Annotated in this window: 90 protein-coding genes and 25 pseudogenes (2 of these 115 running past the window's edge); 59 read left to right on the forward strand and 56 right to left on the reverse strand. The window is 68.2% G+C overall.

The genetic code is table 11. The features are described from left to right. Together OG972_RS46100 and map are read right to left on the reverse strand one after the other, a co-directional pair. On the reverse strand, positions 1–198 hold the 5' end (the start) of the coding sequence (locus OG972_RS46100; protein ID WP_266992720.1) for a PP2C family protein-serine/threonine phosphatase. Its footprint begins 888 nt before the window's first position; 198 of the gene's 1,086 nt are visible here — the first part of the coding sequence; it begins with the start codon at positions 196–198; the stop codon falls past the left edge of the window. Between the two features lie 511 nt (positions 199–709). Next, complete coding sequence (gene map / locus OG972_RS46105; RefSeq protein WP_266992722.1) at positions 710–1,477, reverse strand: type I methionyl aminopeptidase; 768 nt, start codon at positions 1,475–1,477, stop codon at positions 710–712. 58 nt (positions 1,478–1,535) lie between these two features. Here map and OG972_RS46110 point away from each other — a divergent pair, with 58 nt between their 5' ends. Beyond that, the gene (locus tag OG972_RS46110) at positions 1,536–1,811 is read left to right on the forward strand and encodes a helix-turn-helix domain-containing protein (protein WP_266992724.1); all 276 of its coding nucleotides are present in this window, start codon (positions 1,536–1,538) and stop codon (positions 1,809–1,811) included. 218 nt (positions 1,812–2,029) lie between these two features. Here OG972_RS46110 and OG972_RS46115 read toward each other — a convergent pair. Beyond that, a pseudogene (locus OG972_RS46115) lies at positions 2,030–2,584 on the reverse strand (RNA-guided endonuclease InsQ/TnpB family protein); the annotation flags it as partial. On the opposite strand from OG972_RS46115, the gene OG972_RS46120 reads away from it, so the two are divergent. The 3 genes from OG972_RS46120 (at position 2,583) to OG972_RS46130 (ending at position 5,779) form a co-directional block, all read left to right on the forward strand. Next, positions 2,583–3,722, forward strand: a complete 1,140-nt coding sequence (locus OG972_RS46120) for a cation:dicarboxylase symporter family transporter (protein WP_266992726.1) — start codon at positions 2,583–2,585, stop codon at positions 3,720–3,722. The pseudogene OG972_RS46115 and the gene OG972_RS46120 overlap by 2 nt on opposite strands. 351 nt (positions 3,723–4,073) lie before the next feature. Then, on the forward strand, positions 4,074–5,057 hold the full coding sequence (locus tag OG972_RS46125; RefSeq protein ID WP_266992728.1) for a ParA family protein: 984 nt from the start codon (positions 4,074–4,076) through the stop codon (positions 5,055–5,057). Further along, positions 5,054–5,779 (forward strand): hypothetical protein, encoded by a 726-nt coding sequence (locus tag OG972_RS46130; protein WP_266992730.1) that lies wholly within the window; start codon positions 5,054–5,056, stop codon positions 5,777–5,779. The genes OG972_RS46125 and OG972_RS46130 overlap by 4 nt, the downstream gene beginning before the upstream one ends. Positions 5,780–5,857: 78 nt before the next feature. On the opposite strand, the gene OG972_RS46135 is transcribed toward OG972_RS46130, so the two are convergent. Both OG972_RS46135 and OG972_RS46140 read right to left on the reverse strand, forming a co-directional pair. Beyond that, positions 5,858–6,796, reverse strand: a complete 939-nt coding sequence (locus OG972_RS46135; RefSeq protein ID WP_266992732.1) for a hypothetical protein — start codon at positions 6,794–6,796, stop codon at positions 5,858–5,860. Beyond that, entirely contained in the window at positions 6,796–7,728 is a 933-nt protein-coding gene (locus OG972_RS46140; protein ID WP_266992734.1) for a ParA family protein, read from the reverse strand. Before OG972_RS46140 ends, OG972_RS46135 begins: the two co-directional genes overlap by 1 nt. Positions 7,729–8,385: 657 nt before the next feature. On the opposite strand from OG972_RS46140, the pseudogene OG972_RS46145 reads away from it, so the two are divergent. After that, positions 8,386–9,321 (forward strand): annotated as a pseudogene (locus OG972_RS46145) (zinc-binding dehydrogenase); the annotation flags it as partial. Between the two features lie 797 nt (positions 9,322–10,118). Here OG972_RS46145 and OG972_RS46150 read toward each other — a convergent pair. Beyond that, a pseudogene (locus OG972_RS46150) lies at positions 10,119–10,271 on the reverse strand (DUF6104 family protein); the annotation flags it as partial. A 703-nt stretch (positions 10,272–10,974) separates the two neighbouring features. Here OG972_RS46150 and OG972_RS46155 point away from each other — a divergent pair. The 4 genes and pseudogenes from OG972_RS46155 to OG972_RS49470 form a co-directional block, all read left to right on the forward strand. Then, a complete protein-coding gene (locus OG972_RS46155; RefSeq protein ID WP_266992736.1) occupies positions 10,975–11,100 on the forward strand; it encodes a hypothetical protein in 126 nt (41 codons plus the stop codon). 1,381 nt (positions 11,101–12,481) lie between these two features. Beyond that, on the forward strand, positions 12,482–13,723 hold the full coding sequence (locus OG972_RS46160; protein WP_266992738.1) for a ParA family protein: 1,242 nt from the start codon (positions 12,482–12,484) through the stop codon (positions 13,721–13,723). After that, positions 13,720–14,778 (forward strand): ParB/RepB/Spo0J family partition protein, encoded by a 1,059-nt coding sequence (locus OG972_RS46165; RefSeq protein WP_266992740.1) that lies wholly within the window; start codon positions 13,720–13,722, stop codon positions 14,776–14,778. Before OG972_RS46160 ends, OG972_RS46165 begins: the two co-directional genes overlap by 4 nt. A gap of 362 nt (positions 14,779–15,140) precedes the next feature. Further along, positions 15,141–16,289, forward strand: a pseudogene (locus OG972_RS49470) (DUF2637 domain-containing protein); the annotation flags it as partial. 984 nt (positions 16,290–17,273) lie between these two features. Here OG972_RS49470 and OG972_RS46175 read toward each other — a convergent pair. After that, the gene (locus tag OG972_RS46175) at positions 17,274–17,738 is read right to left on the reverse strand and encodes a hypothetical protein (protein WP_266992744.1); all 465 of its coding nucleotides are present in this window, start codon (positions 17,736–17,738) and stop codon (positions 17,274–17,276) included. A gap of 18 nt (positions 17,739–17,756) precedes the next feature. Further along, positions 17,757–17,936 (reverse strand): hypothetical protein, encoded by a 180-nt coding sequence (locus tag OG972_RS46180; RefSeq protein ID WP_266992746.1) that lies wholly within the window; start codon positions 17,934–17,936, stop codon positions 17,757–17,759. Positions 17,937–18,244: 308 nt separating this feature from the next. On the opposite strand from OG972_RS46180, the gene OG972_RS46185 reads away from it, so the two are divergent. The 8 genes from OG972_RS46185 to OG972_RS46220 all read left to right on the forward strand — a co-directional run bounded on the left by OG972_RS46185 (position 18,245) and on the right by OG972_RS46220 (position 25,394). Then, a complete protein-coding gene (locus OG972_RS46185; RefSeq protein WP_266992748.1) occupies positions 18,245–18,463 on the forward strand; it encodes a hypothetical protein in 219 nt (72 codons plus the stop codon). Positions 18,464–18,968: 505 nt separating this feature from the next. Continuing rightward, positions 18,969–20,009 (forward strand): ATP-binding protein, encoded by a 1,041-nt coding sequence (locus OG972_RS46190; RefSeq protein WP_266992750.1) that lies wholly within the window; start codon positions 18,969–18,971, stop codon positions 20,007–20,009. A 705-nt stretch (positions 20,010–20,714) separates the two neighbouring features. After that, positions 20,715–20,951: an ATP-binding protein gene (locus OG972_RS46195; protein WP_266993036.1), complete on the forward strand. Its 237-nt coding sequence runs from the start codon at positions 20,715–20,717 to the stop codon at positions 20,949–20,951. A gap of 159 nt (positions 20,952–21,110) precedes the next feature. Next, positions 21,111–21,245 carry a hypothetical protein gene (locus OG972_RS46200; RefSeq protein ID WP_266992752.1) on the forward strand — a complete coding sequence of 45 codons (135 nt, stop codon included), beginning with the start codon at positions 21,111–21,113 and terminating at the stop codon, positions 21,243–21,245. A gap of 27 nt (positions 21,246–21,272) precedes the next feature. After that, a complete protein-coding gene (locus OG972_RS46205; RefSeq protein ID WP_266992754.1) occupies positions 21,273–21,938 on the forward strand; it encodes a hypothetical protein in 666 nt (221 codons plus the stop codon). A gap of 494 nt (positions 21,939–22,432) precedes the next feature. Continuing rightward, a complete protein-coding gene (locus OG972_RS46210; RefSeq protein WP_266993038.1) occupies positions 22,433–23,473 on the forward strand; it encodes a bifunctional DNA primase/polymerase in 1,041 nt (346 codons plus the stop codon). Beyond that, the gene (locus OG972_RS46215) at positions 23,470–24,996 is read left to right on the forward strand and encodes a phage/plasmid primase, P4 family (protein WP_266992756.1); all 1,527 of its coding nucleotides are present in this window, start codon (positions 23,470–23,472) and stop codon (positions 24,994–24,996) included. Before OG972_RS46210 ends, OG972_RS46215 begins: the two co-directional genes overlap by 4 nt. After that, the gene (locus OG972_RS46220; protein ID WP_266992758.1) at positions 24,993–25,394 is read left to right on the forward strand and encodes a DUF6009 family protein; all 402 of its coding nucleotides are present in this window, start codon (positions 24,993–24,995) and stop codon (positions 25,392–25,394) included. Before OG972_RS46215 ends, OG972_RS46220 begins: the two co-directional genes overlap by 4 nt. A gap of 94 nt (positions 25,395–25,488) precedes the next feature. On the opposite strand, the pseudogene OG972_RS46225 reads toward OG972_RS46220, so the two are convergent. Continuing rightward, a pseudogene (locus OG972_RS46225) lies at positions 25,489–25,899 on the reverse strand (GNAT family N-acetyltransferase); the annotation flags it as partial. 410 nt (positions 25,900–26,309) lie between these two features. Here OG972_RS46225 and OG972_RS46230 point away from each other — a divergent pair. Both OG972_RS46230 and OG972_RS46235 read left to right on the forward strand, forming a co-directional pair. Next, positions 26,310–26,759, forward strand: a complete 450-nt coding sequence (locus tag OG972_RS46230; protein ID WP_266992760.1) for a hypothetical protein — start codon at positions 26,310–26,312, stop codon at positions 26,757–26,759. A 21-nt stretch (positions 26,760–26,780) separates the two neighbouring features. After that, the gene (locus OG972_RS46235) at positions 26,781–27,104 is read left to right on the forward strand and encodes a Tn3 family transposase (RefSeq protein WP_266992762.1); all 324 of its coding nucleotides are present in this window, start codon (positions 26,781–26,783) and stop codon (positions 27,102–27,104) included. 165 nt (positions 27,105–27,269) lie between these two features. Here OG972_RS46235 and OG972_RS46240 read toward each other — a convergent pair whose 3' ends face one another. The 6 genes from OG972_RS46240 to OG972_RS46265 all read right to left on the reverse strand — a co-directional run bounded on the left by OG972_RS46240 (position 27,270) and on the right by OG972_RS46265 (position 31,880). Beyond that, positions 27,270–27,791, reverse strand: a complete 522-nt coding sequence (locus OG972_RS46240) for a transposase (protein WP_266993040.1) — start codon at positions 27,789–27,791, stop codon at positions 27,270–27,272. Beyond that, positions 27,692–28,966, reverse strand: coding sequence for a transposase (locus OG972_RS46245; protein ID WP_266992764.1), 1,275 nt, complete (start codon positions 28,964–28,966; stop codon positions 27,692–27,694). Before OG972_RS46245 ends, OG972_RS46240 begins: the two co-directional genes overlap by 100 nt. 96 nt (positions 28,967–29,062) lie before the next feature. Then, positions 29,063–29,332: a hypothetical protein gene (locus OG972_RS46250; RefSeq protein ID WP_266992766.1), complete on the reverse strand. Its 270-nt coding sequence runs from the start codon at positions 29,330–29,332 to the stop codon at positions 29,063–29,065. Positions 29,333–29,347: 15 nt separating this feature from the next. Next, positions 29,348–30,595 carry an MFS transporter gene (locus OG972_RS46255; RefSeq protein ID WP_266992768.1) on the reverse strand — a complete coding sequence of 416 codons (1,248 nt, stop codon included), beginning with the start codon at positions 30,593–30,595 and terminating at the stop codon, positions 29,348–29,350. Next, on the reverse strand, positions 30,592–31,533 hold the full coding sequence (locus OG972_RS46260; protein ID WP_266992770.1) for an ATP-grasp domain-containing protein: 942 nt from the start codon (positions 31,531–31,533) through the stop codon (positions 30,592–30,594). Before OG972_RS46260 ends, OG972_RS46255 begins: the two co-directional genes overlap by 4 nt. Next, complete coding sequence (locus tag OG972_RS46265) at positions 31,491–31,880, reverse strand: hypothetical protein (RefSeq protein WP_266992772.1); 390 nt, start codon at positions 31,878–31,880, stop codon at positions 31,491–31,493. Before OG972_RS46265 ends, OG972_RS46260 begins: the two co-directional genes overlap by 43 nt. A 190-nt stretch (positions 31,881–32,070) precedes the next feature. Between OG972_RS46265 and OG972_RS46270 the strand changes: the two genes are divergently transcribed. Both OG972_RS46270 and OG972_RS46275 read left to right on the forward strand, forming a co-directional pair. After that, complete coding sequence (locus tag OG972_RS46270) at positions 32,071–33,009, forward strand: YafY family protein (protein WP_266992774.1); 939 nt, start codon at positions 32,071–32,073, stop codon at positions 33,007–33,009. A 298-nt stretch (positions 33,010–33,307) separates the two neighbouring features. Next, positions 33,308–33,454: a hypothetical protein gene (locus tag OG972_RS46275; protein ID WP_266992776.1), complete on the forward strand. Its 147-nt coding sequence runs from the start codon at positions 33,308–33,310 to the stop codon at positions 33,452–33,454. Between the two features lie 188 nt (positions 33,455–33,642). On the opposite strand, the gene OG972_RS46280 is transcribed toward OG972_RS46275, so the two are convergent. Beyond that, positions 33,643–34,317, reverse strand: coding sequence for an SMI1/KNR4 family protein (locus tag OG972_RS46280; RefSeq protein ID WP_266992778.1), 675 nt, complete (start codon positions 34,315–34,317; stop codon positions 33,643–33,645). A gap of 1,464 nt (positions 34,318–35,781) precedes the next feature. On the opposite strand from OG972_RS46280, the pseudogene OG972_RS46285 reads away from it, so the two are divergent. The 3 genes and pseudogenes from OG972_RS46285 (at position 35,782) to OG972_RS46295 (ending at position 38,989) form a co-directional block, all read left to right on the forward strand. Continuing rightward, a pseudogene (locus OG972_RS46285) lies at positions 35,782–36,853 on the forward strand (bifunctional DNA primase/polymerase). Further along, positions 36,850–38,403 carry a phage/plasmid primase, P4 family gene (locus OG972_RS46290; RefSeq protein WP_266992780.1) on the forward strand — a complete coding sequence of 518 codons (1,554 nt, stop codon included), beginning with the start codon at positions 36,850–36,852 and terminating at the stop codon, positions 38,401–38,403. Before OG972_RS46285 ends, OG972_RS46290 begins: the two are co-directional and overlap by 4 nt. Positions 38,404–38,605: 202 nt before the next feature. Next, the gene (locus OG972_RS46295) at positions 38,606–38,989 is read left to right on the forward strand and encodes a DUF6009 family protein (protein ID WP_266992782.1); all 384 of its coding nucleotides are present in this window, start codon (positions 38,606–38,608) and stop codon (positions 38,987–38,989) included. A 179-nt stretch (positions 38,990–39,168) separates the two neighbouring features. On the opposite strand, the gene OG972_RS46300 is transcribed toward OG972_RS46295, so the two are convergent. Further along, positions 39,169–39,414, reverse strand: a complete 246-nt coding sequence (locus OG972_RS46300; protein ID WP_266992784.1) for an alpha/beta fold hydrolase — start codon at positions 39,412–39,414, stop codon at positions 39,169–39,171. 334 nt (positions 39,415–39,748) lie between these two features. On the opposite strand from OG972_RS46300, the pseudogene OG972_RS46305 reads away from it, so the two are divergent. After that, positions 39,749–39,997, forward strand: a pseudogene (locus tag OG972_RS46305) (nuclear transport factor 2 family protein); the annotation flags it as partial. 26 nt (positions 39,998–40,023) lie between these two features. Here the strand turns inward: OG972_RS46305 and OG972_RS46310 are convergent. From OG972_RS46310 to OG972_RS46350, 9 genes and pseudogenes are all read right to left on the reverse strand, one after another. Beyond that, on the reverse strand, positions 40,024–40,800 hold the full coding sequence (locus OG972_RS46310) for a cytochrome P450 (RefSeq protein ID WP_266992786.1): 777 nt from the start codon (positions 40,798–40,800) through the stop codon (positions 40,024–40,026). Between the two features lie 30 nt (positions 40,801–40,830). Further along, positions 40,831–42,492: a dolichyl-phosphate-mannose--protein mannosyltransferase gene (locus OG972_RS46315; protein WP_266993042.1), complete on the reverse strand. Its 1,662-nt coding sequence runs from the start codon at positions 42,490–42,492 to the stop codon at positions 40,831–40,833. A gap of 565 nt (positions 42,493–43,057) precedes the next feature. Continuing rightward, entirely contained in the window at positions 43,058–43,564 is a 507-nt protein-coding gene (locus tag OG972_RS46320) for a SigE family RNA polymerase sigma factor (protein ID WP_266992788.1), read from the reverse strand. 390 nt (positions 43,565–43,954) lie between these two features. Then, positions 43,955–45,412: an IS607 family element RNA-guided endonuclease TnpB gene (tnpB, locus tag OG972_RS46325; RefSeq protein ID WP_266992790.1), complete on the reverse strand. Its 1,458-nt coding sequence runs from the start codon at positions 45,410–45,412 to the stop codon at positions 43,955–43,957. Continuing rightward, the gene (locus tag OG972_RS46330) at positions 45,409–45,954 is read right to left on the reverse strand and encodes an IS607 family transposase (protein WP_266992792.1); all 546 of its coding nucleotides are present in this window, start codon (positions 45,952–45,954) and stop codon (positions 45,409–45,411) included. Before OG972_RS46330 ends, tnpB begins: the two co-directional genes overlap by 4 nt. A gap of 151 nt (positions 45,955–46,105) precedes the next feature. Next, positions 46,106–46,213 (reverse strand): annotated as a pseudogene (locus tag OG972_RS46335) (HNH endonuclease); the annotation flags it as partial. Positions 46,214–46,469: 256 nt separating this feature from the next. Further along, on the reverse strand, positions 46,470–48,791 hold the full coding sequence (locus OG972_RS46340) for a SpoIIE family protein phosphatase (RefSeq protein WP_266992794.1): 2,322 nt from the start codon (positions 48,789–48,791) through the stop codon (positions 46,470–46,472). Between the two features lie 581 nt (positions 48,792–49,372). Next, a complete protein-coding gene (locus tag OG972_RS46345; RefSeq protein ID WP_266992796.1) occupies positions 49,373–50,803 on the reverse strand; it encodes an NAD(P)/FAD-dependent oxidoreductase in 1,431 nt (476 codons plus the stop codon). A 289-nt stretch (positions 50,804–51,092) separates the two neighbouring features. After that, positions 51,093–51,566, reverse strand: a complete 474-nt coding sequence (locus OG972_RS46350) for a VOC family protein (RefSeq protein WP_266992798.1) — start codon at positions 51,564–51,566, stop codon at positions 51,093–51,095. 960 nt (positions 51,567–52,526) lie between these two features. Between OG972_RS46350 and OG972_RS46355 the strand changes: the two genes are divergently transcribed. Further along, entirely contained in the window at positions 52,527–52,997 is a 471-nt protein-coding gene (locus OG972_RS46355; RefSeq protein WP_266992800.1) for a MarR family winged helix-turn-helix transcriptional regulator, read from the forward strand. Between the two features lie 209 nt (positions 52,998–53,206). Here the strand turns inward: OG972_RS46355 and OG972_RS46360 are convergent. Further along, positions 53,207–54,678 (reverse strand): annotated as a pseudogene (locus tag OG972_RS46360) (IS3 family transposase). Between the two features lie 596 nt (positions 54,679–55,274). On the opposite strand from OG972_RS46360, the gene OG972_RS46365 reads away from it, so the two are divergent. Continuing rightward, positions 55,275–55,568 (forward strand): hypothetical protein, encoded by a 294-nt coding sequence (locus OG972_RS46365; protein WP_266992802.1) that lies wholly within the window; start codon positions 55,275–55,277, stop codon positions 55,566–55,568. A 388-nt stretch (positions 55,569–55,956) separates the two neighbouring features. Then, positions 55,957–56,377 (forward strand): annotated as a pseudogene (locus OG972_RS46370) (arsenic resistance protein); the annotation flags it as partial. Between the two features lie 535 nt (positions 56,378–56,912). Here OG972_RS46370 and OG972_RS46375 read toward each other — a convergent pair. Next, positions 56,913–58,988, reverse strand: a complete 2,076-nt coding sequence (locus OG972_RS46375; RefSeq protein ID WP_266992804.1) for a SpoIIE family protein phosphatase — start codon at positions 58,986–58,988, stop codon at positions 56,913–56,915. 212 nt (positions 58,989–59,200) lie between these two features. Continuing rightward, the gene (tnpA, locus tag OG972_RS46380; RefSeq protein WP_266992806.1) at positions 59,201–59,629 is read right to left on the reverse strand and encodes an IS200/IS605 family transposase; all 429 of its coding nucleotides are present in this window, start codon (positions 59,627–59,629) and stop codon (positions 59,201–59,203) included. Between the two features lie 49 nt (positions 59,630–59,678). Between tnpA (OG972_RS46380) and OG972_RS46385 the strand changes: the two genes are divergently transcribed. Beyond that, positions 59,679–60,878 (forward strand): transposase, encoded by a 1,200-nt coding sequence (locus tag OG972_RS46385; protein WP_266992808.1) that lies wholly within the window; start codon positions 59,679–59,681, stop codon positions 60,876–60,878. A gap of 221 nt (positions 60,879–61,099) precedes the next feature. Further along, a pseudogene (locus OG972_RS46390) lies at positions 61,100–61,279 on the forward strand (DUF4158 domain-containing protein); the annotation flags it as partial. Positions 61,280–61,450: 171 nt separating this feature from the next. On the opposite strand, the gene OG972_RS46395 reads toward OG972_RS46390, so the two are convergent. From OG972_RS46395 to OG972_RS46405, 3 genes are all read right to left on the reverse strand, one after another. Next, the gene (locus tag OG972_RS46395) at positions 61,451–62,890 is read right to left on the reverse strand and encodes an NAD(P)/FAD-dependent oxidoreductase (protein WP_266992812.1); all 1,440 of its coding nucleotides are present in this window, start codon (positions 62,888–62,890) and stop codon (positions 61,451–61,453) included. Between the two features lie 401 nt (positions 62,891–63,291). Beyond that, on the reverse strand, positions 63,292–63,762 hold the full coding sequence (locus OG972_RS46400) for a VOC family protein (RefSeq protein WP_266992814.1): 471 nt from the start codon (positions 63,760–63,762) through the stop codon (positions 63,292–63,294). Positions 63,763–63,793: 31 nt separating this feature from the next. Then, a complete protein-coding gene (locus OG972_RS46405) occupies positions 63,794–63,946 on the reverse strand; it encodes a hypothetical protein (RefSeq protein ID WP_266992816.1) in 153 nt (50 codons plus the stop codon). A gap of 645 nt (positions 63,947–64,591) precedes the next feature. On the opposite strand from OG972_RS46405, the pseudogene OG972_RS46410 reads away from it, so the two are divergent. Continuing rightward, positions 64,592–65,045: pseudogene (locus OG972_RS46410) on the forward strand (glyoxalase). 258 nt (positions 65,046–65,303) lie between these two features. Next, a pseudogene (locus OG972_RS46415) lies at positions 65,304–65,579 on the forward strand (Tn3 family transposase); the annotation flags it as partial. 191 nt (positions 65,580–65,770) lie between these two features. Here the strand turns inward: OG972_RS46415 and OG972_RS46420 are convergent. Continuing rightward, a complete protein-coding gene (locus OG972_RS46420; protein ID WP_266992820.1) occupies positions 65,771–66,361 on the reverse strand; it encodes a TetR/AcrR family transcriptional regulator in 591 nt (196 codons plus the stop codon). Positions 66,362–66,472: 111 nt separating this feature from the next. On the opposite strand from OG972_RS46420, the gene OG972_RS46425 reads away from it, so the two are divergent. After that, positions 66,473–67,483 carry an NADP-dependent oxidoreductase gene (locus OG972_RS46425; RefSeq protein ID WP_266993044.1) on the forward strand — a complete coding sequence of 337 codons (1,011 nt, stop codon included), beginning with the start codon at positions 66,473–66,475 and terminating at the stop codon, positions 67,481–67,483. 333 nt (positions 67,484–67,816) lie between these two features. Here the strand turns inward: OG972_RS46425 and OG972_RS46430 are convergent. From OG972_RS46430 to OG972_RS46465, 8 genes and pseudogenes are all read right to left on the reverse strand, one after another. Further along, a pseudogene (locus tag OG972_RS46430) lies at positions 67,817–68,532 on the reverse strand (IS6 family transposase). 140 nt (positions 68,533–68,672) lie between these two features. After that, on the reverse strand, positions 68,673–69,863 hold the full coding sequence (locus OG972_RS46435) for an aspartate kinase (RefSeq protein ID WP_266992822.1): 1,191 nt from the start codon (positions 69,861–69,863) through the stop codon (positions 68,673–68,675). A gap of 4 nt (positions 69,864–69,867) precedes the next feature. Next, positions 69,868–71,274, reverse strand: a complete 1,407-nt coding sequence (locus tag OG972_RS46440) for an aspartate aminotransferase family protein (RefSeq protein WP_266992824.1) — start codon at positions 71,272–71,274, stop codon at positions 69,868–69,870. Beyond that, the gene (locus OG972_RS46445) at positions 71,271–75,422 is read right to left on the reverse strand and encodes a Pls/PosA family non-ribosomal peptide synthetase (protein WP_266992826.1); all 4,152 of its coding nucleotides are present in this window, start codon (positions 75,420–75,422) and stop codon (positions 71,271–71,273) included. The genes OG972_RS46440 and OG972_RS46445 overlap by 4 nt, the downstream gene beginning before the upstream one ends. 238 nt (positions 75,423–75,660) lie before the next feature. After that, complete coding sequence (locus OG972_RS46450) at positions 75,661–76,965, reverse strand: HAMP domain-containing sensor histidine kinase (protein WP_266992828.1); 1,305 nt, start codon at positions 76,963–76,965, stop codon at positions 75,661–75,663. A gap of 1 nt (position 76,966) precedes the next feature. Next, complete coding sequence (locus OG972_RS46455; RefSeq protein ID WP_266992830.1) at positions 76,967–77,653, reverse strand: response regulator transcription factor; 687 nt, start codon at positions 77,651–77,653, stop codon at positions 76,967–76,969. 131 nt (positions 77,654–77,784) lie between these two features. Then, a pseudogene (locus OG972_RS46460) lies at positions 77,785–79,412 on the reverse strand (IS200/IS605 family accessory protein TnpB-related protein). Between the two features lie 149 nt (positions 79,413–79,561). Then, a complete protein-coding gene (locus tag OG972_RS46465) occupies positions 79,562–79,942 on the reverse strand; it encodes a transposase (protein ID WP_266992832.1) in 381 nt (126 codons plus the stop codon). Between the two features lie 136 nt (positions 79,943–80,078). On the opposite strand from OG972_RS46465, the gene OG972_RS46470 reads away from it, so the two are divergent. Continuing rightward, the gene (locus OG972_RS46470) at positions 80,079–80,846 is read left to right on the forward strand and encodes a hypothetical protein (protein WP_266992834.1); all 768 of its coding nucleotides are present in this window, start codon (positions 80,079–80,081) and stop codon (positions 80,844–80,846) included. A gap of 402 nt (positions 80,847–81,248) precedes the next feature. On the opposite strand, the gene OG972_RS46475 is transcribed toward OG972_RS46470, so the two are convergent. Next, positions 81,249–82,433: a helix-turn-helix domain-containing protein gene (locus OG972_RS46475; protein WP_266992836.1), complete on the reverse strand. Its 1,185-nt coding sequence runs from the start codon at positions 82,431–82,433 to the stop codon at positions 81,249–81,251. A 127-nt stretch (positions 82,434–82,560) separates the two neighbouring features. On the opposite strand from OG972_RS46475, the gene OG972_RS46480 reads away from it, so the two are divergent. Then, the gene (locus tag OG972_RS46480) at positions 82,561–83,103 is read left to right on the forward strand and encodes a flavoprotein (protein ID WP_266992838.1); all 543 of its coding nucleotides are present in this window, start codon (positions 82,561–82,563) and stop codon (positions 83,101–83,103) included. Between the two features lie 445 nt (positions 83,104–83,548). On the opposite strand, the gene tnpA (OG972_RS46485) is transcribed toward OG972_RS46480, so the two are convergent. Continuing rightward, a complete protein-coding gene (gene tnpA / locus OG972_RS46485; protein ID WP_266992840.1) occupies positions 83,549–83,974 on the reverse strand; it encodes an IS200/IS605 family transposase in 426 nt (141 codons plus the stop codon). Between the two features lie 49 nt (positions 83,975–84,023). Between tnpA (OG972_RS46485) and OG972_RS46490 the strand changes: the two genes are divergently transcribed. After that, positions 84,024–85,223, forward strand: coding sequence for a transposase (locus OG972_RS46490; RefSeq protein ID WP_266992842.1), 1,200 nt, complete (start codon positions 84,024–84,026; stop codon positions 85,221–85,223). Positions 85,224–85,681: 458 nt separating this feature from the next. Next, on the forward strand, positions 85,682–86,002 hold the full coding sequence (locus tag OG972_RS46495; protein ID WP_266992844.1) for a hypothetical protein: 321 nt from the start codon (positions 85,682–85,684) through the stop codon (positions 86,000–86,002). Here the strand turns inward: OG972_RS46495 and OG972_RS46500 are convergent. Beyond that, a pseudogene (locus tag OG972_RS46500) lies at positions 85,956–87,427 on the reverse strand (IS3 family transposase). The gene OG972_RS46495 and the pseudogene OG972_RS46500 overlap by 47 nt on opposite strands. 377 nt (positions 87,428–87,804) lie before the next feature. Between OG972_RS46500 and OG972_RS46505 the strand changes: the two are divergent. Next, a pseudogene (locus tag OG972_RS46505) lies at positions 87,805–88,089 on the forward strand (1-deoxy-D-xylulose-5-phosphate synthase N-terminal domain-containing protein); the annotation flags it as partial. A gap of 21 nt (positions 88,090–88,110) precedes the next feature. On the opposite strand, the gene OG972_RS46510 reads toward OG972_RS46505, so the two are convergent. Further along, the gene (locus OG972_RS46510) at positions 88,111–88,275 is read right to left on the reverse strand and encodes a hypothetical protein (RefSeq protein WP_266992846.1); all 165 of its coding nucleotides are present in this window, start codon (positions 88,273–88,275) and stop codon (positions 88,111–88,113) included. Positions 88,276–88,304: 29 nt separating this feature from the next. Beyond that, on the reverse strand, positions 88,305–89,219 hold the full coding sequence (locus OG972_RS46515) for an ion transporter (protein ID WP_266992848.1): 915 nt from the start codon (positions 89,217–89,219) through the stop codon (positions 88,305–88,307). 162 nt (positions 89,220–89,381) lie between these two features. Here OG972_RS46515 and OG972_RS46520 point away from each other — a divergent pair, with 162 nt between their 5' ends. From OG972_RS46520 to OG972_RS46530, 3 genes are all read left to right on the forward strand, one after another. Further along, the gene (locus OG972_RS46520) at positions 89,382–89,531 is read left to right on the forward strand and encodes a twin-arginine translocase TatA/TatE family subunit (protein WP_266992850.1); all 150 of its coding nucleotides are present in this window, start codon (positions 89,382–89,384) and stop codon (positions 89,529–89,531) included. Positions 89,532–89,908: 377 nt separating this feature from the next. Beyond that, positions 89,909–90,097, forward strand: coding sequence for a GGDEF domain-containing protein (locus tag OG972_RS46525; RefSeq protein ID WP_266993046.1), 189 nt, complete (start codon positions 89,909–89,911; stop codon positions 90,095–90,097). An 11-nt stretch (positions 90,098–90,108) separates the two neighbouring features. Next, entirely contained in the window at positions 90,109–90,426 is a 318-nt protein-coding gene (locus OG972_RS46530) for a bifunctional 2-polyprenyl-6-hydroxyphenol methylase/3-demethylubiquinol 3-O-methyltransferase UbiG (protein WP_266992852.1), read from the forward strand. 398 nt (positions 90,427–90,824) lie between these two features. Here the strand turns inward: OG972_RS46530 and OG972_RS46535 are convergent, their stop codons facing one another. Further along, a complete protein-coding gene (locus tag OG972_RS46535) occupies positions 90,825–91,616 on the reverse strand; it encodes a class I SAM-dependent methyltransferase (RefSeq protein WP_266992854.1) in 792 nt (263 codons plus the stop codon). 221 nt (positions 91,617–91,837) lie between these two features. Between OG972_RS46535 and OG972_RS46540 the strand changes: the two are divergent. The 4 genes and pseudogenes from OG972_RS46540 to OG972_RS46555 all read left to right on the forward strand — a co-directional run. Continuing rightward, positions 91,838–92,428: pseudogene (locus tag OG972_RS46540) on the forward strand (transposase family protein); the annotation flags it as partial. Between the two features lie 75 nt (positions 92,429–92,503). Continuing rightward, the gene (locus tag OG972_RS46545) at positions 92,504–92,809 is read left to right on the forward strand and encodes a transposase (protein WP_266992856.1); all 306 of its coding nucleotides are present in this window, start codon (positions 92,504–92,506) and stop codon (positions 92,807–92,809) included. A 23-nt stretch (positions 92,810–92,832) separates the two neighbouring features. Then, positions 92,833–93,723, forward strand: a complete 891-nt coding sequence (locus tag OG972_RS46550; protein ID WP_266993048.1) for an IS3 family transposase — start codon at positions 92,833–92,835, stop codon at positions 93,721–93,723. Positions 93,724–93,758: 35 nt separating this feature from the next. Continuing rightward, a complete protein-coding gene (locus OG972_RS46555) occupies positions 93,759–94,643 on the forward strand; it encodes an integrase core domain-containing protein (protein ID WP_266993050.1) in 885 nt (294 codons plus the stop codon). Between the two features lie 158 nt (positions 94,644–94,801). On the opposite strand, the pseudogene OG972_RS46560 reads toward OG972_RS46555, so the two are convergent. The 3 genes and pseudogenes from OG972_RS46560 to OG972_RS46570 form a co-directional block, all read right to left on the reverse strand. Next, positions 94,802–94,915: pseudogene (locus OG972_RS46560) on the reverse strand (IS6 family transposase); the annotation flags it as partial. Beyond that, positions 94,881–95,357 (reverse strand): hypothetical protein, encoded by a 477-nt coding sequence (locus tag OG972_RS46565; RefSeq protein WP_266993072.1) that lies wholly within the window; start codon positions 95,355–95,357, stop codon positions 94,881–94,883. The gene OG972_RS46565 and the pseudogene OG972_RS46560, both read right to left, overlap by 35 nt. Positions 95,358–95,540: 183 nt before the next feature. Next, positions 95,541–95,772: pseudogene (locus tag OG972_RS46570) on the reverse strand (hypothetical protein). 139 nt (positions 95,773–95,911) lie between these two features. Between OG972_RS46570 and OG972_RS46575 the strand changes: the two are divergent. Together OG972_RS46575 and OG972_RS46580 are read left to right on the forward strand one after the other, a co-directional pair. Beyond that, the gene (locus OG972_RS46575) at positions 95,912–96,049 is read left to right on the forward strand and encodes a hypothetical protein (RefSeq protein WP_266992858.1); all 138 of its coding nucleotides are present in this window, start codon (positions 95,912–95,914) and stop codon (positions 96,047–96,049) included. A 286-nt stretch (positions 96,050–96,335) separates the two neighbouring features. Continuing rightward, entirely contained in the window at positions 96,336–96,980 is a 645-nt protein-coding gene (locus OG972_RS46580; protein WP_266992860.1) for an SMI1/KNR4 family protein, read from the forward strand. Positions 96,981–97,100: 120 nt separating this feature from the next. On the opposite strand, the gene OG972_RS46585 is transcribed toward OG972_RS46580, so the two are convergent. Further along, a complete protein-coding gene (locus OG972_RS46585; RefSeq protein WP_266992862.1) occupies positions 97,101–97,283 on the reverse strand; it encodes a hypothetical protein in 183 nt (60 codons plus the stop codon). Positions 97,284–97,390: 107 nt separating this feature from the next. Here OG972_RS46585 and OG972_RS46590 point away from each other — a divergent pair, with 107 nt between their 5' ends. Continuing rightward, positions 97,391–98,062: an IS6 family transposase gene (locus tag OG972_RS46590; RefSeq protein WP_266993052.1), complete on the forward strand. Its 672-nt coding sequence runs from the start codon at positions 97,391–97,393 to the stop codon at positions 98,060–98,062. A gap of 108 nt (positions 98,063–98,170) precedes the next feature. On the opposite strand, the gene OG972_RS46595 is transcribed toward OG972_RS46590, so the two are convergent. Beyond that, positions 98,171–98,677, reverse strand: coding sequence for a hypothetical protein (locus tag OG972_RS46595; protein ID WP_266992864.1), 507 nt, complete (start codon positions 98,675–98,677; stop codon positions 98,171–98,173). A 326-nt stretch (positions 98,678–99,003) separates the two neighbouring features. Between OG972_RS46595 and OG972_RS46600 the strand changes: the two genes are divergently transcribed. Continuing rightward, positions 99,004–102,441, forward strand: coding sequence for a phosphocholine-specific phospholipase C (locus OG972_RS46600; protein WP_266992866.1), 3,438 nt, complete (start codon positions 99,004–99,006; stop codon positions 102,439–102,441). Between the two features lie 250 nt (positions 102,442–102,691). Further along, positions 102,692–102,859, forward strand: a complete 168-nt coding sequence (locus OG972_RS46605) for a hypothetical protein (RefSeq protein WP_266992868.1) — start codon at positions 102,692–102,694, stop codon at positions 102,857–102,859. A 73-nt stretch (positions 102,860–102,932) separates the two neighbouring features. On the opposite strand, the gene OG972_RS46610 is transcribed toward OG972_RS46605, so the two are convergent. Then, positions 102,933–103,178: a DUF6415 family natural product biosynthesis protein gene (locus OG972_RS46610; RefSeq protein ID WP_266992870.1), complete on the reverse strand. Its 246-nt coding sequence runs from the start codon at positions 103,176–103,178 to the stop codon at positions 102,933–102,935. A gap of 34 nt (positions 103,179–103,212) precedes the next feature. Between OG972_RS46610 and OG972_RS46615 the strand changes: the two are divergent. Then, positions 103,213–103,814 (forward strand): annotated as a pseudogene (locus OG972_RS46615) (IS6 family transposase); the annotation flags it as partial. On the opposite strand, the pseudogene OG972_RS46620 reads toward OG972_RS46615, so the two are convergent. Beyond that, a pseudogene (locus OG972_RS46620) lies at positions 103,806–105,913 on the reverse strand (ISAzo13 family transposase). The pseudogenes OG972_RS46615 and OG972_RS46620 overlap by 9 nt on opposite strands. A gap of 8 nt (positions 105,914–105,921) precedes the next feature. Between OG972_RS46620 and OG972_RS46625 the strand changes: the two are divergent. From OG972_RS46625 to OG972_RS46635, 3 genes and pseudogenes are all read left to right on the forward strand, one after another. Next, positions 105,922–106,131: pseudogene (locus OG972_RS46625) on the forward strand (IS6 family transposase); the annotation flags it as partial. A gap of 68 nt (positions 106,132–106,199) precedes the next feature. Then, positions 106,200–106,424, forward strand: coding sequence for a helicase associated domain-containing protein (locus OG972_RS46630; protein ID WP_323135991.1), 225 nt, complete (start codon positions 106,200–106,202; stop codon positions 106,422–106,424). Between the two features lie 510 nt (positions 106,425–106,934). Then, a complete protein-coding gene (locus OG972_RS46635; protein ID WP_266992874.1) occupies positions 106,935–108,371 on the forward strand; it encodes an MFS transporter in 1,437 nt (478 codons plus the stop codon). A gap of 593 nt (positions 108,372–108,964) precedes the next feature. On the opposite strand, the gene OG972_RS46640 is transcribed toward OG972_RS46635, so the two are convergent. After that, on the reverse strand, positions 108,965–109,180 hold the full coding sequence (locus OG972_RS46640; RefSeq protein WP_266992876.1) for a helix-turn-helix domain-containing protein: 216 nt from the start codon (positions 109,178–109,180) through the stop codon (positions 108,965–108,967). Between the two features lie 143 nt (positions 109,181–109,323). Between OG972_RS46640 and OG972_RS46645 the strand changes: the two are divergent. The 5 genes and pseudogenes from OG972_RS46645 to OG972_RS46665 form a co-directional block, all read left to right on the forward strand. After that, positions 109,324–109,434: pseudogene (locus tag OG972_RS46645) on the forward strand (single-stranded DNA-binding protein); the annotation flags it as partial. A 258-nt stretch (positions 109,435–109,692) separates the two neighbouring features. Further along, positions 109,693–110,907, forward strand: coding sequence for an IS110 family transposase (locus OG972_RS46650; protein WP_266992878.1), 1,215 nt, complete (start codon positions 109,693–109,695; stop codon positions 110,905–110,907). Between the two features lie 60 nt (positions 110,908–110,967). Continuing rightward, positions 110,968–111,330: pseudogene (gene ssb, locus OG972_RS46655) on the forward strand (single-stranded DNA-binding protein); the annotation flags it as partial. Between the two features lie 547 nt (positions 111,331–111,877). Then, entirely contained in the window at positions 111,878–112,969 is a 1,092-nt protein-coding gene (locus OG972_RS46660; protein ID WP_266992880.1) for an integrase core domain-containing protein, read from the forward strand. A gap of 447 nt (positions 112,970–113,416) precedes the next feature. Further along, positions 113,417–114,136 carry a hypothetical protein gene (locus tag OG972_RS46665; RefSeq protein ID WP_266992882.1) on the forward strand — a complete coding sequence of 240 codons (720 nt, stop codon included), beginning with the start codon at positions 113,417–113,419 and terminating at the stop codon, positions 114,134–114,136. Between the two features lie 310 nt (positions 114,137–114,446). On the opposite strand, the gene OG972_RS46670 is transcribed toward OG972_RS46665, so the two are convergent. Continuing rightward, on the reverse strand, positions 114,447–115,343 hold the 3' portion of the coding sequence (locus tag OG972_RS46670) for an alcohol dehydrogenase catalytic domain-containing protein (RefSeq protein ID WP_266992884.1). Its footprint extends 159 nt past the window's final position; 897 of the gene's 1,056 nt are visible here — the last part of the coding sequence; the start codon falls outside the window, past its right edge; it ends in the stop codon at positions 114,447–114,449.

Consider the following 115,343-nt stretch of genomic DNA (forward strand, 5'->3'; position numbering starts at 1 on the left):
AAGGACCGCTTCGAAGGCGATCGCGAACGCGGTGAGGGCAGCGACTGTAGCGGGGCCGTGGGCGAAGGCGGCAATCACAGGGAGGGCGATGAGCAGGAAGCTCACCGGCCACTGCACGGGCGTAATGGGTTCGAGCACCAGGATGCCCGCGATGTAGAAGGCGGGCAGCCAGCGCATCCATGCGGGCGCGGCCGGCACCTGCGGGCCCCCACCGCCAGGCCGCGCTGCCGAGCCGCTCGCCGCCCCGGGGCGGCCCGGCCGCCTCACTGCTCACTCCGTCGCGGAGTGAGCGGCGCGAACACGGACGCTGCCCGGTCGGAGGACGAAGCTACCGTGTGGCCTGCACACGGACGGCGCTCCTGGCGGCTCCACTCACACAGCCTGTACACGCGGGACTCCTGGCACATGAGGTGGTCAGGGTGTCCATCTTGCTGCGCCGCTGCGCTTCGGGCCGGCCATTGCTCCAGCCAATGGCATGTCAGAACCTTTGTGCGCGTGACTGTTCTGTGCCGGTGAATTTCGATGGGACGCCATCGGAGTTTGAGTGGCGTGGGTCACCGTCCGCGGCCGCGTCATCGCGCTGGACCGGTGTTGCCGCCCCCGCCTGGCCGGCGGGATGCGACCTCTGCGCGACGGGAGCGCAACGGATGGGGCATGCCGTCGGGCATCGAATGGTCCGGTCCCGGATCCGGCAGCATCTGGGAGAACGTCAGGGCAGGGTCAGGATGCGGGGGCCCTGGTCGGTGATGGCGACGGTGTGCTCGATGTGGGCGGCCCTGCTGCCGTCGGTGGTGCGCAGGGTCCAGCCATCGATATCGGTGCGGTAGGTGTTCTGCCCGCCGGCCATGAGCATGGGTTCGATGGCGAGGACCAGGCCGTGGCGGAGGGGGAAGCCACGGCCGGGGCGGCCGCGGTTGGGGACATGAGGATCTTCGTGCATGCGGCGGCCGATGCCGTGGCCGCCGAAGTCGGCGGGCATGCCGCAGCCCGCCTTGCGGGCGACGGTGTCGACGGCGTGGGAGATGTCGCCGATGCGACTGCCCACCTGGGCGGCGGCAATGCCGGCGTCGAGGGCTTGCTGGGTGGCTTCGATCAGATCGAGGTCGCCGGGGCTTGGCGTTCCGACGGTGAAGGTGATGGCCGCGTCGCCCGTCCAGCCGTCGAGCTGTGCGCCGCAGTCGATGCTCACCAGGTCGCCGTCGCGCAGCCGGTAGCCGGTGGGGATGCCGTGCGACACGGCGTCGTTGACGGACGTGCAGATCACGGCCGGGAAGGCGACCGGGGCGAAGGACGGCCGGTATCCGAGGAATGGGGAGGCGGCTCCGGCCTCGGCCAGAACTGACCGGGCCGCTTCGTCCAGTTCTTGCAGGGACACCCCCACGCCGGCTGCTTCTCGGACTGCGGCCAGGGCGCGGGCCACCACACGTCCGGCTTCCCGCATCGCGTCCAATGAGGCATCGGTCTTGATCTCCACCATGTGTGTGACTCCTGCAGCACGTCGACCCAATACTTATACCGGTATTAGTATCACGGTCATGGTGAGAACTCCTCTGACACCGTGGGAACGGGAACGCGGCGAGCGGTTCGGCGCGCTGCTGCGTCGAGCGCGCGGCAGCCGCAGCATGGCGGAGGTGGCGGCCGCGGCGGGGGTTTCCACGGAGACCCTGCGCAAGATCGAAACCGGCCGGGCCCCGACCCCCACCTTCTTCACCATCGCGGCCCTGGCCGCCGCGCTGCACATGTTTCTGGACGAGTTGGCGGCCGCGTGCGCGCATGACCCGGACTGGCAGGAACCGGCGCTCTCGGCTTGAGGAGTGGGCAGCGCCGCACCCTGTATCGCTCAACCAACCTTCGGTGGCACGAACTTGCGGTGATCAAACTCCGCTGCAGCAGGGCGCGGCGCCACCCGTAGGGCAGGGCGCGAACGTCGCCGGCAGCCGTGGCAAGGATGTCGAAGGCGCCGCCAGACTCCCCGGCTTCGGCGAGGGGGAAGGTGACTCCTCCACCCCGTGAACGGGGTGGCTTCTCGCTATGCCGGTTGGGCTTCGCGACGGACCAGCCCGGCCCGTAGGACGTTGAGAGCCCCGACTGTGTCCGCGTGCGCGGTGTGGCCGCAGGCGACGCAGTGGAACGTCTCCTGTGTGGGCCGGTTCTCCTTGGTGGTATGCCCACACTGGGGGCATCGCCGGGAGGTGTTGCGGGGGTCCACGGCCATCACTTCCCGCCCGGCACTCTCAGCCTTTGCGTTCAGGATCGCGAGGAACACCCCCCATCCGGCATCCGATATCGAGCGGTTCAGCCCGGCCTTCGCGGCGGCCCCGTTGGGCAGGAAGCTGCCCGGCTTGTCGGGGTCGGGCTTCGGTTCGGGGGCCTTGCTCATGGTGCGGATCTTGAGGTCTTCGTGCGCGATGAGGTCGTGTTCCCGCACGAGGCCGAGGGCGGTCTTGTGGGCGTGGTCCAGGCGCTGGCACCGCACCTTGCGGTGCAGACGTGCCACCGTCTCCACGGCCTTGCGGCGGCGCTTGCTTCCGCGCTTGCACCTGCTCAGTGCCTGCTGAGCTGCTTCGAGCTTCGCTGCGGCCTTGACCGGCTGGCTGTGGCCATCGGTAGGAGTAGCCCTCGAGCCGGTCGGCACCACATTCGTCGCGGCGATCAAGATGCTCATCACCCCGATCGTCTTCCTGACCATCGTGGCGGGCATCGGCAGCGTCGACAGCCTCGGCCGAGTCGGCCGGGTAGGGCTGAAATCCCTCGCGTATTTCCAGGCAGGCACCCTCGTCGCGCTCCTGGTCGGGCTGATCGCGGTCAATGTGTTCCAGCCCGGCGCCGGCGTCCACGCCCACCCAGGCGACCTCCACCTGCAGGGCGATGCCGCCCAGTACGTGAAGGACGGGCAGGGACAGAGCTGGTGGCACTTCATCACCGACCTGGTGCCCGAGAGCGCCGTCGGCGCCTTCGCCGAGGGCAACATCCTCCAAGTCATCTTCTTCTCCGTGCTCTTCGGTATCGCGCTCAAGGCCGTCGATCCGATCGGTGAGCCCATCGTGGACGGCGTGCCCCGGCTCGGCGCAGCGATCTTCAAGATCCTTCACTACGTCATGCTGGCCGCCCCCGTCGGCGCGTTCGGAGCGATGGCCTACACCACCGGCAAGTACGGGGTATCCACCCTCACCAGCCTGGGCCAGCTCATCGGCCTCTTCTACGGCACCTCGGCATTCTTCGTCATCGTGATTCTGGGCAGCGTCACGGCGCTCCTGAAGATCAACATCTTCCGGCACCGCGAATCCGCCGTGCTCCCAGGTGTCATCGCCGTGCCCGGTACCGGCCCCGTAGTGGGCGTCCCCGGTATGACGGACGGTGTAGACGAAGACGCCGCCCGGCCTCAGCACCCGGCGCACCTCGCCGACCAGGGCATGGATCTCCTCCTTGGCCAACACATGCATCAGGAAGCGGCTGCGCTGCCACTGCAGGGCCAGCACCCAGGCAAGAGCGTGGCAGGCATGGGCAGGAAGGGCACGCTCCCGACTCCGCACCAGTTCCCCTCACGGCAGTGGCGGCCTCCAGGCTCCGATCTCCTCTGCCTGTCCTGGGAGCAGCTGACCACGTCTGTGCGGTCGCCCCGTGCTTGGGGCGCCCCCCATCCCCCATCCCCCATCCCCCATCCCCCATCCCCCATCAAGTATTTCGGCTATACCGAGACAGTAGGTCCCGCTGAGAACTGAGCGTCGTAGTTCGCCAGGCTGGCCATCGACGACGCTCAGTCGCAGTGGGAGCGCCGCCGCGCCACGGTCGGGCGCCCACTCGCCGTGTGAGCCACGTTGGGCGACTCCTCAATTGAGGAGTCGATAAGCCTGCTATATGGCGTGCTAGTCGTATCGCTAAGGGTTGCACCATAAGTCGCGTTTGGTGTCGTTCGCATCATGTCGGCGGTTGCGATGTTGGACGGTGCGGCCAGCCGGGTGGATGGCCGCACCGCCGCGCTTCGCGACTCGCGTGTCCTATGCGCCGGACCTCGCACCCCCCATACCGTCGATGATCACATGATGTCCATTTTGTGACTGGAGGTGATCTCTGTGCCCACCGATGTCGTCTCGCTCCAGGCCATTGGTCTGACCGAGGTGAAACGCGCACTACGGCGCCGCCTTCAACTCGTGGCGGAAGGCGTGCATCAGACCAAGGTCTTCGTGGTTGTCAACGGCAAGGGCGGAGTCGGCAAAAGCTCCCTGTCCGCAGCCCTGGCCGCCGCCTGGGCTGCTATCGGGCTGCGAGTCCTGCTCATCGAAATGGACGAGCAGGGAAACAACGGCGAGGACCTCGGAACCACCGGAACCGTACTCGCAGATGACGGCGAAGCTCAGGCCGCCGCCATCCTCGATGGCAAACCGCTCACCCCGACCGGCGAGGCACGCCCGGGGCTGTTTGTCGTCCCCGGCGGAGCTGTCCTCGAGGACGTCATCGAAGAGTTGTACTGCCAGCGGCGTCTCGCCTCACGTTGCGAGAGCCCTGAGGACCAGTCCGCATGGATGGGTATGTACGCCGCGGCGATCGATGCTGTCCGCGACCTCTACGACGTGATCGTCCTCGATGTGGCACCCGGCTCGGAACCCCTGCAGCTCCAGGCCCTCGCCGCAGGGGACTTCGTGCTGGTCCCCTCCAAGTCCGACCCGTCCTCACGCAAGGGACTGCGTACCGTGGCCCGACGCTTCGGCCAAGCCCGCGCTCTCAACCCCATGCTCCGCTTGCTCGGTGTCGTCATCTTCGGCACCAATGCCAGCGCGACGAACATCCAGACCAAGATCAAGGGGCAGCTGGAGGAAGACCTCAATGGCGCGGCCCCTGTCTTTGACCAGACAATCCGCCACGTCGAGGCAGCGGCCGTCGCCTGCCGGCTGGCCGGACGGGTTGCCCACGAGATGCGGAGCAGTACCGCGATCGAACCCAGTGTCCGGCGGTCCATGAAGGCGCTGGCAGGGGACTACCAGTCCCTGGCCATCGAGATCATGCAGGCGAAGACCGCGCTTGACCGCGGCACCAGAACGGAGAGCGAAGCGGCATGAGCGATGTGACCAGCACGCCCACGAAACGGGGCGGCCTTCCCGATGATGACGGCTTGGAGGCCTTCGCCGCAGCGGCCGGCACCGCCTTCAGCCCGCAGCCCATCCGCCGGCGGGCCCCCGTCCCGGATCCGCCCGCCACCGAGGCCGCTCCCGCACCGTTGGCACCCACCCAAGCAGATCCCGAGCCCACTCTGCCCCCACGTGCCGAACCGGACAACGCGCGGCGCACGGAATCGGCGGTCGTCGTCGAAGTCAGGATGCCAACGGGGGAGAGGGGGCAGGAGGCAGGCCAGTGCACGATCATGGTCAGCTCCGACGTACGTAAGCGGTTCGCGCACTACCAGCTCACGCAGAAGCTGAAGACCGGCCACGAGCCCACGAACGCTGTGGTGGTGCGTCGCGCTGTTCTCCACGCCAAGAACCAGGACCTTTTTGCGGCCCTGCGCGAGGAACTGCGCCACCGTCGCCAGCCCGTCCAGGAGGAAGATCTCGACCCGGACGGGCTGTTCGGTGATGTGCCTGCCCGGCGCACGGCACGAGGGTCGGTCAAGGACAGCCGTCAGCAGAGCTTCCGACCATCCACCCGCGAACTCGCGGTCATCGACGCTCTCGCTGCGGCGTACGCGTTCCCGAACCGGTCTGACTTTCTCAACAGTGTTCTGGGCGCATTCTTGCCGGACCTGCCCGACGGTCCCCGCAAGCGAGGGCACAACCAGGCGTGAAGAAGCTATCGGCGCGCGGCCACAACGAAGGGGGGCGACCCCGCAAGCAGGCCGCCCCCCTTCTTCTGCTGCGTGCTGTCAGGGAGTTGTCTTCCGCACGGCGATCGCCCGCTCGATCTTGCCGAGCGCGGCCGCGATCTCCGTCACCATCAGCACTGCGGCCTCTGGGTGCTCGTCGATCGCGCGCCGCACCACCGGGCGGCTGATACCCCTCGCAGCGTCTTTGAGATGGGCGAGTGTCTGCATGAGCCGGCGAACGTCCTCCGACTCGGTCGGGTCGGGCTTCCTGTCGGCCTGCCCCTCGGTCGCGTCTGCCGGCTCGGCGGACCGGCCCGGCTCTCCGCTCGGGTCCACCGCTCCATTGCTGGACTCGGTCGCCCGGGCCAAGGGCGCGGGCTCAAGGATGTTACGGACCACGCGGGCAACGTCTGCGGGAGATTGACCTGAAGAACTGGCGGGCAGCTGGCTCACCACGTCCTTCAGGGCGCTGCTCGTTACGCGTGCTCCCGCTCGTGCCACGGTGTCGTAGACCGCTACTGCGGCAGCCTCACCGTGGCTCTTGGCCACGGGAGTCAGTTCCCGGACCTGGGATTCCCGCGGACGCCAGCCCAGGCCTGCGAGAGTTTCTCCTATCCGCCACTCGGACATCAGCCGCTGAGCGTGGGACTCGGAGATCTCCCAGTTGATCCAGACGTATTCGGCGAAGTTCGGGACCCCGGAGTTGCGGTGAAGGTTGCCGGTCTTCATCGTTTCCAGGGACTTACCGGCAATCCAGAAGGCCTTGTGGAGGTTGTCGACGCCTGCTTTGCATGCCTCGAAGGTCTGCTGCTCCTGGGGCGTGAGTTCGCCGTCGCCGGCGGGCGGGCGGGGGAGTGGGATCGACTCCAGGGTGGTGCCGACGGGCGCCTTGATGACGACACTGGCGTCCCGCACTACGGCGGGATAGCCACCTCCCATGAGTCCGGTGCCTACGGTCTGCGTCGTTCCCGGCTCGTCGTCGCTGAACAGGTCGCCCATCAGGCCGTTGCCTTCCTGCAGTGCTCATAGATTTCGGTGGTCAAGGCCCGCATGTCATCCGCCAGGCCGACGATGGCCTCCGGTACGACGTCCGCGACCTTCGCGCGGCCGGCAGCTACGTCGTAGCCGCGGGCGCTCATGGGGAGGAGTTCGGCGTACTCCGAGAACAGCAGACCTTTCTTGCGTGCGTTCCGGGCGGGCTTTTCCCGATAGCCGACCACGGTGGAGAGGATGGGAGTCGAGCTGCCGAGGACTCCCCGGATGTCTTCCTTCACCTCGGCGTGCATTGACGTGGCAGTCGGGTTCGAGGCGTAGAGGAAGGCGCCTCCTACCCGCAGGTCCGGGTTGATCTGACGGCGCACCATCTTGAAGTTCCGGCTGATGCGCTCCATGCCCAGGATGGAGGAATCATCCGAACGGGTGGGCACCACCAGGACGCGGGCCGCGGCGATGGCGAGCTGTTCCAGGGAGTCGTTCTCCGGGGCGCTGTCGATGACGATCTGGTCGTACCAGCCGGCGATCGGCGCCAGTGAGCGGGCCAGGGCGAGCGCGACGCCGGCGCCTTCGGTCATCATCCGGTGCATCAGCAGCTGGATCAGCTCGCCGACTGCTTCACCGCCTGGCACCACGTCAAGGTTGGGGCGCACTTCACGTACAGGCAGCAGCGGGATCCGCTCATAGACGGAGCGATACAGGCCTTGGCCGTTTATGACTGACGGGCCATCCGGGTGTATGCCCTTGCCGAACCTCTTGATGCCGAGATCGTCATCGTCTTGGCTCGTCACGCAGATCAGCAGGGTGCGCTGACCCTCTGCTGCCGAGGCTGCCGCCAAGTGTGCGGCGATGGTGCTCTTGCCGACACCACCTTTGCCAGTGCCGACGATGACGCTGTTCGTTGGCGGGTCGATCAGTTCCACGGGATCGTTGAGCACCGGAACCGGCCTCCTTGCGTACCCCTCTTGCCGCGTCCGGAGTGGCGCGGCAACCGGCATCCTGGCACACCGCCCTCGGTCCATGGACCGATACCGGAGGAACTCCCCAATTGGGGAGCTTGAGGCGCGGCCCATTTCTCCCCAGGGCATCGCCAGCCGAGCATGTCCGCAAGGTTGGGCGAGGGCCGTCCTGACACCGAGAGGCGCTGCCGTTCAGGGCCGCTGCTGCGATCAGCCGGGATGACGGAGAGATAGCCATGCCGGCGATTGTCGCCATCACCGGCGTGGAGTCGAGAGGTACCCCCGTGCTCGGGACACCGGGGGTCGGCCTTCAGCGAGACGAGCAACCAGGTCGTCACGTTTCATCGAGACCGGTGGACCGGTGATGAGAGGGAACGATGCATTGGGCTAAATCGGTAGTTGCGTGCGAAGCCACTGAAAAGCGACCCGCAGAATGGCACCTTACGCGCCCGATCTCGAAGTAGTCGGTATGACGCAGTGTCGGGGCTCCTGGTGGGCCGCCAGGGAGCCGTACAGCCGTTTTCCCTGCCACCAAAACGGCGCCGAAGACTCCAAACGGTCGATGTATCGGTGTCTGAGGGCGACGAGCAGTTCGGCGACCCGGCGGCGGTAGGCGCGCAGTGACTGACATGCCTAGTTCCCGCGCCGGTGGCCGCGACCTCCTGCGCCGTGGACTCCTCGATTCTCGCCGGGCACGGCTTCATAGAGCCGCCGTTCGCGCTCGGCCACGAGTGCGTGGCCGACGTCGGTGACGCGGTGACCGGCGTCGCTCCCGGCGACCTGGTCGTGGTGCCGTGGGCGATCAACTGCGGCACCTGCGCCAACTGCTGCGGCGGGCTCACCGCCCACTGCTCGTCGGTGCCGCACATGGCCATGTACGGGGCGCCGATCGGCGGCGACTGGGGCGGGCTCTTCTCCGACCTCGTCCGCGTACCGTACGCGGACGCCATGCTGGTCCCGCTGCCGCCCGGCCTCGACCCGGTCACCATGGCCTCGGCCAGCGACAACTGGTCCCTGTCCTGGCGCCTGGTCGCACCCCACCCGAAGGCCCGGCCGGGTGCGCGCGTCCTGGTCGTCGCCCGGGGCAGCATCGGCCTGTACGTGTGTGACATAGCCCGCGCCCTCGGTGCCTCCGACGTCCTGTACGTCGACCCCGACCCTGAACACCGCTCCCTCGCCGAGAGCTACGGCGCGCGCACCGCCGAGGCGATCGACCCGGTCGCGCACGGCTTCGACCTCGCCGTCGACGCCACCGGCCGCGTCGACCAGCTCGCCCTCGCCGTCAGGTCCCTCGCTCCCGAGGGCGTCTGCGAGTCTGCCGGCAACCACTTCCGGCCCGGCGAACTTCCGCTCCTCGACATGTACCTCACCGGCGTCACCCTGCGCATCGCCCGCAACAACGTACGCGCCCACATCTCCGACGCCCTCGACCTCGCCCTCTCGGGCACGGTCGCACCCGAACGCGTCGTCTCCCACGTCCTCGACCGGGAACAACTCCCCGACGCACTGCCCGAGAGGCACCTCAAGCCCGTCTTCGTCCTCGAAAACACCCCGCCCCAGGCAGCACGCTGACGACCGCACCGCGGCCCGCGACCACACACACCCGTCGTCGGTGGGGCTCGGACCAGCAGGGTGGACACCTCTGCAGTAACACTTGATACCGAGGTCGTCATCCTGCCTGGTGAGGCAGATCAGCAGCGTGCGCCGGTCCTCTGCTGCCAAAGCGCCGGCCAGATGTGCGGCGATCTCGCTCTTGCCGACGTCGCCCTTGCCCATGCCGATAGCGACGCTGTTCAATCCGCCGCCCATAAGGCGGCATCGAGGTCGGGCTCCCCAATTGGGGAGTTCACGGCACAGCCCAGTTTCCCCAAGGGGTTCTATCAACCCGTCGTCGGCGCAGGACGAGTGACGTACCGCCACTCAGCCATACACCGGCAGAGCCCAGTCCACTCGGCTGAGGGGCTCATACGGGTACGTACCGCCCTGTGACATCAGCTTGTCGTTCCCCCCGTGCATCTCACTACGCGGCCGGGCAGGCTCACGGAGCAGGGTGATATTACGGCGTAATACTTGGCGTCCTGTTCCGGATCAGTGTGGGCAAGCCTCTGGCCTGCGGTCCCTGGAGACTTCTGGGACATGGTTTCCAGAGTCCCTCCCCGGTAAGCCCGGGCATCTGCGCTGGGAGGACATACGCCGGTCAGCCTCCGCGGAGACGTGGCCGTGGCTCGTTCATCAGATCTCGGAACTGTCGCAGGAGAAGATGGTGTTCTGGAGCAGTTCGGGAGTTCTTCGATGCCGCGCTCGGTGAAGTACACGCACAGGAAACGCTCCTCCAGGAGGCGGATCGCCTCATAGTCAAGGCCTGGCGCCTCATCCAGGAGCGCCAGCCCGGTCGCCTCGATCTCGAACCCTGGGTTCAGCTCGCCGAACACCGGCAGGCGATGGGTGGAGAGCCACTCGAAGGTGACCTCTTCCTCGCCGCACCGGTGCTCCGGCTCCTCGATGCCGCGCTCGGTGAGCAAGGGGAACTCCGGAACACAATCAGAGGAGCAGTAGCCCTTTGCCGGACGCGCGTTGGAGAGGCGCTGAGCAGGGAAGCCACCGCTTCGCCTCGGCACGCCGAGGCGAAGTGCAGGGACACCCGGCCGGCCCGGGTGCGGATCTGCGACTCGGGGCGCTGTGCGGGTACGCCCTGGATGGGGCCGCTGCGGAGATGGGCGATGCCGTGCCGCCCCTGGGGAGCGGGTTCTTCGTCGCTCCGAACTGGGCCCTGACTTGAGAGCATCTGGCACTGCACTGCGTCGCCCCTCACCGCCGGGGACGCACCACCGACTCCTGCTCCCCACATGCCTGACGGGATGGCCTCGGTCTCCTGCACGACCTGTGCGAAGGGGCGAGCAAGTTGACCGATGTACTCGTTACGCCGGGCATGCGGCCACCGCCGACGAGCCGCCTCCCTCTCCCTGGTCGCCGTCATGGACTGCGACAACGGCCGCGCCCGGCCACCCGCCAGCCTCGACGCCCTGTGCGTCCTCCGTGCCCGTGCTGTGCCGTTCCGCCGAAATCCTGCCCGCCCTGCGGCAGAACATCGTGGCCGCCGGAGACGGCATCGCTCTTTGGCGCCGCTAACCGGCCCGGACCCGACGCGGTCTGCGCGGATCTCCACCGCGGTCTGCGCTGGGCCATGGAAGCGGCCGGCAGCGCCGACCGGCTGCCCGACGCCGCATGGCGGCTGCGTGCGGAACCGTCTGGGACGTCCTCGAGGCCTACTGGTCCAAGGGCATCGCCTTGCTCTGCGACGCCCCCACCCGACCGCTGCCCGCCGCCGACGAACTGCTGGAGGCGCCGTGAAGTAGCCGTCCCTTACAGCCTGCCGCCCGACGTTCTACGGTCGGGGGCCAGCCGACTCACCTGCCGCCGCCGCGGAACACCGAGGAGCCTGATGTGCCAGAAGTGATCCCAGGACCGACGACGCCCCCGGCGCAGATGCCGTCGGCGCATGGGTCGTCCGCCAGGGAACCGGTGAATCCCACGACCGCATCGGCGCACTGCCGAACACGCCGCCCTGGCGGGATTTCGACGACTGACCACTGGTCGAGCCCGGCCCGACGGCGCCCCCCGCCGAGCAGCTGGGGGTCGCGCCGGCACATGGTCGAGCCGCACCGGCCTGTGCCACCGAGGGGCTGGAGATCGTCCACATCGCCCTTTACCTGCGCTGCTCGCTGCTGGTCACCGGGAAATCAAGGCTCCGGAAAGAGCACTCCCGCAGGCCGTCGCCCACGAGCCGGGCCGGGTTCTGCGCCAACCGGCCGCGAGGGGACGGTGGTGACCCACGCGAGCCTGCGGTGGTGCCATGCGAACGCTCCCTGGTGTGGGACGGTCGCCCGCCGAGCGCCTCCGAACCTCCCGCACTCCACCATGAACGACCTGCCGCTCCGCCGGTTCCCAGGCCGCACGGGGAGCGGCAGGCTCACCAGGAAGTCCGCCCTGCCAGGAGAGTTCCCGATGCCTTACCAGGATCCCACCCCAGCCACCCACACGCCCAGCACCGCCGGTGACACCGACAGCAGGGTCGTGTCCTTTCGATGGCCTGGTAAGCCGGCCCTCTCGACGGGGGCCTGCTTCGCTTACGCCTTCTCCCTTGGCGGCGTCCTCGTCACCGGCCGAATCAGCGACCCGACCCGGGCCTGGCAACTCGTCGTCCTCGCCGTCACATCCATGGCATGCGGCGCGATCCTCACCATCACACAACGCACCCGCCGCCGCTCAGTTGGCAGCTGATACCTCGGTCGTCGACGGCCTGGCGGCCGCGAGGCCGCCGCCGTCCGGCCAGATCGCAAGCCTGCGCGCAGACCCTTCCGCCCGGCCTCCTATCCCGTTGTCGGGTAGGTGCTGGCCGCGCCAGAGGCGATGGCCGACAGCACGGCATCGTCCTCGGAGCACATCGAAGACCAACAGATGAACGTGGTCCTCCGTGTCGGATGGGGTGGAACAGCGCACGTTCCCCGCACCCATCCGGCGCCGGAACTGCGCGAAATCCGGCCGCCCTGCCGAGGCCAGGGCCCGTCAGGGCCCAGAGGAGACTGGGGCTGCCCAGACTTCGCCGGGGACAGGGCACACGTCATTACGCGGCGGTCACGCTCACGGAGCGGGTGGGTATTACGGCGTAATACTTGGCGAAGCTACCGTGTTGATGCCACGTCTGATCGTGAACGTTAGTAAGGTATCTAGCATGAGTTTGTCATCCCCAGGCAGCGACCGCGAGAAGGTCGTCTCCAAGATCCCTGTCGCACTGCAGCTGGACCTGAAGATCAGGGCCGCCCAGCACGGCATCGACATTCAGCACGCCGTCGAAGCCGGCATCGAGGCCTGGCTTGGGCTCGGGTCCAACCTCGCCCCCATCGACACGTCAGGCGCCAAGTCCTTCTCCACCTTCCTCCCTTCAGGCCAGTGGGACAGGTTCCGTGGCGACTGTGCCTCCCGCGGAGTCTCCATCATCCAAGGCCTCGCGCAGTCGGTGCAGATGTGGCTCGAGACCAATCCGGCTCCCACCGTGGTCCGCCCCGAGCACCCCAAGCGGGTCGTCGTCTGCAACCAGAAAGGCGGCGTCGGCAAGACTGCCATCACCGCGGGCACAGGTGAGGCCCTGGCTGAAGACTCCAACCAGCTCCACCCCGTGCGGATCTCCAAGCACTTCGCGGCCGCCCTGTCCGAGGACGACATTGACTCTCCCCTCGACTACGAGGACCTGCCGGGCCTCGGCCTGAGGGTGCTCCTGGTCGACTTCGACCCCCAGTGCCACCTCACCAAGCAGCTTGGCCAGGAGCCTCTGCCGCTCGAGGGCGACAGCCTCACCAAGCACATGGCAGGCGAGTCCAAGGGGCAACTGCGTGACCTCATCGTGCCGATAGAGGACTCCCGGTTCGGTGACCGCCTGCACCTCCTGCCCGCGTGCACCGACGCGTTCCTCCTGGACGTCAAGCTCTCCGGTGTCCGCGCCCGAGAGGCCGCTCTGGAAAGGGCACTGTCCGCTGTCGAGGACGAGTACGACGCGATCCTCATCGACTGCCCGCCCAGCCTCGGCCTGAGCATGGACGCCGCCGCGTACTACGGGCGCCGCCGCCCCGGAGAGGCACCTGGCAACTCCGGTGTACTGGTCGTGGTCCAGGCCGAGGACAGTTCCGCCGACGCATACGGGCTCCTCACCTCGCAGATCGAGGACCTGCGCAACGACATGCACCTCGAACTCGACTACCTCGGCATCGTCGTGAACCACTACGACGCCCGACGCGGATACATCGCCACCTCCTCCCTCGAGTCGTGGATGGACATAAAGGATCCCCGAGTAGTCGGAGTCATCGGAGACCTGAAGGAGCAGAAGGAGGCCGTGCGCGTGAAGCAGCCCTTGCTCGCGTACTCGCCCCGCTGTGACCAGTCCGTCGGAATGCGGGCCCTGGCCCGGGAGATCTCATGAGCAAGGCAGACAGGCTCGGCGCTGGTGCATCGTTCGGACAGACGCAGACCATCAGCGCACGCCGCGCCGCGATCAACGCCAACACCAGCGCCCCGACGGAAGGAGCACCGCCCCCCGTCAAACTGCCCGTTGACGTGATCAGCCTGAACCCGGACAACCCGCGGTCCGAGCTCGGTGACCTGACGGACCTCAGCGCCAGTCTTCGCGACCACGGCCAGAAGACCGCGATCAGCATCATGGGCCGGTTCGCCTACCTCGAAGGCAACCCCGGGCGCGAAGGCGACCTCGAGCAGGACACCAAGTATGTCGTTATCGACGGCAACTCCCGCCTCGCCGCATCACGGGAGGCCGGCCTCACCGAGATCAAGGTGATGCTCGACGACGACCTCGGCAGCAACCCCGACGAAATACTGGAATCGGCCCTCGTCGCCAACATCCACCGCCAGGATCTCGATCACCTCGACGAAGCCAAAGCCCTCGAACAGCTGCTGAAGGTCCACGGCACACAAGAGGCGCTCGCGGCCCGACTCCACCGCTCACAGGGATGGGTGTCCCAGAGGCTCGCGCTACTCACCCTGACACCGCAGCTGAAGCAGAGGCTCCAGTCCGGCGAGGAATCAGCAGCCCTGCTGCGACGAGTCGGGAAGAAGAGGGCCGAGGAGCAGGAGGAACACCTGCGGCTGCTCAAAGAGAAGGAAGCGCAGGAAGCTGCCGACAAGAAGACTCGGGCAGAGCAGCGTGCCGCAAGCAGTCGCAAGCAGCAGACCCAGACTCCGCCCGCTGAGATCCCCCCGACCGAGAAGCCGTCCGGGCCGACGGCGAACCCCGCGCCTTCCCCCGATCATTACGCCGTAATAAATGGGTCCGCGTCCGGCGAGACAGCCGGAAGGGATCTGCCGAAGCCGCGAGATGAAGCCGGCGCTGCGGGACGGCTGCCATCCCGTGATCCTGAGGCTCTGTCGGAGCTGATCATTGCTGAACTCGATGTACCGACGAGGCGGAAGCTCACCGAGCTGCTGGTGGACTACAACCTCGAAGAGACAAAGAGGATGTGAGCTGAGCAGGCCTCAGCAGCCGGGGCGAAGTAGGAATCTGCGTTGCGGCCCCGCAACCCAGCCTATTGGCAGGGGAGCGGGGCCGTGACCTTGTGCGATCGCGTGCATGGCATCTCGCCCAGCTTTCCCGGTGGGCTCTCGGGGAGTGCGCCAGGTCCGCCTGTCGGCCGCTGCCCAGTTCCGCTCACACCCCCTTGTCAGCGCACGCTGCGCGGTCCCTCTTGGTTGACGGTCTGCGCTCGCTACGGCCTGAACAGACCCAGCACGCTTGCCCATCGTGAAATTGTGAACCCGTACGGGACTTTGGAGTACTGATGCAAGAGGGGCGCCAGCACGTGACCGCGGGGACAAACACGACGCCAGTGAAGCTCACCCGGGCTCACCGCATCTTGATCTCGGTCGTGGTCGCGGGCGCGGTCATCATCGCAGCCATCGGCTTTGCCGGTTCGTACGCGGCTGTTCGCGAACTCGCCGTCGCCAAGGGCTTCGGCGACTTCGCCTACGTCTTCCCGATCGGCATCGACGCGGGCATCTGTGTGCTGCTGGCGCTGGACCTGCTGCTGACCTGGATGCGGATCCCGTTCCCGCTGCTGCGCCAGACGGCCTGGCTGCTGACCGCCGCGACGATCGCCTTCAACGGCGCCGCGGCCTGGCCGGATCCGCTGGGCGTCGGCATGCACGCGGTGATCCCGGTGCTGTTCGTGGTCGCCGTCGAGGCCGCCCGGCACGCGGTCGGCCGGATCGCCGACCTCACGGCCGACAAGCACATGGAGGGTGTCCGTCTCACCCGCTGGCTGCTCTCCCCGGTCCCGACCTTCAAGCTGTGGCGCCGGATGAAGCTGTGGGAGCTGCGTTCGTACGAGCAGGTCATCAAGCTCGAACAGGACCGGCTGATCTACCAGGCGCGGCTCCAGGCCCGCTTCGGCCGCAACTGGCGCCGCAAGGCGCCGGTCGAGTCCCTGATGCCGCTGCGGCTGGCGAAGTTCGGCGTCCCGCTGGCCGACACCGGCCCGGCCGGGCTCGCGGCCGCTGGAATCCGGCTCCCGTCCGAACTGGAGCGCGTGGACGTGCGGCCTGAACTGCCCGCCGTACCGCAGCAGGCGGTGCAGGAGACGGTCGTCGACGTGGCGGAGCATCACGAGTTGTACGAGCCTGCGGCTGCGGAAGCGACGGCGGGGCACCCCGAGGTGGAGTCGACTCCGGAGCTGCTGCCACAGTTCGAGGGGGCATACGACCCGCACCACGACCCGTTCCCCGGCCCGGAGCAGATGGTCGTAGCCGGCAGTCCGGCAACTGGGCCCGATGGTGCTCAGTCGCTCATACCGGATGAGCCTGTTCTGCCGGACGTGGCGTACGGCGAGGCTGTCCAGGGATATCTCGCACAGCACGGCGGAGTGTTCCCCAACGCCCGCCAGTTCGGACTCTTCCTCGCCCAGTACGGCGTCGTCGATCCCGTCACCGGTGGGGTACTGACGGAGGCGCAGCTCCGTCCGGTACTGCAGGACTTCAAGACCCACACTCCGCACCAGTCCGAACCGGCGGGGGAGCAGCCGGAAGACGAGGGCATTGGGCAGACGGTGGTTGCACACACGACTGGTGCCCGGAGCGACCTGGCCGATGTCTCGGCAGGTATGGGCTCGTTCCCCGGATCTGCCACACCTGAGCCAACCACCACCCCGCAGCCGCAGTCGTACGGGGCGGAGCCAGTACTGGCGTCAACCGCTTCGGCGGCCGGCGACGGCACCGTCGGTGGGGGAGTGCCGCGGCAGACCGCTCCCGGTGCCGGGGCAGCAGGCGCGGCCGTGGAGACGGAGCCGGGAGCATGGGAGGCATCCGTCACCGAGACGGGCGCAGCCACGGCACGGCTGCCCAAGCAGCAAACCCAGGAGCCCGACCTGGACCCCGTGCAGCAGCAGATCATCCTCGTTGCCGAGTGGCTGGCCGAGGCCGAGGAGGCCGGCAAGAAGCTTTCCGGCGCGGAGGTGGCCCGCCGCCTGGAGCTCTCTCCCAAGACCGGCCAGCGCCGTGTCAACGCGGCCGCCGAGTACCTGGCGGAGCAGCGCCGGCACCAGGGACGTCCGCATCTCCGGTCGGTCAGCCGCTGACCGAACCGCCCAGCGAGTGGCCGATGACCGAGGCCGGTCATCGGCCATCGTCATGTCCGTCCCCCGTCGGTCATGACCGATCCCCGACGGCGTGACCGGTGACCGATGGCTCTGTGACCGATCCCCGAGTCCGTGACCGGTGGCCGATCCGGGCCGCATCGGCCACCGGTCATGGCCGATCCAGCGCTCACCGGCCACCCCTGCGCCGTGACCGATCGACCGCCGGCCAGGCCGTTCCGCACCCGCTCACACCCAGGCTTACTCACCCACTCGCAGGCTTGCCCGGGGTTGCATCGACCGGTCACCGGGGCTTGCCCAGCCCACGACAGGCTTGCCCAATCGGTCACAGACGGCTTGCCCGGTACATGGGCAAGCCTGTCACCTGCTCTTTCAGGGAGTCGGGCAAGCCCTGATGAGGAGAGTGCACGGCACGAGATCCGAAAGGAGATGTGCCGTGCTCACCCTGTCGCACACCGCCCGTACCGTCGGCGGAATCTTTGACCGCCTGGACACCGAGTGGGCAGCCTGCGCGCAGACACCTTCGTCCAGGCCTCTGTGACCGATTGGCTGATGTCCGACCACCTGGCCGACGACGTCGCGGCCGTGACCGATTCCTGGGTGCGCAATCTCGACCCCGCACAGCTGCTCGCCGGCCGTCGGCCGGCCGACGGCGTCGTGACCGATGCGCTGACCGATGCCGTACCGCGCGCCCTTCTGCACCGCGCCGCCGGCCGTGACCGATCGGCCACGCTGACCGCCCGCATCATCGTCCAGGCGATGATCCCGGCCGCGGTCCGCATGACCCGCGGCCAGGTCCGCCCCTTCGGTGGCCGCATCTTCGACGACATCGGCCACATGACCGTCGCCGCCCCCCTACGTCGTCACCCGCTCCGGGCGCATCCACACCCAGCCCGGCCGGCCGCCAACCTCGCCCTGGACGCCCTGCGACGGGTGTGCCGCGAACTCGCCGCCAACCGTGAGGAGCTCCGCGAAGACCTGGCTCTTGCCGGCGGCCTGGCCGACACCGAGCCGGGCCCGGCCGAGACCGCCCACGCATCCACGATGCGCTCCGCCGCGACCGCCGCCGGCCTCACCCCCGCCGGGCTCGCCAATGAAGCGGAGGCGAGCCGCGTACGCCTCGATCTGCTCGAGCTGGTCCTGGACGCGATGGAGGCCGGCACCCCTCGCCTGCCGACGGCCGAGCCATCGCCTGGCACTACACCACCGCCCCCGTCCCGGACACCGAGGCCGCCTCCCACTGCGGCACGCTGCCCGACGCCCAGCGCCTGGCAGCGCCGGCGCTCGCGCGCCGTGAACCGCCTGAAAGGCTTGCCCTTTAGGCCGGCCCGCCCGCGGCGCACATGTTCCTCGTCACCGTCACCGTCACCGTCGCCGACGACGCGCTGGCCGGCAATGACGCCGCCCCGTCCGCGGTGTCGACTGCCCCGGCCCCCACCACCTTGGCCCGAGGCGCGCGCCGGCCCCGCACCCGCACAGCCGCCAACGCCCCCGTGGCGTCCGGTCTGCAGGCCCTGCTCGCCCGCCGCGCTGCATCGGCCCGAACCGACCGGGAGGAATGATGCCTCTGCCGATCCGGCACGTCGTCAACAACCTCGTCTCCACCACCCACGGCGCCACCTGGGCCGTCTGGCACGTGGCGGCCGCCAACTACTCCCACACGCCGGCCACCGCGAAGAAGCGCCGGCTCAAGTCGCTTGAGTCGCTGTTCAGGTCGCTCACCGGCGAGCCGATGCTCCTGTTCCTGCGCCCGCAGGGCGACCCGATCGCCGTCGTCCGCGCCATGGTCGCCGACGTCGACCTGGCGAAGTCGCCGCGCTACGAGCGCCTCGGCCACGCGGTCCTGGACCAGCTCGAGGAGATGGAGCTGACCGGCCGCACTGACTGGCTCGCGATCCCGCTGCCGGCCCTGTCCCGCAAGGACGCCACACTGTCCGCCCTCGGTGCCGCGAAGGCAGAAGTCGAGCTGCAGCTGGGACTGATGCCTGCCCCCATCACAGCCGTCGAGATCGAGCGGCGCACCGAGCACGCAACCGGATCCACGCGCAGTGGCTGTCCGGGGTCACCATGCGGCAGGCCATCGAGGCCGAGATTCTGTGGATCTACGGGCACAGTGCCCGCCGGGGGCTCGCCGAGCCATTCCTGCCCGACGGCACCGAGCAGGCCGTGCGCGGCCGCGGTCGCACGGTCGCGGCCCTGGGGAAGCTGCTGCTCGCCGAGGGCGGCGACGGCTTCAGCGAGCCCCGGACCGCACCGGGCAACCCCTTCGAGCGGCGCTGTCCGCAGGTGTCCAGCGAGTGGGGCAATTCCTACCAGGCGCTGCTCGCCCTCTCCGAGATGCCACAGGTCTTTGCCCTGCCGGGCGCGGCCTCCCTGCAACAGCTCGACGATCTGGCCTACCTGGTCGGCTGGACCGCCCGCCTGGTCATCACCCCCGGCGCCAAGGCCGAAGCGAAGACCCGCAAGCGGGCCCGCCACCTGAAGGCTCAGGCCGCCGAGTATGTGGGCGCCCCGGCCGGCCCTCCTGCCTCAGCCCTCTCCTCGGATTTCGGGTCGACGGACTACACCTTCTCCCGGCCGGTGGGGGAGCAGACCAACCTGTGGCACGCCATGCTGCCCGGCTGCCGTACCCCGCGGGTGATGACCGGGTACGCCCAGTACCTGCTCGCCCGCGATTTCGCGATGACCATGCCCTGGTGCGGTTCCCAGCTCCGCGACGAAAGAGGCGGTCTGTTCGGCCTGCAGCTGGCCTCCGGCGGCGCCCGCTCCGTCATGGCCGACCCCTCCCGAGACCCGAGGGAGAACGCGAGCGCGACCCTGGCGTTCATCGGTGAACTCGGGGCTGGCACATCCGTCGGTCTGAAGTCGGCCGTCTACCACGTCTCGCCCGCGGCCACCGGCAAGCCCAACTCACGCGGCCGGGCTGTCATCGTCAACCGCATCAAGGAGGAGGAATGGGCACGGTTCGCCAAGGCCTGTCCAGGCACCACCCAGGTCATCTGCATCGACCAGAGCTCCGTGCTCGCCCGCCGCGAGCGCGCAGTCGCCGAGGGCTGGCGGGACGAGATCGACGGACTCGACCTCACCCTCATCTTCGTGCGCAGCTAACGCGAGCAGGGCCGACGGTTCCAGCGGACTGGTCCCGTCTCCCTGGGACTTCCTGCCGTTCCCTATCAGGAGCCCCAGCGAACAAATGGGCCAGCACAAGAGCGGCCTGCGCTGCAATAGTCAATGCATGGATCGAGCACAGGAACCGGCCGACAGGATGTTCCTGACAGTAGAAGAGCAAGAGGCTGTACACGCCGCTGTGGTCTCTGCTGGTGTTGACCGCTGGGCCGGCGGACAGCCATGCACGTTCTACGCACTGCTCGCGCGTTGGGGCGCCGAAGTGGCGGGGGTGGAAGAGGGCTATTCATGGTGCGCGCCAGAGTTCGACAACGACATCTGGTGTCGGAGCGCGCTGGCGCGTGTCTGGCCCCTGTTGCCCCCACGCATCCAATCCATTTGGGAGCCCAGGCTCCATGAGCTCGATGATCGGTTCCGCGCCGCAACGATCCAGTGGCCCGGCCGAGGCGATGACGAGGGACATTGGTGGAAGTGGCGCATCCCTCGACTGCTTGAGGCTGAAGCCGGAGACCCCTGTGAGCGAGGCTGGCCCTCAGGCTGGGACATGATGCCTTTCCCCAAGCCAGCCTCCGTTCAAGTGATCGTCTGAAGAGCGAGTCGGGCGCATCGGCTCTCACTCATCGATTTGGTGCAGAGAAGGTCGATGAACTCAACGCCCGCGGCGGCGAGGACACATCCGCCCGCAGCCTGCCCGCAAGCTCAAGGCCGTCGCCCGCAAGGACCTCGCTCGAGTTCGAGAAGGTACTCGGCCGCCCCCTGATGTACCTGATCGCCGCGGTGGCGCGCGAGACGGTCATGAAGGAGAAGTCCGAGTTCGGTGTCGCGGTCTTCGACGAGTGTTGGTGGCTCACCTCCAGCGACGAGGGCCTGGAGCTGTTCCTCGAGCTCATGCGTGACGGCCGTAAGCACTACGCGGCCGCGTAGGCCGGCAGCCACGACCCGCACGACATCGGGCCGGCCGACAGCGAGAAGGGCGCCATCATCCGCGGCCTCATCCCGCACCAGCTCCTCCCGCGAGGCTGCTGCAGTACGGGCGCGTCATCGAAGGGGACTGCGCAGAGAAGTACGCCGATACCCGGCTCGATGACCTTCGACCGGCAGGTCTCCTCCCGTACCAGCAAACTCAAGAAGATCACCGGCCTGGCCGACTGCATCGACCCGCCCGGCGACGGCATCTCCGACTGGTACAACACTCAGATCAACATCTCCACGCGCTGAGCCGTCGACCACGTCGGTGACCCGCCCATGGAGCGCTTCGAAGCCACGTGCGTACCCGGCGACGCCTACGCGGCCAGGAAAGCCTCCCTCGACAAGCTCGGTGGCGCCATCTTCCTCCTCGTCGCCGCCATCGTCTCCGTCCTGATCTCCGCTCTCACCGGCAGCTTCCTGGTCGCCCAGTGCCGCATCGCCTGGGACGCCATCCGCGGCAAGCCCGCCCTCATCGCCAGCGCCGGCCGAGCCTTCCCTGTGGGACTGGGCCGCATCCGTCCTTCGCTCGCTGGGGCAGATACTTACCTTCGTCATCGCGCTGGCGGTCTTCATTATCATCGTTCAGGCCGTCCTCGACCCCGCGCAGGCGGACTGGGCAGAGAACTGACCTTGCGGTTCCTGATCGGGGACATCGTGGGCATCGGCACGGTCAAGAAGCGCAAGGAGCTGGCCGCCCGCTCCAAGCAGGGCGCGTCCAACTTCCGCGCGAAAATGTCCGCCGCCCGCGTCGGCGGCACGCACGGCTCCGTCTTCACCCAGCCCGCCGCCTCAGCAGTCCCCAAGAACCGCCACATTGCCAGCAAGACCGCCCGCGGCCTCATCCGCGGTGCGGTGGTCCGAGAAGAAGCGACCCAAGCGACTGGGGGCCGGAGATGTCCGGTGCCGAGGGCAGGCGCCCTGGGCGCTTCAGTCGCTGGCTGACTGGCTGGAATCTGGGCAGCGACTGAAGCCAGGCAGCTGTGCGCGGCTTCGGTAGCTGCTTCGGTAGCTGACATAACAGCAGCTCAGGCGGCATGTGTAACGGAATTAGCGACCGAAGCGACCCACCGGTCGGGTATATGAGCCCGATCCTGTGTGCGCGTGTGCGTCATATATAGAAGGCTTCAGTCGCTTCAGTCGCTGTTTGTTACTCTGAATGCCTCTGACCTGCGGTAATGACATGACGGGACGGCAGCGACTGAACCTCTCTGGGTCGCTGGTCCCGCTGGTCGGTCGCTGATGTACAGGCCACCGACCCGACACGAAAGCGTCTGGATTCCGGGGGGTGTATGCCTCCCGCCAGGCACTTCGCTAGTGTGTGTTCATTGTTGAGTCGCTTCGGTCGCTGATAGGGGAACCACATGCCTGTTGAGCTGCGATTTTCTCGCAGCGACTCACGGCAGTCAGTCCCTGAACGCTCAGTCGCTGACTCCTTGATGTTGGCGACAGCCCGGTGGTGTGCCAGTCAGGGGTGGCCGGTTCACCCGCTGGCACCCGGACGCAAGACTCCCGCGGCGAACTGCTCCTCCTGCCGACAGCCCGGCCACTCCCGCGGAGGCTGTGACTGTCGAGCAGCTGGTCGCTGGTGCCACGGATTTCACGCGGCCACCCTCGATGCGGCCAGGATCGACCAGTGGTGGAGCCACAACCCCGCCTTCGGTGTTGGTATCGCCTGTGGTCCCGCAGGACTGGTTGTGATCGATGTCGACGCTCACCAGCAGCCGCTCCCGGCTCGCGACCAGATCTTGCCCGGCTTCGAGATCCCGGACCACACCGATCTCCGCGGGCTGACCAACGGCTACCACACCCTGGCCGTCCTGGCCGCCCTGCGTGGCGTTGCCAGCCCCGTCGACGACGAGACCACGCTGCGCGTGCGGACACCGTCGGGAGGGCTCCACATCTGGTACCGCGCCACCGACGGGCGCCGGTGGCAGTGCTCAACCGGATCGGGCGGCGGCAGGGCACTGGCCTGGCAGGTAGACGTCCGAGCCCACGGCGGCTACATCATCGCGCCGGGAACTACCACCAACGCCGGCACTTACACAGCTCTTGGAACAACCCGCCAGCCCTCACCGCTGCCCACGTGGCTCGCCCAAGAGCTTGACCGCACAGGCCACCTGCCGGCACCCAGCGTCCCCGCGCCGAGACCGGTTCCGCCGCGCGCCCGTCAGGCCGTCATCGCGGCTGGCGGAGGCCGCGACCGCGCCAGCCGCACTCTCGCCACTGTCCTGGCCGAGGTAGCCGCCTGTTCCGCCGTAGCCGAAGGCGCAGGTTTCTCTGACAAGCTCAACCGGGCCGCATTCACCACGGGCGGGCTTGTGGCAGCAGGCCACCTGACCGAGCATGCCGCTGCACAAGTACTGCAGGAGGTTGCCGATTCGACCCGCCCTGGCCAGAGGCGCCGAACCGAGCAGATCATCCGCAGCGGCATGCATGCTGGTATGCAGCACCCCTTGAACCCGGGGAGCCGCTCGTGACGCGCTCCGCCGACAACCACGACTTCCTTTTCAACTTTGATGCACAGGCCGTCGCCGCCCAAATTCTGGCCCAGGCCGCAACACCGCTCCCCGCCCAGGCAGGAGAGGCCCGTTTCTCCAACCTGCAGACCAGTGCGGCGACAGCCGCTGGTCTGCTACCAGACACCCTGTCGGACCGTGGCAACGCCAAACTCTTCGTCAAGCTGTACGCCAACGACTACCGCCATGTCCCCGGCCTGGGCTGGTTCCGGTGGGATGCGACCCGCTGGCTGATGGACGAGGACGACGCCGTCGTCTGGGCTGCCGGTGATCTCGCAGAGAATCTGGCCACCACCGACCCGCGCGGCGTCTTCACTCCAGCCTCACTGCAGCAGCACCGACGCCGAGCACTGAGCACGTCGGGAATGAACGCGATGCTGACACAGGCCAAGTCCGCACCGGGCATGGTCCTCAACGCGTCGCTCCTGGACGCCGACCCATACGTCCTATGCACGCCCGCAGGTGTGGTCGACCTGCGCACCGGCCTGCTCAGAACGCCTGATCCCAACAAGGACTTCCACTCCCGCTCCACCTCGACCGGACCGACACAGAGCCCCACGCCGCGATGGGACCGCTTTCTTGCCGACACGTTCGGCAACGATGCGGAAGGCGCGGAAATGGTCGGCTTCCTGCACCTGCTCCTCGGCTACTCGATCACCGGCGACGTCGGCGGACAGGTCATGCCGTTCCTGTTCGGCTCCGGCAAGAACGGGAAGTCCGTCCTCCTCGATGTGCTGATGAAATTGCTCGGCGACTACGCCGACGCTGCGCCGCCAGGCTTCCTCATGGCCCGCCCATACGAGGGCCATCCCACCGACCTGGCAGAACTGCACGGGCGCCGTGTCATCGTGTGCTCCGAAGTCAAGCCCGGAGACAAGTTCGACGAGGCGCGCGTCAAGCTTCTGACCGGCGGAGACAGGATCAAAGCCCGGCGGATGCGGCAAGACTTCTTCTCCTTCGCCCCCACCCACAAGCTCTGGCTGCTGGGTAACCACCGCCCGGAAGTCGGTACCGGGGGCTTCGCATTCTGGCGCCGCATGAGGATGATCCCCTTCGAACGCGTCGTCTCCGACGACCGCAAAATCGACAACCTCGCCGACATCCTGGTCGCCGAGGAAGGACCCGGCATCCTCAACTGGCTCATCGACGGCGCCCGCCGCTACCTCGCCGGCGACAAAGACCTCACCGGCCCGCAACGCGTACGGATCGCCACCACCGCCTACGCGGAGACCGAGGATCACACCGGCCGGTTCTTCGAAGAATGTTGTGCCCTCAACCCCGAGCACCGGGCCGAACAGGCACGGCTCTACGCCGTCTACAAGGACTGGTGTCAAAATGAAGGGGCACCTGCCATATCGTCCCGGGCCTTCGCGACCCGAGCACGTGAACTGGTCGGACTCGCTTCGCCGAAGGAAATGAAAGTGTCCAACCAGCGCAAGTACTACCCGGGCATCGGGCTGCTCGCCGACGAGGAGACGACGTGAGTTCTCTCATCACAGAAGACGAGATCTGCCACGAGACCGATTTGGTCTGGCTGGAAGACACTGCCGATCTCGACTACGTACGCCAGAGCCTGGACAGGCTGCCCACCCGCAGAGCCAAGCCTGCATACCACCGCGACGGGCGCATGGTCGGCTACGCACTCCTCGGCCCCAAGGCAAAGGCGTCCCGCTCCTCGGGTACCTTCCGCCGACGGGTCTTCTGGCTCCTCCCGCATGACCGAGACAGCGACGCTGAGGGCGTCTACGCCACCGGCGCGCCAGCAGAGGCCATCGACCCCCGCACGCTGGCCCCGACAAGCAAGGGCCGCAAAACCGAACGCTCCGAAGGCGGTCCTCCTTCCTCCGCCATGCGTGAGCTCGGTATAACGCTGCCTCTGTGACGCAGAACGTCTGCGAGCGGATACGTCTTCCTCGGCACCGTCACCGCTACCGCACTCCTCATCTGGCTCCGCTCATAACCGAGGAGAAAGGGCACTAGGCGTCCCGGTATTGATCCCGGACCTCGGGGCGTTGCTGGAAGCCGGCTGACTTGTAGGTGGCGACGGCACCTACAATGGCGCTCGGGGCGCAGACGATCGCGCTCGACGAGCCCAGCTCCTGGAGTGCGGCCGCCGCGGCGACGGTGATCGCCTCGCCGTAGCCGTGACGGCGATGTTCCCGGTGCACGCCCATCGGTTCGAGCAACCCGGGCCTACCCGGACCGGCCGACCACACCGTCACCGCCGCCACCGCGTTGCCCTGCTCGTCGTACGCGACCAGACACCAGGCGTCGGCGTACGGCAATCCGGCCGCCATTGCGTGCCAGCGCTTGTCCGTGAACCTCGACCCGTCGAACGCTGCCCGGTGCACGGCGGCAAAGACGTGTGCCTGCTCCGGCCCGATCAGAAGGTCACCCGACAGGCTCTCAGAGTTACCGCGGAGGGGGCCTCGGTCGCTGACCTAATTCGAAATCTCGGTCGCTTCGGTCGCTTCAGTAGCTGTGGGTGGTCTCATTCTGCCCGGTGTGTACCTGTTGATGGCCGAGGTTGCTGAGTCTTTCTGAAAGTTCAGTCGCTTGGGTCGCTTCGGTCGCTGCCCGGCGGCCGCTCTCGCCGCGCCCATCCGATCGGTCGGTGGATTCTGTGATGGGCGGCCTCCGGGACGGCGGTTCACCACGTGCTGAATGAGCAGCGCGGTGCCGGGGACCGCGCCCAGCCCGCTACGGCACGGTACGCGGCTTCATCCGCCTCCTGGCCGAAGTCATCGACTTCGGCTCCGTCGGGGCCGGCGCCCCGACGGTCAAGACCGTCAAGCGGTTGCCGGACCTGACCAGCCGGAAGAAGGTCGGCGCCGAGGAAGTCACCTCCGACCTGGTGACCGGATCGTGGCGGCGGCTGGTGTTCGCCAACCCCAATCTGTCGCACGGCCTGGTCGACAAGGCCACGTACTCGTTCTGCGTCCTGGAACACCAGCACCGTTCCCTGCGCCGACGGGACATGTTCGCCAAGGACGGCGACCGCTGGGGCGACCCCCGCGCCAAGCTGCTGGCCGGGGAGAAGTGGATGGCCGCCGAGCCGACGGTGCTCACCGCGCTCGGCCTGGAGAGCGAACCGGCCGGACACCTCGCTGAACTCGCCTCAGCCCTGCACGCCGCGTACGTCCAGGTCGCCGCCGGGCTGCCGGGCAACCCCGCGCTGGAGGTAGCGGGCGGGAAGCTGAAGCTGGCCAAACTCGGCAAGGCCGGGGAACCCAGGCTCATGGCGTAGTTCCGTCAGCTGGTCAACGGCATGCTGCCCCGGGTCGACTTCCCCGAACTGCTGCTGGAGGTCGCCGAACTGACCAGCATGGCAGACGCGTTCACGCACATCTCCGGCGCCGACTCCGGCATGGAGGGCTTCACCACCAGCCTCTGCGCCGTGCTGCTGAGCGAGGCGTGCGACGTGGGCCTGACCTCGGTCATCAAGCCCGACGTCCCGGCGCTCACCCCGGGGCTGCCTGGTCCAGGTCGACCACATCAACTTCCTGGGCCGGTACGCCTTCACCCGGCCGCCGGCACCGGGCCTGCGGCAGCTGCGTGCCCCGCACATCGACGACGAGACGGACGACGGTGAGGACTGATAGCCGCAGGCCCGTACAGTCGAAAGCGGTGCGGCCCGGAGCCACCACCTATGACTCCGGGCCGGACCGCCTCGTGGGCGAGGCTCAGCCGGTGGGCAGGATGCGCAGGCGCGGGCCGTGCTGAGCTTGACTCTGTCGGTGATCTTGGATGGTCGAGGTTAGGTGCCGAGGGTGCGCCAGGACTTCGATCGGGGAATTCCCTGCTGGTCCAGGAAGGTCTGGAAGGCGGTCGGCGGTCTCGGTGAAGGGGTTTCCTGGGTCACTGACCGAGTGCTGAGTCGTTCGATGTTCACGGCGATGGCTGTGAGTACGTGTTGCAGGTGGGCTTTCGGCTGTCCTCGGTAGCGGCAGCGGCGCATGCCGTGTCCGTGGGCGAACTCGTTGATGGTGCCCTCCACGCCGGAGCGGACTGCGTAGCGGGCCTTCCATTCGGGTGTCTGCTGCTCGGTGCGGACGCGGACTTGCAGGTCGCGGAGTTCTCGCGGGGGAAAGCCCACGTTGCGGGCGTTCTCGCGGGAGCTGGTGCATCGGGGGCGGTCCGGACAGGGCTGGCACTGGCTCTTGGTGAACCGTGCCACGATCAGGGGCGCCGCGGTGGGCGAGGAGGTCGGGTAGGGGCCGTGCCAGCCCGCGCTGACCTGGCCCTGGGGGCAGGTGACTTGTCGGCGGTCGAAGTCGATGTGGAAGTCGTCCCGGTCGAAGTCCTCGTTCCTGCGGTGCTGGCGGGTGGGGTTGCCCGGTAGCGGCCCGGTGACGGTGACCTGGTGTTCGCGGTCGGCTCGTTCCAGGTGGACCAGGGAGGTGTAGCCGCCGTCGACCAGGTGCTCGGCGGGCAGCAGCCCGCGACGAGCCAGGCGGGTGTGGATGCCGGGCAGGGCCTGCCGTCGTTGGTGGCGGCCGACGTGGTGGCCACGTCCGTGATCACGTTGACGCTGTCAGAGGCACACGTCTCGGTGAGATGGGCGGCGAAGCCCTTCCAGCGGATGATGTGTCCATGCCGCACGTAGCGCGCCGTGATGTCGTAGGGAGAGACGATCGCCGAGGAGGAGGGCGGTAGCCCGTCGTCGTCGGTGGTGCGCCAGCTCAGACGGCCTGCCGTGTCGCGGTAGTAGTGCTGCACCACGATCTGCCGTAGGGCCTCGGCTTGTGGGCCGGGCCGGTAGGCGGACCCGTCCCGGTGGAGTCGCTCCAGCAGTCGGCAGGCGTCGTTGCCGGCGGCGAGGATCCTGGTCTTGGGCCGGGTGGGGTTCTTGCCCAGGCGGACCGGGCGGCCATAGCGGCGCCCCCAGTCCTCGTCGACCAGGCCGATCAGCAGATGCCCAGCCGTGCGGGCCACTTCTTCAAGCGCGGCACGGACCGCCTCGGTGACCAGTTCCAGCCGGGTCAGGTCGCGCACCGCGGCCAGGACGTGGGTGGAGTCGGTGCGCTGCGTGGTGCGCTCGCCCACGAGGCCGGCCTCCTTCAGACGGGCGAGCACCAGATCCAGGAGTCGGTCGGCGCGGTCGTCCTGCGCGACGCGCTCGCGGAAGTCGGCCAGCACGCTGTGGTGGAAGCCGGGATCGTCCAGCTCCATGGCCATGGCGTACTTGAAATCGATGCGGCAGCGGACCGCTTCCGCTGCCTGCCGGTCCGACAGACCAAGCAGGAACTGCAGCACACAGACGGTGGCCAGTTGGGCAGGCGAGAGCCCGGGACGCCCGTCGCGCGGATACCAGCCGGCGAAGTCCTCGTCGCGCCACAACCCGTCCAGCCGGTCTCTGACCCACATCGCCGTCGTGCCGGTCGGATTGCTTGCCCGTGCGATCTGGGCGGTCAGAGGCGGGACTTGCTCACCGGAGCGGGGATGGAGCGACAACGGACACCTCGGCAGCTGTATCGGCTTTCGAAACAGCACTGAGCATGCCCGCCGATCATGCTCGCGCACTGGGAAACACCAAGATCACCGACAGAGTCAAGCTGAGAACCTGCTGCTGAAGCCGACATGCCAACAGACGTGGGCTTCGTGGCGATCGTCTCTTGGATTGGTGAACACAGTCTTGGCCTTGCCGACGGGCCCGGACACGCACGCCCGATGCCCGTCCGGCCAAGAGTCGGGCAGGTCGTCGTCGTGGCCGCTGATGCCGAACTCGGTCGCCGCGGCGTTTTGCAGCCGGGCGTAGTCGGCCACGTAGGCGTCGCAGATCTCGTGTACGCCGACGGTCGGTGACGTCGCGCCGTCCATCGTCCCACCCCCAGGTCAGGAATCCGGTTCGAGAACTGTGGATGCCGCGCGGCGGCGCGGCAGACAGAGCTGGGCGGACAGCAGCCCGGCCACGCCGACCAGGGCCCACAGCGCCCATGGGCCGATCGCGTACGCGGCTCCACCGATGAGTGGTCCGGCGCCCGTACCGGTCGTGTACGCGACGCCGTGCAACCCCTGGTAACGCCCGACCATCCGCGGCGGAGCCAGACTTCCCAGGTAGGCCTGGGAGATGGAGCTGGTCATCATCTCGCCGAGCGTCCATACCAGCACCGTCGCCGACAGCAGGACCATGCCGGTCATGAACCCGGTCAGCGCGAGACCGACACCGGTGATCAGGTTGCCGATGGCCAGTACGTACTCCGGCCGGTACCGGGAGACCGCACCGGTGATGGGCAGCTCAAGAACCAACACCAGCAGACCGTTGAGCCCGATGAGGAGACCGAAGTCGCGCTCGCTCAGACCCACGTTGCTGACGTGCAGGGGCAGGCCGACGGTGGACTGGATGCAGACGAACTCGGCGAACACGGTCATCAGCAGGAATCGCACCAGGGTGCGGTCGGCGAGCACCTGCCGGTACCCCACCGCCCGGTCCGCCTGCGTGTCCGCGTCGTCCTGGTCCGACCGCGCCTTGGGTGCATCCCGTAGCAGCACCCCCACGACCACGCCGAACAGCAGGCACGCGACGGCATTGCCCAGGAAGAGACCCACATAGGAGGTGCTGGCCAGCACACCGCCGATGACGCCGCCCAGGGCAGCGCCCACGTTCATCGCGAACCGGAACACCCCGAAGGCGGCGAGCCGTTGCTGGTTGGTCGCCGCCACGGAATCGAGCAGCACCGCGGCCGCGGCCGGCCGGTAGATCTGCGAAGTCACGCCGATGAGACCGACCACCGCGACGATGATCGGCAACGGTCCGAGGGACGGCATGATCGCCGTCAGCCCGGAGGTGGTCACGGCGGACAGCACGATGGTCCATCGCCGGCCGATCCCGTCGGCGAGGTAGCCACCGACGGCGTTGCCGAGCACTTTGCCCACACCGGACACGCCCAGTACCAACCCCGCGGCACCGGCGGAACAGCCGCGCTCGGTCAGGTAGAGCACGATGAACACGGGCAGGAAGTTGCCGACCTGGTTGACCAGGATGCCGAGACTGATGATCCACACCCGGCCGGGCAGACCGCGCAGCGCGGCGCGGAATCGCGGCTCGTCGAAGCCCGACCGGGTCGGTGGCGCGGTGCTCACGCAACGGGCTCCGTGCGCACGTGTATTGCCGCGGCCAGCCGCCTGCCGTTGGCGATCGCTTCGGTGGCGGTGGCGCCGCGGGCGATGACGTGACCGACCTTGTCCTCGTTCCAGGTCAGCGGTGGCACCTCGGCCCCCGGCTCCACCTCCAACTGGAGGTCGACGAACGCCGGGTCTGCGCGCACGACATCGACGCCGGTCACCTCCACGACGCGACCGGGCTCCGGCGTGAGGAACCGGACGGCCGCTCCGCCCCGAGGCTCGGGCGACGTTGTGAGCGGCTCCACCATGCCGAACCCGGCGCCCAGCGCGTAGCGCTCCATGTCGACGCCGTAGGCGATCTCGGTCAGTTCGTTGATCCGGTCACCGCCGATGCGGTTGTGCGACTCGACGATCCGCGGGCCGCGCGAGGTCAGCTTGACCTCGGTGTGCCCTGGACCGTTGCGCAGCCCCACCGCGTCGAGGAAGTCCGTCACCAACCGCGTGACCTCGCGCAACGTCTCGGCCGAGCAGCCGCTGGGCTGTGAATGCCCGAGCTCGACGAAACCGGGGCCGCCGCACTCCTTGTCGGTCACCGCGACAGCCACATGACGGCCGTCGAAGGTCAGGGTCTCCACGCTGATCTCCGGGCCGTCCAGGAACTCCTCCATGAGGAACTCGTCGAAGGATTCGGCACAGGCCAGGTCCCCGGCGGCCCAATGCCCGTCGTCGAGGGATCGGAACCGTTCGGCGACGACGTCCACGTCGGCTTGGTCGCGGATGCAGAACACCCCCAGGCTGCCCGATTCGCGGATCGGCTTGACGATGATCGGGAGCCCGTGCGCCTCAGCGAACTCCCGAACGTCCTGTGTGGAACGGCCGACCGCGGAGACCACCGGGCTGATGCCCTTCGCGGTCAGGTGCTGGCGCATCCGCCACTTGTCCAGCAGCAGTTCCACGGTGGCGACGGACTCGCCGCCGAGACCCAGCGCCTCGTTGATCCGCGCCGCGGCAGCAGCCCGAGCTCGAACAGCGACACGGCCGCCTGGAACGGGTACGCCTCGTGCAACGCCTGGGCCAGTGGCAGGAGCCGGTCGACGTCCCCGTAGTCGAGCAGCAACGCCTGATCGACGTAGGGCCAGTGGCCGCGGTCATACGCGTCCGAGAACTGGGCGTGAACCACGTCCAGGCCGAGCTCCCGGGCCTTGCGCACATGCTTGAGCTTGCCGCCGATGACCAGGACGCGAGGCCGTCCAGCGGCGACCGCCGAGGACCGACGGCCGGTGGGTACGACATCGTCAAACAAGGTGGCTCCCTCTCTCACGCTTCCTCCCGGCGGCGAGCCGACCACGACGGGGACGTCGAACCGGCGGCCCGTCCGACAGCTTCACCAGGCCTTTGGCCACGGCTTCCGTGCGGTCGAATCGCGCATCACGCTAGGACAGGTTCCGGACAATCTGCTTCCGGTATAGGAAGCGACCCCCTAATCTGCTCGTGTGCCGACCGATCTCAGCCCCACCGCACGGGCTCTGCGCACCATGGAAATCCTCCAGACCCGTCCCGGCACGACGGCGGGCGAGCTCGCCGCGTCGCTGGGTGTCACGGAGCGGGCCGCGCGCCGGTACATCGGGATCCTCCGGGAGGCGGGCATCCCGGTCGAGTCGACCCGAGGCCCGTACGGCGGGTACCGGCTGGGACGCGGGACGAGGCTGCCGCCGGTGGTCTTCACGGAACCGGAGGCACTGGGGCTGGTCATGGCGGCGCTCGACGACGCCGACGAGCTCGTGGGAAATGCGCTGAGCAAGGTCATCCGAGCGCTGCCGGAGAAGGTCGGCCAGCAGGCGGCGACGCTGCGCGACCATGCGTCGGCTGCGCCCGACCCGTACTCGGTTCGGCCTGATCCGGCCACCACCAGCGCACTGGTCGCGGCGTCCGCGGTCCGACGGAGCGTGCGGGTGGCGTATCGCAGCGAGTCGGGGAAGGAGTCGGAGGGCGAGGTGGACCCCTGGGCGGTGGTCGTCCGCCACGGGCGCTGGTACCTCTTGTGCCGCTCGCATCGCGCGGACGCGATCCGCACGTACCGGGTCGACCGGATCGGCGCGGTCCATCAGACGACCCGCGCGTTCGACCCGCCTGACGACCTTGACCCGGTGGCGGCGCTGGAGGAGAACCTGGGCACGGGCTGGGAGTACCTCACCCGCGTGGTGTTCGACACCCCCCTGTCCGAGGTGGCGCGGTGGGTCACGCCCCCCATGGGACGACTGGAGGCGTCGGGCGACGGGTGTGTGCTGGTCGGTAGTACGAGCACTCCGGCGATGTACGCGCAGGAGTGGCTGGCGAGGATGCCGTTCGGGTTCCGCGTCGAGGGCGGGCCTGAGCTCCGGGCGGCGGTGGCGGCGGTGGCGGCGCGCTTCACGGCGGCGGTGGAGTCCTAGAGGCCGTCGTCCGCTCGGGGCTGCGCCGGCCGGACGCGGGAGTCGGGAATGGCGTCACGGCTCGGGGAGGATCAGTTCGGCACCTCCGTGCGGTGCGCCACACGGACCGGAAGCCGGACGCCGTTGACCGCAAGAGGGAAGAGGATCCGCATGTCCACCACCGTCTCTGGGGTTGTCGGCCCTGACGGCACGATCGTTTCAGGCGTGGGCTTCACCGCCGATAGGGTCGAGACGGGTTAGCGGAGCTCACAAAAGGGAGTCCGATCAGCTTCACTATCCGTTCGATGCGGTGCCGGCGGTGACAACAACCGTCGTCGACGAGGGTTCGTGGGCGCTGGACAACTCCGTCGTGTGGGCCATCGACCAGAACCACGTGCAGCTCATCGCCGGGAACACCAAGGATGAGCAGGCCGACCGAGGATTCTGCTTCATAGCCATCGGGTGAGCCTTCAGGCCCTGCTGTCGCGATAGCCCAGCATCAGGGCGGTTCCTGCTCGGTCATCGGCGGGCCGACGGCTCCTGCCGTCGGCCCGCGTCGTCTCGGCGCCGCCGTCGGCGACTGGCCCAGAGGGGGTTCCGGTTCGGTACGGAGGATCAGCTTTCTCGATACGGCCGGCCAGTGCATCCAGCCCCCTATCGGTCCAGGCCGCAGAGGGCTTCGGCGGCGGCGAGCCGGCCGAGGTACCAGCCGGCGAAGTCCGACGGAGAGCCGTCCGCGTTGCGCATCGGATGCAGATCCGTACCGTCGCAGCGGGGGTCGCGCCATATTCGGCCGCGCTCCGAACCGGTCACGACCAGCCAGACCGTCAGCCCGCAGCCCTCATCACACAGGCATAGCGCCCCGGCTGTGGAGCGCGGGTCGTACTGTATCTTGGCCAGACGCTCCTCCCACATCTCCAAGGCCACGTCGAGATCGGCGAGATCGTCGAAATCCTCCCTATCCGGCCGCTCAGCCAGGATCCTCACCGCTGCCACCGGATCCACCCCTCCCGGGAACGGCTCGGCGAGCAGGCCCGGCTCGATCTCCTCAGGGCTGTCGCCGACCAGGTGCCAGCCACCGGAACCGTCGCGCCGCACCGGGAAAGCGCCGTAAGCCGGGCCCGCCCCGCCAGCTCCGACATGCAGGAGGAACGAGCGATAGTCCTCGGGCAGCTCGACGCCGAACCACGCCTGGACATCGGCCACCTCTGCGGCCGTCAGCGGTGCATCGAGCGCAAAACCGTGTCCCATCGCCCCGAACACCTTGTCGCTGCCCGGCACTGCAGCCAGAGCCAGAACCCGCTCGCGTACCCCGGGCCAGTCGGTCATGGCGCTTCACCCTATCGGTACTCACCATCGCCAAGGCGACCCGTCGGATCGACCCGAAGTACCCGTTCCGGTCGGTGCAGTTCCCGCGTGCAAGGCCCCCGCTGGCGGTTGACCGGGCGAGAAACCCATCCCGAAGCGGATGGCCACCGTGGTCTGCGTGTTCGACGCCGTCCCGGCCCCGAGAAGGTCGCACGATGTGATCCATCCGCCCGGCACCCGCAGCGCCGGCCGCCTGCCCCGCCCGCCGAGCGCAAGTGGGGCGCCCTACTGATCCATCCGGCGGCCAAGGTCTCGCCGACGCGTTCGCGCAGGCCGAAGCCCACGATCCTGGTCACCACCGCAGTTGGGTTGTCCTGGCCGGCGGCACCCGCCACCAATTCGACCTGATCCAGGCCGAGGCCACCGCCGCAGTCGCACGACCAACGTGCTCCTCGGCTTCGTGCACGTCACCGGATACGTGTGAATCGCAGCCCCCGTCTTCCACAAACCCGGCACCGTCGAGGCCGACACCTTGTCGCCAAACATCTGACGGCTATTTTTTGCAGGCCAAGCCGACCCCGCCGCCTACGTGCGCCTGCCGGAACCTGGTCGGCGACCGCCTCGATATCACCGGCGCCCGATGGGGACTCACCGGAGCCGAAGCCGTCCGGAAACTCCGCACGGTGATCGGCAACGGCTACCTCGACGCCTACTGGCGCCACCTCGCGCGCCGCGAGCACCAGCGTCTCCAGCCCACCCCCAAACCAGGGGAAATACGACCTCACCGCCCGATCACGCGATTCACTCCGGAGGAACCGCATCCAACGGGGATTCAAAGGGCCCGACAGCCCTGCCCCGGAACTGGAGGGACTGCGCGGTTCTCGGTCCCTGACGTTCCGGCCCTGTTGTTTGCGCAGGTCAGGGCTACTCTGCAGGCCCTGACAGGGACCGTAGGGACTGAAGAACGCAATTATGTCGTAGATGCAGAGATGCTCTTCGTACGTACGCGCATGCACACACATATCAGGCTCGGCTCATAACAGCGAAGTTGAGTCCCTACAGTCCCTGCTTCGGCGGCCTTCATGTCGGAGTAGGGTCCTGACCAGCGCTGGTGTCAACTCCCTTGCCAGGGGCCGCGCCTGCGCTCAGACCCTGAGCCTTGGTCCCTGAGCCCTCCTTCGGGCCCAGGCGTCTTCTCCCTCGCGCTTGCCCCCGCCCTCACCCGACGACCCGCATCGCGTTCGTTGGTCCCTTCAGCCCTCAGGGGCGGACAGAGATCCCTCAGTCGAGGGACCCAAGGGACCAAGGAAGCCGATAGAACGGCACACGGGGAGCAGGACACACCTCATCTTTCGAATGTGGGCCTTACACTCTTTCGCATCAGAGTCCCTTCGGCCCCTGACCGGGCAATCGCGCCCATGCCAGGTGTGCGAAGCGATCGGGCAGGCAGAAGTGACGAGGACGATTTCGGTGCCGCTCGAAGGTGTGAAACACGACAGGCCCTCGAGGATCGGGCCTGCTTCACCGCGATCCGTCGCGCGGTGGTGTGTCGCGCAGGGCCGGCCTGTCCATCCCCTGGCGCCGGGGCGCAAGACCCCTGTCGGGAATTGCCCTGCCTGCAGGGCGGGCAAGCACAGGCCAGCAGCGTCCCCCTGCCTGCCCGCGGGCCGCACCTGCCACGGCTTCCACGCGGCGACGACCGATCAGGGTCTCATCGAGCAGTGGTGGACCGACACGCCCGCAGCAGGTGTGGGCGTCGCCTGCGGACCCGCAGGCCTCGTCGTGATCGACATCGACGCCCACCAGACACCTGTGCCCGATCGGGAACACCTACTGCCGGGTATCCGCATACCCGAGCAGGTCCGGCTGGACGGCCTGGCCTCCGGTTTCGACACGTTGGCCCTGCTGGCCGCCTACCGCGGCGAGAACGATCCGGCGCGGGACGAGAACACCTTGCGGGTGCTCACACCTTCCGGCGGTCTGCATGTCTGGTACCGGAACCCGGAGCCGGCCACCCACTACCGTTGCTCGACTGGTTCCGGTCGGCACATGGCGCTCGCCTGGCAGGTCGACGTACGTGCGGAGGGGCGGTTACATCATGGCCCCAGGCACCCGCACCCCCAAAGGTGTCTACCGTGTGGCGGGCCCGGCTCGGCACCCCGCTGTGCTGCCCGAATGGCTCCGGCGGGAACTCCGACGCACCGGACATGTGCTGGATGGCCAGACACCTGCCGCCTCCGCTGAGCCCCCAGCGCCTGTGCCCGGCCGCCGTCGCACCGCCAGTGCACCTCAGGTCATCGATCCTCTGATCGCGCGGGTCGCTGAGTGCGCCGCGGCTCCGGAGGGGACCGGGTTCTCCGAGAAGCTCAACAGAGCCGCGTACACGGCCGGAGGCCTGGTCGCCGCGGGGTATCTCGACCACGCCGCCATTCGTGACCGGCTTGTCCGTGTCGCCTGCTACGCCCGCCCTTGGCAACAGTCCCGGAATGAAAAGATCGTCGACGACGCTCTTGCCGTAGGGACCGTCCGCCCTCTCCACCTCAAAGGACGTACATGAGCAGCACCGTCGAAGGCTCACTGCATTTCGATCCGCAGGCCGCCGCTCAGCAGATGCTCGACCTTCAGGCGGCGGAACCGCTCCCCGAAACCCCGCGCCTTCCCGCCCAGGGGCCCGTCGGAACCCTCGTAACTCCTGCCGCGCTGGGCGTCGTTGCCCCCACCCCGCGGCTGCCTCCGTCTCTCTCCGACCGGGGAAACGCCCGTCTGTTCGTGCAGCTGCACCGTGACCGGTTCCGCCATGTGGAGGGACTGGGCTGGTTCGTCTGGGACGGGTACCGGTGGAAGCGCGGGGGAGGGGAGAAGTCCGCGCTGTGGGCCGCGGGGGAGATGGCTGAGGACATGGCTGCCGCCGACCCGCGAGGCGTCTTCAGCGACCGCGAGCTCGCGCAGCACAAGCGGCGTACGTTGTCCACGACTGGCCTCAAGGCCCTGCTGACCCAGGCGAAGGCCTCGCCGGACATCACGGTGGACCCCGACAGGCTCGATGGGGACCCCTACGCCCTGTGCACCCCCATCGGAGTGGTCGACCTGCACAATGGCCAGTTGCGCAAGCCCGACCCCACCCGTGACCTCCACTCTCGGGCCACCAGCGTCGCGCCGCAGGCCATGGAGACCCCGCGTTGGCACCGGTTCCTCGCCGACACCTTCGGTGACGACGACGAGGGCCGGGAGATGATCGACTTCCTGCATCTGCTGCTCGGGTACTCCATCACGGGCGACGTTGGAGCCCAGGTTCTGCCGTTCCTGCACGGTGAGGGAAAGAACGGCAAGTCCGTGCTGCTCGACATCATGATCCAGATCCTGGGTGACTATGCGGACGCGGCTCCGCCGGGCTTTCTCATGGACCGCGGGGCCTTCTCGGAACACTCCACAGAGCTGACCGAACTGCACGGCCGCCGCTTGGTCGTCTGCATCGAACTGAAGCCCAACGACAAATTCGACGAGGCCCGCGTCCGCCTGCTGACCGGCGGCGACAAGATCAAGGCCCGTCGCATGCGGCAGGACTACTTCTCGTTCACCCCCACCCACCATCTGTGGCTCCTGGGCAACCACCGCCCCGAGGTCTCCACGGGCGGCTTCGCATTCTGGCGGCGCATCCGCCTGCTGCCGTTCACCCGGACGGTCCCGGCGCAGCGCAGGATCGACAACCTCGCCTTCGAACTCGTCCGCGACGAGGGGCCGGGCATCCTGCAGTGGCTCATCGAAGGGGCGCAGCGCTATCTGCGCACGCGTGATCCCCTGGAGGGTCCCGACCGGGTCCGTATCGCCACGACGGCATACGCCACCACCGAGGACCACATCGGCCGCTTCCTGGCCGAATGCTGCACGCGGGACGCCGACTCGAGGAAGGATCTTCGGGTCGAGCAGGGACTGCTCTACGCGGAGTACAGCTCCTGGTGCAACGCGGGCGAAGGGATCCGGCCCGCCACGCCCCGGGCCTTCGCCAACCGGGTCCGTCACGAGGTGGGCGTGACCTCGCCGACCGACATGATCAAGTCGAACGGGCGCAAGTACTATCCGGGTATGGCGCTGTTGGAGCACGCATGACGGCCGTCGGACGTGAGGTGTGCGCAGCACGTGCCCTACACCGCTGTCGTCGTGCGCCTTACGATGGTGGACAGGCCTCCCTACGCGGTGGCCCCCGCAGAGCGGCTCGTCACCTGGCGGTGTGCGGGTCGGAGCGGAACGGCCAGATACTCGGCCACGTCCCCATGGTCGGGGGCATGCCGACGAAGGAGGGGCTGCAGCCATGAGTTCGCTGTTGACCGAGAGCGATCTCCTCCACGAGGCAGAGGTGGTGTGGCTGGAGAACCTCGAAAGGCTGGACTACGTCCGTCAGGCACTCGACAAGACCAGGCGGCGGAACACCAAGCCGCCGTACGCACGTGACGGACGCATGGTGGGGTACGCCCTGCTGGACGAGGGCGCCTCCCCGGACCCGGACAGCGGCCTGTACAAGCGTCGCGTGTTCTTCCTGCTGCCCCACGACCGGGACAGCCTTCCCGGCGGCCTCTACCGCGAGGGCGCGCCGGGCGAGGCAGTCGACCCGCGCACGATCGCCCCGAAGAAGCCGGGAGCGAAGACACCCAGGTCCCAGAGCGGTTCGGTGGCCATAGCGACGTCGACGCCCTGAGGCAGGACCTCGGTCTTCGGCCGGCCGGGGCGACACGCCGGCGCAGGCGCTGCACGCGACGCGCGGCGTGCGGGGGAGCCGACAACCCTCCATGAGGACAACTGGCCGTTCCTCTTGCGGAGTTCACGTGCGCAGGCCCTTCTTCGGCCGACGCACCTCACGGAATTCCCCCGGTCGTCCTACGCGGCACGCTCTTGCCGCGTTGCAGTCCCGAGGACGAAGTCGACGACCGCCTTTGCGAACAGCATGGACTCCTCGATGTGCCCGAAGTGTCCGCTGTTCTCCAGTACCAGCAGTCGCGAATCGGGAATCAGCTCGTTCAGCTCGAGACCCCAGCGCGGACCGCAGATCACATCGTGCCGCCCCACGACGACCAGAGCCGGTAGCTCCAAGTCCCTTGAGTGCGACGCGGTCGCCGATGACATCAGGCGTGAGGTCCTCGTCCAGGCCTGCTGGGCCGGAAGACCCGCCAGCTGCGCACCAGGACCGTCTGACCTTCTCGCACACCCCGTTTCGACCCGCGTACCCCGGAGGGACGCGGGTCGAAACATTTACGGACTCCCGGTGGCGGCACACACGTGCGTGCCCGCCCCGAGGTCCGCCTCCCTCCGCGTACTCCGGACGACCCCCTCCGGCCTCGGCGAGGACCTTCGCTTCGCCTGGTCGAGGACGTGTACGGTGCCCTCTCACATGTATGCCAGCCCCCCGGTGGGCGGCGACCGGATCCCCGTGCGGTCACTGAAATGTATTCTCGGATTCATGAGCACGACTGCGGATACAGCTGCCATAACCAACCTGATCGCCGAGTATGCCGAGCTGGTCGACACCGGAGACCTCGCCGGCGTGGGCGAACTGTTCGCCGACGCCGTGTTCGTCGGCAGCGGCGCACCGGTCCCTGGCCGGGACGGGGGAGTGGAGAAGATGCTCCGGGACAGCGTGATCCTCTACGAGGACGGCACTCCGCGCACCCACCACGTCACGACCAACATCGCCGTCGATGTCGACGAGGAGGCGGGAACCGCCGCCGCGCGGTCCTATGTCACGGTGTTCCAGTCCCTGCCCGACTTTCCGCTGCAGCCGGTGCCGCGGGGCGCTACAGCGACCGCTTCGAGCGCCGGGACGGACGCTGGCGATTCACGGAGCGCCGGGTCCGGATCCATCTGGTGGGCGATGTCAGCCGTCACCTGCGCGCTTAGGACCTGACTGACATACCCGTCGTCCGCCAGGAGGGCGGGCCTCGCTGCGTCCGGTGCGTGCGATCCCAAGGCGCCCCGCCGGGTCACGTCGAGAACGGCCGAGTCGTCACCGCCTGCCTGCGGGGTGTCGTGTCCGGCCGAGCCGAGAGCGACGACGATCATGCTTCCCCGGGGGATCGGCACCCCGCCCAGTTCGAGGTCCTCCGACGCGTTGCGGCTCGTCGAGCGTTCGACGGAAGTGTCGTAGCGCAGGAACTCCTCCACCGCGCCGGGCAGCAGCTCGGGCCGCTCGCGCAACAACCGCAGCTGGTCCGGGTGTTGCAGCAGGGCCAGTACGCCGTTGTCCAGCAGGTTCACCGTGCTGTCGTGGCCCGCGACGACCAACATCATGGCCGTGCCCACCAGTTCCTCCTCGGAGAGCCGGCCGTCCTCCTGGTCGCGCACGGCGACCAGGTCGGCCAGCAGCCCGTGCAGAGCGGCCAGCGCCGGGCGGTGCTCGGACGAGGCCACCTGGAGCGCCTGCCCCGACCAGCGGCGGAAGTCCAGGTGGTGCTTCCGCAGGATGCCGAGGAGTTCGGCTGTCACCGTGGAGGGCAGCGGGTCGAGGGTGCGCACAGGTCGCCCGCGCGTACCGTGCGGCCGGGCTCAGATCCAGGTGTCGAGCCACATCCTGGCGCGCCAGTCGGCATACGGGATCGTCTGCCCGGTATAGATCGGGAAGAGATAGATGAAGTTCCAGGCGATGAGCAGGACAAGCACGCCTGCGGCCACCACACCTCGTATGCGGCGCTTGTCAGCCGCTCCCGGCGGACCCAGCAGGGCTCCCAGCATCATCGTCACGGCCAGGCTCAGGTACGGCACGAAGACGACCGCGTAGAAGGAGAAGACCGTGCGGTCCTGGTACAGGAACCAGGGCAGATAACCGGCACCCACCGCACACAGGATGGCGCCGGAGCGCCAGTCGCGGCGCAGCGCCCATCGGTAGAGCAGGTACACGAGTGCGCAGCATGCCGACCACCACAGGAGCGGTGTTCCCAGGGCGAGGATCGCCTGTGAGCAGTCGGCCGTCGCGCGGCAGCCGTCTGTCCCGGGTTTTGGCGACTGGTAGTGGAACAGCACAGGGCGGCCGAGGACCAGCCAGCTCCATGGGTTCGACTCGTACGTGTGGGGGGTGTGCAGCCCCACATTGAACCGGTAGACGCCGTACTCGTAGTGCCACAGGCTGCGGAGCGGGGCCGGAATCCACGACCATGTGCCGCCGCGGCCGTCCGCCCAGTGGCGTCCGTAGCCGTTGTCGGACAGGAACCAGCCGGTCCATGTCGCCAGATACGTCAGGGCAGCGACCGGGACGAGGGACAGCACCGACCAGCCGAAGTCCTTGCGCAGCACCGCGCGGTAGGGGCGGCGCGCTCCCGCTACTCGGCGAGAGCCGACGTCCCACAGCAGGGTAAGGATCACGAAGAAGGCGAGGAAGTACAGGCCGTTCCATTTGGTTGAGGCCGCCAGTCCCAGGAAGAGGCCGGCTGCGAGCCGCCAGGGACGCACGCCCGTCCCGGCATGGTCACCGGTGTGTCCGTCCGGGCGTACCCGGCCGTCCTCGTCGACCGGTAAGGCCGCCGCGAGCCGGGCCCGCGCACTGTCCCGGTCGATGAGCAGGCATCCGAACGCCGCCAGTACGAAGAACATGACGACGAGGTCGAGCAGAGCGGTGCGGCTCATCACGTAGTGCAGACCGTCCACCGCCATCAGCACTCCGGCCAGGCAGCCCAGCAGTGTCGAACGGAACAGGCGGCGTCCTATTCGGCACAGCATCAGCACCGACAGTGTGCCGAGGACCGCCGTCATGAAGCGCCAGCCGAACGGGGTGAGGCCGAACATCCACTCGCCGAGGGCGATCACCCACTTGCCCGTCGGCGGGTGCGCGACGAACGACCCGGCGTCGGAGAGCGGGATCACCTGGGGATCGGCCAGGATCTGCGGGTCGGAGATCTTGCGGTCCGGCCAGGTGCTCTCGTAGCCGAGCCGCAGCAAGGACCAGGCGTCCTTGGCGTAGTACGTCTCGTCGAATACGACCGCCCACGGGCTGCCCAGATGCCAAAAGCGCGGCAGCCCGGCAAGGAGCGCCACCAGCAGCGGCCCGCCCCATCCCGACCAGCGCGCCAGCCGGCACGCCGCTACTGGGGACAGCCCGAGCGTGCGCCACAGCCGTGACCCGGGTTCGGGAAACGGCACGACCAGGCGGTCGCGCACGGACGTACGCGGGCGCTCGACGTACCCGAAGCAGCGCAGCCGCCGCTCCCAGGAGATCGGCTGACAATTCGCCGCCTTCCGTGGCTCGTCGACAAACGCGAGCGCGTTCTCATGGATCACGCGGTGAGCTTTCTACTCGTGGAGAGCAGGACAAGCGGGGATCAGCTGCCCGGCGGTCGGTGGTAGTCACGCTGGCCCAGCCAGCCCTCACTGATCGGGACCGCTTGAACCTGGCCAAGGCGCTACCTGGGTGGTTGAGGTCCGTGTCGGAATCGGTACCGGCTCGCGCGTTGAGGGGAGGTACGGCATCGGCACCCCCTGGGCAGTGGAGGCGGGGCGGGCCGTCGACGGCACCGGGACCGACTCGGCAGAGGTGACCGGGCGGGGCCGAGGACCAGTAGGCCCGACCTGAGCGAAAGAGCTCGGCAGGACCATCAGTCCGATTCCAAGTCCGGCAATGGTCAGCACGGATCCGGTGGCCATCCAGGCCGTCCGGGCCCGCTGTCGGGCGCGAACGCCGGCTTGCAGGCGGTACTGGTGCCGGTCCTCGTAGGGCGTGTCCTCCTGGCTGTCACGCATCATTCGTGCCAGCTCCTGCTCGAAGTGATCCATGGCTCCTTCTTCACTCGACCGGCTTGACTGCCTCAGCCAGAAGCTGCCGCAACCGTGCAACGCCGCGTGCCGTGAGTGAACGGACGGTACCCACCGGACATCCCAGCACTTCCGCGACGTGCTGCTCGGGCAGGTCCTGGTAGTAGCGCAGCACCACCGCAGCCCGCTGTCGCGCCGGCAGCAACGCCAGCATGGCCTCCAACCGGGTCCGTTCGTCCACGGCGGCGATCTCATCTCCCACCTCGGGCGGGTCGGGCAGCTGGTCCATGGGGTGCTCGCCCCACCAGCGACGCCGTGCCGAGCGAGCCGCGGCACGGACCAGGACCCTACGCACATATGCCTCGGGCGCCTGCTCGGCCACCTTCGGCCAGGCAAACCACAGCTTGACAAGCGCCTCCTGCAGCAGATCCTCCGCCCGGTGCCGGTCTCCGCCGGTCAGCAGCCGCGCCAGGTGAAGCAACGCCGACCACCGAGCCGCCACGAACCGGTCGAACTCATCGGCCCGCAACTGCCCCATCAGCGTCGACCCCTTACCTCCCTGCCGAACACGTCGGCTTCTACCGCAGCCTCGTGGGGCCGCAGGGCAGTACACGCGTCATCGACCACGTACGCCGCCGCAGGACCGCGGACACGCCCCTACACCTTTAACAAAGACGCTGGCCCCTACCCCGCTATGCACCCTCGCCATGTGGTGTGGATCACACACGCCATCCTGGCAGTGCTCACGACCCGACTTGCCTGCCCACCCTCCCCTTGTGCAGCCGTCGGAGCCCGACTGGCACCGGCTCAAACGCCGGTCTGCCCGGCTACGTCACTCAGCGGCGGACATTAGCTCATCGTGCCGTTGCTTTGATCATCAAGCGATCTCAGCAATCCCGATGTTTCCACCGGAATGGTCCGTAACGGGTCATCGGAGCGCGAGTTGCGCGCCGGTGTCCTGTTGACGGTCTCCCGTTTCCTTCCCGGCCCGGGGGCCGGGGATCGCGCCACCTGCCCGCCCCGTCCCGGCCTTGCGGCGCGGGCGGGTGACGCGGGTCTTCCGGTCGGCTCCACGGGGCTTCGACTTCGCCGTGGCGAGGTCCAGGTCTCCGGCCGCTCCGGTACCTGTGGTGCGGGCCGCGAGGGCGACCAGGTTGTGTCCGGCGTTGGCGTCCCGGTCCAGGACGAGGCCGCAGTTGTCGCACTCGAAGACGCGCATGCTGAGGGGCAGTTTGATTTTCACCGCACCGCAGCGGGAGCAGGTCTTCGAGGAGGGGTACCAGCGGTCGGCGACAACGAGTCGCGTGCCGCGCCGGCGGGTCTTGTAGGTGAGCTGGCGTCGGATCTCGCCGAACGCGGCGTCCGCGACACGGCGGGACAGGCGCCGGTTGCGGCCCATGCCGGCGACGCCCAGGTCTTCGATGACGATCGTGCCGTACTCGCAGGCGAGGCGGGTCGTCATCTGGTGGAGGGTGTCCTCGCGGAGGTTCGCGACCCGGTGATGGATCTTGTTCCGCGCCTGGTTGGCCTTCTCCCAGCGGCGGGAGGCCTGCTGCCCGGTGCGCCGGTCGGGGCCGCGGCGGCGGGAGACAACCCGGCTGGCGCGGCGCAGCTGTTTCTGCGCGCGGTCGAGGTGGCGTGGGTTGGGTTCTGCGCCAAGGACACCGTCGCTGTCGGCGAGGACCGCGAGGGTCTTGATGCCGAGGTCGATACCGACCGCCGCGTCCGGGCGGGCAACCTTGACCAGCTCGTGCTTCTCCTGGACCTGGAGCGACACGAACCAGCGGCCCCGGTCGAGACGTGCGGTCGCGGACAGGATCCGCATGTTCCCGGCGTCGGCGAGGGCCCGCAGGTCAGCTCGGTTCTCGTGCAGGCGGACGGTGCCGATCCTGGGCAGGGTGATATGCCTGCCGTCAGGCTCGATACGGATCGTTCCGGTGGTGAACCGGCAGGTCAGGCGCGCTTTCCGCTTCGACTTGAAGCGCGGGATGCCCATCTTGCGCCCCTTGCGCTTGCCGCTCTTCGACTTCGCGTAGTTGTCGAACGCGGCCGACGCACCTGCCAGGCCGGTGTTGTATGCCTCCTTGGAGTTTTCCTCCCACCAGCCGGCGAAACGTGGGTTGGTGCGCTTGTCCTCGTTGAACGCCTTCCGCAGCGAGGGCAGCGTCCACGACCGCCACTCGGTCAGCTCGTCCTCGGGGATGCCGTATGACTGCTCGGACTTGCGCTGCCACCACACGGCAGTGACGTACGCGACGGCCCAGTTGTACGCGGCCCGCGCGGCGCCTGCGTGCGAGTGCAGGTGGCGGTTGGCCGTGGCATTCGGGTCCAGCGCCAGCTTGTGTGCCTTCACGACGAAGCCCGGTTGCGGCTTGAACTTTTTCACCCGTCCGCCTCTTCGCCGGTGGCGACGGCGATGGCCCGGGCGGCGCGATTCTTCGCGGAGCGGCGGCTGTACAGGCGTGCGCACATCGAGGTCAGGGCCTCGGTGATGTCCCGTGCGAGGTCGTCGGCGGTCTTTGCCGGGTCAAGGACGACCAGGCGTCGCCCCGAGGCCGAGAGGGCTCCTTCGAGGTGCTCGACCACGATCGTGCCGACATCCGGGTCGGCGAGCAGTCGGTGCAGCTTGCGGCGGCGCCCGTTCAAGCCGGAGCCGACCTCCGTCACCACGTCAGCGACCGTGAGACCCTGAGCCGTTGCGCCCTGCATGGTCCGGGCGACCTGACGCTCCAGGTCCGCTTTCCGGTCACCGGACGAGACACGGCAGTACCCCACGACCCGTCCCGCAGCCTGCGGGGCCGGCTCGGTCACGAGCCACGTACCCGACGGCGTCTGGACGACCGGGACCGGCATACGGCCCTCTTTCGCCCAGGTCCACGCGGTCTGGTAATGCACGCCGTTACGCGACGCCCACTCGGAAAGCTTCACAACACCAGGCTATTCACTGAGGATGACGGATATTCACTGAAAAAGGTGGGAACTGTTGTTCACCCTGAGTGCCTCAGCAACTGCCGACAAGCCAGAGGTCCAGCGTGCTGAGGACGCGATGCTCCGCCGTTAATCCGAGTGTGCAGATAACGCGGGTGTGGCAGCCGTCGGACGGGTCGGCACCGGCGTTCCAGTGGCGGAACGCGCTGCGGGTGTAACCGTCGCGGGACTCGGGGCCCAGCGGCAGTGCGGAGACCGCCACCCCGACCTCGGCCGCGTCAAGGACGCGGTGACGCTCCTTCAGCAGCGCATGCCAGTTGAGCCGTTATGGACCGGCACGCTCGCCGACGAGCCCCCGTTCTGAAAAGCCCGCAAGATCACCAGCGCGCCGAAGAACTGGTGATTCACGAAGAGCGCTCACGGACCGTCCCCCCGTTGGGCTCCGTCGTTCCAAGATCGGTTGAGATACGGCTTCTCAATGCAACTCGTCGCGCGGCAGGCCCCGCCTGCCGTGTTCACCGTGGACGTCCGGCACCGTTTCGGCGCTCCGTTGACACCCCTGTTGGTTGCTCTACCCAGACGGTCTTTCCCTGGCTTTGGTAGCGGGTGCCCCACTGGTCCGCGAGGCTTGCGATGATGAACAGTCCTCGGCCTGTCTCGTCGATGGTGCGGGCATGTTTCACCTGCGGAGCGCTGGTCGCGTTGTCGCTGACCTCGCAGGTCAGCATCCGCTCGAAGATCAGGCGTAGTTGCAGGGGCGGAGCGCCGTAGCGAACCGCGTTGCCGACGAGCTCACTGACGATGAGCTCGGTGGTGTACGCCGTCTCCTCGTCCACCCCCCAGACGTCCAGCTGGTGGCGGGCCGCTGCGCGGGCGATCGGTGCGGCCTCAGGGTCCGCGGGCAGCGAGAGGGTCAGTACCCGATCTTTGGGCAGCGCCTTCGTGCGGGCGAGCAGCATGAGTGTCTCGCCGGTCCGGTTGCCGTCTGCGAGTGCGTGCGCGATGTCGTCGCGCAGGTCCGGCAGGGGCCTTGTGCCGGCGCCGTCCAGGAGCGGGCGCAGTGGACCGGACGGCGCCAGGACCTCGTCCGCGAGCGCGGCCGTGCCCATCATCAGAGTGCTTCCTTCGGGGAGGCTGACGGTGGTCGCGGGGAATGGGGCGTTGCCGGGTTCGGCGAGTGGGGGACCTGGGGGGACGGGCAGACCGGCCGAGGTGTCGTCGGGAAGGACCGCGACCGGCTCCGGGAGGCCAGCGCGGGCGATGGTGCAGGTGAGTTCGACCGGGTCGTAGATCGCGATGACGCAGCCGGCGGTGAGCGGCTCACGGCTCAGGGGATCCATGGGAGGAAGCTCTGCGCGCGCGGCCACGAGACGGGCTGCGGTGTCGCTGAGGCGGGCCAGCAGCTCGTCGGGCTGCAGGTCCAGGGCGGCGAGTGTGTGGATGGCCGTCCGTAGGAGGCCCATCGTGATGGCTGCGGCGATGCCTTGCCCTGCCACGTCGCCGACGATCAGCGCGGTCCGTGCGCCGGGCAGCGCGATCGCGTCGTACCACGCGCCGCCGCCCTGCGGAGCGGGAAGGTGCAGTTGGGAAACGTCGATGGTGGTATGTGTGGCCGGTTGTTGGGGGAGAAACCTGCGCTGGACGGTTTGCGCGATAATCCACTCGCGCATGAACTGACGGGCGTTGTCGATGCAGAGCGCAGCATGGGCACACACTGCGGACGCCACCGCGACGTCCTCCTCTTCAAAGGGGTCTTGGTGGCGGTAGAAGCTGACCACGCCCAGAGCGTGGCCGCGCAACGCCAGCGGTGCCACGATCAGGGAGTGCGAACCGGATCGCTTGATGACTTCGGCTCGGGCCGGGTCGGCGGCAAGCCATGAGCTGTCCTCCTCGATCGATACGAGGCGCGGCCGAAGGTCGGACAGGACGTCCGAGAAGGGGGTGCCGGTCGGCAGGGGGTGTACGGCTTCGACCGGGTGATCCGCGATTCGGCCTTCGAAGGCTGTTCGGCGCAGTGGAACGTCCCGGTGGACGGGCACCGGCGGGGGCTCGTTTCCGCGGATGACGTCTTCGATCACTTCGACGTCGGCGATGCCGGCGAAGGCGGGCACCACCGCCTCCACCAACTCCTGGCAGACGATGCCCACGTTCAGCCGGTGCCCCACTCGTGTGCGGACTGTGTCCAGGAGGGCCAGTCGGTTCTGTGCGTTCTCCCGCTCGGTGACGTCGACCGCGGATGCCACCAGTCCGGCCACATCGCCGTTGGAGTCCTCCAGGCGGAAGTAGGAGACGGAGTGGATACGGCGCGTGGGTCGGCCCGGTGCCTTGATGCGCCGGACGAGCCGGTTCACCACCGGTTCTCCGCTCTCCAGGACCCTTTGTGCCACGGCGGCTTCTTCCTCAGGATCTTCGAGTTCACACGCCTCGGTGAAATGCTTGCCCAGAAGGTGCCCCACCGGCGCGTCATGCAGCCCGCCGGTAGCGGTGCTCATGCGGACCACGCGCAGCTGATTGTCGAGGACGTGCAGTACGACCGGGGAATGGGTGAACATGGCCCTCAAGATCACCACGTCCTGCCCCGACATGGCGTCCCCCGCCGAGAGCACCTGCCACATCACGGAAGTACCTCGCAGCACCGGCTTGACCAGCACCGCGGCCGTCTCCGAGAACCTTTCCCGCTGCCGTTCGCCGTCAGCGGCGGCCTCACTCATGAGCGTGGTCACGGACCGGCCGACGGCCTCCTCGGCGGACCACCCGAACAGCTCCTCAGCCGGACGTCCCCACTCGACCACCCGGCCACTGTCATCGATGAGTACGAGCACGTCTCCGCTGGGCATTCGAAAACACCTCCGCCGCCATCCCTGCCCACCCAGTGTCGACGACAGGCTCACTCAACCGGCAGCTACACCGATTGGCTCAGCCCCCTTCCCACCAGAGCTGTCCAGAGCCCTTCGTCGCTGCTGGTCCCCGTCATCGTGCGGTCGTGGCGGGGACAGCAGCCGTGCTGGCTTGGGGGAGAAGAGGCACAGTGCCTCTGCCAGGCTCGGTGCGAGCGCGGCCGATTGTGGCGCACGCGCGCTCAGAGCCTGTCGGGTGACCTGTGATCGGGCGGCCACGCCCTGGCACGCACGCTTCCCGCGTTGCCGGAATGTCCTCGTAGCTTCTTCCCCAAGCTCTCAGCTTCGTTCGAGCAGGGGAGACCCCATCCGAGGACATCCCGCCGCCTTGGAATCGCACGCACCAGACCGCGTCCGCTATCCGATCGAAGGTCACCCGACAGGCTCTCAGGCGCGGAGGGGCGATATCTGCCGGAGGGCTTTCCGGCTGGGCTCGCCGGGGTCGGGAAACAACGGCCGTGCGGCGAACCGCCGGAAAGCTGCGCCACCGGTCAGGCCCGGGCGTCCCGCAGTGGCTGCCTTCAGCCTCGGTGGGTCTCCAGCAGCCTCAGCCAGACCTCGCTGATCGTGGGGAAGGCGGGTACGGCGTGCCAGAGTCTGTCGATCGGAACCTCGCCCGCGACGGCGATGGTGGCCGAGTGCAGCAGTTCTCCTACGCCGGGCCCGGCGAAGGTGACCCCGGCCACGGTGTCACGGTCCAGATCGATGAGCATACGGGCCTGGCCGCGGTACCCCTCGGCGTACTGGTGGGCGCCCGCAACGCGTGCGAGGTCGTAGTCCACCACCTTGATCCGACGCCCGCTTTGCTCCGCCCCGCGGGTGGTCAGGCCAACGGCGGCGACTTCCAGGTGAGTAAAGACCACTTGCGGTACGGCGGCGCTGTCGGCGGTGGCCGCGTGCGCACCCCACCGGGTGTCGTCGACCGGCTCGCCCTTGGCGCGGGCGCCGATGACCGCGCCCGCGATCCGGGCCTGGTACTTGCCCTGGTGGGTCATCAGGGCGCGGTGGTTGACGTCGCCGACGGCGTAGAACCAGCCGTCGGCGACGTCGGTCACTCGGAAGGTGTCGTCCACCTTCAGCCAGTCGCCCGGGGTGAGACCTATCGTCTCCAGCCCCAGGTCCCAGGTTCGCGGAGCGCGGCCGGTGGCCAACAGGATCTCGTCCGCCGCCAGATGCCCGCCGTCGGCCAGGGTGATCTGGACCTCGCCGCCCTCGCGCGCCAGGGAGGTTACGGAGGTCCCGAACCGGATGTCGACGCCGGCTTCCCGCAGGCCGTCGGTCACCAGCTCTCCGGCGAACGGCTCCATCCGCTGCAGCAACGCGTCCTCGAGAACCAGCATGGTCACCTGAGAGCCGAGCGCCTGCCAGGCGGTGGCCATCTCGACGGCCACCACACCGCCGCCGACCACGGCCAGACGTCCGGGGACCTTGTCGGCACTGGTCGCCTCACGGCTGGTCCAAGGGCGAACGGTGTCCAGGCCGGGGATGCTGGGCAGAGCCGCGCTGGTTCCGGTGGAGACGGCCACGGCGTGCCGAGCCGTGAGGGCGACGGTCCCACCGCCGGGAGTCTGCACACTCACCTTGCGGGGGCCGGTGAGGCGGCCGTGGCCTCGGATCAGATCGACGGAGACCGAGTCCAGCCAGTCGACCTGGTCCTCGTCCTTCCAGTACGAGGACATCTTGTCGCGGTGCGCGAGGACCGCCTCGACGTCCAACGGCCCGGCGACCGCCTGACCCAGCCCGGGCACTCGGCGCGCGTCGGCGCGCGCCACCACCGGGCGCAGCAGCGCCTTGCTGGGGTCGCAGGCCCAGAACGAGCACTCCCCGCCGAGCAGTTCACGCTCCACGATCACGGTGCTGAGACCGGCGGCGCGGGCGCGTTCGGCCACGTTCTCACCGACCGGGCCTGCGCCGATGACGATCACATCGTAGGTGCGGGTGGTCTCGTTCATTGCTGCTCCGTTCATCACTGCTTCTGCAACTCGGTCGGATATTTCGGTGGCCCGACACCTGGCCGCACGATGTTCCCCCGCTTTCACCGGGGAGATCCGCAGGGCGGTGCTCGGGTGATGCGGTTGCGTGGTATCCGGACCGCTGGTGCCGGGGCGCGCCTTTGCGCCTGGCGGGTCGGTGCCGGGGTCCGGGTGTTCTGCTTTGCGGGTGCTGTGGCCAGGGGCTGAAGGGGGTGGCCGCGGTCCGGGTTGGTCATGACCGTTGCACCGTTGGGTGGTTGGTGTGGTGTCAGCGGCCGGGGGCGCGCTGCGTCACTTCCTGGAGCACCCATCCGTTGCCGTCGGGGTCGCTGAAGGTGAGGTAGGAGCCGTAGGAGGCGCGGTCGGGGTGGGGGCCGGCCAGTCGTTCCTGGCCTGTGCCGTGGTGGACGGCGCTTCCGGATTCGTGGCCGTGGTGGAGGAGTCCTCCGGCGTCGTGGAACACCTCGCTCACGTCGATGCCGCGGCTGGTGAGCTCGGCGTGGGCTTCTTCGATGTCGGTGACGATGAGGTACAGGCTCTGGGTCGTGCCGGGGGCGGTGGAGGTCATTCCCTCGCCGAAGATGATCGAGCACTCGGAGCCGGGCGGGGTGAAGTGGACCACCCGGAAGTCGTCACTGGCTGTGTAGTCGACGTCCAGGCGGAATCCCACCGCCTCGTAGAAGGCCTTGGTCCGGTCGATGTCGGAGACGGGCAGCACGATCATTTCGAGTTTCAGATCCATGGAGATGTCCTTGCTTCTTGGCATCGGTGAATTTCACGCATCTGCGCGTCACCGGTTCAACAGGTGGTGGGATGGATGGTGGGGTGGCTCATCCCGCGGTTCAACCTGCCAAGAAACCTATCTGGCACTTAACTCGTGCACAAGTAAAACTAGGGCACTGAAAGTGTGGCAAAGGAAACAAGCGACGGGCTGGGCCCGGGCCTCCGGGGCCGGGTGGCGGCCCCTGGACGTGGTCGATCCCGGGGCTTGGGCGGGGCTCTTGCTGCGCGGGCTGGTGCGCCACGGGCGGTCGCTGCACGGAACCGGTGCGTGCGGGGGCCTTCGGGGGAAGCTTCTGCGAGGCGGTCATCCTTGTGGCTCGAGCCCGGCGACGCTGACGCAGCGTCAGGAGCTTCACGGGCGGCCGGAATGTGCCGCGGAGCAGCGCACGCGTGACGCTGCGGACGACCCGGGCCCGGCTCGCGGTAGCGCTCCAGGGAGCCGCTTCTCGCGCGGCCCACGGTTTTGTCCGCATTGCTGATCAGCATGTCGAGCCCGCCTGCTGTGGCGACGGCGTCTTCGGCCGAGCCGGCCGGATACTGCGGGCGCCAAGGGCTGCGCACTGTCACTCTCGATGATCGCGGGCTGCTCCTTGGGGCCGACCGCGGGGCCGATGGGTGGTGGGGCCCCGGGCGATGGGCACCCTGAGGGTCGCCGCGGAGCGGCGGATGGGCACGACTTTCCTCTGCGTGCAAGCCCCGGTTGGATCGCTCTGGCGATCGGGCATGTGGGTGCGGACGTGATGTGCCGGCGGCGTCGTCGCGCGGATGGCAGTCGGGTGTATGCGATGACGGTGCGGTGTGTCCGGGGTGTCGCCGCCGGGCGGTCCAGTCTATTAAGTGTGCACAATATAATGTTGAGCATGTAAGTTTTGGGGCATGCTAACTATGCGTGAAAGGTTTGCGCGGAGGAGGAGTCGTGATGAGCAAGATCGAGACGGGTGCCGGGCAGGATGACGCCGCTGCGCCCAGCCTGCTCCTCGGGGACCAGATGTGCTTCGCCCTGTACGCAGCGCAGCGCGCGGTGACCAGTCGCTACCGCCCGCTGCTGGACGAGCTCAATCTGACCTATCCCCAGTACCTGGTGATGCTGGTGCTGTGGGAGCACGGCGCCCTTCCCATCAAGACCCTGGGCACGCTTTTGCAGCTCGACTACGGCACCTTGACCCCGCTGCTCAAGCGCCTGCAGGCTCACGGGTTCATCCGGCGCGAGCGCCAGGCGAGCGACGAGCGCTCGGTGCAGATCACCCTCACCGAGCAGGGGACTGAGCTCCGCGAGCGCGCTCGCGCCGTCCCCGTCGCAATGGGGGAGGCTGTCGGCTTGAGCCCTCGGGAGATCGCGGACGCCAAGTCCTTCCTCGAGCGTCTGACAGCCAACCTCTCCGCAACCTGACCCGGCTGCTGCCCCGTCGCTGATCCGCCGGGAACGGTTTCCCGGACAGATCGCCGCCCCGTGCATCCGCCGCATCCGCCACCTGCGCTTCGCGCTCCGGCATCAGCCAGGATCGTGAGGTTCGGCGTAGCTGCCACTGGGCACGTTTGCTCAGCTCAAGGGCTGTTTCCAACGGAACCTGTCAAAGCGATCAAGGCAGGTAGATCGTTCTAACGCTGTGCTGGGATCAGTGGGCCGTCTGGTGCCGGCTGGTTGATCCAGGCCGCTGCGGGGACCTTCGGGGGCTCTGGTGGCTTGCGGACGAAGCGTTCAGGGTGCTTCGCGTAGACCGCCTGGAGGACGTCGGCACGCATCTCGCGGAGCTGCTCGGCGAGACCGAAGTGCACGTCGTAGGGCGTGTGCAGGCCGATCCCGGAGTGCCGATGCTCCTCGTTGTACCAGGTGAAGAACTGGGTGCACCACGCCCGGGCGTCCTCGAGAGATCCGAAACGCTCGGGAAAGTCGTGCCGGTATTTCAGGGTCTTGTACTGGCTCTCGCTGTACGGGTTGTCGTTCGACGTCTTCGGCCGCGAATGCGACTTGGTGACGCCGAGACCGGCCATCATCTGGGCGACGTTCTGCGCGACCATCGGGGACCCGCGGTCCGAGTGGATCGTCAACTGCCCGGGTTCGATGCCGTACTTGGCGATCGTCTCGGACAGGAACCGCTCGGCGAGGTCCTTGTTCTCGTGGGCGGCGATCATCCAGCCGACCGTGTAGCGGCTGAAGATGTCGATGATCGTGTAGAGGCAGTAGTAGACGCCCTTGACCGGCCCCTTCAGCTTCGTGATGTCCCAGCTCCAGACCCGGTTCGGGCCCTCGGCGACCAGCTCGGGAACGGTCCGGGGTGGGTGGACGGCCTGACGGCGGCGTTCACGGACCTCGCCATGTCGTCGCAGGAGCCGGTACATCGTCGACTCCGAGCACAGGTAGACACCCCGGTCCAGGAGGACCGCGTAGATCTCGGCGGGCGCCATGTCAGCGAACTCCGGGGAATGGAGCACATCGAGGACCCGTATCTCCTCCTCGGGTGCGAGAGCGCGGGGGTGTCGGCGCCGTTCCCGCCGCGGCTTGGCCGGGGCGGGGCTTCGGCGGTGTTGGCGGTAGTAGGTGGCACGGCTCACGCCGAGCGCGGCGCATGCCTGGACGCGTCCGACCAGCCCGGTGAGCTCTTCAAGGGCCTGGTTGCGGGCGGTGTTGAACGCCACGGCCGCGAACTGGGCCCCGGTCACTGGTTCTTCTCGCCGTTCCTGTTCGGGGCGCTGTCCGTGGCGAACTGGTCGAGCAGCGCGGAGAGTTTTCCCTGGACCTCGATGACGGTGCGGGCCTTCGCGAGGTCGGCTTCCAGGCGGGCCTTCTCCGCCTTCAGCTTCGCGATCTCCTTGTCCCTCGGGTCCGCCTTCGGCCGTCCGGCCGACGCGGCGAGCCCGTCCAGGGCGCCCTTGTCCCGCTGCTGCCGCCACGTCGTGATCAACGACGAGTACAGACCCTCCCGCCGCAGCAGAGCGCCCTTGCCCTTCTTGTCCAACGTCTCGTACTCCGCGAGGATCCTCGCCTTGTACTCCGCGGTATACCGGCGCGGACCGGTCGAACGGGCTTCTACCTGCGGATCAGGGGTCCCGTGGTCATTCGTGCTGGCCACCCGGGCACTACTCCTTCTCCGCCCTCGACTCAATGAATCATCCAGTATGCCTGACTCGATCTACTTTGACAGAGAGGGCAAGGTGCCCATGGTGGGGCTGCCCCGAACCCCGCGGTGAGAGCAAGCCGCATCGCTCAGTCTCGGCTTTCCCATGCCTCATGCGCCCCGCCCGGCCTGTGCTCTGGCGCGGTGGGTACTGCCTGCTCGTCGTCGGCCGACGCCGGCGTGTGATGAGGCCATTGACCTCCAGGCGGCGGCGTGAGGTCGTCAAACCGACCGCCTCAAGCGGTGGCCGGTACGTGCCGGTCACTGCGCAGGAGGCGGCGCAGAGGGTGAAGCGCAGCTGGTCGTTCACGGGCGAGGCCAGCTTCGATATCCCTTTTCTATCGATTTAGTGGGGCAGGTAACAGGAAGTGCTTCCGCTCTCGTCGCAGTGCTGGTCAGGCGCGTCGCGTCCATGATCCATCACCCATTCCACGAGTGAATCGCCCACTTGTAACTTGTACACGAGGTAATTTCGCTCTAGGGTTTTGATGTGGCGCCGGACAGTACGCATCCCGGAGCCGTCAATGATGTATCCGACAGGGAGATCACCGATGAACCGCAAGCTCAAGAGCCACTCTTTCCGGACATACGCCGCCCTCGGGACCGCCGCCGGTGCGGCAGCGCTGGCCCTGATGGTCACCACGCCCGCCAGCGCCACCGAGGCGACTGAGATCGAGTCTCACCGCCCGGGCGCCAAGCCGCCGGTGGTGCTGGTGCACGGCTCCTTCGCGGACTCCTCCAGCTGGAACGGCGTCGTCAAGGATCTGAAGCGCTCCGGCATTGCGGTCATCGCGCCCGCCGACCCGCTGTGGGGCTGCACAGCAACGCCGACCCTGAGTGCGTAAATACCGCACGACCGAACCGAAGCCCGTGAGCAAGCGACTGGCCGTCGAGCTGAGGCCGTATCCCGACTGCGCGGGGCTGGATCCGGCAGGCCGAGGCTGATGCGGGCGAGCGGGATGACCGGCTGACCACCGACGAGCTGGAAGAGCTGGCCCAGCTGCGTCGGGAGATGAGCCAGCTGCGCCGGGTGAACGAGGTCCAGCGCACCGCCTCGGCTTTTTCGCCACGCGGCTAGACCCGACCCGGCCCAGGTGACCGCGCTCCTTCGGACCTGGATCGGCAACCAACGCTCACGCGCCATGACACTCATGCCAGAGCGGATCGAGCAGCTCTCCGCCATCAACATGCGCTGGGCATCCACAATCGCTGCACGGTGATGCGCCGATGAGCTGGGACGGCGTGCCACTGCTGGCTGGGTTCCTCCCCCGACGCATTGGCGAGCACAAGATGGACCGCACCAGGTACGAGGAGAAGTTCCTTCCCGGAATCGGGCCCGGGGCCCTGTACGGGCTGCTGTTCACGATCGTCATTTTCTTTGCACCGCAGTGCAAGATCATCACCTGCGGGATGTTGCACGGATCGCGCTGCCCCTGCGCGTGCATTTCGCCCTCATGTGGGCTGGAACCTTCGCTCTGGGCAAGGCCATCGCACTCGCCTACGACCGCACCGCGACTCCGGCCTTCACCACGGCCGGCAACAACTTCGAACTCGCCGCAGCCATCGCCACCTTCGGCGTCACCTCCGGCCAAGCCCTCTCCGGCCTCGTAGGCCCCTCATCGAAGTTCCCGTCCTCACCGGCCTCGTCTACGTCCCCCCGCCTCGCCGCCGCCCTGCTCACAGGTGGCTTGTTCCACCAGCTCACCACCGTTCGCACCGAGGACTTCGACGAGGACGCCGCAACCGTTGCTTTCCACGACCCCACCCGCTCCGCCGACGGCTGCGCCACCCACCCCATACCGGCATGGGCACACCTCTTCCTCCGTGCCGCAGCATGCTTCGCCACCCTCACCGACGTCAGGCGCTGGTAGGCGGCGCGACGTACCGCGAAGTGGGGGGAAGGTTCTTCCTGCAGTCCTGCGCGGCCAAGACGGCATACGACCGTCATCCGTGAGACCGCCGCCGTGCCAGAAGTATGTTCTTCTCGCGGTTCTACGACGGATTGCGATACCGGTACGGCCGTGCAGCTTGCACGGCGGGGGCAGGAGACCGGCGGAACAGTAAGGGAGGGAAGGGAAGTTGATCCGGGAGGCGACGGCGCCGACCCGAGCAACGGTTCGGTACACGCCGTCAAGTGAGCGCTGGAGCACACCAGGAGCTGTCCCCGGCCGGCCGACGTCCGCAGTGAGTCAGGGCCGCGGTCTGGGTCGGGCGATGAGTACGGACACGTCGTCGTGGTCGTCCGGATCACGCAGTGTTTCCAGGAGCCGGTCGCAGGTTTCTTCCAGGGAAAGGTCGTGGCCGTCGAGTACGCGGAGGAGGAGGTCGAGGCGTTCGTCGATGGCGTCGCGGCGTGTTTCGACCAAGCCGTCGGTGTAGAGGACCAGTTGATCGCCGGGGCGCAAGGGCACGGTGGTCGTTTCGAAGGGGACGCCGCCGACCCCGAGGGGTGCACCAGATGGTAGGTCGAGCAGTTCGGGGGGCCCGCCTGCAGGTGTCAGTGCGGGGGGCAGGTGTCCGGCTACGGCGATTTGGCACCGGTCGCTGTGCGGGTCGTATTCGGCGTAGATGCAGGTGGCGATGTAGGGGTCCATACCGGCGGTGATCTTGTCGAGGCGTTGCAGTACCTGGGCGGGCGGGAGGTCGAGGTCAGCCAGGGTCGCGGTGGCGGTGCGCAGGCGGCCCATCGTGGCGGCCGCATCGATGCCGCTGCCCATCACGTCGCCCACCACGAGCGCGGTCTTGTCCTCCGCGAGGGGGATGACGTCGAACCAGTCGCCGCCGACCTCGGTAGAGGTGCCGGCGGGTTGGTAGCGGGTGGCGACCTCCAGATTCTCGGGTGGCGTCGGCTGGGGCAGCAGGCTGCGCTGGAGTGTCACCGCAGTGTTGCGGACGCTTTGGTGCAGGCGCGCGTTGTCGAGGGACACTGCGGTTCGGCTGGCGAGCTCATCGGCCAGGGTGACGTCGTCCGCGTTGAAAGGCAGTTGATTGCGGCCGCGCATCAGTCCCAGGACGCCCAGTGCCCGGCCCTGGGCGGCCAGCGGTATCGCGAGATATGAGTGGATGCCGACACTGGCCAGGACAGCGGCGGCTCCGGCGTCACGGGCGATGCGTGCCAGATCCCACTCGTCCACGCGAGTCACCATGATCGGCTGACCGGTCCGTACGCATTGGGTGGGCAGTCGGTCGGCGTCGTAGCTGACCGGTTGGTCGGCCGTGCCGGCGGCGCCGGTCGCCTCGGCGAGGTAGGCGGCCTTCACGGCGAGGGTGCGAAAGAGCACCGGGCCGCTGTCGGGTGCCGGGGGGCGGCGATCGTCCAGGGCGGAGTCGAGTACGTCTACGACCGCGAGGTCGGCGAGCTCGGGCACTGCGACGTCAGCCAGCTCGCGGGCGGTCTGTTTCATGTCCAAGGTGGTACCGATACGGGCGGAGCCCTCGGCGATCTGGGCCAGGCGCTGCCGGGCCTGGGCCGCCGCTGTGATCGCGCCGTGCCGATCGGTGACATCCACCACCGACGTGGCGACACCAAGAACCTGACCGTTGGGGTCCTCCAACCGGTAGACGGAGACAGACCAGGCATGATCGTTGTCAGGGTCGGCCGGGGTGCGGCCAATGGTGTACTTGTCGACCAGAGGGCGTCCGGTCTCGAGCACTTCTCTGACTGCCGCCTCGGACGCGTCGACACTGTCGGAGGGCAGGACCTCGCGGAAGCCCCGGCCGAGGTGGTCCTTGGCAGACAGGCCATGCATCCGTTCCATCGCCGGATTGACGGCCACATAACGCAGATCGGTGTCCAGAACCTCCAGCCCGACCGGCGACTGGGCGATCAGCTGCGTGGACAACGCCAAGTCCTGCTCCACCTTGCGCAGCGTCGACGCATCGGTGGCGATACCCAGAGCGTAGAAGTCGCCCTGTTTGTCCGGCAGACGGCTGTAGCGGAATTCCACCAGCCGCGTACTGCCGTCCTTGTTCCGGACGGGAATGAGCCCGGCCCAGCTCTGGCCGGTCTCCATCATCTGCTCGCACTTACCGGCCACCAGGTCCATGTACGGGTCGTGGACCAACAGTTGAGCCGCGTGCCGGCCCAGCACTTCCTGCGCGGAGTAGCCGAACAGTTCCTCGGCCTGCGGGCCCCACAACACGAACCGTCCGGCCGTATCCAGCGCCACCACCGCCACACCGAGCGTATCCAGCACTCCGCTCGGCAGCTCCAGCCGGAGGTCGGACGAGCCGCTGTCGGCACTGAGAGGTCCCGCTTCACTCATCCCAGGTGCTCCTTCCACCTGCCAGGGCGACGCGCGCCCAGCGCAGGCCCTGGAGCTGCAGTGCTGGGATGTTTTTCGTGCCTTTCTGGTGCTTCCATCCCTCTTCTTCGGAGGGAATCCCCGCCTTCAGGCGGGGAGGGAATCCGATCCTGAACCCTGCGGCGCGGAGCGCCGCAGTTTCGCTTCGGAATGCCTCGCCCGCGGAGCCGTGCTCAGTCGGGCCGCTTCTGGTTCTCGATGTAGTCCTTGACCACGTGGAGGGGTGCGCCGCCGCATGACCCCGCGAAGTAGGAGCCGGACCAGAAGCGGCCGTGCATGATGGCCTGGTTGACGTGGCCGGTGAACTCCTGCCTCAGCCGGCGCGAGGACACGCCCTTCAAACTGTTGACCAAGTTCGACAGGGCGACCCTCGGCGGGTAATGCACGAGCAGGTGCACGTGGTCTTCTCCGCCGTTGAACTCGATCAGGTCTGCCTCGAAGTCCTCGCAGACTTTTCGCATGATCTCTTCGCAGCGTGTCAGCATCTCGTCGTCGAAGACGGTCCGCCGGTACCTGGTGACGAACACCAAATGCGCGTGGAGGTGGTGGACGACATGACGGCCGCGCCGTATGTCAGGGTTTGGTTCCCAACGTGGTGACATGAACCAATGCTACGGTTAAGGTCGATTCGAGCCGGAGGGGGTGGACTGAATGATCCGTGCGTACAAGTTCCTCCTGCGACCCACCGCCCGGCAGGACCAGGCCCTTCGCGAGATGCTGCGCGACCACTGCTCGCTCTACAACGGCGCGTTGCAAGAACGCCGCGACGCCTACCGGCACAGCTCGAAGACGACGGTCCGATACGGGCAGCAGTCCGCCCAGCTCAAGGACATCCGGGCCTTCGACCCGGAGCGTCAGGGCCGTTGGTCGTTCTCTTCTCAGCAGGCGACGTTGCGGCGTCTGGACAAGGCGTTCGCGGCGTTCTTCCGCCGTGTCAAGGCCGGTGAGAAGCCGGGCTGTCCGCGTTTTCGCACAGTGGGCCGGTTCGACACGGTGGAGTTCCCCAGGGACGGAGACGGCTGCCGTTGGGATGCCACCGCGCACGACCCGGTCACGCGTGTGCGCCTGCAAGGTGTCGGGCACGTCAAGGTGCACCAGCACCGGCCCGTGGTCGGCCATGTCAAGACCGTCTCGGTCAAGCGCGAGGGCCGTAAGTGGTTCGTCGTGCTGACCGCCGAGCGGCCCCAGCCCGAGCCGCTGCCCGCGACCGGCAGCATGATCGGCATCGACCTGGGCATTGCCAACTTCCTCGCCGACTCGAACGGCGAGTTCGTGCCCAACCCGCGTCACGGGCGAAAGGCCGCAGCGAAGCTCGAAGCAGCTCAGCAGGCACTGAGCAGGTGCAAGCGCGGAAGCAAGCGCCGCCGCAAGGCAGTGGAGACGGTGGCACGTCTGCACCGCAAGGTGCGGTGCCAGCGCCTCGACCACGCCCACAAGACCGCCCTCGGCCTCGTGCGGGAACACGACCTCATCGCGCACGAAGACCTCAAGATCCGCAACATGAGCAAGGCCCCCGAACCGAAGCCCGACCCCGACCAGCCGGGCAGCTTCCTGCCCAACGGGGCCGCCGCGAAGGCCGGGCTGAACCGCTCGATCGCCGATGCCGGATGGGGGGTGTTCCTCGCGATCCTGAACGCCAAGGCTGAGAGCGCCGGGCGGGAAGTGATGGCCGTGGACCCCCGCAACACCTCCCGGCGATGCCCCCAGTGTGGGCATACCACCAAGGAGAACCGGCCCACACAGGAGACGTTCCACTGCGTCGCCTGCGGCCACAACGCGCACGCGGACACCGTCGGTGCTCTCAACGTCCTACGGGCCGGGCTGGTCCGTCGCGAAGCCCAACCGGCATAGCGAGAAGCCACCCCGTTCACGGGGTGGAGGAGTCACAGTCTCCTGAGACGACCGACGACGCACAGCGCCGGGCGAGGACGTGTGGTCACCGAGTGTGAGTGGTTGAGCTACAGGAAGTAGCACTGAGATTGATCATGGTCGGTTACCGCAGCAGCCTCCCCGGGTGGGGAGCTTCCGGGAAAGATTGCTGAGCGGGCACGGAGCGCGGCTGCGGTCCGGCCGTGCCGGTGGAATTTCTGACTGATGAGCAAGCCGCTGCCTACGGGGCCTTCGGGGAGACGCCCATGCGTCCCGAGCTGGAGCGGTTCTTCTTCCTCGATGAAGACGACCGCGACTTGATCGCGCTGCGACGGTCCGACGGGCATCGCCTCGGCATGGCGATCAACTGTTGCACCGGACGCCGGTGAAGAGGATTCCGTACAGCACCTTGCGGTCATCCGGAGCCCTCGGTCCGATCCGCGTCCGCGGGCACGCCATGGCCGGCCACCGGGATAGGAGGATCGCTCCTCACCCGCAGACGACCGAGTCACCCGGCGGAGGCCAGGACCGCCCCGATGCCGGCCGGAGCATGCTCAGCCGCGGTAGGTCTCCAGCAGCCGCAGCCAGACTTCGCCGAGGGTGGGGAAGGCGGGGACGGCGTGCCAGAGCCTGTCGAGGGGCACCTCGCCGGCGACCGCGATGGTGGCCGAGTGCACCAGTTCCCCGACGCCGGGGCCGGCGAAGGTGACACCCACCACGGTGTTGCGGTCGGTGTCGATGAGCATGCGGGCCCGGCCGCGGTAGTCCTCGCCGTACTGGTGGGCGCCGGCGACGCGGGCGAGGTCGTAGTCGACGACCTCGATGCGGCGCCCGCTCTGCTCGGCCTCGCGGCTGGTCAGGCCGACGGAGGCGACTTCGGGGGTGGTGAAGACCACCTGGGGGACGGCCGCGTGGTCGGCGGTGGCGACATGCGCGCCCCAGGGGGCGTCGTCGATGGGCTCTGCCTTGGCGCGGGCGCCGATGACGGTGCCGGCGATCCGAGCCTGGTACTTGCCCTGATGCGTCATCAGGGCGCGGCGGTTGACGTCGCCGACGGCGTAGAGCCAGCCGCCGTCGACGCCGGTGACACGGAAGGTGTCGTCGACGGTCAGCCAGTCGCCGGGGGTGAGACCGACGGTCTCCAGGCCGACGTCGCGGGTCTGCGGGGCGCGGCCGGTCGCCAGCAGGATCTCGTCCGCGGCCAGCTGCCCGCCGTCGGAGAGCGTGATCCGCACCTCGCCGTCTTCGCCGCCCTCGCGGGCCAGGGAGGTGACGGTGGTGTTGAAGCGGATGTCGACGCCTGCTTCGCGCAGTCCGTCAGTGACCAGTTCGCCGGCGAACGGCTCCATCCGTTCGAGGAGTCCGTTCTCGAGGACGAGCATGGTGACCTGGGAGCCGAGGGCCTGCCAGGCGGTGGCCATCTCGACGGCGACCACACCGCCTCCGACGACGGCGAGGCGGCCGGGCACCTTGTCGGCGCTGGTGGCCTCGCGGCTGGTCCAGGGGCGGACGGTGTCGAGTCCGGGGATGGGGGGCAGGGCGGCGCGGGTGCCGGTGGAGACGGCGACGGCGTGCCGGGCGGTCAGGGCGATGTTGTCGCCCTCAGGGGTCTGCACGGCCACCTGCTTGGGGCCGGTGAGGCGGCCGTGGCCGCGTATGAGATCGACGGAGACCGAGTCCAGCCAGTCGACCTGGTCCTCGTCCTTCCAGTACGAGGACATCTTGTCGCGGTGCGCGAGGACCGCTTCGACGTCCAACGGCCCGGTCACCGCCTGGCGCAACCCGGGTACGCGGCTCGCGTCGGCACGTGCCACCACCGGCCGCAGCAGCGCCTTGCTCGGGTCGCAGGCCCAGAACGAGCACTCGCCGCCGAGGAGTTCGCGCTCCACGATCACGGTACTGAGGCCCGCGGCGCGGGCGCGTTCGGCCACGTTCTCGCCGACCGGCCCTGCGCCGATGACGACCACGTCGTAAGTGCGGGTTGTCTCGTTCATCACTGCTGCGTTCCTCACTGTTTCGTTCCTCACTGTTTCGTTCCTCATTGCTTCCGTGACTCGGTCGGACACTCCGGCGGCCGCGGCCCATTGCCGGCCGCGTTTGCCGTTCCCCGCCGCCGGACGGAGCCAGGGCCGCCGCACCGCACGGGGTCGAGGGGGCCCGGTCACGGGATGGGACGGCCCCGGCGGCAAAGCCGTCTCTCGGCGCCCGCGGCGGCCGCTCGGCCGGCGCGGCCCCGTGGCAGCCGGACCGCCGGGCGGCGGAGAGCACCCTTGCGCTCGCCCGGCGGTCCGGTGCCGGCCTTCGGCCCGGACCGCGAGAACCGCTGGGCCGGACGGGCTGCCATCCGGGCCGGACACGGCCCGTTGCAGCCCTTGGACGGTGGCTTGTGGGGTTGTCAGCGGCCGGGGAGGCGCTGCGAGATTTCCTGGAGCACCCAGCCGTTGCCGTCCGGGTCGCTGAAGGTGAGGAAGGAGCCGTAGGAGGCGCGCTCGGGGTGCAGGCCGGCCAGCCGCTCCTGGCCGGGGCCGCGGTGGGTGACGTCCCCGTTTTCGTGGCCGTGGAAGAGGCCGTTGGCGTCGTGGAAGATCTCGCCGACCTCGATGCCGCGGCCGACGAGCTCCGCGCGGGCCCCCTCGATGTCGGAGACGATGAGATACAGGCCCTGGAACGAGCCGGGTGCGATGGGGGTCATCCCCTCGCCGAAGATGATCGAGCACTCGGAGCCGGGCGGCGTGAAGTGCACGACCCGGAAGTCCTCGTTGGCCGTGTAGTCGACGTCCAGGCGGAATCCGACCTTCTCGTAGAAGGCCTTGGCCCGGTCGATGTCGGAGACGGGCAGCACGATCATTTCGAGCTTCAGATTCATGGGGATGTCCTTGGTTTTTGACGTCGGTGGATTACGCCCAATGCGTCACCAGACCGTCGAACGGGGTTTCGCCTTGGTCGGCGAGGTCGGCGAGGTCGGCGAGGTCGGCGAGGTCGGCGAGGTCGGCGAGGTCGGCGTGTCCTGCGTGTCCTGCGTGTCCTGCGGGCCTTGTGCTGACCTGCAATCCAGAGAACCAGCCGGAAAGGCACCTGGGGGCGGTCAAGCAGGCCTGCCTCGACCCTGGCCTACTGGTCCAGGTACTGGCAGGCCCCCTTTCCCTATCGCTGAGTAACCGCCAATGCAGGCTTCGGGATAACGCAGCTTGATCCTCGTCGAGGCGGAAACGGCGAAAAGGTCGTTGACGCGGCCACGGGCCGACGCCTGGACGGCAGCAAGGCATTCGGCTCCACCGCCGGCCCCGCCGTCGGCGAGGTCATGCGCGCCCGCCACTTGGACCCTGACCGGAGATGGTCTGTGGGCCCAACGGGCGTGGCCGGTGTGGGCAGCCCGCGGCAGCGGCTGCCAGACCGCCCGTGCGGCCGTGACGGTACACGCAGCCTCAGCTGACGCATTTCCGCATGTCCCGGGAGCGTGATCACATCCCGCGTGGATGGGGTATTGGCAGGTACCGCAGCCGGATTGACGTGGAAGGCGAGCCGGTGACGGGCGCATGGGCACCCCAGAACTTCCTCGACGGCCCACTTTCCGAAGCCTTGCGGACACTCGCCGGTCGGATCGGTGACCTGGACACCTCGGTACATGCAGGTTCCGTGGGCAGCCCCGAGCGACTGTCTGACCGTCAGCTCCAAGTCCACCGGGAAAAGGGTTGATGTCAGACGGTCTACCGCCGCCCCCTCATGGGCGGGCCAAGAGTTTCTACGAGGCGGCGGGATTTCGGATGGACGTCGACCACGTCGCCGACGAGAACTACCGGGTGGTGCAGTTCACGCCGCCCGGCTCCGAGGGCTCGATCATCTTCGGCAAGGGGGGTCACCTCTGCCGCGCCCGGCTCGGTCCAAGGCCTGTACCTCATCGTCTTCGGCATCGAGGAGGCCCGCGCGGAGCTCGTCGGCCGCGACGTCGGGGTGAGTGAAGTGTTCGACGACGCCGGAGGGCTCTTCTACCACGGCCACGAGGCCGGAGAGGTGGTTCACCACGCCGGGGGGAGGGTGGCCGGCCCGCACCCGGACCGTGCCGACTACGGCTCCTATGCCACCTTCAGCGCCCCGGACGGCAACGGCTGGGTGCTCCAGGAGGTGAAGCAGCGGGCCCCCGGCCGCTGACACCACCAGCCCGAAGGGCAGCCGGCCGCTCCCCTTCGTGGGCGCGGCACCGGTCGACTGCCGGGTCCCGGCCCCCGAGCGCATCAGGGGCACGGCGAGGTGTGCCGGGCGGGTGATGCCGTCGGGGAGCCGGCCGGCGGCGCGGACGACAGTCGCCTGCGCTGGCGTCAGCGCCAGGCTTCGGCGGTGAGTCGTGGCGCGGCGGATGCGGCCAACCAGCGCTCGGCATTGTGTCTATGCGCTCCTGCGCATCCACAGGAAGATCAGTTGGCCAGCCTGGGGCGCGTCCTCGATGCCGTGGTGCTCTGGAACGCCCGCTATCTCGACGCTGCCGTCGCCCAGCTCCGCGCCGGGGGCCACGACCTCAAGGACGAGGACGTGGCCCTCCTGTCTCCGCTGAAGGACAGGCACATCAACTTCGTGGGCCGCTCCCAGTTCAATTTCGCGGCTAGTGGGCCGGGCGAGGGGCCGCGGCCCCTGCGTGATCCGGACGCGCCCGAGCCGGACGAGGACGACGACGGAGGGCAGGACTGACCGTCAGGAGCCGACCCGGGCGTGATCAGCCGGCGCGCCTCCGCCTTCGTCAGCCGCTTCCCAGCGGTCGCGGTCCGCTCCCGGGAGCGCGCGGCTCGATGCCGGTGACCTTGACCGCCTTGGCGAACTCGGCGTCGATCCGCTCTTGCCGAGCGCGCGGCCGAGTTCGCCGGTCCGCGTGCGCGACGATTTCAGCTACGGACGCGAGGGCGGCGTTCCCCCTCGGCGCTGCTCGCTGTGCTGGTCAGGATCGCGCTTGCGACAACGTCGAAGAGGTGATCGGCGCGTGGCGCGAGCGAGGGTTGATCGCCGAGCCAGGCGAGCGCCGTTACCAGCGCGAACAAATCGACGCCATCGATGTCGGTCCGCGCCATGCCCGCGGCCTGGGCGCGGGTGAGGAGCCGCGCACCGGCCGCGCGCAGAGTGACGCACGAAGCGTGGAGTGCGGACTCGGTGTCCTCGATTGCGGCTGCCATCAGCACGATCGCGCCCCGATACTCAGTTGTCCACGCGACGCAGTCGCGTAGCCACGAAGCGAGAGCATCTTCGGGCGAGCTGGACGTTTCGAGGGCGCCTGCCTTAGCGGTCAGCTCGTCGAAGCTCGTGCGGAGCAGGGCATCGAGCAGCGCCTCGCGCGTCGGGAAGTGACGCAGCAGCGTCGCGAGTCCGACATCGGCCCTGCGCGCGATGTCGCGCAGCGACACGTCGACGCCTTGCTCGGTGATGGCGGTGCCCGCTACTGCGAGCAGGTGGTCGCGGTTCTTCCTGGCGTCGGCGCGCATCTGTCCCTCTTGACTATCCGGATCAGTGGTCCATATATTCGGATCAGTGGTCCGCTTATGTGGATCGCTGATCCGAATAAGCCTATCCCGCAGCGCGGGCAGGAGAAAACCATGCCGACACACACGATGAGGGCGGTCCGGCTCCATGAGCACGGCGGCCCTGAAGTTCTGCGTTACGACGAGGCGCCGATTCCCGAGCCGGGGCCGGGTGAGGTGCTCGTTCGCGTGCACGCGGTCGGCGTCAACCCCCCCGACTGGTACCTGCGCGACGGGATGTCCAACCTGCCTGTGGAGGTGAGGCCGAAGTTCAGTCTGCCCGCGATCCCGGGGACGGACCTGTCGGGCGTCGTCGAGGCTGTCGCCGCGGATGTGGACGGCTTCTCCGTCGGTGATGAAGTCTTCGGTCTCCTTCGCTTCCCCGGCTTCGATGGCAGCACCTATGCCGAGTACGTGGCCGCGCCTGCGTCGGATCTCGCACTCAAGCCGGCCGGCATCGATCACGTGCACGCCGCCGGGGCGCCCATGTCCGGGCTCACAGCGTGGCAGTTCCTGATCGAGGTCGGACACGATCACCCCTCGGGCTTCCAGGCGGCGCAGCATCGTCCGGTGCCACTCGACGCCCGCAAGACGGTGCTCATCAACGGCGCCGCGGGCGGTGTGGGGCACTTCGCGCTGCAGCTGGCGAAATGGAAGGGTGCACGTGTCATCGCGGTGGCGTCGGGCGCGCATGAATTGTTCCTGCGCGAGCTCGGCGCCGACGAGTTCATCGACTACACCAAGAGCCGTCCTGAGGAACTCGTGCACGACGTCGACCTCGTTCTCGACGCCGTCGGCGGCCCCGACAGCAAACGCTTCCTGCGCACGCTCAAGCGCGGCGGCTCCCAGTTCCCCGTGTTCTTCGGCGAATTCGACGAAGAAGAGAACGCGAAGCTGGGCGTGACCGTCACGGGCACCACGGTCCGCTCGAACGGCGCGCAGCTTGCCGAACTGGCACACCTGCTCGACGCGGGCGCGGTCCGCGTCGCGATCGACAGCACGTTTGCGCTCGCGGATGCCCGAGCCGCGCACGAACGCGCCGCCCGAGGGCACATCCAGGGCAAGATCGTGCTCACGGTCGCTTAGAGCCTGTCGGGTGACCTTCGATCGGATAGCGGACGCGGTCTGGTGCGTGCGATTCCAAGGCGACGGGATGTCCTCGGATGGGGTCTCCCCTGCTCGAACGAAGCTGAGAGCTTGGGGAAGGAGCTACGAGGACATTTCGGCAACGCGGGAAGCGTGCGTGCCAGGGCGCGGCCGCCCGATCAGAGGCCACCCGACAGCCTCTGAGGAACGAGCCGTTTCACCGACGCGTCCGGTGCTCGACCGCGGGGCACCGGTGGGGCGCTGTCACGTTGTTGAGCGTGTGCATGCCTGACGGTATGTCGGGTGTGGTGGGGCCGGGTTCCGGCTCCGTGCTCAGGCCGCGGCAGGCAGGCCGGCGACGCCGGTGATCTGATCCCAGATGGCGAAGCGGGTGGTCATCTCGGTGCGGTAGTGGGCGGCGGTCATCAGGTGGCGGCGGGGCCTGAAGCTGGGTGAGATACCGCCGAACGCGGCCAGGAACTGCTGGGCTCCGCCGACGCTACGGAAGCCTTTCATGGCGCGTTCGCGCTGCCGGGCTGATGACTGTTCTCGGCCCGATTGTTCAGGCCCTCGTGGGAACGATGCTCGACGGAGGGCATGACCTCGCGGCGGGCCGCGCCGTAGGAGCGGAGCTTGTCGGTGACGATCACCCGCGGCACCGAGCAGGTATTCCTGAGCAGTTTGCGGAAGAAGCGCCTGTCTGAGGCCTTGTCCCTTCGGCCCTGGACCAGGATGTCGAGCACGTTGCCGTCGGCGTCGACGGCCCGCCACAGGTACCACTGCTCGCCGTTGATCTTGATGAAGGCCTCGTCCAGGTGTCACTTGTCGCCCGGGCGGGGCCGCCGGCGGCGCAGGGAGTTGGCGTAGGCCTGCCCGAACTTCGCGCACCAGCGGCGGACCGTCTCGTGGGAGACGAGCACACCGCGCTCGAGCATCAGCTCCTCGACCTCCCGGAAGCTGAGCGGGAAGCGGAAGTACAGCCACACGCAGTGGGAGATGATCTCTACCGGGTACCGGTGCCCCTTGTACGACGGCGGCGCGGACGACACGAGCGAACCCGTCCCGGCACGATCAGCCACAAGATCATCCCAGGCCGGTCAGCCAACGTGACATCCATAGGGGCATCAATGCCCTTGGAATCGATCATCCAGGCCGGACGGTGTGTGCTGGAGGGGCTTGACCGTTCTGGTCATGGTTGCAGGGTCAGTTGGCCGTTGTGTCGTGGGACGGGTGGCTGCGGCGTGTGGGTGAGGAACGCCTTGTGTAGCGCGCGAACGGTGTCGGCAAGGTAGGAGGGAGAGCACATGAGGGTAATTCGTGTGTCCGTCGTAGTCATGGGTGTGAAGGGGATCCCGGCGCGCGTCAGGGTTCTGCGGAGTGTCGCGAGTGTTTCAGGGTGGGCGCACAGGCCGGACCCGATCAGTGAGACGGTAGCGGTGCACTCGTCGTAGGGGACGTCGCCGTGTCCGGTGTGCAGGGGATACGAGCGCGGGGTGGACCGTCCGGCGGCGGTGGATGTGGTTGCGTGGAGGCGCAGGGTTGCCGGTGCCGGTTCGGGGCGGCCGGGCAGAGTGATCTTGGGGTTGTGGGGGTTGTGGGTTATGGCGATGACGGTCGGGCTCTGCTGCGCGTACGTGGCGTCGAAGAACTCGTCGGACACGATGGTTCCGGGGCAGTGGTTGTAGGACGAGCGGACGTGGAGGGTCACGCCGTGCTTTTGGGCGTATTCCACGCTGGACAGAGCCAGTACCTTTGCGCCGCCGACTGCCATTTCGCGCATGTGCTGGTGAGTGAGGCAGGCCAGTGGCCGGGCCTCGGGGACGATTTTGGGGTCTGCGGTATAGACCCCGGACACGTCGGTGTAGATCTCGCAGGCGTCGGCCTTCAGTGCGGCTGCGAGGGCGACCGCGGTGGTGTCGGAGCCGCCGCGGCCGAGGGTGGTGACGTCGACGCCGCCGTAGATCAGCCCCTGGAAGCCGGCTACCAGTGGGATGACGCCGCGGTCGAGTGCGTTGCGGACCCGGTATGGATGGACATCGATGATGTCGGCGGTGCCGTGGGCCGGGGAGGTGAGGATGCCGGCCTGCCAGCCGGTGAAGGAACAGGCCTCGGCGCCGAGGGCGTTGAGGGCCATGGCGGTCAGCGCGTTGGACGCCTGTTCGCCCGTGGCCAGGAGGGCGTCGAGTTCCCGTGGGGGAGGAGCGGCGGTGATGTTCTGTGCGTCCGTCAGGAGCTGGTCCGTGGTGCCGCCCATGGCGGACATCACCACGACGACGTCGTGTCCCGCGTGGTGGGCGGCCGCGATGCGCTGGGCGACGGCCTTGATCCTGTCCAGGCTCGGGATGGAGGATCCGCCGTACTTCTGGACGAGCAGAGCCATGACGTCAGACGCCTCCTTTGGTGGAGCCGGCGAACGCCTTCGATGTGCAGGCTTGGACGACGTCGACGAGGATCGTGGTGGCGGTATCGATCACGTCGGCGGTGACGTTGAGCGGGGGCAGGATGCGGATGACGGCGTCCTCCCGCCCGCCGCGTTCGACGATGAGGCCCCGCCGCAGCGCTTGCGTCTGCACGGCTGCCGCGAGCTGCGGGGCGGGCCGTCCGTCGTCGTCGGGGCAGGCCAGTTCGATGCCCCACATCAGGCCGCGGCCGCGTACGTCGCGGACCCAGGGAGCGGCGACGAGTTCGCCGAGCGCGTTTGCGATCTGCTCGCTCCTGCGCCGTACGTTCCCCAGGACATCGTCCCGGCGGAAGATGCGAATGGTCTCCACTCCTGCGGCGAAGGCGAGTTGGTTGCCGCGGAAGGTGCCGATGTGGGCGCCGGGCGCCCAGGTGTCGAGGGCGGCGTCGTAGAGGATGAGCGAGACCGGGATGCCGATGCCGGTGAGGGCCTTGGACAACACGATCACGTCGGGTTCGATGCCGTACTGCTCGAACGCGAACCAGGTGCCGGTGCGCCCGCAGCCGGTCTGCACCTCGTCGACGATCAAAGGGATGCGCAGGGCGCGGGTGATCTCCCGCACGCGTTGCAGGAAGTCGGGGTGCGCGATGACCACGCCGCCTTCGCCCTGCACCACTTCCACGATGACGGCAGCGGGCAGCGGGACGCCGCCGAGGCTGTCGGTGAGGGTCTGCTCCAGTTGGTCGGCGCACTCCTGCGGGCCGAGGCGGCTCGCTGGTCCCGCTGGGTACGGGCCGAGGGAGCCGTAGGGGAGGAAGTGGACACCGGGCATCCCGTCGTGGACAGGCGCTTTCTGTGCGACCAGTCCGCTGACGGCCATGGCGCCGTGCGTGCTGCCGTGGAAGCCGCCGCGGAAGGCGATGACGCCCCCGCGACCGGTGGCGGTCTTGCAGAGCTTGATGGCTGCCTCGACGGCGTTGGCTCCGGTGGGTCCGCAGAAGTGCACTTTCATCCGGGTGCGCAGGCGCGGCGGCAGCATGGAGAGCTGGGCCTGGGTGAAGGCGTCCTTGATGGGGGTGGGGAAGTCCAGGCCGTGGGTGAGGGCGCTGAGTTGCCGGATCACGCTGCGGACGATCTCCGGGTGGTTGTGGCCAAGGGAGAGGACGCCCGCGCCGGCGAGGAAGTCGATGAAGACGTTCCCGTCGACGTCCTGGACGAAGCTCCCCGATCCCTCGGCGAGCGCGATGGGCAGGTGGCGGGGGTAGGTGCGGGCCCGCGACTCCCACTGTTCCTGACGCGCCAGCAGTGCTGCCGAACGGGGGCCGGGCAGCTCGTCGGCCACGTGTGGCCGCGCCGGTCCGCGGGTTCCTGTGTGCAGTGGCGTGATCATGCCGGGCCTCCCTGGGAGAAGGCGGAGAGCTGAGAAGGATGACCGGGACCGGGATCGCGGTCCTGCGCCGTGCTGGTTGTGGACGCGCGGTCGTGGCGGGGCGCGGCGGGGATGCCCCGCCAGCGGGTGCCGTCCGGCAGGCATTCGCCCTTCATCACCAGGGACAGCGCGTCCAGGCGGGCACCGGCTCCGACGCGTGCGTCGTACAGGACGACGGAACGGAGTCCGATCGAGGCGCCGTCATCGACGGTGACCCGGTCCATCTTCATCACGCGGTCCTCGAACAGGTGGGTCTGCAGCGAGGTGAATTCGCCGACGGCGGCGTCGTCACCGACGTGGACCAGGTCGAACTCGGTCATGAAGGTCGTGGCGATCCAGACCCGGCGTCCGATGCGGGCGCCGAACATGCGCATCACCGTGCCCATCCACGGCGTGCCGGTGAGCAGGCTCACCATGACCGGCACCACGAGGTTCTCGTACAGGCCGGTGACCAGTTCCGTGCGCCGCACCCAGATGCTCCACAGGGGCTCCACGCGTGGCCGGTACGGTCCCACGACCGCCCACTTGACTGCCACGGCAGCCACCGTGCAGCCGAGACCGGCGCCCAGGAGCAGGGCGGGGCCGAGTATCACCACCACCGCGGGCGAGAGGGAACCCACCATGTGCAGTGCGGCGAACAGGACGCCGAGGACGCTCAGCGCGCTGACCGTCGCCGGCAGGGTGATCCGGAAGTACTCGATGGCCAGGCGCGCCGCGACAAGGCCGCGGCTCGGTGTGTAGGTCAGTTTCGCGGGGAAGGCCTGGCTCGCCTCGCGGCGGGGCAGGAAGATCGCCGGTGAACCGAGCCAGGTCGTCTCCGGGTCCATGGGCCTGGTCGGCGCGAGCGAGTGCACCCCGAGGAGGCTGTTGTCGCCGAGCCGGCAGGAGCCGGGCACCAGCGCGCCGTTACCGACGAAGCTTCGCCGTCCGATCTGCGCCGGGGCCAGGGCAATACGGCCCCGGTGGAAGATTGCCGGGCCCACGACGCTGACGTCGGCCAGGAAACTGCCCTCGCCGACAACGAGCATGTCGGGATCGACGAAGTTCACGGTGGCGACCTCGGCCCAGCGCCCCGTCCGTGCGCCCATCGCCCGCAGGAACGGCACGAGATAGAGGGTGGAGTACAGGGCCTGAGTCATGGTCAGGCTGATGAGCATCAGGCCGTCGCTGATCCACTTGCGCACCCCGAAAGCGCTGCGCTCGTGGTGGATCCCGGCGTGTGGTGCGGCGGGCATCACGATGCGTTTGGTTACGAGGGCGAAGAGGCAGGTGGCCAGGGGAACCAGCGGACCGGCCGCTGCCGCTGCCGCCAGGGCCCACACCAAGCCGTACCGCCAGGCGGTGTATTCCACCAGCGCCGAGGCGGAACCGAAGATCACCATCGGGCCCAGCACGAGCAGCAGCGCCCCTGCGCCGTACCCGGCGAGCACCCGCGCGGGCCAGGGTTCGTGGTCGGCTCGGGCTTCCAGGTCCCGCAGCAGTGCAGGCACGGTGTCCTGCCGGGTGGCCGGGGAGCCGGCCCAGTGCTCACCGGGCGGCACGACGCAGTCCTCCGGCACGAGCGACTGCTCGCCCACACTGGCGCCGTCGCCGATCACGGCCCCCGGCAGCACCACGCTGTTGGTCCCCACGAAGCACCCCGACCCGATCCGGATCGTTCCCAGGCGCAGGCGCCCGGACTCGACGGTGTAGGTCTGCAGCCTGGCCCCGTAGCCGATGCTCGTCCCCGCGCCGATCCGCAGCAGCGACGGTGGCGCCAGCATCGCCTGCAGGTGGCAGTGGCTGCCGATTTGCGCGCCGAGCAGGCGCAGGCACACGGCGAGCAGCGGAGAGCCGGCCAGCAGCCGCAGCGGCGTCAGCGCGAGGACCTTGCTCTGCATCCAGAACCGCCAGTACGTCACACCCCACAGCGGATAACGCCCCGGGCCGACCCCGGCCATCAGCAGTCGGCTCACTGGCAGCGGCAGCACCAGCAAGGTGATCGCGAGCCATCCGATCTCCAGTAGCGTGATCGCCGGGACCGGCAACCGGACGAGGTGGTCCAGGACTCCGGCGGTGGACGCCGGCACCCGGGTGTGCCCGGAGCGGAACATCCGGTAGAACAAGACGGTCATCGCGAGTCCGGGCAGGAACAACCATGCGTACAGTCCGGCGAGCTGTGCCACGCCGCAGGCCATCACCCGGGTCGTGGAATGGTTCAGGGGAGCCGGGGCCGCCTCGGTAGTGGCCGGCGGCCCGGCCTGCGGCTCGGTGGCGAGGGCCTCGATGCAGGATGCCAGGCCCCTGAGGGTGGGGTGGGCGTACAGGTCCCCCATGGCCACGTCCCGCAGTTGGGGGTCCTGCCGCATCCGCGAGACCAGGCGGGCAGCGGTCATGGAGTGCCCGCCCAGGTCGCAGAAGAAGTCCTCCGTCACCGAGATCCCGTCGCACCCGAGCACGTCGGACCACAATCCGGCCAGCCGCTGTTCCAGCGGTGTCGCGGGGGCGGCGCGCGGTCGCGAGCGCCGGGTCAGCGGGGGCGAGACCGGGGCGGGAAGCGCGGCGCGGTCGACCTTGTCCGCGGCCAGCAGAGGGAACGCGGAAAGCACCTCCAGGTGCGCAGGCACCATGTATCCCGGCAGTCTGCCCTGCAGCCGGATCCGCAGACGCTCCCGCAGGTCTGCCTCCGAGACAGTGTCCGGCGTGGCAGCGAGGGTGACGTAGCCGACGAGGTCCTCAGCGGAGCCGTCGTGCTCCAGCGGCGTGACGACCGCGTTCTCCACCGCATCGTCCTCGCGCAGCACTTCCTCGATCTCCGCCAGTTCGATGCGGTAGCCGCGGATCTTCACCTGCGTGTCGACCCGGCCCAGGTACTCGATCTCGCCGGTCGTGGTGCGCCGTCCACGGTCCCCGGTGCGGTAGACCCGCGGGGCGGCCACGCGGTCCCGGGCCACCGGGTTGGGGACAAACCGCTCCGCGGTGAGGGCGGGCCGGTTGACGTAGCCGATCGCCACGCCCGGGCCCCCGATGCAGATTTCCCCGGGCTCCCCTGCCGGAACGGCGCGAAGCGATTCGTCCAGGATATAGAGCCGGTACGTGGGCAGCGGGGTACCGATGGTGACCGGCCGGTGCGGCACGGGTTCGCTGCAGCTAGCAGTCACCGTCGTCTCGGTCGGACCGTACGCGTTAAGAATGCGTACGCTGGGGCGCCACCAGCGGCGCACCAGGTCGGCGGGGCACGCCTCGCCGCTCAGGAGCAAGGTGCGCAGACGCGGCAGCTCCGGCTCGAGAGTCGCCAGCAGGGTGGGCACGCAGCACAGCACGGTGATACCGCGCTCGGCCAGGAACGCGGTGAGGTCCGGGCCCGCGATCCGGCCTCCGGCCGGCCCCGCGACCAGCGTCGCCCCCGCGATCCAAGCCGGCCAGATCTCCTCCAACGCGAAGTCGAAGGCGATCGACAGGCCCTGATAGACCCGGTCCTGACCGGTCACGCGGTAGAACGGCGTGACCACCCGCAGGAAGTTCACGATGCTCGCGTGCGAGACCGCCACGCCCTTGGGCCGTCCGGTGGTGCCCGATGTGTAGATGACGTAGCACGGAGAGGAGGGGGCGATCTCGACACCGGGCCGACCGGCCGGCAGCGCGGCCAGCCGATCGACCACGCGGTCCACCTCCAGCACCGCGCACGGCAGGTGCAGGGTCCGGTCGGACAAGGATGACGACGTCACGAAGTCGCGCAGCCCTGCGTCCCGAACGATGAACTCCAGTCGGTCGGCCGGGAACGCCGGATCCAGTGGCACATAGCTCGCCCCCGACTTGATCACGCCGAGCAGCGCCACATAGGAGTCCAGGGACCGGTCGAGCAGAATGCCCACGCCGTCGCCCGGCCCCACCCCTCGCGCCAGGAGCAACCGGGCCAGCCGATTCGCCCGCCGGTCGAGCTCGGCGTAGGAGAGCCGTTCCGCACCGCACTCCACGGCGGTGCACTCCGGGCCCCTGTCGCATGCGCGCTCGAAGCACTCGTTCAGGAGTCGCACATCGGACCAGAACTGATTACTTGCCTCTGGGGGCCCTTCCTGTACGGCGGCACAGGCCTCGTCGGGCGGTGGCAGTTCCCTCTGTCCTGTCATCGCTACCGTCTCCCTCTGCAGCGAACCGCTCCCGGGTTGCTGTCCGGTAAGACCGCGACGTGGCGATCCCCGATCACGGGACCCTGCCGACATCAATCACGCTATCGAGCACCTGGTTAGCGTCCGCTGTGGGGAGGGTTAGGCCACGGTTAAAGCGTGCGTTTGAGCGTCCGCACTTCAACGTCGGCGAGGTCGCAATCATCGACAAGCGCCGCCTGCCAAGCGCGGGTGCCTGCGGTCAGGTCAGGTCAGGGCCTGAGTTCTGCGGGTTCGGCCGGGGGATGAGCCAGGTGAAGCAGGGACGCGGGGCCCGGCGGGAGACAAACAGCCGCCCCCCTTCGGCCTCCACCAGGGATCGGGCGAGCGTCAGCCCGAGGCCGTGCTCTTCGCCCGCCGGGCGGCGGGCGAAGACGTCCTGGCCTTCGGGCAGCCCCGGGCCCTGGTCTTCGACATCGACGGCCAGGACCTCGCTGGCGTCCCTGGCCCGCACGGTCACCTCTCCCCGGCCGTGGGACGCGGCGTTGGCGATCAGCACATCGAGTACCTGGCAAGCGGCTTGCCGGGAACCGACGGCCGGCGGCAGGTCGTCCTCGACCACCACCCGCAGCCGACGGCCCGCCACCGCGAGATCGTCCCACCATCGCCTTCGGGCTTCCGTGAGCAGAGCCGCTACATCCAGCAAGGTTCGCTCCGGTACGTCGCGCGCCAGGGCCAGCAGGTCGTCCACGATCGTCGTCATATGGTCCAGCGACTCCAGCGCTGCACGCATCGCTGCGTGCGGGTCGGAGGGTGGACTGACGGTGAGTTCGCTCTCCAGCTCCAGGCGCGTACGGGCCAGCGCGGTGCGCAACTGGTGGGATGCATCGGCGCTGAAGGCCCGCTCCCGCTGCAGCAGCCGGTCAAGCCGGTCAGCGGCACGGTTCAAGGCGATGGCAACCGCGTCGGCCTCCGGCAGCCCGCAGGTGGCGGCCCGCGCGGTCAGTTCACCGTTCTCCAGTCGCCGCGCGGTCGCCGCCAGCGCCTCGAACGGCTGCGCCAGTCTCCTGCTGGACCGCACGGACACCAGGGCCGCGGCGCCGACGGCCAAGGCTCCGAGCCCTCCCATGGCAAGCCAGGTGAGCGCCGAACGGCGCCACGCCCACGCGCCGCTACGGCTGACCTGAACCGCACCGCGCACACGCTTGGCGGACCCCACCGGCACCGCCACGACCAGGTTCCCGCCGACCTGGCGGGACTGCGCGGAGCCCGCCAGGGCAGTCCGTACAGCGGCATCACCATTCGCCGGCCCCGAACCGGTCACCAGACGTGCTCTGGTGTCGTACACCGCCAGCCGCGTGCCGGACCGCAGACGCGGCAACTCACGCGGGTCGAGCTCCCGAACCTGCGTGGGGAGGGTCAGCGCGGCACGGTCGGCAGCCCGCTCCAGCTCACGGATCTCGTCCTGCCGGTACAGGCGCAGCACCGCCACGGCCAGCGGCACGGCGAACAGCAACAGCGCGCACAGCACCGCGACGACCGTGGCCCGCAGGATGCGGAGGCGCACCTCAGGCGTCCGACGGGGGCTCGAGGCGGTACCCGAAGTGCCGCAGCGTAGTGATGTGCACCAGGTCCCCCAGCTTGCGGCGCAGCGCCGCGACGTGCACGTCCAGGGTCTTGGTCGAGCCGAACCAGTTCTCGTCCCAGACCCGGCTCATCAGTTCCTCCCTGCTTACCGCCTGTCCCGATGCCGCCGCGAGCACGGCCAGCAGGTCGAACTCCTTCGGCCGCAGCTCCACCTCGCCCTCGGGCGTCAGGCACCGCCGCGCCGCGCGGTCGATCACCAGCCGCCCATACCCGAGGCTCGCCGCTTCCGCCGCGTCGCCGCTGTCCGCCGCCCGTCGCAGGTGCGCAGTCACCCGCGCCACGAGCTCGGCGAGTCGGAACGGCTTGGTGAGGTAGTCGTCGGCGCCCGACTCCAGCGCCTGGATGACGTCCAATTCCCCGGTGCGGGCCGTCAGCACCACCAGCACCGCGCCCGGCAGCCGGTCCCGCAGCCGCTGGCACAGCTCGAAGCCGTCTACGTCCGGCAGCCCCAGGTCGAGCAGCAGCAGGTCGACGCCGCCATCGGCGGCCCTGGCCAGAGCTGCCGCGCCGTCCTGGCACCAGTTGCTGTCATGTCCGACATTGCGCAGCGAGGCCGCAAGCTTGGGTCCGATAGAGGCGTCGTCCTCCACGATCACGATGTGCGCCACACCACGAACGCTAACCACACAATCACTCACTGACCACTTACCAACCCGCCTGCGCTCGCGTCGCGAACTCCAGCGCCACACGGATGTCCGAGTTCCCGGCATTTCTGCTGCGCGTGCAGTGCGGACCGTTCCTAACCAGTGCGCATGAGTGAGTCCTGGACCCACTGTTGCGTACTGGGCGCATCCCGAACGGTGTTGGATGCGCTGGGTTCCCGCTTTCACTTCCCGCTCGGGGGCACGCCTCTCGGGGCGTGGTCCGTTGTGGGTGGGCGGGTTCCCTTACGCCCCCGGGCGCCTGGTCCGGCCTGGACGGTCCGATGCCCCGCACGATTACTCCGGTCGTGTGGGGGCGGCGCCGTCCGACGCCGGACCGGGTGCCCGAGGGCGCGTCGTCCGATCGCGATACCGGCGGCATCGTGACGAGACATGGTGCGGTGGGGAGTGACCAGCGGTTTCTGCCAGTGCTGGCCACCCCACAGGGAGGTGTAGGCGGGATCGACCGCGACAATGCTCAGGCCCTGTTCGGCGGCCATCGACACCAGCCGGGCCTTCAGTTTCCCGGTCGGGATGCCGGAGATGAGCTGCCGGAACCTCTTGCGGCGGCCGTGTTTCTCGCGGGTCTTCTCGGCGGTGAAGTCGAGGTTCTCGATGCCGATCGCGGCGACCCCGGCCCGCACCGCCCAGTTGATCAGGCGGGTCAGGGCGTGGCGGATCTGCGCGTCACGGTGAGCGGCGGTGCCGGTCAGGTCGTAGGGGAAGCGGTGCGGTCCGCCGACCGGGTTGCCGTGCCGGTCGAGGCGGTAGGCGGCGAAGTGGTCGGCGTTGGTGTCGACGCCGATCATGCCCCGGGCGCGGGCGGTCTCCAACGGGACGGTCCGGACGGCGGGGCGTTGCCAGGATGCGGTGAGGTACCAGCGGCCGCGGTCCACGTTCAGGTGGATGCGGTAGGCGACGGCCCGGTGCGCGGTGATGCGGTCGGCCCACTCCGCGCCCCGGTGCGCGAACGCCACGGTGGAGGCGAGGGTGTACCGGCCGTGCCGGGCGTTGGCCAGGTGCGCGAGCGGGGCAGGCAGTCTGATGCTGACCTCGCCGTCCGGGGTGACGCGGATCGTCTCGTTCCCGAACCGTTTGCCCGACTCGCCGTCGGCGGCAAGAAACCAGCGTTCCGCCTCCCACCGTTGCCGCCACTGGTCTTCGGTGAGCTGGGCCTGGGCGAGGTGGTGGCGGGTGTTCAGGAGACGCTTGCCGCCCCGCACCACCCGCACCCGTCCGGCCCGCCACTCGGCAACAGCCGCCGTGTGCCGGTCTTCCAGTGCCGCGAGACGGCGGGACTTGTGGAACCACTCGTTCTTCGACCGGTAGCCGCCCGCGGCCCGCTTCGTTCCGGGCGCCCCGACCGGGAGGGACAGGCGGTGCCGCAGCGTCCTGATCCCGGCCGCCAGATTCTGGATGTGCGCCGCCTGGCAACGGCGCGCGAGCGCCCACTGATCGTGCGTGGCCTTGGTGATCGCACCCGCGATCCGCGACGACGACACCCCGGTCAGCTCCCGCTTACGCGCCGCCCACGTGTCCGCACCGTGCTCCAGACCATCCGCACAACGAGCCTTGAGATCACGCGAGCTCAGACGGCCCTGGTGCTCACCGACCGCACGCAGGACTCTCTCGTCCTGGGGGTGAGGTGCTTGAGCCGGTCCCGGATCGCCACCCCGCGAGGCCCGGGCACCACGAAGGAGGCCGTCAGCTTCCGCAGACCACCCACCACATCACCCCCCTCCCAGGCCGGACACCTGCCACCAGACCCAACGAGCAGCAGCCGCCAAGGTCACCCATTCGGCCCCAGAAACCCCGTTCCCACTCCCGCGAATGCACCGCCAGGACTCACTCCCGCACACCACCACTCACTTCGGCTCAGCAAACCGACAGCAGTCCGCAACCCCCGTCCTGGCTATCCCCCCCACGCTGCGCTGCGTGAGGACGACGGCGCTTGCACCGCTGGCTGCTCGAACTGAAGAAGGCCGCGGGCTGCCAGAAACGGTCACGCTCCATCCCCAGTTCCTTGTTCTCCCTCTTCGACGCCGCGTTCTCCGCCGTCAGCCGCGCGATCAACGCGTCCCTGTCCTCCGCGGTCGCCCTCCCGGCCCGCTTCGCCCGCGAGACCCAGCTCGCCAGCGTCGCCTCATTTATCCCCAGGTCCTCCGCGACCTCGGGGACCGACTTCCCGGTCTCCGTCACGATGCGTACCGCCCCCTCACGAAACTCCACCGTGAACACTCGACGCTTCTCCGCCATGACAACCAACACCCCCTGCTGTCACGGACTCCACACTACGAGGGGAACCTCAGGTGACGTATCCTCACGCCACCTGCCAAGTCCGCGGCCGGGGGGATTCACACGGCCGGGGCCGGCTCGACACATTGGGGATTCATTGCGCGCAACATCCATCGGCGCCGTACTCACCGGCGCCCTGGTCCTTTCCGCCTCCGCTGTCACCGCTCCGACCGCGTACGCCGCGGAGACCGGAGTGGTGATCCAGAAGGTGTCCGTGAACGGCGGCAAGCCCATCGTCCTCGGCACCTCCCAGACCGAGTCGTTCACCATCTCGGTGACGGCTTCGGACGACTCGGGGATCAGCAGCAAGCTCGCGTTCTTCCAGATCAAGCGCGAGGTCGGGGACAACTACTGGTCGTACCACGGCACCCCGACGTGCACCGCGAGCAGCACCACCACCTCCACCTGCAAGCTCACCTTCAAGCTCGACTCGGGCTGGGGCGTGCCCCGCAACACCCTCGCGGGGCCGTGGAAGGTGGTCGTCCAGCTCCAGTCCAAGGACGGCGATCTCTACAACAACGGCGGCGACATCACCCACCCGGTCCTGCGCCGCGGCAAGCTCAGCGTCGACGCCGGGCCCGAGCCGGTGACCAAGGGCAAGTCGCTCAAGGTCACGGGCAAGCTGACCCGCGCCAACTGGGACAAGCGCACCTACGCGGGCTACACCAACCAGCCCGTGAAGCTGCAGTTCCGCAAGGCGGGCACCAGCACCTACACGACCGTCAAGACGGTCAACACCAACTCGACGGGCAACCTGTCGACGACGGTCACGGCCTCGGCCGACGGTTACTGGCGCTGGTCCTTCGCGGGCACCTCCACCACGTCGGCGGTCAACGCCACGGGCGACTACGTCGACGTGCGCTGACAACCCGGCACCGCCCGGTCCGCTCGGCCCGCCCCGGGCCGGGCGGACCGGCCGGGCCATCTTGCTCCACTGAGGCCGTCATGGCGCCTGCTCCGATTCACGGGCAGCGCACGCCGCCGCGTCCGAGCAAGCCCGGGGGAACCAGCTGTAGGCGGCGCCGCCCTCGGGCTGAGCCCGCTTCTCGCCGAGATCCCTGTCCGAGCCCACAGTGAGAGGCTCCTTGCACCAGACGCAGGACCACCCACGCTGCTGCTGTTCCGTCAGGTCACTGACTGGCGGTAGGTCTCTCACGGTCATGGCGTCCCCGGCTCTTCGTTGATCAGATGAGACCAGCGTGACGGGCTGGGAAGGGCTCAACGCTCACGAATCTGTGAGCGTTGGCAGGTCAGGGTGTGAGTGCGGCTACAGGCCGATCCAGGCGGCCAAGTGTCCGAGGGTGTCTGGGGTGCGGCGCGAGATGTGCACCAGGCCCTTGATGGTCTCGCGGGCGCCCGGGTGGTAGCGCGTCTGCTCGGGGGCTGTGTGCCGGGCGTCGACGATGCTGCTCAGCGCCGCCTCCGTGCGCCCGGTCTCCATCTCCGACCTGGCCTTGTCGATGAGGAAGTGGGCGCGGCGGGAGGTGGCCAGAGCCGTCGGCAGGGTGATCTTCCGGGCTTGGTTCAGGGCTTCGTCGTACTGCCGCATTTCGACGGCCGCGGACATTCTGTGGAGTGCGACGTTCGTCGGACCGAAGCTCAGCCAGTGGACTTCGGAGGCGTCGCCGGTCTGCTTGGCACAGCGCTTCGCTTCGGCGATGTGGGTGTCCACGGCATCCTGCTGGTCGGCGCGGGCGGCGATCACAGACGCTCCGAGGTGGAGTTGCCCGGTAACTGCCACGGCTTCGCGGGTCTGCTCTGCACCGCCGACGATGCCGTGGCCGACTGCCACGAGACGCTGGCCGATCCGGTACTCCCCCTCCCGGAAATAGGCCAACGCACGCATGTACTGGCGGACCGCGGCCAGGCACGGGTCGGATGCACGCTGCGCCGCCCAGCCCATGCGGTCGAGGGCTACCGCAGACAGGTCGTAGTAGCCCAGCTTCACACTGATGTCGTGGGCGGTCCGGTACGTGGAGGCGAGGGCCTGCCACAGCTCCGTCGACGGGGTACGCCAAGCTGCGGTGGTCAGCTCGGCGATCGTCCCCGGCAGGGCCTTGGCCGCCTTGCGCAGGCGTGTGGCGCGTACCTGCTCGCACAGTTGGCCGGCGGCGGCCACGAGTTCGGCGGCCGGCTGCTCAGGGATGGCGTCGTCCGCCCCCAGGTCGTAGAGGTCGAGGGCTTCCCGGATGGGGCGTACCAGTTCAGCGAGTCGGTCCTGCTGCAGTTCGGTCACGTAAGGCTGTCCCGTCAGCACGGTGACGTCGACTCTCAGGGCCTGCGCAACCGCCGCGACGAAGTCGAGGTTCGCGGGTTTGGCGCCGCATTCGACTTGGTTGAGGAGGCTGTACGAGTACGGGATACGGTCCGCGAGTTGCCTTTGCGTCAGGCGGGCCAGTTTCCGCTGCTCTTTGATTCGGGCACCTGTGGTGTCGTCGTCCAGTCTGGGCATAGTGGCTCCGTTCCTGACTCGTCATCCGGACAGTACCCGCGCGCCTGCGCGCTGGACCCCGCATCGCCCCCGATTCGCACGGTTCGGGGCGGTTGCATGTCCAGGGCCCGGCAGGTGGGATGGGCGCATGACGACTCTGTACCTCTTCGGCTCAGCCGCCCCGCCGGTCTTCGACGCGGCCCGGGTTGTGGGGGACGCCCAGGCCCGCGGCTGGGAGGTGTGTCTGGGAGTGACGTCCGTGGCGGCAAGATGGCTGGAACCTCAGCTGCAGGAGCTGGAGGCGCTGACCGGGCACCCGGTGCGCTCCGAGTACAAACTGCCTGGCGAGCCGGACGTGTGGCCGACGGCGGACGCGATCCTCGTCGCGCCGGCCACCTTTAACACGGTCAACCACTGGGCTCTTGGACTGACGTCCAGCTTCATCGTCGGGGTGGTCGCGGAGGCGATCGGCAAACACGTTCCGACGGTGACGATGCCGTGCGTGAACGCCGCCTACGTGCAGCATCCGCAGTTCAAGCAGTCGGTGAAGACGCTTCGTAGCGCGGGGGTGACGGTGTTGTACGGGCCGGGAGGTTTCGAGCCGAATCAGCCGGGCGAACGGCGTCTCGAGAGCTTCCCGTGGGACATTGCCCTGGACTCTGTCGGCTCGATTGTCAGTCCCGCGTCGTAGCCTTGTCGCATGCCCCCAGCCGTCACTGAGCCCAGTTCTGTGCGCTCTGCCGCCGAGGTGAACGCTGACATTCGCGCGCTGTGGGAGCGGTCAGGCAGTCGCCTGTCGCCCTACGTTGCCTGGTGACTGCTCACTGAACCAGAACGAGGTCTCGATCCTGGCACCGGAGACCAGTTTCTACATCCACCTCCCGAAGTTCCAGGACGTCGATTCCGCCGCTCTCATGGAGAACACCGGCCCCGTACGAGTGCTCTTCCCCATGGCGGTCGTCGGCGAGCTGGACCGCTTGAAGGAGTCGAAGGACCGTCATACACGCTGGCGGGCCGACCATCCCTCTTCTTCGGAGGGAATCCCCGCCTTCAGGCGGGGAGGGAATCCGATTCTGAACCCTGCGGCGCGGAGCGCCGCAGTTTCGTTCCGGGATGCCTCGCCCGCGGAGCTGTGCTCAGTCGGGCCGCTTCTGGTTCTCGATGTAGTCCTTGACCATGTGGAGGGGTGTGCCGCCGCATGACCCCGCGAAGTAGGAGCCGGACCAGAAGCGGCCGTGCATGATGGGCTGGTTGACGTGGCCGGTGAACTCCTGCCTCAGCCGGCGCGAGGACACGCCCTTCAAACTGTTGACCAAGTTCGACAGGGCGACCCTCGGCGGGTAATGCACGAGCAGGTGCACGTGGTCTTCTCCGCCGTTGAACTCGATCAGGTCTGCCTCGAAGTCCTCGCAGACTTTTCGCATGATCTCTTCGCAGCGTGTCAGCATCTCGTCGTCGAAGACGGTCCGCTGCCTGGTGACGAACACCAAATGCACATGGAGGTGGTGGACGACGTGACGGCCGCGCCGTACGTCGGGGTTTGGTTCCCAACGTGGTGACATGAACCAATGCTACGGTTAAGGCCGATTCGAGTCGGAGGGGGTGGGCTGAATGATCCGTGCGTACAAGTTCCTCCTGCGACCCACCGCCCGGCAGGACCAGGCCCTTCGCGAGATGCTGCGCGATCACTGCTCGCTCTACAACGGCGCGTTGCAAGAACGCCGCGATGCCTACCGGCACACCTCGAGGACGACGGTCCGATACGGGCAGCAGTCCGCCCAGCTCAAGGACATCCGGGCGTTCGACCCCGAACGTCAGGGCCGTTGGTCGTTCTCTTCTCAGCAGGCGACGTTGCGACGGCTGGACAAGGCGTTCGCCGCGTTCTTCCGCCGTGTCAAGGCCGCAGAGGCACCGGGGTATCCGCGCTTTCGTTCGGGCAGGCGGTTCGACACCGTGGACTTCCCGAAGGACGGGGACGGCTGCCGCTGGGATGCCACCCCGCACGACCCCGTCACCCGCGTCCGCCTCCAGGGTGTCGGGCACGTCAAGGTGCACCAGCACCGGCCCGTGGTCGGCAAGGTCAAGACCGTCTCGGTGAAGCGTGAGGGCAAGCGCTGGTATGTGATCCTGACCGCCGAGCGGCCCCGGCCCGAGCCGCTGCCGGCGACCGGCAGCGTGGTCGGCATCGACCTGGGCATAGCGAACTTCCTCGCCGACTCGAACGGCGAGTTCGTGCCCAACCCCCGTCACGGAGCGAAGGCCGCCGCGAAGCTCGAAGCAGCTCAGCAGGCCCTCGCCCGGTGCAAGCGCGGAAGCAAGCGCCGCCGCAAGGCCGTGGAGACGGTGGCACGTCTGCACCGCAAGGTCCGCCGTCAACGCCTGGACCACGCGCACAAGACCGCGCTGGCCCTGGTCCGCGAGCACGATTTCATCGCGCACGAAGACCTCAGGATCCGCACCATGAGCAAGGCCCCGGCCCCGAAGCCCGACCCCGACCAGCCGGGCAGCTTCCTGCCCAACGGGGCCGCCGCGAAGGCCGGACACAACCGCTCGATCGCCGATGCCGGATGGGGGGTGTTCCTGACGGTCCTCACCGCCAAGGCAGAATGCGCCGGACGGGAAGTGATGGCCGTGGACCCCCGCAACACCTCCCGGCGGTGCCCCCAGTGTGGGCATACCGCCAAGGAGAACCGGCCCACACAGGAGACGTTCCACTGCGTCGCCTGCGGTCACAGCGCGCACGCGGACACCGTCGGTGCTCTCAACGTCCTACGGGCCGGGCTGGTCCGTCGCGAAGCCCAACCGGCATAGCGAGAAGCCACCCCGTTCACGGGGCGGAGGAGTCACACTCTCGCGGTCCTCGACAAGCTCCTCGACGGAGACGACGCTGACGTCCCCGACGAGGTCGAAGTCCTGCCCGAGCGACGACCACCGGGTCAACTCGCCGACAGACCGCATCCTCGGCCTCGAGTTCGACGCCGTCTTCCACGTGCTGCTGCTGTTCAGCTGCCCCAACGCATGATTGCGTCGGCTCACGGAGCCGACCCGTCGCGACGCGACCGTGTCGCGACCTCGTGCGAGTGCTTACGTGACTGCCGAGCCGTTTCACGAAAGCCGGCGTGAACGGAGAGACTCGCATGGCACAGCAGGCTGTACGGGGAGCCGGGACAGGGTCAGCAGAAGAGCGGCACGTCGGAATTCGACGCCGGCTGCCAGCAAGGTGCGGGTGTGCAGGTCGAGCAGGTATCTGGGCATGAGACGATCCGACGATGGTGCTTGGAGAGTTCTTCCTCGCCGCAGACGACGAAGCGGCGGTGCGGGTCGGCCCGGGCAGGAGACATGAATTCCCTGCGGTGCCGTGCGACGGCATCTGTCCCGATGATGCGGTGCTGAAGTGGGAAACCTTGCTGCCACGCGCGTCGGCGAAGGGACCGGTTGATTCAGTTCAGCTCCGCGAAGTGGTGCCCATGGCCAACGACGGGTTCACGGTCTTTGCCATTCCGGACCGGAACCTGTCAAAGCGATCAAGGCAGGTAGATCGTTCTAACGCTGTGCTGGGATCAGTGGGCCGTCTGGTGCCGGCTGGTTGATCCAGGCCGCTGCGGGGACCTTCGGGGGCTCTGGTGGCTTGCGGACGAAGCGTTCAGGGTGCTTCGCGTAGACCGCCTGGAGGACGTCGGCACGCATCTCGCGGAGCTGCTCGGCGAGACCGAAGTGCACGTCGTAGGGCGTGTGCAGGCCGATCCCGGAGTGCCGATGCTCCTCGTTGTACCAGGTGAAGAACTGGGTGCACCACGCCCGGGCGTCCTCGAGAGATCCGAAACGCTCGGGAAAGTCGTGCCGGTATTTCAGGGTCTTGTACTGGCTCTCGCTGTACGGGTTGTCGTTCGACGTCTTCGGCCGCGAATGCGACTTGGTGACGCCGAGACCGGCCATCATCTGGGCGACGTTCTGCGCGACCATCGGGGACCCGCGGTCCGAGTGGATCGTCAACTGCCCGGGTTCGATGCCGTACTTGGCGATCGTCTCGGACAGGAACCGCTCGGCGAGGTCCTTGTTCTCGTGGGCGGCGATCATCCAGCCGACCGTGTAGCGGCTGAAGATGTCGATGATCGTGTAGAGGCAGTAGTAGACGCCCTTGACCGGCCCCTTCAGCTTCGTGATGTCCCAGCTCCAGACCCGGTTCGGGCCCTCGGCGACCAGCTCGGGAACGGTCCGGGGTGGGTGGACGGCCTGACGGCGGCGTTCACGGACCTCGCCATGTCGTCGCAGGAGCCGGTACATCGTCGACTCCGAGCACAGGTAGACACCCCGGTCCAGGAGGACCGCGTAGATCTCGGCGGGCGCCATGTCAGCGAACTCCGGGGAATGGAGCACATCGAGGACCCGTATCTCCTCCTCGGGTGCGAGAGCGCGGGGGTGTCGGCGCCGTTCCCGCCGCGGCTTGGCCGGGGCGGGGCTTCGGCGGTGTTGGCGGTAGTAGGTGGCACGGCTCACGCCGAGCGCGGCGCATGCCTGGACGCGTCCGACCAGCCCGGTGAGCTCTTCAAGGGCCTGGTTGCGGGCGGTGTTGAACGCCACGGCCGCGAACTGGGCCCCGGTCACTGGTTCTTCTCGCCGTTCCTGTTCGGGGCGCTGTCCGTGGCGAACTGGTCGAGCAGCGCGGAGAGTTTTCCCTGGACCTCGATGACGGTGCGGGCCTTCGCGAGGTCGGCTTCCAGGCGGGCCTTCTCCGCCTTCAGCTTCGCGATCTCCTTGTCCCTCGGGTCCGCCTTCGGCCGTCCGGCCGACGCGGCGAGCCCGTCCAGGGCGCCCTTGTCCCGCTGCTGCCGCCACGTCGTGATCAACGACGAGTACAGACCCTCCCGCCGCAGCAGAGCGCCCTTGCCCTTCTTGTCCAACGTCTCGTACTCCGCGAGGATCCTCGCCTTGTACTCCGCGGTATACCGGCGCGGACCGGTCGAACGGGCTTCTACCTGCGGATCAGGGGTCCCGTGGTCATTCGTGCTGGCCACCCGGGCACTACTCCTTCTCCGCCCTCGACTCAATGAATCATCCAGTATGCCTGACTCGATCTACTTTGACAGAGAGGGGACAGGCTGTGCACGGCATTGGTCAGTGCGGGAACGGATCGACTCCGGACGACAGCCGTTCTGTGGGCTGAGACTTCAGAGCCGGACGATGAAATCTCGCTCGACAGAGCGGTGGACCTCTTTGAGCGCCTGTCGGTTCTGGCCGGCCGCGGAGTCGAGAGGAACCTGAACCTGTACTGCTGGTACTTCGCTCCCTGACTCCTCACTCCGCCCCACTCACGTGCCCGTAGCCTCTGCCGCTCACCCGGCCGCGGCGACCACCACCGGACCGGGCACGGGCCGACAAAGAACGCTGTCGGCACAAGCTGCTGACGCGGCGCCAGGATTTCTCCCGGCTCAGGCACGAAGGCGGACTGTCCGGCTATCCCAGCCGCGCGGAGTCCGCCCACGACATTGTGGAGAACCAGCACGCCTCGGTGTCGCTGTCCTGGGCGGCGGGTGGCATTCGTCACCGCGCAACGGCGGGGGCATGTCCCGTCATGCTCGACGAGTTGACCGACGCGCGAAAATCTCGCCGACACTCCGGCCATCGCAGTGGTCTCCATCCCCGTACTGGTCAACGAGTGGTCGACCCAAGGCGGTAGCCGGGCCTCGATTCAGGTTTGTCAAACGAACGGCTCTGCCCCGTAATCGGTGGTAGCGCTGTGTGGTGATCGCTGGAGCAGGATGCGGTGGGGGAGGGTGAGGCCGACGTTGGCGGCGGCGCGGTCGAGTTCGAGCCGACTCAGGACGCCGATGAAGGTCGAGTTGATGATGTTTGAGGTCTTCATGGGTCGCCTCTCGCCATCTGCCGTTGTGGCTACGAGTGACCTCCGGAGGTGGAGGCAGTCCGCTCTGCCTCGCGGGGCCGGCCCGGCGAGACCCGGGTCAGGCCGCGCTCCAGGTCGTCGAGGGCGCGGCGGGCGGTGGCGATGCGTTCGAGCAGCAGGTGGGGGTCCTCTGGGGAGGCCGCGAAAGACCGGTCCCGAGCGTCGTTTTCCTCCATGTCGCGTGCTTCGTCGAGGGAAGTGATGACGACGCCGATGAGGACGTTGACGAGGACGAAGGAAGCGAGCAGGACGTAGGAGGCGTAGTAGAGGATGCTCCAGTGGGAGACCTCCAGGCCCGCACGGACCGCATCGCCGATGCCGTCCAGGGTCATCAGGAGGAAGAGGGTGAGGACGGCGCGGCCGATGGAGCCGTAGTGCTCGGGATCGTGGTGTGCGAAGAAGACCCAGCCCACCATCGCGTAGACGTACAGCAGCAGAGCGCCCACGACCAGGAAGCTGAGCGTGCCGGGGAGACTGCGGCCGACCGCGACCAGGAAGATGCGCAGCTGCGGCAGGAAGCGGGCGGTGCGCAGCACTCGGGCCAGCCGCAACAGTCGCAGGACGGTGGTGTTCTCGCGTACGACGGGCAGGAAGGCGCTCAGTACGACGGCGAGGTCGAAGAGGTTCCACGGGTCGCGGAAGAAGTCCCGGGGGCGGTTGGCGTGGGCGGCCAGGCGCAGCACAATTTCCACCGTGAAGGCGGCGACGCAGGCGTGCTCGGCGAGGCGTAACCACCGGTGCCAGTCGTCCACCAGTCCGCTGTACGTCTCCACGCCGAGCAGCGCGGCGTTGGTGAGGATCAGGGTGAACACGGTGGCGGCGAACCAGCGTGCCTCCGTGATGGCGCGACACTGCCGCGCCAATGTCTCCCGGGTGGTCCGCGTCCCGGCGGTCACTTCCGTCATCCTGCTCTGTTCCTCCGTGCAACGCGCTGTTCCCGGCCGGGCCGGAAGGCGGGCTTGTTGAGCGATCACGCTCCAGGAGAAACTTCTACAGCACTGTAGAGAGCGATGTGCTGCCGGTATGCCGTTTCGGCCGCCGTCCGTCCCCCTGGGAGAGCAGATCTGATGTTCGGCCTGAGTGAACTGGCTCTTGTCCTCCTCGTCGTCGTGGTGGTCCTGGGGGTCAAGAAGCTGCCCGAGCTGACACGTTCGGCAGGCAAGGCGGCCCGCATCTTCAAGAGCGAGGCCAAGGCGCTGAAGAACGACGAGAGGTGAACATGCGCCGGCCCCAGCCCTGCGAGGGGCTGGGGCCGGCGAGGCGTCTGCCGTCAGACCGTTGGTGTGTGGCTCCAGGAAGCGGGCCAACAGGTCGTCCCGGCTCACCATGCCGGTGAGACGGCCGCGGTAGCCAGGGTTTCCCGAAAGGCGCACCGCGCCCCGCCTCCACCTACATGGAGATCTCCATCCCTGATCTTGCGTGGGTATCCCCGGCTTCAGCCGGGGAGGGAAACGCATCCTTGGTCCGGAGGCGCGAAGCGCCGGAGTTCGCCGCGCCTCCGGGGTGACGGTCAGACAGGCCGGTTCTGCCCTTCGATGTACTGGCGGATCATCGTCAGCGGTGCTCCGGAGTCCGGGAAAACCACTTCAAAGACATCAACGACAGCCTCGGGCACGCAGCCGGGGACACCGTCCGCGCGTCGATCGCGGCCCGGCTCACCGCATGGGCAGGTCCGCACGCCGCCATCGACCGCCTCGGGGGCGATGAGTTCTTCTCTGAACTACCGGAGGCAGCACGGCAGCTGCCGGTAAACCAGTGGCATTTTCGTGGACGGACCTCATAGCTTGTGCGTTCGTGACTGGTGATCCGAAGATGCGCCCAAATCGACACGACCTCGGACGAGTGTTCAACGAGGTGCCGGAGCTCTACGACCGGGTCCGGCCGGGATACCCCGACGAGTTGTTCGCGGACCTTGGCGCCGTCACCAGCATGGACGAACGGTCGTCGGTGCTGGAGGTGGGCTGCGGTACCGGTCAGGCGACGCGCTCGCTAGCAGCGCTCGGATACTCAGTGACTGCCGTCGAGCCTGGGGCAGACATGGCCGCACTCGCTCGCCACCGGATCGCTTCCTTCCGCAACGTCGAAGTCGAGACGTCGACGTTTGAGGAGTAGGACAACCGCGGTCGACGCTTCGATGTCCTCGTGGCTGCGTCGTCGTGGCACTGGGTTGACCCGTCGATTGGCTGGCAGCGAGCGCACGACATGCTCCATCCCGGAGGCTAAATGGCGCTGCTCGGCCACGTTGTTGTCCGCCGGCCGGGAGAACCGGAGGTGTATGCCGAGACCGCCGATCTCCACGAGCGGTTCTGCCCAGGGAACCCTGATTGGGGTCATCCGCCACTCGAAGAAGACGTGCGCGGCACCGATGAGGGTTGGGGCCTGGTCGACGATCCCGGAGAATTGTTTGGCCCAACGATCGTGGCTCAGCGAAGTTCGTGGGGGTCGGGCTGGCACAGCGCTCCACTTGGCCATTCGGAGACACGGCCGTCTTGGCCGGCCCCACGGCTGGGTCAGCCCGGCTTGACCGCCAGCGTCGCAAAATAGTGCGACATGTATTGAGCGGATGCGTTGGATTGGTGCGGCGCTTCCGCGAAGCCGGTGACGACGAACCCCGCGGCGAGTTGCCCGCCGATCTGGTCGGTGAGGGTGTGGCTGTATTCAAGAGCGGCATCCGCGCCGAACTTCGTGGCGCGTTCCTCGGCGGAGTACTGCGTGACATCGCTGTAGGGCAGCTTGTGCACGACGATCAGCTCGCCGCGCTCGTCGAGCGCCTCGTGGTCGAACAAGTACACATCAGGGTTGAGGAAGCCCACGAGCAGAGTTCCGCCCGGTCGCAGGATGCGGAAGCACTCACGCCACACCGGTGCCAAGTCTGGTACGAATAGGTTAGAGACCGGATGGAATAGGACGTCGAATGTTGCGTCGCCGAAGGCGCTGAGGTCGCGCATGTCGCCTAGGACGGTGCGCAGCTCGAGTCCGTCGCGCGCCGCCACCATCTGGTCCTGGCCGAGCTGGCGGGGTGAGTTGTCGAATACGGTGACCCGCGCCCCTGCGGCGGCGAGGATCGGACCCTGCTGGCCACCGCCGGAGGCCAGGCACAACACGTCCTTGCCGGTCAGGTCCGTCGGCAGCCAGGAGCGGTCGACTGGCTCACGCCCGATGAGAACAATCGACCAGTCGCCCATGCGGGCGCGCTCGACATCCTCAGCACTCACCGGCCTCGACCACTCGTTGCCCTCTTGGACATACTTGTCCCAGGCTGCCCGATTGTGGGCAACGGGGTCGACAACAATGTCCTGCACGTTTAACTCCCTGCTACAGCCGAGCGGACACCTGCGGTACTGACAGTTCGGTGCCGCTAGCCAACACGATTGCAGGGTGCGGGCTCAACCAAATTAGCGGGCATCGAGGTGTCCACGGGCTCGACGGGTGGTCGCGCAGCGGGTGCGTAAGCGCGGGTCTGTACGGTGAACGGCCCTGTCTCATATTCGGTGGTGACGTAGAGTTGTGAGGGGTCGTTGACATCAGTGTGATGGATGTCAACGAGCTTGTGCAGACGGTGTTTTCGGGACTGTCCCCGCTGGTCATCGAGGATGTGGCCGCCGAGGGTGAGCGGATCGTGGTGCGGGCACGGACTCCGAAGGACACCGCGGTCTGCCCGATATGCGGGGCCTCGTCGGGACGCGTGCATGGCTATTACTGGCGGACCGTGGCCGACATACCGGTCGACGGTCGACGGGTGGTGGTCCGCGTACGGGTGCGGCGCCTTGTGTGCCCCACGCGCGGCTGCCGCCACACCTTCCGCGAGCAGGTGCCCGGAGTCCTGGAGCGATACCAGCGACGCACAGCCCCTCTGACCAGGCAAGTCAAGGCCGTGGTCAAAGAGTTAGCGGGCCGGGCTAGAGCACGCCTGCTGGCGATACTCGCGATGGGTCTCTCGCGTCACACGGCCCTGCGCACCCTGCTGCGCATCCCGTTGCCCACCGGACGGGTGCCCCGCGTGATCGGCGTCGACGACTTCGCTCTGCGCCGGCGGCACCGCTACGCCACCGTGGTGATCGACGCCGAGACCCATGAGCGGATCGACGTGCTGCCCGACCGCACGGCCGAGACTGCGGGTGAAGCTCCCCCTTTGACCTGGACAGCCTGATACTGGGACGGAAGGTCCCGGAGGAAGCAGTTACAGGCAGTGAGCAAGAAGAGCAATATGAGCAAGCGGTATACGGCGGAGTTCAAGCGGGATGCCGTTGCGCTGGCGTTGTCGTCGGACAAGACGGTCACCGAGGTCGCCCGGGACCTGGGGGTGAGCCCGGAGGGTCTGCGAGGCTGGGTGAAGCAGGCCAAGGTCGACCGGGGCGAGGGGTCTGCCGGGGCTCTGACCAGCGCCGAGCGCGAAGAACTCGCCCAGTTGCGGCGCAAGGTCCGCGAGCTCGAGAAGACGGTCGACATCCTGGGAAAAGCGACCGCCTTCTTCGCGCAGGACAAGATGAGGTAGACACCGCCACGCGGTGCCGCTTCATCGACGCGGAGAAGGCATCGGGCGGCAATCCCGCCGGTCACAGCGTTGCGCTGCTGTGCCGTGCGCTGGGAGTGCCGCGCTCGACTTACTACGCGCACCGGGCGACGGCGTCGGCGCGTCGAGCCGCGTGGCGCGAGGAGGAGCGCCTCGTGAACGAGATCCGAGTACTCCATGCCGGGTCACGCGGCGCCTACGGGGTCCCGCGGATCCACGCCGCCCTGCGGCGGGCCGGGCGGATCATGAACCTGAAGAAGGTCGAGCGGCTGATGCGCAAGCACCGGATCGTCGGGATCACCCGCCGCCGGCGTCGGGGGCTGACCCGGCAGGCGAAGCGGGCGGTGTTCGCCGCCGATCTGATCGTTCGGGACTTCACCGCAACCCGCCCCGGGATGCGGCTGGTCGGTGACATGACCGAACTCGTCACGCTGGAAGGGAAGTTGTATCTGGCGACCTGCATCGATCTCGCGACGCGGGAGGTGATCGGCTGGGCGATGGCCGACCACCACCGCGCCGAGCTGCCGGTCGCAGCCCTGCGGATGGCGGCCGGACGCGGCACTCTGGAGGACGGCTGCATCATGCATACCGACCGCGGCAGCGAATACACGAGTGACGAATTCCGCACGGAGATACGGAAGTTGCGCATGAGGCAGTCGATGGGGCGTGTCGGTTCTTGTTACGATAACGCTGCCGCGGAAAGCTGGTTCGCCGTTCTCAAAGCGGAGATCGGAACCACCGTCTGGGAGACCCGCGAGGCCGCTCGGGCCGATGTCTTCCGTTACATCGAGATCGAGTACAACCGCAGCCGACTCCGCAGGCACCCCGAGTACGGGTACGTCACCCCGCTCGAAACGAGGATCTTGCTCAGGCAGGACCTCACCCCCGCAGCCTAAAAACCCGCTGTCCAGGCCCCAGGGGGAACTTCAGGCTGCGCCGGCTCCTGCTGCTGGTGCGTCCCGACACGATCTTGCGATGGCACCGCGACCTGCTCAAACAGCGCCATGCCGTCACGTGCGCACCGAGGCGGCGGGGGCGCCCACCCACAGTCCGCTCGATCCGCAGCCTGGTCTTGCGCCTGGCACGCGAGAACAGCTCCTGGGGGTACCGCCGCATCCACGGTGAGCTCGCGGCGCTCGGCATCAAGGTCGCCGCCTCCACCGTCTGGGAGATCCTCAAGGAGCACGGCATCCCGCCCGCCCCCGAACGCGAAGGCACGACCTGGGCCGACTTCCTGCGCAGCCAGGCCGACGCGCTCCTCGCCTGCGACTTCTTCGAGACCCGCACCCTGGCCGGGGCACGCCTGTACGTTTTCGCCGTCATCGAGCACACCACCCGCAGGATCCGGATCCTGGGCGCCACCGCACACCCCACCGCGGACTGGGTGGTACAGCTCGGACGCAATCTCGCCATGGATCTCCAGGACGCGGGCAGCCAGGCCAGGTTTTTGATCCGCGACCGGGACCGGAAGTTCACACAGGCCTTCGACGCCGTGCTCGCCGACGCCGGGCCGGAGGTCGTCGCCAGCGGTGTCCGGATGCCCCGAATGAACTCCATCATGGAGCGCTGGATACAGACCTGCCGCAGGGAGCTGCTGGACCGCACCTTGATCTGGAACCAAAGCCACCTCCTGCACGTGCTCCAAGAGTTCGAATCGTTCTACAACGGGCATCGGCCGCACCGGCCCCTCGGCCAAGCCGCCCCGCTCCGCCCGCTACCTGAACCGATCACCGAACCAGGACAGATCGCACATCTGGAGGTCCACCGACGAGACCGGCTCGGCGGAACCCTGCATGAGTACCAACATGCCGCCTGAGCAGGTCGGATGATTAATCGGCACCCGCACGGCCGCTGCGCCTGGTGCTCGCGTGCCTGCGCCACCTGCAGTGCACCCCGAGGCGTTGTCAACTTGACCAGTCGGTGTCTGGCTGAGGGTGTGTGTGGCCGTGGAGGGGCCGGGCGGCGGTCCTTGTGTCAGGCCGCGGTAGGCAGGGCGGTCGCATCTGTGATCCGGTTCCAGATGGTGAAGCGGACGGTCATCTCGGCGCGGTACTCAGCTGCGGTCATGAGGTGGCGTCGGGGCCGGAAAAACGCTGCTCCGCGCAGCTCCGGCACGTTCCTGGAACAGCTCAGATGCTGAGGCGAACGCAGCCACGCCGGAGAGTGCGACCATGCCGATGTTCAGGACTACGTCGGGCCCGAAACTCTGGGTGGACATGTTCAGCAGAGCTCCAACAATGACTGAACATTCGATGAGGGCGACAGTTCCTAGAAGTGAGAATTTGCCCCATCGAGGGGCTCGCTCCCATTTCCTTGGAAGCGCGAGCAGCAGTGCGCCTGCAAGAAGCACGATCAGGACTGCCCACGCCACCAGTCGATAGAATTCTGATTCGCCTGTCGGGGGTTCCGTATGGTCGATGACAGAAGTGTCTTCGAGCATGATGGCAATCACGATTTTCGCGAGCACCACATATGCTATCTGGAGGAAGATCACTCCTGCAGCGATCCGTCGGATAATTTTAGATTTCACCTGTTGCTCCTGACGAGGTTGCCGCCCTTGAAGATCCACAGCTTTCCGTGCCTCTGGGCGGCCTGGCAAGCGTCACGAACCTTCGTGCCAGCCATCCGGCAGGGGGAAATCTCCGTCCCGGCACGGTGCGCGACGGCTGGCGGAAAGCCCCTGCCGTCCGGGGCGCGCCGCTGCGACCGGTCGTCAGCCGACCCAGCCGATCTCGCCGACCTCGATCGCCCCGGCAGGGTGGGGCATGTATTGGATCCAGCAGCGCCTCCCGAACGCCTCACGGATCTCCTCCACGGATCCGGGATCTCGGACGTCGGGGCCATGCCTGCGGTTCCATCCGCGCGACCTCCACGAGCGCCATCACCTCCCGGCGTGCCCGGTCGTCCGGCAGCTGCGCCAGCACTTCGACCGCCAACTCCTCCATCTGCGATAGTCCGTCAGCGTGCGCGGTTGTCCGCTGCTATGCGTCGGCATTGTCACGCAGTTACTGACTTCGGCGTCTTGGGGTCTGGGTCTGAGTCGGGACTGGTGACGCGGTCCGTCCGGGCTGGTACGTCGAAGGCATGCGGTATCCGGATGGGGGCGGGCTGACCGCCGAGCAGCGCAAGCGCCGGGAAGAGGTGCGGATGCGGGCCGTTGACCTCTTCGAGGAGGACGGGGAAGTCCCGTGCACCGCACGGGAGTTACTGGTGGGTGAGTAGTCGGTCTACCAGTGGCGCCGTAGCTGGAGGACGGGCGGACCTGAGGTGCTGTGCTCAATCGAGCGCGATCAGTAGCCGAAGAAGTGACGCGACACCTTCCTGACCTGCACGCACTCCAGCCACCGCCCTTCTGGCCTGCGGGTCAGCGGTCGGCGGCTGTCGTCGCCTGTCATTGTTGAGCCCCCTCGCACGGCCCAGAGACGGCCCCAGCCGGAGGTATCGGGGTCACGGCCACTCTCGGCTGTTCCCCGGGGGTTGTCGGTACCAGGTGGCAGGATGCCGTGCCATGACCGCACCGATCAGTGAGTCGTGGACGCGCATCGAGAACTGGCTGGCCGAGCACGCCCCGGCGACCTACGCCGCGCTGGCGCCGCCCGCGGATCCGGCGGACATCGCCGCGACCGAACGCACCATCGGCCGGCCGCTGCTGAAGCCCTTGGTGATGTCGCTGCTGCGGCACGACGGTCTCCTCGACCAGCGGGGCTCGCTGCTGCCGGCGTTCTACCGACCGATGAGCGCACGCGAGATCACGGCTGCGTGGCACCTTCTCACCGGCTTCTACGACCAGTGCATGGCGGATGAGAAGGGAGACGAGGCGGACTACGACTTCATGAAGATCGGGTCCAGCAGCGTCCTCTACGGACACCCGCAGTTGATCCCCATCGCGCGGGACCTCGGCGGGGGTCACCTCGTACTGGACCACCGTCCCGAGATCGACCGGGGGCGTGTCCACGAAGCCGAGGCCGTGGAAGGCATCATGCGCGTATCACACGAAATGTGGACGTCCCTGCCGATGCTCATGGAGGCGATCGCCACGTCTCTCGAGACCAACCAGCCCCTCAACGACTACACGCCCGTAGTGGACGAGGAGCAGAGGCTGGACTGGAACTTCATACCGCTGCGCAGTGACCGGACCTTGCATCGGTCATGACACAGCAGCGGATAGTGAGGTCGGTGGAGCTGCTTCGGGGCGAGTGATCACGGCTCCGTAACCTTCCGGAGAGTCGGGCAGTCCGTGGACTGCCCGTTACCTGACTTCGGCATATCTGGGTCAGTTCGGTCTGTCGAGAGCGAGGCCGGTCCCGGCGAGGAATCCGCCGAGGATGGTGTGCCGGTACTGCAGTGCTTTGAGTCGCCTGCGGAGCAGGGTCTCCAGCTCGCTGAGGGTGCGGGCGGCCAGGTTGGCCAGGCTCCGCTTGATATGCGCCCACAGGCCCTCGACCGGCGTTGTCACGTTGACTGACCGGCGTGGGATGATCTTCGTGGAGGTCGTATCGGGGAGGGGACTGCTCGTGTCGTCCGTGTCGCCGTCGTACCCGGGGGCACCGGTACGACGTCGAGATCATCTCCCACTGCGTGTGGCTGTACCACCGGTTCCCGCTGTCGTTCCGGGAGGTCGAGGAACTGATGCTCGAGCGCGGCGTGGTCGTCTCCTACGAAACCGTCCGGCGGTGGTGCCTGAAGTTCGGTCAGGCCTACGCCAACGCGCTGCGTCGCCGGCGTCCCTGTCCCGGCGACAAATGGCACCTGGACGAGGTCTTCATTAAGATCAACGGTGAGCTGAAGTACCTGTGGCGCGCGGTGGACCAGGACGGCAACGTGCTGGACATCCTCGTGCAGAACAGACGCGACAAGGCCGCGGCCAGGCGTTTCTTCCGCAAGCTCCTCAAGAAGACCCGCTCGGTGCCGCGGGTGGTGGTCACGGACAAGCTCCGCAGTTACGGGGCCGCCCACCGCGAGGTGATGCCTTCCGTCGAGCACCGCTCCCACAAGGGCCTCAACAACCGGGCCGAGAACTCCCACCAGCCGACCCGGCAACGAGAACGCGCCATGAAGGGCTTCCGCAGCGTCGGCGGAGCCCAACGGTTCCTGTCCGCGTTCAGCGACATCTCACCCCACTTCCGACCCCGACGCCACCTGATGACCGCCACCGACCACCGCGCCGAAATGACCGTCCGCTTCGCGATCTGGGAACAGATCACCGGCACCGCCGGCCAGCCCGCCACGGCCTGAGCGCGGAGCCGGAACCCGACCCCAGCACGCCCCGACGCCCCGCCAAGCGCCAACACCCTCGACAACGTGACAACGCCTGCGCAGGCTCACCGCGACCTGCTGGCGCTCTCATCCCGACAGGCCGGATACCACCGCCTCAATGTGGTCAGTCGTGATCTTTCGCAGAGTGGTCACGCCGGCGGCTGTCCACGTGGTGAGGACGGGTTCAATGTGGGCGAGGTAGCGGCGAATGCTGCGGTAATCGCGGACCTCGCCCTCGCGGCGCCCCTGGCTGCGCAGAAGGGTCACCCATGCGTGGATCTCGCTGGCGAGCGGGTCCGGGAGGACACTGATCGCGACCTGGATCCATGCGAGATTCACGTCCTGGCGGCGGTCCGGATCATCAATGAGCAGACCATGAGAACGGAGGAACTGACAGACCGGCTTCGCCGTGAGAGTCGCAGAACAACTGACCAAATCGTGGACATCGCGCTCCAGGATGGCGTTCTCAGCGCCGAGCCAGTGCACCAGGATGGTCAGCGTGCGGATGTTCTTGCGGTAGTCAGGCGTCCGGCGATCGAGGATGAGCTGGTCGAACTCCTCGACGAGCCGCCGAGCTTCCTCCGACAGCGGCAACTCGCCAGGACCTCGGCGCCCCAGGCGGGCCAGCACAGGCGACCAGTCGCGCCGGGGATTGAAGAGCTTTTCCTGCCCGCGGGCGGCGTGAGGCGCCGCTGTCCCGTCGGCTCCACGGAGCGATTGGTCTCCGATCAATGGCTGAACCCCTGCTGTAGTACTAGAGGGTGCCGACAGCAACTCTCCGTTGCTACGAACGTTCGACGGGGTCGATGGGAATTTGGCTATACAACTGATGGAACGGTCGATGTTGATGATCGAACAGTCAACGAAGACTCGTCACTCAAGGTTTCGTCGTAGTACCGGAGCGACCTAGCCTCAGCTCCATGTCTAGTCTCTCCCGCCGCAGACTTCTCGGTGCCCTCGCCGGTGGCACTGCGCTCTCTTTCCTGCCCCCGTCGCTGCTGAAGGCGATGGCCGCGCCGCTGCCTCCCGGTGGTATGGATGCGATAGAACACGTCATCATCCTGATGCAGGAGAACCGTTCCTTCGACAACTACTTCGGCACCCTCAAGGGCGTGCGCGGCTTCGGCGACCGTACGCCGCTCCGTCTGCCCACCGGAGCCACCGCCTTTGAGCAGCCGCGGTCCGGCGGTGGCAAGGTCCTGCCATTCTCGGCCCGGCAGGCGGCGATCGACGTCGGCCGCCCTGAGAACGACATCCAATACCTCGGCTCGCTCCCGCACGGCTTCTCCGACGCCAACCAGGCCCGGGCGAACGGCTGGTGGAACGACTGGGTCGCGGCCAAGGGCCAGAGCACCATGGCCTTCTACGACCGGCGCGACATCCCCCTCCAGTACGAACTGGCCGACCGTTTCACTATCTGCGACGCCTGCTTCTGCTCGGTCTACGGCTCGACCAACCCCAACCGCAACTACCTGTGGACCGGCACGACCGGTTACGAGCCGGACAGCGCCAACCGGGCCGTCACCAACGCTGCGTACTCCTACACCCACCCGGGTTACGACTGGACGACGTACCCCGAGCGCCTGGAGGCCGCCAGCGTCTCCTGGCAGATCTACCAGGAATGGGACAACTTCACCGACAACGCGGTGGAGTACTTCCGGCCCTGGAAGCAGATCGGCCGGAAGATCTTGTCCAAGGTCAGCGGCCAGTACTCCACCACAGAGCAGTTCTACGACGGCCTGTGGAGCAAGACGGCGGACCAGCGGAAGGCCGCGCTTGCCCAGTTCCAGCAGGGCATCGACTCGCTGACCGAGGCGGAACGCCAGCTTTTCATGCGAGGCGCCTACCGCTCCGAGCCGGACACCCTCGTCCAGCGGATCAGGTCCGACATCAAGAACGGCACGCTGCCGAAGGTCAGTTGGCTGGTTCCGACGGCGGCGCTCTCCGAGCACCCCAGCTCCTCCACCCCGGTTGGCAGCGCCAACCTCATCTACGACCTCCTCGACGCCATCGCGAGCGACCCGAAGACCTGGTCGAAGACGGCTCTGTTCATCAACTTCGACGAGAACGACGGCTACTTCGACCACGTGCCCGCCCCGGTCGCGCCCCGGCCCGACTCCGGCAACAGCGACGACTGGTTCAACGGCAAGCCGGTCGGCCCCGGTCCGCGCGTGCCGATGACGATCGTGTCGCCGTGGACGGTGGGCGGTTTCGTCTGCTCGGAGGCGTTCGACCACACCTCGGCCATCCGGTTCCTGGAGAAGTGGACCGGTGTCCAGGAGCCCAACATCAGCGCCTGGCGCCGCAGCGTGTTCGGCGACCTGACCTCCGCCTTCGACTTCAACCGCGGATACGCGCAGCCCAAGGTGGAGCAGCCCGGCCCGGTGCCGGCGCGGGTCGGCCGCTGGAACCCCGTACCGCCGAAGAACCAGTCACTCCCGGAGCAGGAGGCCGGCACCCGCCCGACGCGCCCCTCCCCGTACCGGCTGTCCCTGCGGGCCGACGTCACCGGCTCCGACGTACGCCTCCAGCTCGGCAACGCAGGCACCACCGCCGCCACGTTCACCGCCTACCCCGGCGACGGCACCGCCCCGCGCGCCTGGACCGTCTCAGCGGGCGGGATCGCCGACAACACGGTCGATTACGGCGCCGACGGCTACGACCTGCAGGTCCACGGCACCGGCTGGTCCGTCTGGGAACTGCGCGGCACCGGCGTGGGCGCCGAGGCGTACCTCGTCGAGCAGGCCATCCCCGGCCAGGTGAAGGTCCGGTGCGCCAACCCCTCAACCGCCACCCGCACGCTCCTCGTCGGCGAGTCGGTCTACCCGCGCAAACCCGGTGCCCATGTCCAGACCGTCACCCTCGCGCCCGGCGAGACCCAGACCGTGCCGATCCACCTCCCGGACCACGGCTGGTACGACGTCGTGGTCGTCGACCAGGGAGACCCGGCGTTCCTGCGCCGGATGACCGGCCACCTGGCCGACGGCAGGCCCGGCGTCACCGACCCGGCGACCGGTGCTGCCCTGGCGCTTGCCGCGACGATCACCCTGCCGGAGCCGCTGCCCTCCCAGGACACGCCGTTCGTGCAGGGCAACCCGGCCGATGTCGTCGTCACCGTGCGAAACCAAGCTGACGCCAAGCTCGACCGGCTCTCGGTCGCCCTACTCGCCCCCTCCGGCTGGACGGTCGAGCAGGCCGCTGCGGCGCCGACGTTGGTCGCCTCCGGGGATTCGGCCGATGTGCGCTTCACCGTTACGCCCGCTCCGAACGCCACCGCAGGCAGCCTGGTGGTCGCCGCCCACGGCGACGGCAACGGCCTGCTCAGGCTCGCCGACGCACGCGTCCGCTCCCAGGTCGCCCCTGCGATGAGCGTCTCGCTGAGCGGTCCGGCGAGTTCGCCCGGCACCGACGGCACCGTGCTCTCGCCGGGCAGGCCGGTCATCGTGACCGCCACCGTCACCAATTCCGGCGGCACCCCGCTCACCGGCCTGGCCGCCACGCTGGCCCTCCCGACGGGCTGGACCGCCACCCCCAGGGGCGACGCGCCGGCGGCCGTTCCAGTCTGCTCCTCCGCCCGCCTGGAGTGGGACGTCGTGGCGCCCGCCTCGGCGGCGCGCGCCTCTGGCAGCCTCAAGGCGACCGTCACGGCGAATCTGAGTGGCAGCGTCCAGCAGGCGACCGCGTCCCTGTCCGCCAAGACCGGGCCCGTCATGACCGGCTACCTGCTTGCGGAGGACTTCGAGTCCGTCGCCCCCGTGCTCGCCCCGGCGGCCGACCTCAGCCGGCCCGGCCTGCTCGGCTGGACCCGGACCGCCCCCGAGGGCTGGACGGTCACCAACGCGCCGGCCATGCCGCAGGGCACCCGGGAGCTGCAGGGCTGGACCTTCTTGTCCAAGCAGTTCTGGTTCCCCGGCGGGCAGGACCGCCCCAACTTCAGCCGCGCCCTCGGCATCGTCGCGGTCGCCGACCCTGACGACTGGGACGACACCGGCAGCCCGTCCGGCCGAGGCCGGTTCGACTCGACCCTGACCACCCCAGCGGTGGCCATCCCGTCGGGCACCTCCACCCTCCACCTGGGCTTCGACTCCCACTACCGGCAGGAGAGCCCGCAGGAGGCCGAGGTCACCGTCCAGTTTGACACGGGCGACAAGGTCCAGTTGCTGCACTACAGCAGCGCCACCTCCGGGAACACCAACAAGGGCCAGGACCAGGAGAACCGCCTCGTCCAGCTCTCCTGCCCCGTCCCGGCCGAGGCCGCGTCGGCGAAGGTCAGCTTCCGGATCTTCAACGCGGGCAACAACTGGTACTGGGCGATCGACAACGTCCGCCTGGGCACCAGCCCGATCGCCGACGCCTGACCGGCTGGTGGTCTGACGGCTCCGCGCGGGGACGCATAGTCCCCCGCGCGGAGCCGCGGCGATGCGCCAGGAGGCCCGCCGTACCGGCTGGCCCTGCGGGTGCCGATTCATCATTCGGCCTGGTCAGACACTGCGGGTGCCGATAAATCATCCACCCAGGTGGAGGCCTTGATCGACTGACCCCTCAGGTCTCGCTCGCGGACCGCTCCGATGTCTTCACGTGCACAGACGCGGACGACATCATGATCTCGTGCTGCTGCGCCTGGCCTACCTCGCCGCGACCAAAACCTTCTCGCTTCTGCGCCTGCTGCCGATGAGCGACCGGGACAAAGACATCGAGATCCTTACACCTAGGCACCAACTGCTCGTCCTGCAACGCCAGGTCGGCAAGCCCACGTTCACGGACACCGACTCGTAGTCGTAGGCGTCCGTCGGGTCGGGCATCACCGTGACGTTCACCGGCGGGTGTCTACGGTCGTTGGGGTCGTGCATCATTCGTCGCCCCTGATGTACCGAGCCTCGATCAGCTCCTCGACCAGGTCGGACAGCGTGAAGGCCAGGCGCCGAGCCAGACCGATGGTTTGCTGTTGGTCGGCCGGCATGCGCTCCCTTCGCATGGGACGCCCCCGCTCGATGAGCTGCACCATCCCATCCGTGGGCGGGAACTTCGGGTCGGCTACGGCGATGTCGCTGAGCCTTGCCAGGTGGCCGCGAAGGCGTTCAACGGGCGCTGTCATGTTGGCTGGCAGGGTGAGATGATCTTCGGGTTGATTGCTGGTGGAGGGGATCGTCCGTGGAGGGCATGTCGCCGTCGGACAAGGGTCACCGGTACCCGGTCGAGTGATCTCGTACTGCGTGTGGCTGTACTTCCGGTTCCCGCTGTCCTTCCGTGAGGTCGAGGAGCTGATGCTCCAGCGCGGCGTGATCGTCTCCCACGAGACCGTCCGGCGATGGTGCCGGAAGTTCGGGCAGGCCTACGCCAACGCGCTGCGCCGCAGGCGCCCCGGCCCGGCGACAAGTGGCACCTGGACGAGGTCTTCATCAAGATCAACGGCGAGCTGAAGTACCTGTGGCGGGCTGTGGACCAGGACGGCAACGTCCTGGACATTCTCGTCCAGAGCCGGCGGGACAAGGCCGCGGCCAGGCGCTTCTTCCGCCGTCTGATGACGAAGACCCGGGCGGTGCCGCGGGTGATCGTCACCGACAAGCTCCGCTCCTACGGCGCTGCCCACCGCGAGGCGATGCCGTCGGCCGAGCACCGTTCGCACAAGGGCCTGAACAACCGGGCCGAGAACAGCCACCAGCCCACCAGGCAACGCGAACGGGCGATGAAAGGCTTTCGTTCCGTCGGGGGCTGTAAAAAATCAACGTGGTGATTCGGCCTTCTGCGGAGCGTTTTCGGGTGGTGCCACGGAGGCGAGGAGGTCCGCTGCGGTGCGGAAGGGCGTGGCCGGTGTCGGGAGGTGGCCGTCTTCCTCCAGGAGGGGGCGGAGGTCACGGAAGATGGTGCCGATGGTCTGCGGGGTGACGTCGAACAGGTCAGCGAGTACCTGTCGGGTGCATACGGTGCGCTGGTGGAGGACTGCGATCAGGATGCGTTCCGCGTGGAGGATCTTCTGGTGGAAGGCGCCTCCGTTCGTCCCGGGCTGACGCGGCCCGCCGCGCCGCTGGTAGCGGCGCCGTTCCCGCAGGGCCGTATACCTCACCAGCAGCCGATCGGTCAGTTTCTGCAGGTCCTCGCGGCTCATGCCGGTCAGTGACGGGTCGGTCAGCACCGTGGAGATGTCCGACCGCCGGGGCGGGGTGGCGGAGCCAGTCCGTACGAAGGCGAGGACCTCCTGCGCCTGGGTGAAGTGCAAGGCGGTGGGGGTGATGGCGTAGTGGTGCTCGTCCAGCACAGGCCGGGTCTCCCTGATTGCCTGGCCGATCGCCGGCGGGGTGACCTGGAGGATCTCGGCCAGGACTTTCTGGGCGCACACCTGCCGCAGATGCAGGACGGTGATCAGGAGGCGGTCCCTGGCCGAGAGCAGGGACCGGCCGTGGGCTCCCGGTACCTGGCGGCGTTTCCCGCCGCGCTGCTGGTGGCGGAGTTCTTCGCGCCGTGCGGCCTGGGCGGGGGCCAGGCGCCGGGCCATCGCGTCCAGTTCTTCGTGGTTCATCCCGGTCAGGCGCGGGTCGGACAGCAGCTCAAGGTCCGCTGCCCGCTCCAGCAGCGGGGCCTTCCCGGGGGCCGCCGGGACGGTGGGCTTGTCCGCGGGGCGGATGGTGTAGTTCCAGGTGCCGCGCTCGGTGTGCGGCTCGAGGGGAAGTGCCTTCATGCGGTCGGTGCCGACCGTGACGCCGGTGGGATAGGCGCCGGTGTCCAGGGCGGCCTCGACCCGTAGCCCGGTGCGGGTCCGGGTTGAGGCGATGGTCTGGACGACGACTTCGTGGCTGGTCAGCGGCCGGCCGCGCCAGTTCATCGTGATGTGGGAGAACAGCCGATGCTCAATTTTATTCCATTTTGAAGCACCCGGCGGAAAGTGACACACCGTAATCTTCAGGCCCGTCTCGGCGGCCAGCGCGGCCAGTTCGGCCTTTAGACCCGGCTGCGATAACCGTTGGAGCCACCCGCGTCCGCGGTGATCAGCAACCGGGTGGCCTGCGGGTAGTCGTCTCGTCCGCGAGCCTGCCACCAACGGCGGATGGACGCGACCGCGAAGGCGGCCGTGTCGTGGTCGCACCCGACGTTGACCCAGCCGGTATCGGCGGTGAGGTCGTAGACACCGTAGGGAATGGCCTGCTCGGCGTCGGGCCGGGCACAGAAGAAGAAGCTGTGGTCCTCCACCTTGACCGGCTCGCCCTTCGGGCGCCACTCACGGCCGGCGTTGGGCAGCTGGCCGAGCTTCTCCTTCTTCTTGGCATCCACGCTGATGACCGGCTCCCCGGCACCCTGGTGCTGCTTGACCTGCTCGTTGATGTAGCGGAACTGGGCGTCCCGGTCAGGGTGCTGCCTGCCCTCCAGAGTCTTGGCGTTGACCTGGAGACTGAAGCCGTTCTCCCGCAGCAGCCGGCCCACCGTGGGCGCCGAGACGGGATGCCCCTGCCCGGCGAGCTCCTCGGCCAGGTGCCGCAGCGACTTGGTCGTCCAGCGCAACGGCGATATGGGATCACCCCGCTCGTCCGGCTCGACCAGCGCCAGCAGAGCCGGAACGAGCCGCGGGTCCAGCTCCTCGGCACTCTTGCGCCCGCCACCACAGCGGCGAACCCTCCACCCGGGCAGCGGATCCTCGCCGCCCTCCAGCTCGAAGACCCCCTTCCGCACCGTCGTTTCGCTCACGCCCGCAGTGCGCGCGACGGCCCGGACCCCGCCATGGCCCAGCAGCCGGGCCTCGGTGGCCAGCGCCAGCCGCTGCTGCCGCTCATCCAGATGCGGAAACAACACCCCGAACCTCAGGGCGAGTTGATCACGAACCTCACTCGGTATGCGCATACCAGACCAACGCGCCAGAGCCCCCAAAGCAACGCGTTGATTCTTTACAAGCCCCCGGCGGGGCCCAGCGGTTCCTGTCCGCGTTCAGTGGCATCTCACCGCACTTCCAGCCCCGCCGCCACCTGATGAGCGCCCCCGGCTACCGAGCCGAGATGACCATCCGCTTCGCGAGCTGGGACCAGGCCACCGGCGCCGCCGACCAGCCCGCCGAAGCCTGAGCACCAGCCCGAAACCCCGGCCCCCACTACGCCCCGACGCATCGTCAGAGACCCACGCAGCCAACAACGTGACAGCGCCCTCCGACGCCTTCACACGCGGCATCATGGCCCTCCAGCAATACATCGCGCGTGAAGGCAAGACTGTGGTCGGAAGAGCCCACATCGAAGAACTTCCCGACGGCACGACCGTGCGACTCGGCGTCTTTCTCAGCAACCAGAAAACCCGACGCGACCGACTCACCGACCACCAACTCACACAGCTCGCCAACCTCGGATACCACTGGGCGGTGTAGCAGCGCAGAACGCCGCCCGACGAGCTCCCCGTCCCGACGCAGAGCCGGCAAACGCCGCACCGTCGGCCCCCGCAACACCCGAACCAACACAGCCGGCAACGCCGTCCGCGGTGGTCGGAGAGGCGTCCGGCCGGCTCGGGCGTGATGGTTCTGTCCGGTCTTGCCGTGCCCCCATTTCCTTCGGTGGCTTGCCACATCGCTCTGGTCACGCTTGCTCACACCAACAGGGCTCCGACGATCACCCTGGAGGCGATTTTGAGGACCACCTGCGGGCGTGAGCAACGCGACGAGACTTCAGGATCTCGCGGGAGGGTCATGTTTCCGGGTCTGCCAGCACACTTGGCCGGCCCGCCCGTATATGTACGGCCGCTTCCACCCGCCCACAGACGGCGGCGAGGAATCAAGCCGGGCTCCTGAGCGCAGCCGGGCGGCCTCTCTATACCCCCCAGGAGTATGTTATGGTGCAGCCGTCATATACCCATGGGGGGTATACAGAAAGGGGTCGGACCCATGTCAACCGTCAATCCCAGGCGCTGGTGGGCGCTCGTCGTGCTCGCCGCAGCGCAGTTCATGGTGATCATGGACACGTCGATCATCGGGGTGGCGCTCCCCGAGATGCAGAAGGACCTCGGCTTCTCGCAGGGCGAGTTGCAATGGGTCTTCAATGCGTACGTCATCGCCTTCGGCGGACTGCTGCTGCTCGGTGGCCGCCTGTCCGACCTGATCGGCGCTCGCAAGATATTCAGCGCCGGCTGGGTCGTGCTGATCGCGGGCTCGATCGTCGCGGCAGCCGCGCAAACGGCCTGGGTGGAGGTCGTCGGCCGTGCCGTGCAGGGCGTGGGCGGTGCGCTGATCGCGCCCTCGGCCATGACCTTGCTGATGATGCTCTTCGCGCACGACCCGAAGGAACTTGGCAAAGCCATGGCGCTCTATGGCGCTGCAGCTCCCGCGGGCGGCACGGCCGGTGTGTTCCTCGGCGGCGTATTCACCGAGTGGCTGAGCTGGCCGTGGATCTTCATCATCTACGCCCCGATCGGCGTTGCCACGCTCGCCGCCACCAAGCTCCTGCCCGCCGTCGGCAGCCGTCGCGGTGCCGTCGACGTTCTCGGAGCGGCCGCGGTCACCGCCGGCCTGGCGCTCGCCGTCTTCGCCATCGTCCGCGCGCCGGAAGCCGGCTGGCTCTCCACCGGCACCGTGCTTCAGCTGGTCGGCGCCGCCGCGCTGCTCGTGCTCTTCTTCGTAATCCAGAAGACGGTGCGCGAGCCGCTCATGCCGCTCGGCATCTGGCGCGTCCCGCGGCTCGGCTCGGCCAACCTCGCCATGGCGCTGCTCGGCGCCGCGTGGATCCCCATGTGGTACTTCCTCAACCTGTACCTCCAGCAGGTCCTCAGCTACGGGGCCTTCGCGTCGGGTGCCGCGCTGCTGCCGATGACCGGCCTGCTGATGATCTTCATGACCGCGATCACCGCGAGGCTGCTCGCGAGGTTCGGAGCCAAGCCGCTGATCGGCGGCGGTCTGCTCGTCCTCGCCGCCGGTCTGTTCTGGCTGTCCGCCGTCGAGCCCACCGGCACCTTCGTGGTCGACGTCCTGCCGGCCTCGCTGGTCGCCGCGCTCGGCATGTCGCTCGCCTACATCCCGGCGATGATGGCCGCGATGTCCGGAGCCCCGCAGGAGCAGGCGGGCCTGGCGTCAGGCATCGTCAACACCACCTACCAGGTGGGCTCGGCGCTCGGCCTCGCCGCGCTGACCGCGGTGGCCACGTCGCAGGGCGCCGGTCAGCTGGGCAACCTGCCTGCACTGACGGATGGCTTCAGCGCCGCGTTCATCTGGGCCGCCGCGATCGCTGCGGCGGGTGGGCTGATCACCCTGCTGGCGATGCGAAGCGACAAGGCGGCTGCAGCGCAGCAGGCCACCGCCGCTCCGGAGAGCGAGCGGGCCAGCGTCTGACGCCGGCGGTACCCACTGAGGCAGGCGGGGCTGCGTAGGCCGCTGGCCACCAGAACAACAGGCCAGAGAACCGGCGAAGGGCCGTTCAGTACAGGATGACCTGAAAAGCCGCCTGAGCGACCAATTACGCCATGTGCGGCATGTCAGCACACGCTGTCCGCGCGAAGTGATCAGGCCGCCGGGCAGCGGAACAGCAGCGGCCGGAGCCGCGGCGGGCGTACCGCTCGACGGACTCCCATGGCAGCCAATGCTGCTGCTTGGTGTCCTCACGGTGCTGTCCGTGGGGTGGAGGTGCTGGCTGCGATACCGAATCTCCCGGCAGGCCATGAAGCGAGTCGCTGAGAAGGACGTTGTCGCACTCTTCTCCGCCATCAGCGACAGCGAAAGCCGCAGCCATCGCACCCGATAGACCAGCCCCGGACCGCGAGGTCCGGGGCCCTAAATGTGGGGGTACTCTCCCGAAACTTCCGCCAAGTGCTACCAAAAGTGCGTGACCTGCGCTGATGCCCACAGAACAGCCCAGAACCCGGTCCTGAGCGTCCGGTCCGGCGGCCCGCGCAGGACATGGCGGCCGAGGCCGCGTCGGGGAACGGTCAGGTGCCGGTCTTCTTGCGCGTCTCGCCGCCGCGGGAGCGGAAGGTCACCCCGGCGTCGGCGAGGAGGCGGTGTACGCCGCCGTAGGAGCGGTTCGTGGCTTCGGCGATGGAACGAACGGAGTCACCGTTTTCGTACCTCTTCCGCAATTCCGTGGCGACCTGGTCGCGGTCCGGGCCCGCCATCAGTTTGCGGGCCGGTGTCTTCCTGGACATCAGCAAATTCCCTCCCACAAGGCAGCAGATACCGCCATGATCGCGTGCAGTGGACGGCTGCGGCCACCGATTCGGCCGAACTGTCACTGCCCGCCGGTACGGTGGGCTCATCCACGGTGCGGCAGGTTGAAGGGACGGTAGTCATGGCGGGCGAGACGCTGGTGACGGTGGTGGGCAACCTGACCGCCGACCCCGAACTGCGGTACACCAACTCGGGTATCCCCGTTGTCGGGTTCACGATCGCGTCCACCCCCGTTATGTTCTTCGCGGTCCTGCAAGAGGGCCGCTGGCCTCCGGGCCCGGCATGACTGTGTCCCCCTGTCGAACAGATGACCTGGGGGTGGTGTCACCGGGCCCGGGAGGTGCCGTCGGAGACGCTGATGAGAGGTCCGGCCACTGCCCGGTCCGGCGCAATGCCGGACAGCTCGCGGGCGGCAGGTCTGCATAACGTGGATGCGCGCGTACGACACCACTGCCGAGGCCGGCACGTTCAACTCGCCTGGAGGGGCGCGATGTTCGATACCGAAGACGTGGGCGTGTTCCTCGGCCTGGACGTCGGCAAGAGTGCTCATCACGGCCACGGACTCACCCCGGCCGGGAAGAAGGTCCTCGACAAGCAGCTGCCCAACAGCGAGCCGAGGCTGCGGGCCGCGTTCGACAAGCTGACCGCGAAGTTCGGCACCGTCCTGGTGATCGTGGACCAGCCCGCCTCGATCGGCGCCCTCCCGCTGGCCGTGGCCCGCGACGCGGGCTGCAAGGTCGCCTACCTGCCCGGCCTGGCAATGCGCCGGATCGCCGACCTGTATCCGGGCGAGGCGAAGACCGACGCTCGTGACGCGGCGGTGATCGCGGACGCGGCCCGCACCCTGCCGCACACCCTGCGCTCTCTGGAACTGACCGACGAGATCACCGCCGAACTGACCGTGCTCGTCGGCTTCGACCAGGACCTGGCCGCCGAGGCCACCCGCACGTCCAACCGGATACGCGGCCTGCTCACCCAGTTCCACCCAAGCCTGGAGCGTGTCCTGGGCCCCCGTCTCGACCACCAGGCCGTCACCTGGCTTCTTGAACGCCACGGATCCCCGGCCGCACTGCGAAAGGCCGGACGCCGCCGCCTCGTCGAACTCGTCCGGCCCAAGGCCCCGCGCATGGCCACCCGGCTGATCGACGACGTCTTCGACGCGCTCGACGAGCAGACCGTCGTCGTGCCAGGGACCGGCACCCTCGACATCGTCGTTCCCTCCCTGGCCCGCTCGCTCGCGGCCGTCCAGGAACAGCGCCGGGCTCTGGAAGCCCAGATCAACACCCTGCTGGAGGCTCACCCTCTTTCCCCGGTCCTGACGTCGATGCCCGGCGTCGGCGTCAGGACCGCCGCCGTCCTGCTGGTCACCGTCGGAGACGGCACCAACTTCCCCACCGCCGCCCACCTCGCCTCCTACGCCGGCCTCGCCCCCACCACGAAATCGTCCGGCACATCGATCCACGGCGAGCACGCACCCCGAGGCGGCAACCGGCAACTCAAACGCGCCATGTTCCTCTCCGCCTTCGCCTGCATGAACGCCGATCCCGCCTCCCGCACCTACTACGACAAGCAACGCGCCCGCGGCAAAACCCACACCCAGGCCCTCCTCCGCCTCGCCCGCCAACGCACCAGCGTCCTGTTCGCCATGCTCCGAGACGGCACCTTCTACGAGTCCCGAACCCCCACCGTCACCCTCGCCGCATGACCAGGATGAAAACCCTCAAAACCGGCAGCACGAACTTGACGAAGGACATAGAGGCACCCCCCCCGCACCTTCGACCGCGAGCGCAGCGAGTTCGTCGACGGGGAGCCTCTGTTCCTGCGCTGTTCGCTCTGGCGCCAGGCCGCCGAGAATGCAGCCCAGTCGCTGCAGCGTGGGATGCGCGTCATCGTCAACGGCAGGCTCAAGCAGCGCACCTTCGACGACAAGGAGGGCCAGCGCCGCACCGTCGTCGAGGTCGACGCCGAGGAGGTCGCGGCCTCCCTCTCCTACGCGAAGGCGGCCGTCACCAAGGTCACCCGCAGTGTCGGCGACGCCCCGCCCCGCCAGGGACAGGCCCCTGCTGCGGAGTCCCGCCCCGCCAGGCAGGCGCAGGCTCCCGCCGGTGGCGAGCCGCACCCGTTCTAAAGTCCAGCGGCACCTGGCACGGTCCGCGGCCGTGGACCAGATCATGAGCAGGAGAAGATCACGGCGGCACCGCCGCCCCGCCCCCGCCGCTGAGGTGGTCCCCATGCAGCAGCCGTTTTCGATGGACGACCTCAAAGCACGTACGCCTCGCCGCGTGGCAGGCGGGCAACCCATTCTTCGAGCAGGGCCTGGTCGACGAGTCGTACTCCCGCACCACGTTCTGCGGGCGCGGCGTGCTCTTGATCACCCACCGCATGGCGCCCCGGCCCGGATGGCGCCCCTATCTCGCGTGGTTCGCGCCAGCCGACGACGGCGCCCGGTTCACAGTCCTTCCGCACGCCCTAGAACACGCGGACGCACGCTCGGCCCGCAAGGCGGCAGAGGCGCTGGCGGCACGGATATGCACCTGCCCGTGACAGCAGTGTGGGTGCCGACAAATCATCCGGCCAGGTCAGGAGCTTGAGCGTTACTGGCAGGCCTTCTGCTCGCGCGCCACTCGCGCCCGTGCTGTTCACCCGGACGGCCGTCGGCGGCATCATGATCTGTCGTGCTGCTGCGCCTGGCCTACCTCGCCGTCACCCATACGTTCACGCTCCTGCGGCTGCTGCCGATGAGTGAGCGGGACAAAGACATCGAGATCCTCACGCTGCGGCACCAGCTGCTGGTCCTACAGCGCCAGGTCGGCAAGCCCGCGTTCACCGACACCGACCGCGCGCTGCCCGCCGGCCTGCTCCATCGTCTCCCGATGAACAAGCTGCGCCGGCTCCTGCTGCTGGTGCGTCCCGACACGATCTTGCGATGGCACCGCGACCTGCTCAAACAGCGCCATGCCGTCACGTGCGCACCGAGGCGGCGGGGGCGCCCGCCCACAGTCCGCTCGATCCGCAGTCTGGTCTTGCGCCTGGCACGTGAGAACAGCTCCTGGGGGTACCGGCGCATCCACGGTGAGCTCGCGGCGCTCGGCATCAAGGTCGCCGCCTCCACGGTCTGGGAGATCCTCAAGGAGCACGGCATCCCGCCCGCCCCCGAACGCGAAGGCACGACCTGGGCCGACTTCCTGCGCAGCCAGGCCGACGCGCTCCTCGCCTGCGACTTCTTCGAGACCCGCGCCATGGCCGGGGCACGCCTGTACGTTTTCGCCGTCATCGAGCACACCACCCGCAGGATCCGGATCCTGGGCGCCACCGCACACCCCACCGCGGACTGGGTGGTACAGGTCGGACGCAATCTCGCCATGGATCTCCAGGACGCGGGCAGCCAGGCCAGGTTTTTGATCCGCGACCGGGACCGGAAGTTCACACAGGCCTTCGATGCCGTGCTCGCCGACGCCGGGTTGGAGGTCGTCACCAGCGGTGTCCGGATGCCCCGAATGAACTCCATCACGGAGCGCTGGACACAGACCTGCCGCAGGGAGCTGCTGGACCGCACCTTGATCTGGAACCAAAGCCACCTCCTGCACGTGGTCCAAGAGTTCGAATCGTTCTATAACGGGCATCGGCCGCACCGGCCCCTCGGCCAAGCCGCCCCGCTCCGCCCGCTACCTGAACCGATCACCGAACCAGGACAGATCGCACATCTGGAGGTCCACCGACGAGACCGGCTCGGCGGAACCCTGCATGAGTACCAACATGCCGCCTGAGCAGGTCGGATGATTAATCGGCACCCGCACCGTCGCCGCTATCAATGTCGGTGGTGGCTGGAACGCTGAACGCATGACCGGCGGCGACGACGAGCGGTGCTACGCGGCCGGATCTACAGCCACGTCTATAACGACCCCGACCTGGGCCCGGCGCCGACGGGTAGGCGGGCAACTCGACGGGCTGCTCTTGGGCGTTACGGGCAGGACACCGGCGCCACCCCGCTCACCGTGCTCGGATCGTTGCTCGGCGGACGTGCGCTGTACGACCCATGCCCCGGCGAGGCGGGCCGCTTCCACTGGACCGGCGATACACCCTGACCCACGAGGAGCCCGGCCGCCCAACCGTATAGGCCCTGTCCGACTAGGGGCTGTCCGATGGGTCGTGTAACGGCGTTCATGGATGCGGGATCGTCCCCGGCAGCCTCAGGGCGGTTAAATGCTCAGGTGGTGAACTGGGCACAGATGTACGACTGCTACGGGGACGTCGATCGCGTCCCCGAGCTCCTGGCGCGGGCCGAGCGGGAGGGCGACGCAGAGGCGTGGGATGAGCTGGGTTATCGGCTGGTCCTCGAGTGCGGCTTGGTGTTTCCCGCCAGTTTTGCCGCACTGCCGCGTCTGGTGTGTCTAGCGTCGCGGAGCGCGCGGGCGCGTGGGTTGGCTGGGACGATCGTCCGGTGCGCGGCAGGGGGCCATGGCTGCGACGACCTGCTGGCGGGCTGTGCCGAAGCGATCGCGGAGTTCCGTGAGCTGCTGGATCGGCACCTGCGGTCGCGGCCGGACGACTACCTCGCGACCTTCCGCGACTTGATCGCGGTCGAAGGGCACTACCACTGGAGTGCGGTCCTGGGGGACTTCTCGGACGACTTTTACCAGGTCGCCTGCCCTCACTGCGCTGTGGAGGTGACGATCGCCATCGGCGGTTGCGGACGCTATTCAGCGATCCGGGACTGGAACCTGGGCGACGTGGACCGACGCGACCTGAGGCCAGCGTCCCCCGAGGGGCTCTCCGGCATCGGTCGTTGGATGCACGAGATTGCCGTCCGTGATGGGGAAGTTGTGCTCGCCGACGGAATCACCCATCTCTTCGGCCAGGCGGAATGCCCACGCTGTGCCAGCGTCTTCAACATCGCGGATGAGTACGCGTCTTCCAATCGCCCTCTCATGTGAGCGGTGTATTGGGAGCGAGCGACTCTGTCTCAGAGGGCGTTTAGGCATGCTTGGTAGAGATAGGTCGCCTTCGAGTCCGGCGGCTTTCGGGTAACTCCGTCCTATTGAGGGTCTAATCGTCTGCCCTGCATTGGTTATCGAGGCATCCGTTTAGCTCGCACATAGCCCTCGGATTCCGTTTGGCATTAGCAATGCCCTGGAAGCTCCCTGCCTGCAGGGAGCTTCCAGGAGTTTCGGGCCATGGTTGTCAGTGGCAAATCCTGACAAAGTGTGTTGAAGCGGTCAGTGTGAATCAATATCAAACGCCCAGTCAGACCTGGCAATCGATCGCGACCTTCAGCACGTCGCCGGATGGGGACGTCAGCAGTGGGAGGGCGGCATCGACAAGGTTGGGCAGCGGCACGCGGTGGGTGACCAGGCCGTCGGTGGTGAATCGGCCGTCGGCCAGCCAGTGCACGGCCAGTGCGACGTCGACGTCCCACAGGTGTGCGGCCGAGCCGACCAAGTAGCGTTCACCCAGCACGAGTTCCGGCAGGGAGATCGCGTGGCGTTCCCCGCCCAGGCCGACGGCGACGACGGTGCCGCCGCGGCGGCAGGCGGTGAGGGCGCGGTCGAGTTGGCCGGGTGCGCCGCTGCACTCGTAGACCACATCGAAGCCCGGCGGGCCCAGTTCGGCGAGCAGGGCGTCGAGCTCGTCCGGCGCGCAGGCTCTGGTCGCACCGTGGGATTCGGTGTGTGCGCGGCGGAACGGACTCGGGTCGACCAACCAACAGCGGGTCGCGCCCGTCGCAAGGGCCGCCTGGGCGGCCAGTTGGCCGACCGTGCCGCCACCGATCACCAGGGCCGTCGCCCCCATCGGACTGGGCGCCTTGCGGACCGCACGCACGGCCACGGCCGCGGGTTCGGCCAGGACCGCCCGCTCCGGTGCGAGACCCTCGGGAAGCGGTACGCAGGTGCGTGCCCTGGCGACCATGTACTCGGCGAGACCGCCGTCGTCCTGCTGGCCCGGCACGGACAGCTCAGGGCACAGCCCCTCCTCGTGGCGCAGGCACCACCAGCACCGGCCGCAGCCGTTGACCACATCCGGCACGACCAGGGTGCCGACCGCGGGGCCGCTGCCGTCCCTGGCGGCCACCACCACCTCGCCGACCACCTCGTGCCCCAGCGTCAGCGGCGCCATCCGGCCGCTCCCGGGGTGCGGGGCGTC

Source organism: Streptomyces sp. NBC_01669, from assembly GCF_026339735.1.
Classification (GTDB): domain Bacteria; phylum Actinomycetota; class Actinomycetes; order Streptomycetales; family Streptomycetaceae; genus Streptomyces; species Streptomyces yanii.

Bases quoted from the DNA above. Each gene is read 5' to 3' on its own strand.
- map (WP_266992722.1), bottom strand. From the start codon at position 1,477: ATGGTGGAGATCAAGACCGATGCCTCATTGGACGCGATGCGGGAAGCC.
- OG972_RS46110 (WP_266992724.1), top strand. From the start codon at position 1,536: ATGGTGAGAACTCCTCTGACACCGTGGGAACGGGAACGCGGCGAGCGG.
- OG972_RS46130 (WP_266992730.1), top strand. From the start codon at position 5,054: ATGAGCGATGTGACCAGCACGCCCACGAAACGGGGCGGCCTTCCCGAT.
- OG972_RS46135 (WP_266992732.1), bottom strand. From the start codon at position 6,796: ATGGGCGACCTGTTCAGCGACGACGAGCCGGGAACGACGCAGACCGTA.
- OG972_RS46155 (WP_266992736.1), top strand. From the start codon at position 10,975: ATGGCGGCTGCGTGCGGAACCGTCTGGGACGTCCTCGAGGCCTACTGG.
- OG972_RS46160 (WP_266992738.1), top strand. From the start codon at position 12,482: ATGAGTTTGTCATCCCCAGGCAGCGACCGCGAGAAGGTCGTCTCCAAG.
- OG972_RS46165 (WP_266992740.1), top strand. From the start codon at position 13,720: ATGAGCAAGGCAGACAGGCTCGGCGCTGGTGCATCGTTCGGACAGACG.
- OG972_RS46185 (WP_266992748.1), top strand. From the start codon at position 18,245: ATGTTCCTCGTCACCGTCACCGTCACCGTCGCCGACGACGCGCTGGCC.
- OG972_RS46190 (WP_266992750.1), top strand. From the start codon at position 18,969: ATGCGGCAGGCCATCGAGGCCGAGATTCTGTGGATCTACGGGCACAGT.
- OG972_RS46200 (WP_266992752.1), top strand. From the start codon at position 21,111: ATGACCTTCGACCGGCAGGTCTCCTCCCGTACCAGCAAACTCAAGAAG.
- OG972_RS46205 (WP_266992754.1), top strand. From the start codon at position 21,273: ATGGAGCGCTTCGAAGCCACGTGCGTACCCGGCGACGCCTACGCGGCC.
- OG972_RS46210 (WP_266993038.1), top strand. From the start codon at position 22,433: ATGTTGGCGACAGCCCGGTGGTGTGCCAGTCAGGGGTGGCCGGTTCAC.
- OG972_RS46235 (WP_266992762.1), top strand. From the start codon at position 26,781: ATGCTGCCCCGGGTCGACTTCCCCGAACTGCTGCTGGAGGTCGCCGAA.
- OG972_RS46250 (WP_266992766.1), bottom strand. From the start codon at position 29,332: ATGGACGGCGCGACGTCACCGACCGTCGGCGTACACGAGATCTGCGAC.
- OG972_RS46280 (WP_266992778.1), bottom strand. From the start codon at position 34,317: ATGACCGACTGGCCCGGGGTACGCGAGCGGGTTCTGGCTCTGGCTGCA.
- OG972_RS46290 (WP_266992780.1), top strand. From the start codon at position 36,850: ATGAGCAGCACCGTCGAAGGCTCACTGCATTTCGATCCGCAGGCCGCC.
- OG972_RS46295 (WP_266992782.1), top strand. From the start codon at position 38,606: ATGAGTTCGCTGTTGACCGAGAGCGATCTCCTCCACGAGGCAGAGGTG.
- OG972_RS46300 (WP_266992784.1), bottom strand. From the start codon at position 39,414: ATGTCATCGGCGACCGCGTCGCACTCAAGGGACTTGGAGCTACCGGCT.
- OG972_RS46320 (WP_266992788.1), bottom strand. From the start codon at position 43,564: ATGGGGCAGTTGCGGGCCGATGAGTTCGACCGGTTCGTGGCGGCTCGG.
- OG972_RS46340 (WP_266992794.1), bottom strand. From the start codon at position 48,791: ATGCCCAGCGGAGACGTGCTCGTACTCATCGATGACAGTGGCCGGGTG.
- OG972_RS46345 (WP_266992796.1), bottom strand. From the start codon at position 50,803: ATGAACGAGACCACCCGCACCTACGATGTGATCGTCATCGGCGCAGGC.
- OG972_RS46350 (WP_266992798.1), bottom strand. From the start codon at position 51,566: ATGGATCTGAAACTCGAAATGATCGTGCTGCCCGTCTCCGACATCGAC.
- OG972_RS46355 (WP_266992800.1), top strand. From the start codon at position 52,527: ATGAGCAAGATCGAGACGGGTGCCGGGCAGGATGACGCCGCTGCGCCC.
- OG972_RS46365 (WP_266992802.1), top strand. From the start codon at position 55,275: ATGAACCGCAAGCTCAAGAGCCACTCTTTCCGGACATACGCCGCCCTC.
- OG972_RS46375 (WP_266992804.1), bottom strand. From the start codon at position 58,988: ATGAGTGAAGCGGGACCTCTCAGTGCCGACAGCGGCTCGTCCGACCTC.
- tnpA (WP_266992806.1), bottom strand. From the start codon at position 59,629: ATGTCACCACGTTGGGAACCAAACCCTGACATACGGCGCGGCCGTCAT.
- OG972_RS46385 (WP_266992808.1), top strand. From the start codon at position 59,679: ATGATCCGTGCGTACAAGTTCCTCCTGCGACCCACCGCCCGGCAGGAC.
- OG972_RS46395 (WP_266992812.1), bottom strand. From the start codon at position 62,890: ATGAACGAGACAACCCGCACTTACGACGTGGTCGTCATCGGCGCAGGG.
- OG972_RS46400 (WP_266992814.1), bottom strand. From the start codon at position 63,762: ATGAATCTGAAGCTCGAAATGATCGTGCTGCCCGTCTCCGACATCGAC.
- OG972_RS46420 (WP_266992820.1), bottom strand. From the start codon at position 66,361: ATGCGCGCCGACGCCAGGAAGAACCGCGACCACCTGCTCGCAGTAGCG.
- OG972_RS46425 (WP_266993044.1), top strand. From the start codon at position 66,473: ATGCCGACACACACGATGAGGGCGGTCCGGCTCCATGAGCACGGCGGC.
- OG972_RS46435 (WP_266992822.1), bottom strand. From the start codon at position 69,863: ATGGCTCTGCTCGTCCAGAAGTACGGCGGATCCTCCATCCCGAGCCTG.
- OG972_RS46440 (WP_266992824.1), bottom strand. From the start codon at position 71,274: ATGATCACGCCACTGCACACAGGAACCCGCGGACCGGCGCGGCCACAC.
- OG972_RS46445 (WP_266992826.1), bottom strand. From the start codon at position 75,422: ATGACAGGACAGAGGGAACTGCCACCGCCCGACGAGGCCTGTGCCGCC.
- OG972_RS46465 (WP_266992832.1), bottom strand. From the start codon at position 79,942: ATGGCGGAGAAGCGTCGAGTGTTCACGGTGGAGTTTCGTGAGGGGGCG.
- OG972_RS46475 (WP_266992836.1), bottom strand. From the start codon at position 82,433: ATGCCCAGACTGGACGACGACACCACAGGTGCCCGAATCAAAGAGCAG.
- OG972_RS46480 (WP_266992838.1), top strand. From the start codon at position 82,561: ATGACGACTCTGTACCTCTTCGGCTCAGCCGCCCCGCCGGTCTTCGAC.
- tnpA (WP_266992840.1), bottom strand. From the start codon at position 83,974: ATGTCACCACGTTGGGAACCAAACCCCGACGTACGGCGCGGCCGTCAC.
- OG972_RS46490 (WP_266992842.1), top strand. From the start codon at position 84,024: ATGATCCGTGCGTACAAGTTCCTCCTGCGACCCACCGCCCGGCAGGAC.
- OG972_RS46495 (WP_266992844.1), top strand. From the start codon at position 85,682: ATGGTGCTTGGAGAGTTCTTCCTCGCCGCAGACGACGAAGCGGCGGTG.
- OG972_RS46510 (WP_266992846.1), bottom strand. From the start codon at position 88,275: ATGAAGACCTCAAACATCATCAACTCGACCTTCATCGGCGTCCTGAGT.
- OG972_RS46515 (WP_266992848.1), bottom strand. From the start codon at position 89,219: ATGACGGAAGTGACCGCCGGGACGCGGACCACCCGGGAGACATTGGCG.
- OG972_RS46520 (WP_266992850.1), top strand. From the start codon at position 89,382: ATGTTCGGCCTGAGTGAACTGGCTCTTGTCCTCCTCGTCGTCGTGGTG.
- OG972_RS46575 (WP_266992858.1), top strand. From the start codon at position 95,912: ATGCGGTATCCGGATGGGGGCGGGCTGACCGCCGAGCAGCGCAAGCGC.
- OG972_RS46580 (WP_266992860.1), top strand. From the start codon at position 96,336: ATGACCGCACCGATCAGTGAGTCGTGGACGCGCATCGAGAACTGGCTG.
- OG972_RS46600 (WP_266992866.1), top strand. From the start codon at position 99,004: ATGTCTAGTCTCTCCCGCCGCAGACTTCTCGGTGCCCTCGCCGGTGGC.
- OG972_RS46610 (WP_266992870.1), bottom strand. From the start codon at position 103,178: ATGACAGCGCCCGTTGAACGCCTTCGCGGCCACCTGGCAAGGCTCAGC.
- OG972_RS46635 (WP_266992874.1), top strand. From the start codon at position 106,935: ATGTCAACCGTCAATCCCAGGCGCTGGTGGGCGCTCGTCGTGCTCGCC.
- OG972_RS46640 (WP_266992876.1), bottom strand. From the start codon at position 109,180: ATGTCCAGGAAGACACCGGCCCGCAAACTGATGGCGGGCCCGGACCGC.
- OG972_RS46650 (WP_266992878.1), top strand. From the start codon at position 109,693: ATGTTCGATACCGAAGACGTGGGCGTGTTCCTCGGCCTGGACGTCGGC.